Genomic DNA, 110,506 nt, shown 5'->3' with positions numbered 1-110,506 from the left:
GGTTGTAATGCGGAGTGTGAGGGGTGGTCGCGCTGATTCCCAGAGTGATTTGTTCAAGTGGCCGCTGGCCAGGTCAGTTTGATTGCCCATCCGGGGCGCGACAATTCGCAGTAAGGCGCGGTTGGGAAGAAATTCATGGGGGCGGGCGAAAGGCCCCGGGCCGGGGGTGGGAGGCAGGGCCCGGGGCGCGGCTTTGCAAGAAGGTCACCGCTCGGTGTTCGGCCTGCGGTGGCGCAGGTGCAGGACGGTTCCACCGGTCAGGAGCACCGCGCCGGCGCCTGCGAGGGCGCCGACCAGGCCCGACCCTGGAGAACTCGTGGGTGATCCGGAGGCGGCGTTCTCGATGCCGGGGGCGGCGTCGGCCGCGGAGCGGGACCCTCCCGAGGAGCGGCCACCTTCGCCTCCCTGATGGGCGACATGCGTCCCGTGGGCTTGGTGTGCCGCCTCGGCCTTGGTGTTCTCCTTGCCGGCGCCGAGTGCGGTCACCGCGGCTCCGGACCGCTCGCCGCCGGTCAGTCCGGTGACCTCGCCATTGCCGCCGTCGAAGACCACGTCCGAGCAGGAGAAGAAGTTCTCCTGGCTGTCGGAGCGGATCCACTGGACGAACAGGATGTGCCTGCCGGTACGTTCAGGCAGTTGCAGGTCCCAGTAGTAGTGGCCCGCCTCGCTGCCGGGCCCGCCTTCCTGGGGCGGATTCTGTACGGTCTGCACGTTCTCCAGGTCGGACCAGCCCAGGGGTTGTTGTGGGTCGTAGCCGTCCTTGGTGACGTACACCTTGAAGGTGCCCGGGTGGTGCGCCCAGTTGCTGTAGTTCATCTCGATGGTGGAGCCGCCCGTGAGATGGGTGACAGGCCAGTCGGTACGGGTGGCGTTGTACGGGGAGAAGTCGTACGGGCTGCGGTCGCCGGCGCTGCACAGGGTGCCGTCCTCGACGTACCCCTCGCCGCGGCCGCCCGCGTTGGAGTCGAGCACCGCGAACCAGTTGTACAGCGGGGTGGTGCCCGCGTCCTGAACTGCCGCCTTGCAGGCGGGGTTTGACGGCATCTGGGTGGAGGAGTTGGCGAGAAGGTCCTTGTAGCACAGGTAGGTGCGCGACCCGGGCACCATGGCCACGCCGTGGGCGGCGGCCGTGCCCGGAACGGCGAGCACTGCCGCGGCCGCGATGCCGGTGGCGCCCGCGAGTGAGGCGAGGCGCCTGGCGCGCACCGAGCCCCGTACGCGGGAACGGAGTCGTGCTCCGGCAGGCATGGGGGAGCGGGGGATGTTCATGGGAACGTCTCCTTCGGGGGAGTTTCCGATGAGCGACTCACCCCGTGGTCGACGCCGGTCCTGAAAAGGTTGCCGCGGCGGCGGCGCCTATCGCCAGCATCGCCAACATCGGCAGCGCGAGGATCCGCACCGGGCACGGCTCAGCTCACGCGGTACCTGCCCAGCGGAGGTTCTCGGCGGAGATCCGGGTCTTGTCCAGGGCCGGGTACGCTCCGCTCGGCCCCGGGCTATCGCTGCGCGACAAGGCGGACCACGCCGACCCAGGCATCCTCGGTCTTGACGTGAGCCGCCTGGACCTCCCATCGCCCCGCCGGGATGTCGATGGGAGCCTGCTCCGGCAACTCGGGGTCGGAGGTCGTGAGTTCGGAGCCCGCGACCGCGGAATCCATGAGCACCGCCTCGCCACTCGTCTCCCAGACCCCGCAGTCCTCCCACTCCGTTCCCGGGGCCTTCATCACCTGTTCGGCGGCGGTGAGAAGTTCGGCGTCGGAGTCGGCGCTGAGCCAGCGTATGAAGGCATTGTGCTCGGGCAGGTAGCAGGTCACGGCGGGTTCGTCACCCAGCACGAGAGCACGGGCACCGTCGCTGTCCACCGGAATCACCTCGGCGTAACCGTCCACCGCGCAGGCGCGGTCGTAGTCGTCCGCGACGCCCGGGTCGTCGAGGACCTCCCCTGTTTCGGTGCAGCCGTGCCACGAGGGAAGCGCTGACACCGGCACCACGATGAGCGGGCCGCCCATCGACTTGACCCAGGTCAGCTCGGGCGATGGGCGGCGGGGGGACTTCGCGTCCCGGGAAGTGGGAGTGGCGCGTAGTAGCGAGTAGTAGTCGGCCCTCCCGTGCGTCGAGGCGAGGCGATGCCTCCTCAGGAAACCCGTACCAAGTGCACCATCGCACTCGCCCAGTCACCCTGCGGCAGCTCGGGCCGTAGCCCGTAATCGTTCAGGACCGCCGCTGAGTGCACCGCCCCCGTGCGGGTGTCGCGGTAGCGGGCTGCGGGGTCGAGGGAGGCGAGGCGCAGGGCTGGGCTCGTGGCGCCGTGGCGTGCGGAACGGCGCCAGACCAGGAGCAGGGTTTCGTCGGCGTCCGCCGCCGTGTACTGGACCGCGGACGGGGCGTCGTCGACAGGGCCGCGCGGCCGGTGGAGCGTCCCGTGCTGCACCAAGTGCCGAACGCGCTTGTACTGGGCCACCAGGTTTGCCCCCTCGGCCAGTTCGTCTTCGGACCAGCGGGTCAGATCGCCGCCGAGGCCGAGAACCCCCGCCATGGCGACATGGAAGCGGAAGCGGAGCGGCACCGACCGGGCGGTCAGCTGATTGGGGACGTCGGTCACCCACGCGGCCATCGTCCGGGCCGGGTAGATCTGTCCGTAGCCGTGCTGGATGAGGACACGGTCCGCCGCGTCGGTGTTGTCCGACGTCCACGTCTGGTCGGTGCGGGACAGCATCCCCAGGTCGACCCGGCCTCCACCGCCGCTGCACGCCTCCATCCGCAGGCCGGGGTGGTCGGCGCGGAGGCGGTCGATGATCTCGTAGAGGTGGTGGACGTACGTGGTCCAGACGCGCTCCGCGCCGTCCGCCCTGTCCGGCCAACCCGCCTCGGTGAACGGCCGGTTCATGTCCCACTTCAGGAAGTCGATCCCGTGCTCGCCCACCAGGCGGGTCAGCCAGCCGTAGGCCCACTCCGTGACGTCACGGCGGGCGAGGTTGAGAACCAGTTGGCCGCGCAGTTCGGTGCGGGTGCGGTGCGGGAAGTGCAGGACCCAGTCAGGGTGCCGGCGGTAAAGATCGCTGTCGGGGTTGACCATCTCGGGTTCCACCCACAGCCCGAAGCGCATCCCGAGCCGGTGCACCTCGTCCGCCAGGGGCGTGAGGCCGCGCGGGAAGCGGTCCGGTGACGGCGTCCAGTCGCCGAGCCCCGCGGTCTCGTCGCGGCGCGCACCGAACCAGCCGTCGTCCATGACGAAGAGCTCCGCGCCGAGCGCCCCCGCGCGAGTCGCCAGGGCCAGCTGGCTGGCCTCGTCGACATCGAACCCGGTGGCCTCCCAGGAGTTGTAGAGCACCGGTCGTATCTCGTCGGGGTGGGGCAGCACATGGGCGAGTACGTACGCGTGCCAGGCGCGGCTCGTCGCACCGAAGCCGCCGTCCGCGTACAGACCGGCGAGTCGTGGGGTGGTGAACTCCTCGCCTGGACCCAGGGGTTGGGTCATGCCCTCGTGGCCGGAGCCGCCGGTGAAGCCCGCCCGGCCGTCGGGAGTGCGCTGAACGGTGACGCGCCAACTGCCGCTCCAGGCCAGGGCCGCGCTCCATACCTGGCCGTGGTCCTCGGTGGCCTCGCCCGCGTCGAGCATCACCCAGGGGTTCGCGTGATGGCTGGTGATGCCCCTGCGGCTGGTCAGCACCGTCTCGCCGAACGGCAGACGGTCGCGACGCAGTTGGGTCTCGGCGGACCACTGGCCCGTGACGTGGCTGAGCCGGTAGTCGTCCCTGGCCGGCAGGGTCCACGCGGCGGAGTCGGCGCGCAGCAGTGTCACGGTCTCCTCGCCGGAGTTGCGCAGCACGCACCAGCGCTCGATGACGTCGCTGTCGTCGTGGACGCGGTAGTGGAGGGTGACCTCCAGGGGGTGGTGGCGGTCGCGGAACTCCAGGGCCAGTTCCGACGATCCCGGAGCGGGCTCGTGTACGCGGTGGCCCGATGCCTCCCATTCGAAGGCGCGGGTGCCGTCGGCGAAGCGCACCTGCAGCGAGGGGGTCCCGTACCGTGCCCCGCCGTCGACGGGCAGTTCCTCGCCGACCGGTGGCCGCCCCTCGAAACTGCTGGCGGGCGGGGCCGGGGCAGCGGCGAGTTCCTCTGCCTGCGCCAGGGTCAGCCGCGGCCCCCACGCGAGATGGCAGGGAGCTCCTGTTGCGTCGATGCGGAGGGCGTAGGACGTGTGCGGGGTGCGGAGCAGCCAGACGCCGGTCTCAGGGGCGAAGGAGATCACAGGCTTGGATCCTCACGTTCGGGAGCGCGTCGGGAACATGCTGCTGCCGCGGCCGGGCCGCCCGCCACCGTTATCGATCGTCCGCCAGGTTCAGCGGGCATCGCGACCCCGGCGGTACGGCGGCTTTGCCGAAACGGCACTGCCGTCGCGTGACTGAGGGAAGGCGTCACGGAATCGAGTCCGTCCTGGCCACGGAAAAGGCGCCCACGGCGAGATCTGGCACTGATGACAGGCCGTGAGGACGAGCGTCACGACTGATGGCGCTATCCCGTTGAAGCCTGTCATTAATGCCACTGGGAGGCGGTCGCGGACGCGGATAGCTTCGGCGGTGATCCCGCGACCCGGCGACGACCGGACGCGCACCGCCACCCGAAGGAACTCCATGCAGGTCATGCCGTATGTCGCACCGGTCCTGATCGGCGTCGTCTACGCCCTGGTGATGTCCCTGATCCACGAACCGCACCGGCGCCGCTTCAACGCGATCATGGTGGCCGGTGCGGGAGCGGCCTATCTCAGTGGCGGCGGTCTCGGGGGCTGGGAGTTCGTCTTCACCGGCGCCGTCACCTACTGCGCGTACCGAGGCCTGGAGTCCTGGACCTTCATCGGCATCGGCTGGCTGCTCCACACCGGATGGGACCTGGTCCACCACCTCAAGGGCACCCCGATCATCCCCTTCGCCCACGACTCGTCGCTGGGATGCGCCATCTGCGATCCCGTCATCGCGCTCTGGTGCCTGCGCGGCGGCCCCTCGCTCATCGGACTCATCCGCGGCCGGATCGCCAGGGCGCAGTGACGCAGCGACCGGCCATCAGGCCGTCTCCCGCGTGTGTCGATCCCGAGTCCCTTCGTTCGACGCAATGATGAGAGCAGGAAGACCGAGGAGGAGGACGTCATGCCGAAGGTGCGCGTTCACAACATCACTGTTTCGCTGGACGGCTTCGCCGCCGGAACCCACCAGCGCCTGGACGAACCCTTCGGGGACAACATCGAGGGGCTGCACGACTGGATGGTCGTCGCGATGCGCGACCGCGCCGAAGGCAAGACAGGGATCGACGTCGACTGCATCGAGCGCAGCGAGGAGAACATCGGCGCCACGATCATGGGCCGCAACATGTTCGGACCGCAGCGCGGGCCGTGGCAGGACGAGTCCTGGCGGGGTTGGTGGGGAGAGAACCCGCCCTACCACCACGACGTGTTCGTGCACACCCATCACCTGCGTCCCTCGCTCACGATGGAGGGTGGGACGACCTTCCACTTCACCGATGAGCCCGTCGAGACGGTCCTCGCGCGGGCTTTCGAGGCGGCGGCCGGCCGGGACGTACGCATCGGAGGCGGTTCGGCTGTCGTGCAGCAGTACCTGCGCGCACGACTGATCGACGAACTGCACCTGGTCGTCGTGCCGCTGCTGGTCGGCAGGGGGGAACGGCTGCTCGACAACGTCGCCGACGGGATCGACGGCTATCGGGTGACCGACTTGGTGAGTTCGGCTGCGGCGACCCACGCCCACCTGATCCGTCGGTGACCCGGGCCGCGAGGCCGAGGGGCAACGCGGGGGACGGTGCGGGCAGTTGCGGCACTGTGACCGATTTTGCCGGATTCCGTTACGCGCTCTCCGGGTGATCGCAATGTCGGGTGCATACGTTTATGTTCCTCCTTGTGCGGCTCGTCGCACGACGAGGAACGCGTACCGACCGACACCCAAGGGGATCACTGCCGCCATGCGAAACAACCGTCGCAGCCTTCTGCGTACCACCGCCGTCTCCGCTCTCCTCGGGTCGGTCCTGTTGATTCCCGCCACCGCCGCACTGGCCGCGGGGTCCGACCCGGAGCCCCGGCCGGCGCAGGCCGCGGCGGCTGAGCCCGTCCCCGCCGAGGCTGCCGCGGCCAAGCCCGTCGCGGCCACGCTGACGGCGAAGGCGTCCGTCTCCCACGTCCGCGCGTGGCAGGAGCTGCGTCTCACGGGCAAGGCCACCGGGCTGAAGGCCGGCAGCAAGGTGACCCTGCAGCAGAAGCAGCACGGGGCGTGGAAGGCCCTGCCTGCCGACACGGTCACCAGCAAGTCCGGGAGCTATGGCCTGCGCGTCAAGCTTGGCCTCAAGGGCAAGAACGAACTGCGCGTGGCGAGCGGCGCCACCGTCTCGCCGGTCGTCACGGTGACCGTGAGCTGACACGCGGATCCGCCGGCCCCGTGCGGGCCGGCGGATGGGGTGGGCCGGCGGGTCGTGGGGGACCGCGCGCGTCAGGCCTCGGGTGCGCGCACGACGAGCAGGTAGTAGTCCATGTGGTCGCGGCAGAAGGAGCGGTAGGGGGCCATGAGCGGATCGGTGTGGGCCAGTACCTCCTTGCCGAACCGCTCCTCGATCTCGCCGCGCCGGTCCTCGTAGAGCACGCACATGAGCTCGCCGCACAGCGCCGAGTTCGCGGTCATGTCCCGTACGGACTCCAGGTGGAAACCGGCCTGTTGGACCTCGTCGATGAGGTTGGCGAAAGGCGAGAGCGGGGGACAGGACCACATTCGGGTGAAGGCCGCCACCTCCTCCGCGGTGGGGCTGCCGCGCAGGGCGAACTCCGTGAACAGGAACCGTCCGCCCGGACGCAGCACGCGCAGCGCTTCGCGCAGCCCCGCGGGACGGTCCGAGAGGTGGGGGATGCAGTCGATGGACCACGCGGCGTCGAAGGCCCCGTCGGCGAAGTCCAGCCGCATGGCGTTGCCGTGGACGAAGTCCACCCGGTCCGCGAGGCCTTCGGCTGCTCCCCGCGCGGTGAGGCGGTCCTGGCAGCGGGCGAGTTGGCTCTTGCTGACGTTGATCCCGGTGACACGGGCGCCGGTGCGCTCGGCCAGGCGGACGGCCGGGCCTCCCGTGCCGCAGCCGATGTCCAGAAGGTGCTCGTGGGACTCCAGGCCGATGGTGTCGACGAGGAAGTCGGTCTGCCGGTCCTGGGCGAGGTCGGCCAACGCGGCCAGGGTGGTGACGGGCGGGTGCGCCCCGTGCGGCGCGTACATGCCGATGTGCAGCGCGGTCGAACCGAGCGTCATGGCGAGCATGTCGCCGAACTGGTCGTACATCGCCCCGACTTCTTCGGGGGTGGGGGCCGTCGAACCGCTTGCGCCGAGGTCTTCCACGGTCATGGTGCATCCCTTTCAGCGACGGTGGTCGGTCAAGGAAGTGCGCCCGGGATCTCATCAGCGTGAGGACCCGAGTGGACGGTGCTCGTGAAGACGGTGAGGGCGCGTACGGGGGAGGGGGCGCGAGGAGCGTGGTGCGAGGTACGCGCCGGACGCTGGGACGCTAGCACCGGCCGGGCCGCCGGTGGAGCCCCGAAAGCGCCAAGCGCCAAGCGCCGCGGGTGCACCCCCTGGGCGCCGGCCGGCTCTGGCTCAGGCGGCCGGCGCCCGGCGGCGGTCAGTCACTTTCCGGGTGCCCCGTCGGCTCGGCGGATCCCTCGGCCATGGCGTGCGCGTCGACCTGCCGTTCCACCTCGCGCGCCTCGTCGGTCAGCATCCGCAGTCTCGCCTCGGCCTGATCCGCGCGGGCCTGGAGGCGGGCGGTGTCGTCGGCGATGACCTGGCAGGCCAGCTCCATCGCTGCGTCCACGTCCTCGGCGGAACCGCGTGCGGCCAGCTCCTCCAGTGCGCCCTTGACCGCGGGGATGCCGCCGCGGGTGTGGATGTCGTTCCAGAACTCATAGTCCATCCGGGCAGTTTGCCGGATCCCGGACCGCGGGGCGAACCGCGCCCGTGCCCCCGGATCCGCCCGCGGGTCCAGTCTTCGAGACGGGTCAGGTCCGTAGCCTCCGCAGGACCTCGTGGCACGCGGATGCCGCGCTGTCGGTGGCCTCGGAGCAGAGTCGGCAGTGCTCGTGCCGCGGTGCGTGTTGGGCGCACAGCGCATGGCTCTGCTCGCAGGCGATGGCGCACGCCTCCAACTGGGCCGTCAGGAGAGCGGGATGGGTGTCCGTGCCGCGTGTCAGGACACGGCGCGTGGCGGAGGTCACGTCGGCGCAGTTCAGGTCGCGGTTGATGGCGGCCCGCAGTTCGTCGGCCTCCTTCTCGGCGAGCATGCCGACCGCGCAGGCGGTGACGGCCAGTTCGCACGCGGAGAGAGCGTTGACGGCGGTGGCCAGGGTCTGGTTGTCGAGGTGGTCGGCACGGGAGGCAAGGCTGTCGAACAACTCGCGTGTCTGGAGCATGGCGTCTCCAACGGGCGGTGTTGAGGGGTCCCGGCCCCGGGGGTTCCGGTCCTGAGGACGCCCGGTCTCTCGACGCTAGTCCTGCCCCTGCCGTGGGTGAAGGGCGCGGCGTCGACCGATCGTGGTGCACGGCGGTCCACCGGCTCACGGCTTCCCGTGCGGCTCCCCGCTCTCCATCACACCCCCGCACGTGTGGCGCGCATCACACGCCTCGCGCGCATCGCCGGGAACTCTTCCGCCCCGCCGTCCGACTCCTGCACCGGTCCACTACGGCCGAACCGCGCCACCTTCAGCCAGGAGAGCAGCTCATGTCCGCCGAACCCACACTCCTCGCCCCGGACGACGGGCAGGAGACCCAGGGGGCGCCGCCCTCCGCAGGACGGTCCGGATGGGCGTCGCTGCGTCCGCTCGTGCTGCGACTGCACTTCTACGCCGGGGTGCTCATCGCGCCCTTCCTGCTCGTCGCCGCCACCACGGGACTTCTGTACGCCTGCTCGTACCAGGCCGAGAAGATCGTGTACTCCCACGAACTGCGCGTCCCCGTCGGCGAGGACAAGACCGAGCTGCCGATCTCCCGACAGGTGGCCGCCGCCCGCAAGGCGCACCCCGAGGGCACGGTCAGCGCGGTGCGGCCCTCGCATGAGGACGGCGCCACGACCCGCGTCCTGCTGGCGGGAACCCCGGGCGTGGACGCCGATCACACCCTCGCCGTGTTCGTGAACCCCTACAACGGCGAAGTGCGCGGCGCCCTGGAGCAGTACGGCTCCACCGGCGCGCTGCCGCTGCGCACCTGGATCGACGAGCTCCACCGCGATCTGCACCTGGGCGAGACCGGCCGGCTCTACAGCGAACTCGCCGCCAGTTGGCTGTGGGTCATCGCGGGCGGCGGCCTGGTGCTGTGGTTCGCGCGGCGGCGCTCCCAGCGCAAGCTGCGCGGGACCACCGGCCGTCGCCGCACGCTCTCCCTGCACGGCTCGGTGGGCGTGTGGGCCGCCGGCGGGTTGATCTTCCTGTCGGCGACGGGGCTGACCTGGTCGGCGTACGCGGGCCAGAGCGTCAGCGACCTGCGTGAGGCCATCGGGCAGACGACACCGGCGCTGACGGCGACCGCCGGGGGCGGCGGAGAGCACGCCGGGCACGGCGGGTCGGGCTCGGGAGGCGCCGCTGACGGGGTGGGGCTCGACGCCGTCCTGAAGGCGGCCCGCGCCGAGGGGCTCTCCAACCCGGTGGAGGTCGTACCGCCCGCCGACGAGTCGTCCGCGTACGTCGTCCGGCAGATCCAGCGCAGTTGGCCCGAGAAGCAGGACTCCGTCGCGGTCGATCCCGCGAGCGGTGAGGTGACCGAAGTGCTGCGGTTCGCCGACTATCCCGTGCTCGCCAAGCTGACCCGCTGGGGCATCGACGCGCACACCGGCACGCTCTTCGGGCTCGCCAACCAGATCGCCCTTGTCGCGCTCGCCCTCTGCCTGATCCTGATGATCGTGTGGGGGTATCGCATGTGGTGGCAGCGGGGGCGCGGCAGTTCGTTCGGGCGTCCGCTGCCACGCGGGGCGTGGCGACACGTTCCGGCGTACGTCCTGGTCCCCTTGATGGCGGCCATAGCCGTGCTCGGCTACTTCGTGCCGCTGCTCGGCATCCCGCTGGCGGCGTTCCTCGCCGTGGACATCCTGCTGGGGGAGATCGCCTACCGGCGCGGCGAGCGCGACTACGCCTGAGCCGCGCTCAGTCGTGGGTGGCCGATCCGCTGAGGTGATGGTCGGCGAGGTTCAGGACCTCGTCGACCACACGGCGCAGGTGCCCGTCGGGAGGGCCGTAGACCATGCGTCGTCCTTCCTTGCGGACGGACACGAGTCCGGCGGAGCGCAGTCTGGCCAGGTGCTGGCTGACCGCCGGGCGGGCCGCGCCGCAGGCGGCTGTCAGCGTCGTGACGTCCGCCTCTCCCTTGCCCAGGGTGTGCAGCAGGGCCAGGCGGGTGCGGTCCGCCAAGAGGCCGAGGACCTCGGCCGCGTGGGTGTAGTGCTCGGCGCCCGGATCTTGCGGGTGCGCATCGTGCGCAGGTGATAGGTGCATGCGTGCGCTCATACGCACATAATGGGCTCGGGCACCTCGTGGTGTCCACTCTCCGTCCCGCGTCGGAAGGCCGTACACGTGAGTGAGCAGCACGGACACGTAGGACAGCAGCACGGACACCCGCACCCTTCGCACGAGCACCACCATGGCCACGGTCATGGTCACGGTCAGGGCGTTGTGAACCGGCCGGCTCGGTGGCGCCACAAGCTCGGCCACCTGGTGAAGCCGCACTCGCACGAGGCCGCCGACAAGGTCGACACGGCGCTGGAATCGTCCGCGCGCGGCATGCGCGCGCTGTGGATCTCGCTGGCGGTTCTGGGGGTGACGGCCGCGGCCCAGGCGGTGATCGTCGTGCTCACCGGTTCGGTCGCGCTCCTTGGCGACACCGTGCACAACGCGGCGGACGCGCTGACCGCGATCCCGCTGGGCATCGCCTTCGTCCTGGGCCGCCGGGCCGCCACCCGCCGCTTCACCTACGGATACGGACGCGCGGAGGATCTCGCGGGCATCGTCATCCTCCTGACCATCGCGGCGTCGGCGGTCTTCGCGGCCTGGGCGGCGGTGGACCGGCTGCTCAACCCCCGTACCTTGCAGCACCTTTGGGTGGTGGCCGCCGCCGCGGTCATCGGCTTCATCGGCAACGAATGGGTCGCCCGCTACCGCATCCGCGTCGGCCGCGAGATCGGCTCGGCGGCCCTGGTCGCCGACGGTCTGCATGCCCGGACGGACGGATTCACCTCGCTGGCCGTCCTGTTGAGCGCGGGCGGCGCCGCACTGGGCTGGCGGCTCGCCGACCCGGTCGTGGGCCTGCTGATCACCGCGGCGATCCTCCTGGTCCTGCGGGACGCGGCGCGCGAGGTGTTCCGCCGGGTGATGGACGCCGTGGACCCGGCCCTGGTCGACGCGGCGGAAGAGGCGCTCTTGACGGTCCCCGGCGTACGGGGCGTGGGCGAGCTCCGCCTTCGCTGGATCGGCCACAGGCTCCGGGCGGAGGTGGCGGTCGTGGTGGACGGCGAGCTGTCGGTGCGGGAGGCGCACGAGGTGGCGGTCGACGCGGAGCACGCCTTGCTGCACGCGGTCCCGAAACTGACCGCGGCACTGGTCCACGCGGACCCGGCGATGGAACCCGGGGGGTCGGATCCGCATACGGCGCTCGCGCATCACGGGGTATGAGCCGGGCGGACGGCGGACGGCGTCCGCCTGCGGTGGCGCGATCGGGCCGCGGTGCCGGGGGCGGGCCGCTCCGGCAGGTGCCTTGGCAGAGCCGTACGCCTAGTCTCTGAGATGTGCTGAGCATCGTTGATGATCTGGCCGGGTTCGGACCGCTGCGGATGTGTGCCCACGCGCAGTCGGCCGACGACCCGGATGACCTGACCGGTCTGCGCGTGCTGCTCGTCGCGGACGTGCTGGCCCGCGTCGCCGAACTGCGCGGCCGGACCGTCCTGGTCGGGTGGACCTGCCGGCCGGCAGCGGCGGCCGACGCCGCCGGCATCCGTCCGGCCGACGCCCACGGCACCGTCGACGAGCTCGCCGAAGCTCTCGGCGGCCCGCTGACCGTGCACCTCACCAGCCGTACGTACGAAGGAGCCGGTGGCCTGTCGCTGCACGTCGGCGAAGCCGTGACGCCGAAGGGCGGGGCCCCGGGGGCGGATGCGGACCAGGAGGCGGGCGGGGACGCGCTCGCCCTGCGGCTGCTCCTGCTCGGCCGCCCGCACCACGAGCCCGTCGACGTATCGAAACAGGCCGTCGATGCCGCCGGCGAGAAGCTGGCCAACTGGCGCAGTTCCGTGGCCGCTTGGGCCGATGAGCCGTCCAAGGCGATGCCCGCCGACTTCGTGGACAAGGCCCGCGTCTCCTTGGAGAACGGCCTCGACACCCCGGCCGTGCTGCGGCTCCTCGGCGCCCTGGAGACGGCCGAAGACGTGCCGGGCGGCGCCAAGTTCGAGACGTTCGCCCACCTCGACCGCGTACTCGGCCTGGAGATCGTCCGCGATGTGGGCCGTTCGCACTCCGCCGAGGTGTATCGCTGACCGGTGGCCGCGTCGAGGCATGCGCGATCATTGCGGGGTGATCTCCTCGGTCCTGCGCACCATCGAGCGACTCGTGGCCCTCGACGCCACGTCCGGGGCCACCTCCGCGCTGCCCGCCCTGCGTGAGGCCCTGCGGTGCGTCCCGGAGCTGTCCGCCGATCCCGGCAGCCTGCGTACGCAGGACAGCGACGCGCTCGCCGCCCTCGCCGAGCTGTGCGAAGTCATCGGGTGGATCCTTTTCGACGCGGGCTTCTACCGCGCGGCCCACCGGATGAACCTGCGGGCGCTGGCCCTTGCGGAGCTCTGCGGCGACCGCTGGACGGCACGGTTCGTGCTGCTGAACGACAGCATGCTCCTGGCCCACACGGGAGCGCCGCGCACCGCCCTGGAGAGCGCGGACCGTGTGCCGGGCACGCGCACGCTCCGTGCCAGGGTCAGCAGTCTCGTCCTGATCCGCCGGGCGCACGCGATCGCCATGCTCGGCGGCCACCATGCGTCCATGGACCTCATGGACCGCGCCCGCAGCCGGTTCCTGGACGGCCTCTCGCGCCACGATCCGCCCTGGGCCTGGTGGATCGACCGGACCGAGCTGCTCGGCCACCGGGGCTGGGTACTGGCCAGGCTGCACCAGTGGGACCAGGCCATCCCCCTCCTGCACGAGGCGGCCACCGCGCCCGGCCCCTCCTACCGGAGCCTCTTCACCGCGCAACTCCTGGCGGCCCTGGCGCGGGCCGGGGCATGGAGAGAGGCCGAGGACCTCATGGCCGAGCTCGCTCCGCGCGCCGCCGGCATCGGGTCCGTACGGGCGATCCAGACGCTCGGGAGGACGGCGGCTCATCTGGTGGCCCGCGGGCCCGACGCCCCCGCGTGCGTGCGTGCGGGAGGCGGCGGCATTCCTGCTGGCGGGCTTACCCACGCCGAGAACCCTCAGCCCGAACTCACCGACTGCGAAGCCCTGACGTCGACCACGAGCTTGCCGCGGACCCCGCCCGCCTCCAGCGCGCGGTGCGCCCCGGCGATGTCGGCCAGCGGGTACACCGTGTCCACGACGGGCCGGATCGCCCCGCTCTCGGTCAACCGCGTCAGTTCCGCGAGGAGTTGATGGCCGGGGTTGCCGCTGAAGAACCGCACACGTCGCGGACCGAACACCGCGGACCCGACGATGTACGAGAGTGACGCCGCCATACGACTCGGGTCGAAGGCCACCGACACCATGCGGCCGCCCGGCGCCAGCAGTCGGCGATACGTGCCCAACTCCGTGCCCACCGTGTCGAGGACGACGTCGAAGGGGCCGAGGCCGGCCGCGTCGGTGGTCGCGTAGTCGAAGGCATTGTCGGCTCCGAGGTCCCGCACGAAGTCGAGTCTCTTGGCCCCCGCGAGCGCCGTGACGTGCGCGCCGTACGCCCGCCCCAGCTGGACGGCCGCACTTCCGACGCCGCCGCTCGCGCCGCGAACCAGCAGCCGCTCGCCCGCCGCCACTTGGGCCTTGTCCCGCAGTGCCGTGATCACCGTCGTGCCGACGCCGGGCAGGGCCGCGGCCTGGACCAGGTCAAGGCCGGCCGGTGCGAGGGCCAGCTGCCGTGGCCGTACGACCACGAACTCCGCCGCGCTGCCGAAGCCTTGGGACCTCGGTAGGGCTCCCCACACCCGGTCGCCCGGCGCGAGAGCGGGCATGGGGGAGCCCAGGGCCGCCACCTCACCGGCGAAGTCGATCCCGGTGCGCTTGGGAAAGCCCCGCCCGGCGAGCCCCGTCACCAGCCGTATCCTCCCTGCCCGGCCCGTCAGCTCGCCGCCGTTCACGCTGGCGGCATGGACACGGACCAGCACCTCACCGGGGCACGCGACCGGCTTCGGCACCGTCCCTTCGTACAGCACCTCCGGAGAGCCGTACCCGTCGTACAGAGCCGCGCGCATGTCACTCATCGTTCACCTGTCGCCGTCATGGCCCTGTCCGAGGCCGTCGGATGTCACTGTCAGCGACGCTAACCCGCTAAACGGAGCGGGGCGTCCACTTGAGCTAATGTGAGAAACATGCCTGCTGATTCGTCTCGGATGCGGCCGGAGACGAGCCTCGCACCGGCCGCCGGGGAGGGGCTGCGCGCGGACGCGCTCCACAACCGCCGGCGCGTTCTCGAAGCCGCCCGTGAACTGTTCGCCGCGCGTGGCCTCGACGTGCCGATCGCTGCCATCGCCCGCCGGGCCGGGGTCGGCGTCGCCACGCTCTACCGCCGTTTTCCCACGCGGGATTCGCTGGTCACGGAAGTTTTCGCGGATCAGCTCAAGGCGTGTGTGGGCGTCGTCGACGTCGCCCTGGCGGACCCCGACCCCTGGCACGGATTCCGTACGGTCATCGAGAAGGTGTGCGCCATGCACGTGGTCGACCGTGGATTCAGCGCAGCGTTCATGACGGCGTTCCCGGACGCCATGGATTTCGAACGGGAGCGCCGGCGCGCTGAGCGCGGCTTCGAGCAGCTGGTACGCCGCGCGAAGGACGCCGGCCGACTGCGTGCCGACTTCGACCCGGCCGACCTCCCTCTCATCCTGATGGCCAACGGCGGCATCACCGCGGACTCCACCGAGGCGGCCCTCGCCGCGTCGCGGCGGTTCGTCGCCTACCTCATCGACTCCTTCCGCGCCGATCGCGCCGCCCCCGCCGAGCCCCTTCCCGCGCCGATTCCCCTCGACTTCGGCGACATAGGATTCCGCAGGTGAGACGACACATAGACTTCGAGTACCTGCACAACTTCCGCGATCTGGGCGGCTATCGGACCTCTGACGGGCGCACGCTGCGCTGGGGGCGTCTGTACCGCTCCGACTCGCTGGCCAAGCTGCGGGGCGCCGACTGGGATCTCTTCCTCTCGCTGGGCATCCGCACCGTGATCGACCTGCGCTACCCGTGGGAGATCGAGGCCAAGGGGCGGGTCCCCGAGGCGGAGGGGCTCACCTACGTCAACCTCAGCGTGGAGCACCGCCCGTACGACCAGGCGGAGATCGACCCCGGCCTCGACCCCTGGCGATATCTTGCCGACCGGTACGCGGAGGTCGCCCTCGACGGCGCCGAGGAACTGCGCCAAGCGCTGGAGGTCATCGCGTCCGGCGATGCCCCGCAGGTCTTCCACTGCGCATCGGGCAAGGACCGCACCGGGCTCCTCGCGGCGCTCGTCCTCGCGCTGCTCGGCGTCGAAGAGGACGTCATCGCCGAGGACTTCGCCCTCACCGAGCTGGCCACGGACCGGCTGATCGCGGACTGGAAGGCGGGCCACCCGGACCGGCACCTGAACTGGCCCGGGTACGGGCGGGCCCCCGAAGAGATCATGCGTCTCTTCCTCGCGGACCTGACCGACACCCATGGCTCGGTACGCGATTACGCGGTCGAGCAACTCGGCGTCGACGACGCCCTGATCGACCGTCTGCGCACGCGGCTGCTGAACTGAACCACCGCTGCGACGGGGCGGCGGCTCAGCCCCGGAGAGCGGCGTACGTCCGCTCGGCGATGTCGACGACGTCGTACGGCCGGAACTGGCCCGCGAAGTGACGCAGGCTCAGCTCGCGATCGCCGTCCCCCTCGCGGGGCGTGCCCACGAGCAACTGATCGCAGTACTCGGCGACGTCCTGGACGATGCGCTCACACCGGTAGTACGCGAGCGTCCGCGCGTCGATCTCTTCCGTGCCGTAGCCCCGGTAGAAGGCGGCGCACTCGGCGGCATCGTTCCAGACGCCGCCCACGCCGCCGCCGACGAACATCAGGTCACGCTCCCGCGGCGCCAGCACGGGATCGTCCCAGTCGACCACCACGACCGCACCGTCGTCGGTGACCATGACGTTCCCGGCGTGCAGATCGCCATGGCAGAGCACCAGTTCGCCCTGGTTCCCGCGCAGCTCCGCCGCCAGCTGCTCGGCCCTCTCGACGAGGGTGGTCAGCTGCCGCCGACGGGCCCTGAGAATGGCGGCCAACTCTCTCGCCGAGGTGTCGGGCAGACGCTCCGGTGGTGTGTCGGTGGCCAGATGATGGCGCACCCTGTCACGCCATGTCGGGCTGTACGTCTCCACCCGGACCGTCGAGCGCAGGGTGGGCGGCAGGCCGATCCCGTGCAGAGCACGCACGGAGATCCCCAGCGCCGTCCACTGGTCACGTGTCAGGGATGTGTCGAAGCCGCTGCGCCCTGCCACGAAGGGGTAGAGGACAGCGGCGTACCCATCGAGGAGCGTCGAGAGCCGGCCGTGGCGGTCGGGCACCGGCGCGACCACGCGAGCGGCCTCGAAACCGGTTCTGGCCTCGGCGGCAACGGCGTCGACGGCTTCGGCCAGAAAGCTCTGCAGCGGCGCCGTCGTGTCGTCCGCGGCTCCGGGCCGCAGCTTCAGGAAGTACGTGCCGTCGTGCGAGGCGAGGCGGTAGGTGGCGGCTTCGGCGTCCGCACCGGGGGCCGTCGGATCGACGTCGACGACGTGCAGGCCGTAGGCGGCCCGGACGTGCCGGACGAGGTCTCCGCTGCTGACGCCGGGCTTTCCGATCATTGGCTCATCCTGGCATGCGCCGCCATGTGCACGGCCCCCTGACCGGGAGCCGGGTCAGACCCGCGGGGCCTTGCCCGCCGAGGTGCCCCGCCCCGCGACCGGTACGTCCAGCGGCCGGGCGAGGCCCACCACGCCTTCGTCCAGGCGTTGCAGGTGGCGAAGCACGCGGTAGGTGACGGTGCCCGAGCGCGGGGCGCCGGAGCCCTCGGCCTCCAGCATCGAGGCGATGCTGGCGCCCGATTCGACCTCGCCGGTGGCCTTGTCGTCCTCCACGTACGCGGCGATGACCTCGATGTTGTGGGCGATGCGCAGGCCGGCTCGTTCGAGCCGGGGGTCGGCCGCGACGTTCTTGCTGTACGGCACGAGTTCGGCCGTCGCCGCCAGGGAGCGGGCGTGATAGGCGCAGGTCTCCAGGAGCGCCACCAGATAGCGTGCGGTCCTGCGGCGGCCTCGCAGCGGGGTGATGGGGTGGGTCAGCGGCTGGATGGAGGCGCGCAGATCGTCGAGCGCGGTGTCCAGGTCCCGCGCCTTGTCCAGGAGATCGGCCGCCGGGCCGCCGCTGAGCTGCTCGACCGACGCGGAGATGACGTCGGCGAGGCGGGTCAGGACCGTGTTCAGGAGGTCGTCGGTGCGGCGGTCGGTGTGCACCGGCAGCACGAGGACCGCCGCGATGATGCCGCAGGCGGCGCCGAGGGCCGTCTCCTCGATGCGCAGCCAGAGCACGGCGAGGCTGTAGGTGTTCAGGAGGGTGTAGAGCAGGCCCAGCATCGCCGTGACGAAGAAGGACATGAGCGCGTACGACAGGGGAGCGGTGAAGAACATCGCGAAGATGAAGAGCAGGACCAGCGCGAACGCGACCCAGGTGTGGTTGCCCACCAGACCCGCGAGCGCCACACCCGCGACCACCCCGAGGACCGTGCCCAGGAGCCTTCGGTAGCCCTTGACCAGGATCTCGCCCGTGGACGCGGTGTTGAGGAAGACCACCCAGCAGGTGAGCACCGCCCAGTACCAGCGCTGGGTGGAGAGGAACTCGCCGCCGATGATGGCCAGGGTCGAGCCCACCGCGACCTGGAACGCGGCCCGGGTGGTGGGGCGCCGAAGGCCGGTGCGGTCGTCCTCCTCGGGTTCGGCGATCTCCTCGACGCCGATCGCGATGTCCTCGGCGTCGAACTCCTCGCGGGAGCGGGTCGTCGCCGGTGAGTCGTCGGACTCGTCCTGGGGACCGTCGAGGGCGATCCGCAGGCCGAGGACGGCTCGGGCCGCCTCACCGATGCCGCGGAAGACGTCCTGGACCGCCATCGAGGCGCGCGGCAGATTGTCCTCGTCGCGGTAGCCGAGCAGCCGGTTGCGTACGTGGGCCAGGGCCGTGCCCCGGTCGTCGGCGACCGGGCGGCCGACCAGCAGGTGCAGCGCGTTCAGGTCCCGGCGCAGGGTGACCGTGGCGTCGTCCTCGGCGCGGATGCGCGTCCCCGTCGCCGGCACGGGGGCGTGCGGCAGATACAGGGTCAGGGTGTCCGCGCGTTCGGCGCTGCGCGCGTTGAGGAGGAGCGCGCCGAGGCGTTCGGCGGCGATCTCCGCGTCCGCCACGCGGCGTTGGACCAGCGTCGCCGTGGCCGCGTCAGGGGTGCCCTCCTCGAGGCGCCCCTGGATCATCAGGGCCGTCTCGTGCAGCCGGGAGGTGCCGCGCCGCAGCTCGGTGAGGACCTTCTCCAACTGCTCGGGCGTGGCGTCGAGAAGCTCGATCTGCGTGGCCACCAGCTGCGCGAGCCGCGCCCTGAAGGCGACGCGCAGCCGCCCCAGATCACGCCCCGGCGTCTCCGGCACGACGGCGAACCGTACGACGGCGCTGCACACGAAGGCGACGGCAAGGGCCAGGCACAGGCTGGGCAGGGCGGATGCCGTGGCGCCGACGAACAGGGAGACGAAGTAGACCTGAAAGCCGATCAGGCCGAGGGCGGTGCCCCGGTCGCCGAACCGGCGGCTGTAGACGGCACCGAAGATCAGCGCGATGAAGAAGATGTCGCCCGCGACGACCTGGTCGTGCAGCAGCGCACCCAGGGAGATCGCCGTGATCGCGACGGGCAGTCCGAGCGCGAGCGTGATCGCCTGGCCGCGCACCTCCTTCTCCTTGATGGCGAAGGTGGAGACCATCGCGGTCATGGCGCCCGCGACCATGTGGGTGACATCGGTGCCGAGCAGCGCGAGGACGACGAGCGTGAGCCCGATCGCACCGACCGTCCGCAGGCCCGCCATCAAGCGCAGGAGCCCCGGGTCCGAGGCCACAAAGCGGTCCCATGTGCCGGTCCTGGTCCGCCGTCTCACTGCGCTCACACCCTCATCGCCGCTGCTCAGGCGGAGATTCTGTCACGGCGGGCTGCAACCGGGGCTTGAGGGTTCACAGCGTGATACGGCCGGGCGGCCGACAGCAGGAGGGGCAAAGTCTCCGGGGCGACTTCAACGAAACACTTGAAGTCATGAATCCAGCGGATGACGCAATGACCGGGGCCGAGCCGTGTGCGGACGCCCCTGAAACCCGGGAAACAACCCGACGCCCCACCCCCGCCCGACGGCGCCTGTGGACGCTCCTCGCGGTGAGCGCGGCCCAGCTCCTCGTGGTCCTCGACGGAACCATCGTGAACATCGCACTCCCCTCCGCGCAGAGCGCACTCGGCATGTCCGACGCGAGCCGGCAGTGGGCGATCACCGCGTACGCGCTTGCCTTCGGCGGGCTGTTGCTCATCGGCGGCCGGGTCAGCGGCGCGCTGGGCCACCGGCGTGCGTTCCTCATCGGGCTCGTCGGCTTCGCCGCCGCGTCCGCGCTCGGCGGGGCGGCCGTGAATCCCGAGATGCTCTTCGGGGCGCGTGCCCTGCAAGGGGTCTTCGCCGCGCTCCTCGCACCCGCGGGCCTCTCCCTGCTGACGATCACCTTTACCGAGCCGGGCGAACGCGGCCGGGCCTTCGGGGTGTTCGCCGCGGTGGGCGCCGCGGGATCGGCGGTCGGCCTGGTCGCCGGGGGACTGCTTACCGAGTACGCCGGCTGGCGCTGGTGCCTCTACGTCAACGTGCCCGTGGCCCTGCTCGCCGTGCTCGGCGCGACGTTCGTGCCGCGGGACCGGCCGGTCCGGGGCGAGGGGCGGCTCGACGTCGCCGGCGCCCTGCTCAGCGCCGCGGGCTTCGCAGCGATCGTGTACGCCTTCAACGAGGCCGAGCCGCTCGGCTGGAGTGCGCCGAAGGTCCTCGTCCTGCTCGCGGCCGGTGTCCTGCTGCTCGCCGCGTTCGCCGCCGTCGAGGTCCGGGCGCCGCGGCCACTGCTTCCGATGCGGGTGCTGGTGCATCGTGCCCGCGCCGGAGCGTTCGTCTCCATCACCCTGTTGTTCGTCGCGATGTTCGGCTTCTACCTGTTCATGAGCTACTACACGCAGACGGTCCTCGGTTACTCACCCGTGGAGGCGGGCCTGACCCTGATCATCAACGCTCTGGCCGCCCTGGTCGGTGCGACGCTCATCGCCGGGAGGCTGCACGCTCGTGTCAGGCCCGCCGCGCTGATCGTGCCGGGGCTGCTGGCCGCGGCGGCGGGAATGTTGCTGCTGACCCGCCTGACCTCGCAGAGCACGGATGTCTTCGGCCTCTACCTGGTGCCCGCGCTGGTCCTGACCGGACTTGGCCTCGGCTGCGTTCTGCCTCCCACCGCGAGCCTTGCCACCGCGGGCCTGCCCCCGCACGACATCGGAGCCGCGGCGGCGGCCTACAACGCCTCCCAGCAACTGGGCGCCGCGCTCGGCACCGCCCTGCTCAACACGGTCGCGGCCGGCGCGGGCGCGTCCTACCTGGCGTCCACCGCGGATGCCACGCGCACGGCGGCCTCCGTGCACGGCTACACCTCGGCGCTGATGGTCGCCTTCGTGATCCTGCTGGCCGCGGCAGGCGTCAGCGGGGCGCTCCTGCGCGCAGTCCGTCCATGACCAGATCGAGAAGGCGTCCGGAGCGTGACTGCCAGTCGCCGTGCGGGTCGATCTGCCAGAGGCCCGCGATGGCGAGCAGGAAGTCGTCGGGGGTGACGCCGGGCCGGATGGTGCCCGCCTCCTCGTTCGCCTTCAGGAGGAGTGTGACCGCCGAGGTCACGGGTCCGTGGCCCACTCCGGCCAGCGTGCCCAGGGTGCTGGTGGCCTTGCGCATCGCGTCGGCGAGGCCGGCCTTGGCCATGGCGTACTGGGCGAGGCGGTCCATCCACTCCCGCAGGGCCTGGTCCGGCGGGCGGGTCTGAAGGAGCTGACAGGCGGTGTCGGCGACCTGCTGGACCTCGTAGCGGTAGACCTCAAGGACGAGGGCCTCGCGGTTGGGGAAGTTGCGGTAGAACGTGCCCTGCCCGACGCACGCCTTCTTGGCGATGGTGCTGAGCGGGGCATCCGCCGAGCGGGTCAGCTCGGCCAGTGCCACTTCCAGGATGCGCTCGCGATTTCGTTGCGCGTCCGAGCGCAGCTGTGCGTCCTTCTTCTCGTGCACTCGTCACTCCTCCCGAGAATCGCGGCCCGGGCCACTCTTGCTAAGCGGACAGGTGTCCGTTAAGTTTTGAAGCTAACGGACAGCTGTCCGCTTAGGGTCACCATACCGGCAGACCCCCCTTACGCACAGCGCCACCACCTCCCGAAGCCTCCGTCGGGACCGCCTAACGCGACGATCCCGCTTTTACGTGACACAAGCTGACTAAAGCTGACGCAAGCTGACAGAAGCGAAAGAAGGCTGATCGTGGCCCCATCGACGTCCAGCGCCATCACGCTGAACATCAACGGCGAAAAGCACACGCTGCCCGTCGACCACCGCACCACCCTGCTCGACGCCCTGCGCGAGCGCCTCGATCTGACCGGCACCAAGAAGGGCTGTGACCAGGGACAGTGCGGCGCCTGCACGGTGCTGATCGACGGGCGCCGCGCCGTCTCCTGCCTGCAACTCGCCGTCGCCTCCGAGGGGCGCGAGATCACCACCATCGAAGGCGTGGCGGACGGCGACAAGCTGCACCCGGTGCAGCAGGCCTTCCTCGACCTCGACGGCTACCAGTGCGGCTACTGCACGCCGGGACAGGTCTGTTCGGCCATCGCGGTCATCGAGGAACACGCGGCGGGCTGGCCCAGCGCCGCGACCACGGACGTACGGCCCGAAGCGGGCGTTCCCGAACTGAGCGCCGACGAGATCAGGGAACGCATGAGCGGCAACCTGTGCCGCTGCGGCGCGTATGTGTCGATCGTCCAGGCGGTCGCACAGGCGGCAGCCGCCGACACCAAGGGCACGGAGGCCGTGGCATGAGGGAATTCGGCTACCAGCGGGCGCTCGACGTCCCCGGCACGGTCGCGCTGCTCGGCACCGACCCCGACGCGCGCGTCCTGGGCGGCGGCACGAACCTCGTCGACCTGATGAAGACCGGCGTGGAGCGGCCCGGACTGCTCATCGACGTACGCGAGTTGCCCCTCGACCGCATCGAGACCACGGACGACGGCGGGCTGCGGATCGGCGCGACCGTCACCAACAGCGATCTCGCCGCCGACCCCGAAGCGCGGCGCCGCTACCCCGCGTTGGCGGAAGCCGTCCTGGCCGGCGCCTCGGGCCAGCTGCGCAACATGGCCACCGTCGGCGGCAACCTGCTCCAGCGCACCCGCTGCGGCTACTTCGCCGACCTGTCCAAACCCTGCAACAAACGCGCCCCCGGCAGCGGTTGCCCCGCCATCGAGGGCGAACACCACAACCACGCCATCCTCGGCGCCACCGAGCACTGCGTGGCCACGCACCCCTCCGACATGGGCGTGGCGCTCGCCGCCTTCGACGCCGTCATCTCGTACGAGACGGCACAGGGCACCGGCGAACTGCCGCTCGCCGACTTCTATCTGTCCGTCGGCAGCACCCCGCACCTGGAGACCGCGCTGCCGTCCGGCGCGCTCATCACCGGCATCACCCTGCCGCCGGCGCCGGTCGCCGCCCACTCCCGCTACCGCAAGGTGCGCGAGCGCGCGTCGTACGCCTTCGCCATCGGCTCGATCGCCGCGGCCCTCGACGTCCAGGACGGCGTCGTACGCGAAGTGCGCCTGGCCTTCGGCGCGGTGGCGTCCCGGCCGTGGCGCGCCCGCGAGGCCGAGCGGGTCCTGACCGGCGCTCCCGCGACCGCCGAGGCGTTCGCCGCCGCCGCGGACGCCGAACTGGCCGCCGCCAGCACGCTGCCCGACAACGGCTACAAGGTGACGTTGATGCGCAACCTCGTCGTCGCCCTGCTGACCGAGCTCACCGAGGAGACGACCCGATGACGGCGCAGACCACGACGACCACGTCCTCCCCGGCGTCGGGCGCCGTCGGCGCTTCGTACACCCGCGTGGAGGGACTGGACAAGGTCACCGGCGCGGCCCGGTACGCGGGAGAGATCCCCTTCGCCGAACTCGCCCACGGCTGGCTGGTGTTGTCCACCATCGCCCGCGGCCGTGTCCTGTCGGTCGAGTCGGATCCGGTGCGCGAGATGCCCGGTGTGCTGGCCGTCCTGCACCACGGCAACGCGCCGCGCGTCGACGGGGACTACGTCGGCATGCTCGGCGTACCCGACCCGATCGTGGAGGTCTTCCAGCACGACCGGGTGCCCTTCGTCGGCTGGCCGGTGGCGCTGGTCGTCGCCGAGACGTCCGAGCAGGCCAGAGAGGCCGCCGAAGCGCTGGTGGTGCGGTACGAGGAGGAGCCGCACGACGTCGCGTTCTCCGCCGAGCACCCCGGCACGTACACGCCGGACGGCGAGAACCACCTGGTGGAGAAGGGGGACCTGGAGGCCGAACTCGCCGCGTCCGCGCATGTCGTGGACGAGGAGTACACCACCCCCGAAGAGCACCACGGCTCGATGGAACCGCATGCGGCGATGGCGCGCTGGGACAACGGACGCCTCGAAGTCGTCGACTCCAACCAGGGCAGCACCTGGGTCGCGGACGAACTGGCCAAGCTGTTCTCGCTCGACCCCGCCTCGGTACGGGTACGGTCCGAGCACATCGGCGGCGCCTTCGGGTCCAAGGGTGTGCGCGTCCACCAGATCCTCGCCGTGATGGCGGCGACGCTGCTCGACCGCCCCGTCCGGGTGGTCCTCAGCCGTCGCCAGCTGTTCACGCTCACCGGCTACCGCAGCCCCACCGCCCAGCGCGTCAGGCTCGGCGCCGACGCCGACGGGCGGCTGCGCGCCGTCGACCACCAGGCGCACAGCCTCACGTCGACGGTCCACGAGTTCATCGAGGGGAGCGCCGGGTTCGGGCGTCCGATGTACGCCGCCGACGCCCATCGCAGCGTCAACCGCGTGGTGCGCCTCGACGTGCCGACGCCGACCTACATGCGTGCTCCCGGCGAGGCCCCGGGCTCGTTCGCCCTGGAGTCCGCGCTCGACGAACTCGCCGAGCGGTGCGGTGTGGACCCGATCGCGCTGCGCGCCCGCAACGAACCGGACGTGGGCCCCGTCTCCGGGCTGCCCTTCGCCAGCCGCAACCTGCTCTCCGCCTTCCAGGAGGGCGCCCGCAGGTTCGGCTGGGCCGACCGGGACCCGCGTCCCGGCCTGCGCCGCGAGGGGCGCTGGCTGCTCGGCACCGGCACGGCGGCCGCCACCTTCCCGGTGATCGTCGCGCCGTCCACCGCGGCCGCGACGGCGGAGGCCGACGGCACCTTCACGGTGCGGATCAACGCGGCGGACGTCGGTACGGGGGCACGCACCGCGCTGACCCTGATCGCCGCGGAAGCCCTTGAGGTGCCCCAGGACCGCGTCCGCGTGCGCATCGGTGACAGCGACTTCGGGCCGGCGGCGATCTCCGGCGGCTCGATGGGCACCCGCTCCTGGGGCTGGGCCGTCAGGACAGCGGTGGCCGACCTGCGGGAGCAACTGGCCCTGGGCGGCGACATCCCGCCGCAGGGAATCACCGTCCGGTCCGACACCAGCGCGGCCGTCGGAGCGCTCGCCCAGAAGGAACGCCACTCCTTCGGCGCGCAGTTCGCCGAGGTCGCCGTCGACGTGACCACCGGCGAGGTGCGGGTGCGGCGCATGCTCGGCATCTTCGCGGCGGGCCGCATCATCAACCCGCTGACCGCGCGCAGCCAGTTCGTCGGCGGCATGACCTGGGGCCTGTCCATGGCCCTGCACGAGGAGGCCCACCGCGACCAGGCGACGGGCGGCCACGTGGGCGCCGACTTCGCGGGCTACCACTTCGCCGCCAACGCCGACGTGCCGGTCATCGAGGCGGACTGGGTGGAGGACACGGACGCGGACGACCCGGTCGGCATCAAGGGCATCGGCGAGATCGGCATCGTGGGGGCCGCCGCGGCGATCGCCAACGCGGTCTGGCACGCCACCGGCGTACGCCACCGCCAACTGCCCATCCGCCCCGACCGTGTCCTGAACGCGGGAGGAGCCCCGGGTGCTTGACATCGCCGCAGCACTGAACCGCTGGGTCCAGGAGAGCCGGGACTTCGCCGTCGCCACCGTCGTCACGGTGGGCGGCAGCGCGCCGCGCCCGCCCGGCGCCGCCCTCGCCGTCGACAGCGAGGGCACGGTCATCGGTTCGGTCTCCGGCGGCTGTGTGGAGGGCGCGGTGTACGACCTGTGCGTCCAGGCCCTCCAGGACGGCGCGTCCGTGCGCGAGCGGTTCGGCTACAGCGACGAGGACGCCTTCGCGGTCGGCCTGACCTGCGGCGGCGTGATCGAGGTCCTGGTCACGCCGCTCGGCGCGGACGCGCCGGGCAGGCAGGTCTTCGCGGCGGCGCTCTGGGCCGCCGCCCGCGGCGACGCGGCGGCGATCGCCCGTGTCGCCCGGGGCCCGGCCGAACTCCTCGGCAGGGTCGTGCTCGTCCACCCCGACGGCTCGTACGAAGGAGGCCTGGACGAACATCCCGACCTCGACCGTACGGTGGTGGGGGAGACCCGCGCCATGCTGGACGCGGGCCGCACCGGCGAGTTCGACGTCTCGGAGAGCGGATCGCGCTGCGGGGAACCCCTGACTCTGTTCGTCGAGTCGTCCGTGCCCCCGCCCCGCATGATCGTCTTCGGGGCGATCGACTTCGCCGCGGCCCTGGTGCGCACCGGCAAGTTCCTCGGTTACCACGTGACCGTGTGCGACGCCCGTCCGGTCTTCGCCACGAAGGCCCGCTTCCCCGAGGCCGACGACATCGAGGTCGACTGGCCGCACCGCTACCTCCGGGACACCGCGACCGACGGCCGCACGGTCTTGTGCGTCCTCACCCACGACGCCAAGTTCGACATCCCTCTCCTCGAGGTGGCCCTGCGGCTTCCGGTCGCGTTCGTCGGCGCGATGGGCTCCCGCCGCACCCACGAGGACCGCAACGCACGGCTGCGTGAAGTCGGCGTCACCGAGGAGGAGTTGGCCCGTCTGCACTCCCCGATCGGTCTTGACCTCGGGGCCCGCACGCCGGAGGAGACCGCCCTGTCCATCGCGGCCGAGATCATCGCGGCGCGAAGGGGCGGGACGGGTGCTCCGCTGACCGGGTCGGGCGCACCGATCCACCATGACGCGGACGCCGAACGGCGCAAGGGAACCACCGGGTCCCACGCCGCCTAGCAAGTCCGGTGACAGCCGAGCGCCGTGGTCGTGAACCGACCACGGCGCTCGACGGCTGTCTCACGCTGGCGTGGTTCCGAACTGGGCGTGCCTGAAGGTACGTTGACGCTGTCTCTTCCTCGCGTTGGGGGGCGGGGCGCTGGGACCGACCGTTTCGAAGCGGTCGATCTGGTGCCCTGACCGAACCGAGAGGAGGAGATATGACCGAACGTCAGTCGTCCAAGCGGACAGAGGTGGGGCGGGAACTCGCCACACGCGTCACAGCGGCCTTGATCGGCCGAGCCCTGTGGGCAGTGATCGTGGAGTTCTTCCGCCGCGATCTCTGAGGGCCTGAGCAGCCCTGGACAGCCGTTCAGCGGCGCCCCTTGGCGGCCCCCTTTCCATGGGGCGCCGTGCAGAGTTCACGTAGCGGGTCCAGTACTGAGTTCACGTACCAAGGCGAACGACCGCACGCGATCGGCGAGGTCGTAGACCGGCGTGACCAGCATCAGTTCGTCGGCTCCGGTGTCCTCCGCGATCCGCGCGAGCCGCGAGCCCACCGACGTCGGAGTGCCATGGGCCTGCTGCGGTTCCCGGGCCGCGCCGTCGCAGGTGCGCAGTGCGTCCGAGGCCGATGTGCCTGCCTCGACCATGGCGACTTCCAGCGCGGAGAGCGGCAGATCGATCATGCGCCCAGCATAGGACCGGGCGACCTGCTCAGCCGCACCTTTTTCCTCCCCGCGGCCCGGCGTCACGTCACGGGTCCGTGAGTGAACTCGGTCCGCACCGACGGAGGTTGCCGCCGCGCCCGCCCCCACACCGGCCTCACGGAGTCGGAATGCCGCCAGGCCGCGCGGGCCGTCCGAAACGGACCGGGACACCTGGCGAGTACAGCACGCTCACCGGGTCCCCGACCGGCCGCGGCAGCCCCGCGGCCGCGATCAGGTCCTCGTCGCACTCGATCAGATCGGCCCGGTGCAGCGGCCACCGCGGATGCACGTTCGGCAGGAACATCTGCCGTCCGAAGAACGTGTTGTGCATGCCCCACCGGGCCGTCAGGAAGTGCTCGAAATCGGTGGGGTCCTCGACCCGCTCGCCCACCCGCACGGCGATACGGCTGTGCGCGCCCCGCGGCCCCGGCCAGCGCCGCGCACTCGTGTACGAGACGGTGTCACCGCTGTGCCGGATGCTCATCCGCGACCACTGGTACGGCAGCCGGAAGGCGCCGCGCGCGACCGCCACCGGAATCAGGCGAGAGGCGTCCAGGGAACGGAAGACGACACCGCGGCGGCCATGAGCGTCCACCGAGTAGAGGCGGACGTTGGTCTCGGGGAACGTGCCCAGGTACGGGATGCCCGGCAGCCGGAACCAGCCGACCCGGTGCATGCGGAACGCGACCAGACCCACATAGGTCGCCCCGTCGTGGAGATCGGGAACCGTACCGGCCGGCAGGAGCGGCGCGACCTCCGCGGGGTCCACGGCCCAGTGCACGAAGGCAAGGTCCAGCCACGACTGCGTGAGCAGCGGGTTCTCGGCGGAGGCGGGCGGATCGGCAGTTATCGGTTCCGGCACGGCGGGGGTGAGGACCACACTCATCAGCATCGCAGGGGTCCCGGCGACGCCCGCCACGGGGTCGGACATCAGGACGGGGCGCCGCACGGCATGACTGAGCCCCCGGCTGACCGCGTCAGTGTCCGGGGGCTCGGAGCCGGGGTGAGGTCAGGAACGCGACCGGCGCTCCTGCTCCGCGGCGTTCTTCTCCTTGATGCGTACCGTCTCCTTGCGGACCTCGGCCTGGGTGGCGCGCTCCTTGTGCAGCCACTCCGGGTTGTCGGTCTTGATCGCTTCGATCTGCTCCGTGGTGAGGGCCTCCGTGAGCCCGCCACGCGCGAGACCGGCGATGGACACACCGAGCTTCGACGCGACGACCGGCCGGGGGTGCGGTCCGTTGCGCCGCAGCTCCTGGAGCCACTCGGGCGGCTCGGTCTGCAGGGCGTTCAGCTCGGTGCGCGAGACGACACCCTCCTGGAACTCGGCGGGGGTGGCCTCGAGGTACACACCCAGCTTCTTCGCCGCGGTCGCGGGCTTCATGGTCTGGGCGGTCTGGTGCGACGTCATGTCCCCAGGGTATCGAGCGTGTGAGCTACCGCCGACCACGACCGGTAACCTGGCGGAGTGACGGACTCGCAGGTAACCCCTTCTTTCAGGCTCGCGTACGTCCCGGGGGTGACACCCACCAAATGGGTGCGGATCTGGAACGAGCGGCTGCCCGACGTGCCGCTGACCCTTGTGGCCGTGGACCCGGGCGAGGCTTTCGAGCTCCTGCGCGGCGGCGGCGCCGACGCCGGTTTCGTACGGCTCCCCGTCGACCGTACGGACCTCAGTGCGATCCCCCTCTACACCGAGACGACGGTCGTGGTGATCCCCAAGGATCACGTGATCGCGGCGGTCGACGAAGTGACCGCCGAGGATCTGGCGGACGAGATCATCCTGCACCCCCTGGACGACACCCTCCCGTGGGAGAACCTGCCCGGACAGCCGGCGAACGAGCGCCCCGCGACGACGGCGGATGCCATCGAGCTGGTGGCGGCGGGCATCGGCGTCCTCGCCGTCCCCCAGTCGCTCGCCCGTCTGCACCACCGCAAGGACCTCACCTACCGGCCGCTCACCGAAGCCCCCGAGTCGCGGGTCGCGCTGTCCTGGCCGGAGGACGCCACCACCGATCTGGTGGAGGACTTCATCGGGATCGTGCGAGGGCGCACCGTCAACAGCTCCCGCGGCCGCTCCCAGACTCCCGCGGGCGCCTCGGCAGCGGACCAGTCGAAGCGCACGAGCCCCGACAAGGGGACCGCACGTCGCAAGCCGACGACGGGCAAGCCCGCAGCGAAGACGGGCAAGCCCGCCGGAAAGTCGGGCAAGAACGCACGCGGCGGCTCCGGCGGCGCGCCGAAGGGCGCCAAGCGGGGCAAGCCCCGCCGTCGCTCCTAGCCCCACTCGTAACCCCCACCGGAAGGCGGCCGACGCGCGTCACCCGGCGCCGTTGCGCTGAGCCCACCAGGCGAGCACCCCGCCGAGCACGAGCAGCAGGCAGATGGCCGCGTTGGTCCGCTTGTAGGCGACGAGGACAGCGGCGAACTCACGGATCGTCGCGGTGGGCCAGAAGTACGCGGCGGTGGGCGCACCCACCACCTGGCCCTTGATCCCGGTCCGCCGGGCGGTGAGGGCGGCACGGAAGGCGTGGTAGTTGTTCGTGACGATGACGCACCGGTAGTCCGGCTTCGTCTTCTCCATGATCGCCTTGCTGAACCGCAAATTCTCGTCGGTCGTGGTCGAGCGGTCCTCCCGCTCGATCAGGGCGGCGGGGAACCCGTGGGCGATCAGATCGTCGGCCATCGCGTGGGACTCCGGCAGATCCTCGTCCGGCCCCTGGCCCCCCGAGGTGATGAGCACCGGTGCGTCGCCCCGCTCGGCCAGGCGCGCGTGCACCGACTGCGCCCGCCTGAGGCGACTGGCCAGCAGGGGCGGCACGGTGGACCCGCCGACGAGCCCCGAGCCGAGCACCACCACGAAGTCGGCCTTGCGGTGCACCCGCAGCCGCCCGTAGAGGAACGCGTAACAGACGAAGCAGAGGAACAGGAACGCGAGATAGGCGGCAAGGCCACCGGCCGCCGTTCCCACCCCGACCCACACCGGCGTCCGTACGACCACGGCCATGACCACCAGCGCCACGACCGCCAGGATCGCCAACGCCGCCACCAGCGACAGCAGGTTGGTCGGGCTCCTGCCCTCCTTGCGCACCATCTGCAGGCCGTTGGAGAACAGGAAGCACGTCAGCACGAGGATGCTCAGGGCGCCGAGGACCAGCAGCGCCCACGCCACGGCCTGACCCGAGGCCGAGCCGGACCTGACCAGTTGGAACAGCCAGGCCGCGAGCGCGCAGAGCACGGCGAGCCCCAGGATCACGGCATTGCTGAACTTCCTGCGCTCGCGCACCACGCGCACGCAGAAGACGAGGAAGAGGAGTGCCGCGGGGGCGTAGAGCAACATCCGCACAGCGTAGGCTCCGTCAACCCCGGTCCCGGACCGAACCGTAGACGTCCGCTGTAGTGATCTCGGGGGTCAGGCCGTGCCCTTATGGGCGTAGGGGAGTTGACCCCGGTATGAAGAAGCGAAGCGTACTGGCCGTTGCCTCTCTCGCCGCCGGGGCCGTCATCGCCGCGATCAGTCCGCCCCAGGGGGCGGACACCGCGGACGTGAGGGGGCCCGCCCGTGCGGCGGGCGCCCTGGATGTGGTGGATGACGCCGGGCAGTGGGACGAGGCCGCCCCGTCGTCGGCGCCCGGCGCCGGTGTCGGTGTGGTCGCCCCGGACATCTCCAGCACCCAAGGGCTCTGAAGCTCGACCGACGCGGGGCCGGGACGTACGCGTCCCGGCCCCGCTTTTCGTTACTCGGCCGACCCGTAAGTTCGCGCCGGTTGGAGAGCGCTCTCCCGAGAGTAGCCCCCTCAGCACCCCTTGAACAGAGGGAAGTTGTGGCCGTAAGTCCGACATGACGGTGCGCGAGGGTGGCCTCGTAGGGCACACACCCTCCGTCGGGCCGTAGTTGACGGCCTTCAGTCGTTCCTCCTCTCTTGACACGCTCGCGTCACGGTGGGAACACTCCGGGAGAGCGCTCTCCCGGCCTGTTCGCGGTCAGGGGTGCTCTGCTCCGTCCTCCGGGAGTGCACGGCCACGGCTCCCGGCAGGCCGATCCCCCCATCCCTCTCCACGTGGCAGGAGGTCTCCATGGCACGGAGATCGAGAACGATCTCGGGAGCGCTGATCGCCGGCGCCCTGATACTGAGCTCACTCGGCATCGGCGGCATCGCGGTGAGCGCCGACCACGCGTCCGAGTCCCGGACGTCGAAGGCCGCGACATCCCACGCGGGGCACACCATGGCCGCGTCCACCCGCATGTCGGCGGAGGACGCCGACGAAGACGGGTACATACCCGCGAGTCAGCCCGTGACCGGCGCCAAGCCGTCGGCGGCGCAGCCGCCGCACCGTTACTTCCATGAGTTCCAGGCGCACTGTTCGGTGACGCACACCGCTCCCGATGACCCCATCGTCTATCCCGGGCAGCCCGGCAAGTCGCACGACCACACGTTCATGGGGAACACCACGACGAACGCGCACAGCACCACGGCGTCCTTGGACGCCGGCTCCACCAAGTGCCTCGCCCCCGGCGACCGGTCGGCGTACTGGATGCCCACCTTGTTCAACGGCGACAAGGAGGTGCGGCCCGTCGGGGATCAGACGATCTACTACAAGGCCGGGGTCACCGACTACACGAGCGTGCGGCCGTTCCCCAAGGGTCTCAGGTTCGTCGTCGGCAGTCCGATGCAGAGCGCGCAGGAGTTCCGTGACCACCCCGGCTTCGTCGAGGGGTGGGAGTGCGGGGAGAGCTACTTCAACGTCGACTTCCCCAAGAACTGCCCCACGACGCGCGACACGCAGCTCAACATCCGTTTCCAGGCGCCCAGTTGCTGGAACGGCAAGACGCTGGACGCCCCCGACCACCAGAGCCACATGTCCTACCCGGTGGTCAAGGACGGAACCAACGACAACGTTTGCCCGACGAGCCACCCCGTCGCCCTGCCCATGATCGAGTTCAAGATGGCGTTCCCCGTCAACGGGGACATGTCGAAGGTCCGCCTGGCGAGTGGGACGGGCCACTCCTTCCACTACGACTTCTTCAGCGCATGGGACGACGCGACGCTGAAAGCGCTGGTGGACCACTGCATCGTCGGCGGTCTGCAGTGCGACCCGCGCGGCTATGACCAGACCCACCCCGAAGCGGGAGCGGCGCTCGACGAGAACTACGAGCTGCCGTGACCCCGGCCTGCGAAGGGCGGACTCCCTTCCGCCCTTCGCAGGTGCCCCCACCCCACCCCGCGCCCCACCCCGCAACCCCTTCGCACCCCACTCCGCATCCTCCCCGCCCCCCTCGCCCAGGAGACACCCATGCGTAGACCTGGTACCGCTCGCTCCTTGCGCGGCATCGTCGCGCCCGCCACCGCGGGCCTGCTCGTGACTGCCGCGCTCGTGCTCCCCGCCCAGCCGGCGCACGCGGCCGGCAGCGTCGTGAAGGTGACCGGTTCGCAAGGCAACTGGCAGCTCACCGTCGACGGCTCTCCCTATCAGGTCAAGGGCCTGACCTGGGGCCCGTCCGTCGCCGACGTCGACAAGTACATGCCTGATCTGCGGTCCATGGGCGTCAACACCATCCGGACCTGGGGCACCGACGCCTCCAGCAAGCCGCTGTTCGACTCCGCTGCCGCCCATGGCGTCAAGGTCGTCGCGGGCTTCTGGCTGCAACCCGGCGGCGGCCCGGGCAGTGGCGGCTGCGTCAACTACCTGACGGACACCGCGTACAAGAACCAGATGCTCGCGGAATTCCCCAAGTGGGTGGGCACCTACAAGGACCACCCCGGTGTCCTGATGTGGAACGTGGGCAACGAGTCGGTGCTCGGCCTGCAGAACTGTTACGCCGGCGATGAACTGGAGAAGCAGCGCAACGCGTACACCACCTTCGTCAACGACGTCGCCAAGAAGATCCACGCGGTCGATCCCAACCACCCCGTCACGTCCACCGACGCCTGGACCGGGGCCTGGCCGTACTACAAGAAGAACGCCCCCGACCTCGACCTGTACGCCGTCAACGCCTACGACGCCACGTGTGACGTCAAGTCCGACTGGGAGCAGGGTGGTTACGACAAGCCCTACATAGTCACCGAGACGGGGCCCGCCGGTGAGTGGGAGGTCCCCGACGACGCCAACGGCGTTCCAGAGGAGCCCACCGACCGGGCGAAGGCCGCCGGTTACACCAAGGCGTGGGACTGCGTCACCGGCCACCGGGGCGTCGCGCTCGGCGCCACCATGTTCCACTACGGCACGGAGTACGACTTCGGCGGCGTGTGGTTCAACTTGCTTCCCGCGGGCCAGAAGAGGCTCTCGTACTACGCCGTGAAGAAGGCCTACAAGGGCAGCACGGCCGGTGACAACACCCCGCCGGTCATCACCGATCTGGCCGTCGACGGTGATGCGGGCAAGGTGGCGGCGGGCAGTCCGCTCACGCTCACGACGAAGGTCAGCGACCCCGACGGCGACGCGCTCTCCTATGAGGTGCTCGCCAACAGCATGTACGTGGACAAGAGCAAGGACCTCACCCCGCTGGCCGTCACGGACCAGGGGGCGGGCCGCCTGAAGGTCACGGCCCCGGACAAGCCGGGCGTCTGGAAGATCTACGTCAAGGTCAGCGACGGCAAGGGCAACGTCGGCATCGAGACCCGGTCCGTGCGCGTGGTGGTGCCGCCGGTCGACGGCACGAACATCGCCCAGGGCAAGCCCGCGACCGCCTCGTCCTTCCAGCCGGGCAGCGGCGACTGCCCGTGCACGGCGGCCAACGCGGTCGACGGGAAGCAGAGCACTCGGTGGGCCAGTGACTGGAGCGATCCGCAGTGGCTCCAGGTCGACCTGGGCTCCACGACCTCCTTCAAGCACATCCAGCTCAACTGGGAGACGTCGTACGCGAAGACGTACACGATCCAGACCTCGGACGACGGGCAGAACTGGCGGACCGTGCACGAGGTGCGTGGCGGCAACGGCGGCGTCGACGACTTCGACGTGAACGGTTCGGGCCGCTACGTGCGGATCAACGGCACCGAGCGAGGCACCGGATACGGCTACTCGCTCTACGAGTTCGGCGTCTACAAGTGAGGTGACGCCTGATCCGGGACCGATCCGACTTCGGCGCCGCTTCCCCGTCGGGGCAGGAGGAGCACAGAATGACGCGCGACGAACTGCTGCGGCTCGTGGACAGGCTGGGCCTGGAGCGCAAGGTGGGGCTGCTGACCGGGGCCACCGTGTGGCGTTCCCGGTCCGAACCTGCCGTGGGGCTGCGGGAGATGGTCTTCTCGGACGGTCCCGCCGGTGTGCGGGGGGAGGAGTGGGACGAGCGCCGCCCCTCGCTGCTCCTGCCCTCCGCCTCCGCGCTGGGTGCGCTGTGGGACGAGCGACTGGCCGGGGAACTCGGCGAACTGCTCGCCCTGGAGGCGCGGCGCAAGGGGGTGCACGCCGTCCTGGCGCCCACCTTGAACCTGCATCGCACACCGCTGGGCGGGCGCCACTTCGAGTGCCTGGCCGAAGACCCGGAGCTGGCCGCGCGGACCGGGGCCGCCCTGATCCGCGGCATCCAGACCCATGGGGTGGCCGCGACCGCCAAGCACTATGTGGCCAACGACTCGGAGACCGAGCGGCTCACCCTGGACGTGCGGGTGGACGAGCGGACGTTGCGCGAGGTGTACCTGGCCCCCTTCGAAGCGGCTGTCCGAGCGGGCGTATGGCTCGTCATGAGCGCCTACAACGGCGTGAACGGCACGACGATGACCGCCAACGGACTGTTGGCCGAACCGCTGAAAGGAGAGTGGGGATTCGACGGGGTGGTCGTCTCCGACTGGGGCGCCGTGCGTCTGACAGACGAGAGCGCGGCAGCGGGCCAGGACCTCGCGATGCCCGGTCCCGAAGGTCCGTGGGGCGCGGCTCTGGTGGCCGCGGTCCGCAGCGGCACCGTCCCTGAGCAGGCGATCGACGACAAGGTGCTGCGCCTGCTCACCCTGGCCGATCGCGTCGGCGCGCTGGGCGGCGGCCGGAGGCTCCCGCCGCGCGCCTGGCCCAGCGGCACCGCCCGCCGTCTGCTGCGCCGGGCCGTCGCGGGCGGCACCGTACTCCTGCGCAACGAGGACATCCTGCCCCTGGACGCGTCCGCTCTGTGCAGCGTGGCGGTCATCGGCCGGCACGCCTCGGCACCGCGGCTCCAGGGAGAAGGCAGTGCCGGGGTCTTCCCGGCGGATGTCGTCACACCGTTGGACGGGATCCGGGCCCGGCTGCGGGGGCGGGCCCGGATCCTGCACGCGCCCGGGCCGGACCTGGGCGGGCAGCCGAGGCCGCTGGACGCCTCGCGGTGCGAGAACCCCCTCACCGGGGAACCCGGCGTACTGCTGCGGGTGCTGACCGCGGACGGGCGTGAGCTGTCCGCGGAACACCGCCTTTCCGGGCGGCAGTTGGAGCCACCTCTCGCACCGGAGGCCCACACCGTCGAGGTCAGCGCGCTGGTGCGCACGCGAGAGGAGGGCAAATGGACCTTCGGCGTGGGCGGTTACGGCCGGATGAGTCTCTCGGTGGACGGACAAGACTTGGTCGAAGGTGATTTCGCGCGGGACACCGAGGACCCCGCGGTGATTCATCTCGACCCTCCACGCCGGCACGCCTCGGTATGGCTCCCCGCGGGCCATCGCGCGCATGTCGTGGCCCGCAGGGAACTGGCTCCGGACACCGGTCGCGCCGTCGTCGTGAGTGCCGCGGAGCCCGAACCGGACCCCGAGCATGCGCTGTCCGAAGCGGTGGAGGCCGCGCGGGCCGCGGAGGTCGCCGTGGTCGTCGTCGGCACCACCGAGGGCAGCGAGTCGGAGGGGCACGATCGCACCTCGCTCACCCTTCCCGGCCGTCAGGACGAACTGGTCGCGGCGATCACCGCCGCGAATCCGCGCACCGTGGTCGTGGTCAACTCGGGCGGGCCCGTGGAACTGCCGTGGCGGGAACAGGCCGGGGCGCTACTCCTGTCGTGGTTCCCCGGACAGGAAGCGGGGGCCGGGCTCGCCGACGTCCTCTTCGGGCAGACCGAGCCGGGCGGCCGCCTGCCCACCACATGGGGAGCCACGCTGGCGGACGCACCGGTCCGCGAGACCCGGCCACGGGACGGCACGCTCACCTACGCGGAAGGCCTGCACGTCGGCTACCGCGCCTGGCTGCGCTCGGGCCGCGAACCCGCCTACTGGTTCGGCCACGGTTTGGGCTACACGACGTGGAGCTATGACCGCCTTCGCGCCGTGAGAGCGCGAGAGCGGCGGGGCGGCGGAGCCCTGTCCGTCGAGGTGCGGCTGCGGAACACCGGCGCGCGCCCGGGACGTGAGGTGGTGCAGGTCTACCTCGCGCGGCCGGACTCCGCCGTGGAGCGCCCCGTCCGCTGGCTCGCGGGTTTCACGGCGGTCCGGGCGGAGCCGGGGGCGACGGTGACGGCGTCGGTGGAGGTACCGGCCAGGGCGTTGCGGCACTGGGACGTGGACGAGCGGCGGTGGCGGACCGAGGCGGGTGTCTGGCAGATCCTCGCGGGCCCCAGCGCCGGAGATCTGCCCCTGACGGCGATGGTGCGCGGGTAGGGCTGCCGCTGCTCATGCCGCTGCGAGGCGAGCCCGCAGCGGGAGAGCGCTCTATGACGCCTGATCGCGGGGCGTTAGTGTTCCCGGATGGACAGACAGATGCCGACGCTGGAGGACGTGGCGCGCGAAGCGGGGGTCTCCCGCGCCACCGTGTCCCGGGTGGTCAACGGCGTGCGCAATGTCGCCCCCGCCATCCAGGACGTGGTCCGAGCGGCCATCGAGCGTACGGGATACGCGCCCAACCGGGCCGCGCGTTCCCTGGTGACCCAGCGCGCGGGCACCATCGCCCTGGTCGTCTCCGGCGCCGGCGACCACACCGACACGGCGCAGAACGCGTTTGCCGCGCGGGTGTTCGCCGACCCCTTCTTCGGCCGCGCCGTCAGCGGGGTGGTGGGGTTCCTGCGCCCGCGCGCCATGCATCCGGTGCTGATGTTCGCGGAGACGGAGGACTCCCGGCAGCAGGTCCTGACCTATCTGCGCCAGGGCAACGCGGACGGTGCCCTGGTCGTCTCGACGCATGCCCAGGACCCGCTGCCGGAGCTGCTCGCCGAAGCCGGGCTGCCCGCGGTGTTCTTCGCGCGCCCCTCGCTGCGGGCCCGCGTCACGTTCGTCGACTTCGCGCACCGGGACGGGGCGAGGCTGGCCGCCGAGCATCTGCTGGGCCGCGGCTGCCGACGGGTGGCGACGGTCTCGGGTCCGCTGGACATCCCCGCGGGCCGCGAGCGGCTCGCCGGGTTCCAGGACGGCATGGAGCGGGGCGGACAGCCCTACATCCCCGTCGCCGAGGGCGGGTTCACGCTGGAGAGCGGGGCCAAGGCGATGCGTCGGCTGTTGGCCGGGCACCCGGACGTCGACGGGGTGTTCGCGGCGAACGACCTGATGGCCCAGGGCGTGTGCCAGGTCCTGCGGGAGCAGGGCAGACAGGTGCCCCAGGACGTGGCGGTGGTCGGCTTCGACGACTCCAGCGTGGCGGTCACCTGCACACCCCCGCTGACCACGGTGCGCCAGCCCGTCGAGGAGATGGGCGCGGAGATGGCCCGGCTGCTGCAGGAACAGATCGAGGGCGTACGGACCGATCCCACCTCGGTGATCTTCGAGCCGGAACTCGTGGTGCGGGAGTCGGCCTAGCGGGCGGGGGTCTCGGAGCCACCGGATGCGGAACATGCCACGCGGTGTGAGCCTGGTGGTGGGGGCGACACAGAGAGGCGGCTGCCCATGTCAGTCATGGACAAGCTCAAGCAGATGCTCAAGGGGCACGAGGACAAGGCCGGTACGGGAGTCGACAAGGCGGGTGACTTCGTCGACGGGAAGACCCAGGGCAAGTACTCCGGCCAGGTCGACACCGCCCAGGACAAGCTCAAGGACCAGTTCGGCGGGGACCAGGACCAGCCGCCGCGGCCGTAGGCGACCGACGGATTGTCAGTGCCGGCCGATAGCGTGGGTTCTTCCATCCGCGCTGTGGCTGCAGCGCTGCTGCCCCGCCCCCGTGATGCAGGGGCGGGGCACTCGGCTTTCCGCACGCGTCGGCGGCCCCGGGGTTCACGCATCACGCTGCGGATCAGGTGCCCGGGCCCTCTTCGAAGTTCCAGGCGCCGACATCGCGGTAGTGAATGGGCCCGGGGCCGCGGCCGATGTTGCTGGCGACCAGGTGCAGACGTTCGGCCTGCCACAGGCGGCCGGTGAAGTCGGCGAGCCCGGCTGCGGCTTGCACCGCGCACGACGGAGTGTCCCGGCGGGCGCGGGCCAGGGTCAGATGAGGGCGGAACGGCCGGCCCACGTGAGCGACACCGCAGTCGTCCACGACGGCACGCACCTCGTCGGCGAGCAGGTGCAGCTCTTGGAGATCTCCGTCGATCCCGCTCCACAGCACCCGCTCGTCGAAGTGCCCGCCACCGCTCAGCGCCAGGTTCAGGGGCTTGCGGGCGGCGGCCAGGCGCGCGAGCGGCGCACGCAGGAGCGGCACCACGGAGACGGGGACCTCGCCGAGGAACGCCAGCGTGATGTGCCAGTCCTCGACGCGGTTCCACCGCATGCGTGGATGGGCCCGGTAGGCGGGGCCGAGGGCCTGTTCCAGTTCCTGCTTCGCGTCGTCGGGCGGGGCGAGAGCGATGAACACACGAACGGTCGCGGGCGGGTTCTGTTCGGTCACAGAATCCTTCGTACCGCATCCAGGCGGCCCGGCGACCGGCGCCCCCGCCCGCGACCTCGATCCATGGCACCCGCTCCGGTCAGGCGCCGTGCTCCACGCTGATGCTCCGCCGTGTCTCGTCCGCCTGGCGGCGCACGGTGTCCACGACGTGCGGCCTGAACTTCGATTCGGCGTAGCTCACCAGATGGTCGAGCACATCGTTCGCCTGCTCGGGGTTGCCCTCCTTGGCGTGCGCCCGGGCCAGGCGGCGCATCACCATGTTCAGGGTGATGTTGTCGACGCCGTTGCCGTGCAGGGACGCCTCGACGACGGGTGACAGCAGGCCGACGGCCTGCTCCGGGGCGGCGCGGCGCACATTCAGGGCGCTCTTGTCGGGCGCCAGGTACTTGAAGTCCCTCTCCGCGTTGAGCCCTTCGACCATGCGGGCGTAGACGGCGAGCGGGTGCTTGTCGTAGTGCTGCACGACCTCCTGGAGGGCGTCGTTGCCGGCCTGGAGCGAGGGCGAGTCGGAGCCGCGAAGGGTGAGGAGCGTGCCCTGTTCCTCGCCCAGCATCAGCTCGCCGACCTGCTCGTCGGTCTCGTTGTAGGGGCTGCGGACCGTCGTGCGGAGCACCGGCGAGACGATGCGGGAACCGTCCGAGGCGACGTAGGCGGCACGCAGCAGGTAGGTGCCCGGCTGCTCGAAGTAGTGCCCGTCCTGGCCGTACCCCACGTAGGCGCTCGCGTAGAGGGGCGCACCGTCCGCGGTGAGGTGGGCCGTGGCATCCGCCTCGACGCACCGGCGCATCAGCGGCCGGTAGAGCAGCGTGCGGCCGGACGGCTGCCGGATCGCGATGTTGACCAGGTCGTAGTCCGGGTGCAGGAACTCATGCGTGTCGCGCCCGCGCAGGTCGGTCGTGTCCAGCTTGAGCTCCACGACGACCGGCTCACCGAACGCGAAGTGCTTCTTCCCGCGCAGTTCGATCCGTAGCCCGGAGTCGTCCACCACGGGCTGGTCGAACAGGTCCGGGTCGATGTCGGCTGCGCCCCTGCCGAAGGCGTTGGCACCCATGATCACGTCACGGTAGAAGCCGTGCCGCAGGTGCGTGATCTCGTTGGCGGTGAACTGGAAGGGGAACGCCCTCCAGTACGCCTCCGTGCCGGTGGGAGCGCCGTTGCCGGGATTGAAGTTCTGGGGGTAGTTCATCCACGACAGGTCCCCGAAGCCGTTGTTCGGGCCGAGCGGCGCCGGGGGTGTGGCGAGGCCCTTCTGCCACGAATGCAGCAGGTTGAAGGCGTGGCCGAGTTCATGCACGTAGGTACGCAACTGGGCGCGCACGGACTCGGGATCGGTGCCCTTGATGATGTCGTAGAAGACGGCGCAGCCCTGCCGCTGGAAGGTGTCGGCCGCGTCGAACATGATGCCGCGGACACCCGCGTTGCCCTCGTAACGGCTGGCGACCAGCAGCCAGACGCGCCATTGCGGCATGTTGCGCCAGAGGCTGAAGTTGGTCTGCATCGCGGCGTGCAGTTCGGCGTTGTTCCAGCCGGCCGCGCTGTCGCCGAGGACGTTGGCCGCGCTGGAGACCAGCACGTCGATGCCCGCCTCGGCGTAGGCGCGCGGCACGGTCAGTTTCCTGGCCGGGCTTCCGGGCGGACCGGGCAGGGCGCCGGTGTCGTAGGACACGAAGGGCACCTTGCCGGCGACGGAGTCCTGCTCCCACTGGATGGTGCGGAAGTACGGCGACCTGAACGCGCAGGTGAAGGCCGCGCCCACCTGTCCCGTCGTCCTGAGGAACTGCACCGCGGCGGCGGCCTGCTGCTGGCCGACCCGTCGGCGCGCGATGGTCACCCGCACGACCGGGAAGCTGGTCGTCCCGGTGAAACGGCCCTGACCGGTGATGACCACATGGGTGGCCGTCCAGGTGACGGCCGGGGCGTGCACGACGAAGGACCCCGCGTAACTGGTCGTGCCGCCACCGGAGTTGAAGAAGTCCCCGCTGACCTTCCGCAGCGTCCGGGGGCCGTCGACGTCGACCCGCAACTCCAGGACGCGGGTGCCGACGCTGCGGTAGCTGCCCCGGACGAGGAGGTACGCGGGTGTGGCGGCCTCAGGGGCGGAGTCACCGGCGATGTCCTCCGGCGGTTCGTCGACCGCGATGTCGGAGAGGTCGACGTCGTACAGTTCGGGCGTCACGGATTCCGTGGTTTCGGCTGTGGGGTCGCCAAAGGGTGTGGACATGGCGCTGACTCCTCCGACCTCTCGGGTGAGCTTTCGACAGACGGTTGAGGACGGTCCGGCCCATTCGGCCGGACCGTTCACGGGGGAGGACTTCAGCCCTCCGCAGATGCCCCGGTGAAGTCCCCGCCAGCAGGGTCAGCGAATGACGAGCGCATTGTGCGTCTGGAACAGACCGCACCATTCGTTGTAGGGGCGTCGGTCGCACGTATACGGATTGGTGATGAGGCGGCCGGAGTTGTCGGTGTTGCGGGCCGCGGTACCGCCCGGCTTGTGGGCCCAGAGGCCGCCCGGGTGCAGGCGATACCAGTGGTAGTCCCGGATGTTGCCGGGGAAGGTGCCGGTGACGAGCGCCACCACGTAGCGCAGCGATCCCGGAGGCTGGCAGTTGCCCCAGATGCGCAGACCGTCACGCTGGGCCCCGGTGGAGACCTCGCCGCAGCGCACCGTGCGCGGAATGGTGTAGCCGTGCGCGCGGCCGGGCTGGGCGAAGGTGTTGGTGCGCCGGTTGACCGCGAAGTTGTAGCAGTTGTTGTAGGGCTGGGTGTCGGGGCGGTTCCAGAAGGCCGGGTTGAAGGGTGTCACGTCGTACGCGCAGGCCAGCGCGGCCCGGTGCACGAGGGTCTGTAACTGCTTCTCGACCTCCGCGGCGTCCGCCTCGGAGATGCCGCCCGACTCGGTGGGCTCGATGGTGGTCGCGCCGCCCGCACCCTCCCGCGCCGTGCGCCGGATCTCCTCGCGGACCGACTCGCGGAAGTCCTCGGGGTAGCTCTCCTCGACTACCTCCGTGTCGCCTTCGCCCTCGGCCGGACGCCGTTCGGTGCTCTCGCCGACCGGCATGGTCTCCAGGAGGCGCTCGGCGACATCGGCTCCGGTGTACGGGTCGCGGTCCCCGCCCCCCGCGATCTTGAACACCGCGGGCAGGCCCCCGGTGTCCAGATCGTCGGTGATCTCCACCCGGATTCCACGGAAACCCAGTCCGGAGAATCCGTCGGAAACGTCGGCCACCGCCTCCTGATGGTGTGCCATGAGCTGGATCAGCTCAAGCACCTGTTCCTGGTCCTGGATTTCCCACGAGGGATTGGCGCGCCCCGAGAAAATGTCCACAGTGATGCGCAGACCCATGATGTCCCCCCTTCGTTCCGTGCTCGACCGCACGGAACGCCCGGCTGCCCCCGTGAGAGATGTGCCGGGACGGCCGGCGAATTGCCGTGGCCGCCACGGGAAATGGGTGCCGGGACATGGATGTCGTAGGGGACTTGTACTGCCGCCCTTGGGACCAGTCAATGGCGGGTGTGGGCTCCTCGCGTCCGGCAGGGGCGGGGGTGCCGGGTTCCGCGTATTTCTCGTCGGGGACGGTGCCGCCCGGGCCTGGCTCTGCTACGCAGGAAGAGGCCTCGCGCGGGGGCGCAGCCGGTGCGCCGCGGTGTGCCAGGGGGGAATCATGGCCGAATCCGTACGCCGCCAAGAACCGCGGGTGCCCGTGTTCGACCCCAAGCTGAAGGTCGAGGTCAATGAGCAATGGACGGGCACACCCCGGCATCGCCTGGTCGCCATAGGGGATTCGCTGACACAGGGCTTCCAGAGCGCGGCGGTCTTCAACACGTCCCTGTCGTATCCGGCGATCGTCGCGTACGAGCTGGGCTGCCTCCCGGACTTCCGCTTCCCCCTGTACGGGGGCTTCGGCGGGCTGCCGTTCAACCTCGAGCTCTTCCTGCGTGACCTGGAAGCCCGCTACGGACGGAACGTGGACTGGTGGGAGGCGCCGCTCGCGCTGTTCCGGGCGCGCAACGTGATGGACCGGGTCGAGGACTACTGGGAGCGGGGCCCTGGCCGGACCGTGCCTTCCACCTCGGCGATCATGCACAACCTCGCCGTGTTCGGGTGGGACCTGCGTGACGCCCTGTCCAAGTCGGCGGACGAGTGCCGCAAGCGGATCGACACCCCGAAGGACGATCTGGTGAGTCAGATCGTGCAGAACGCCGGTGAGCGCGCGGCCCTGCGCGTGCTGCCCACCCAGCCTCGGACGGCCGGGGCCCTGACCCAGCTGAGTGCGGCGGCCGCACTGGGCAAGGACACCGACGGCTCAGGGGCGAGGCACGGCATCGAGACTCTGATCGTCTTCCTGGGCGCGAACAACGCCCTGCGTGCGGTGACCGATCTCCGGGTGACGTGGAGTGAGGACTCCGGGTTCGACGACCTGGACCACAAGCGGCGCTTCACGGTCTGGCGGCCAAAACACTTCAGGTCGGAGCTGCGCAAGGTGGCGGCGGAAGTCTTCGACATCAAGGCGCGTCACGTCATCTGGTGCACGGTTCCGCACGTCACGATCGCGCCGATCGCGCGCGGCGTGGCGGGCAAGACCCGGCCCGGCTCGCGCTACTTCCCCTACTACACCCGCCCGTGGATCAAGGACCGTGACTTCGACGCGGGCAGGGACCCCAGCATCACCGGGGACGAGGCACATCAGGTCGACGACGCGATAGACGACTACAACGACGCGATCACCGAGACGGTCCGGGCCGCCCGCAAGAAGGGAAAGGACTGGTATCTCCTGGAGACCTGCGGCCTGATGGACCGCCTCGCGTCGCGCCGGTACGCCGAGGACCCGCAGGCCCGCCCGCCGTGGTGGCAGCCGTATCGGCTGCCGTCGGCCCTGCAGGCGTTGTCGCCGCCGCCGAACTCCCACTTCCTTGCCGTCGAGGGCGAACGGCGCACGGACGGCGGCCTGTTCTCGCTCGACGGCGTGCACCCGACGACGGTCGGGTACGGGATTCTCGCCCAGGAAGTGATCAATGTGATGCGGCTGGCAGGGGTCCAGTTCCATCGGCCCGTCGGGGGCGCGAGCCGCCCGGATCCGGTGCTCGTCGACTTCGACCGGCTGATCCGGCACGACACCCTGGTCAACCGCCCGCCGGCCAACCTGGGTTCGGCGCTGGGCGTCATGGGCTGGGCCGATGAGGCCTTGGACCTGTTCCGGCGGGTGTTCTCCGTGCTCTGACGACCGGTCGGTGCTGTGTCGTTACCTGGGTGACACGACGGCTGCCTTGGGGGCGGCGGGAAGTGCGGCGGGCTGGGGCGGGTCCGCGCTGAGGTAGGCGCGACGCCAGCGGAGGAAGGGCCGTTCGATGCCGTTGAACGTGACCACGGCCGCAGCCAACGTGAGGGGCAGGACCGCCGCCGTCGCGGTGATGAACGCGTCAAGCACCGGGCGCCCCGTCAGCTCGAACCACCAGCGCCGGGAAATGATCGCGGTGATGACCATGTAGTGGAGCAGGTAGACGGAGAAGCTCATCTCACCGACCTTGGCGATGCCTCGCGACACGATCCCCGTCGAGGAGATGGTGGCCACATAGGTCAGCACCACCAGAGCCCACAGAACCCCTTCGACGTCGACCCAGAGCAGCCGCGTGGCGTGCCGTTCATGGAACGCGTGGGCTTGGTTGAAGGCCCAGATGGCGCCCGTGACCAGCGCTGTCGCGATCCCGACCTTCAGCAGCCCCTGGAACCGTTTCCGGTGGTGCACGAAGAACCAGGCGGCGACCATGCCCAGCAGGAACTGGTCGATCCTGCCGGCGAGGCTGTAGTAGAGCATCGAGTTCACGCTGATGCTGCCGGTGGCCGAGGCCCACACCAGGCCGCGGATCACGGCGACGGCGGCCAGGAGCTTGAACAGAGCGGCGGGTCCGCGTTTGGTGAGGAGTCTGCTGAACAGCGGGAACAGCAGATAGAACTGCAACTCGACCGCGATGGCCCACCACATGCTCGACACGGCCCCCAGGCTGAGGGACCCGGGCAGGTTGCCCAGGCCGACCAGGGACTGGACCACCGCGAGCAGACTCGCACCTTGTTTGTGTGCGCCGATGCCCAGAACGATCAACGCGATGTAGAGGGGGAAGATCCGTAGCACCCGATTGCCGAGGAACCGGCCATAGTGGACGTCCTTGCCCAGGGTGCCGATGGTGAAGATGAATCCGGAGAGCACCATGAAAAGGGCCACCCCGGAATGGCCTTCAAGCACCAGGGTGGCCAGCGGGTTCTCCGAGTAGAGCCAGCCGTGCGCGTCGCTGTTCGGGGTGTCCCTGAGAAGCGGAGAGATCATGTGCGTGCCGTGGCAGAGGAGCACCAGCACGGCAGCATAGGCACGCAAGTGGTCCACGGACACGAGGTACTGCCGGTTGCTGCTGCGCATGCAGGGACGACATCAGCACCCGAGCGGCCGACTCGGCACATGCGCACGAGTCCCTCCATATTGCCGGATAATTTCACTCATCCGAGGGGGTGCCGACGCCCTGCGCGCCTGCTGTGTCTCGCAACCTTCGGTCGGCCCTGTCGTTGGCATGACGAGTGGCCCCGCCTGCGCGTTCTCCGTTGTGCCGGGGCCTTGGCGACTCCTTATGGAGTGCGGCTACGGGAGCCACGGCACCTTGCACATCTCATTCCTCATCCACAATTCCTTCGGTTTCGGCGGCACGATCCGTACCACCATCAACCTCGCCAACGCGCTGGTCGAACAGCATGACGTGGAGATCGTGTCGGTCTACCGGCACAGGGACTCACCGGTGTTCCCCGTTGACCCCCGCATCCTGCTCCGGCACCTGGTGGACCTGAGGAAGGGAACACCGGGGTACGAGGGCGACCTGCCCGAGGCGCGGAAGTCCGCTGCCGTTTTTCCCCGCAGCGAGACGCAGTATCCGTACTACAGCGCACTGACCGATCAGCGGATCGCCCAGCACCTGGGAACACTGACGAGCGATGTCGTCGTGGGCACGCGGCCGGGCCTGAACGCCCACATCTGTCTGCAGGCCAGGCGGGGTCCCCTGCGCGTGGGCCAGGAACACCTGACCTTCAGCAACCACCCGCGGGCGCTGCGCATGACGTTGCGCCGGCTGTATCCGCGGCTGGACATGCTGACGACCACAACCCTGGCGGACGCGCACATGTACCGGCGGAAGATGACGCTGCCGGGCGTGCGCGTCGAAGCATTCCCCAATCCCGTCCCGGGACCGGCGGGGACCCCGCCAAGCAGCAGGGACAAGGCAGTTGTCGCTGCCGGGAGGCTCGTTCCGCCCAAACGGTACGACCTCCTCATCCGGGCATTCGACAGGGTCCGTGACGAGCGTCCCGACTGGGTTCTGCGCATCTTCGGACCAGGCGTCGCGGGAGGTCACGGCACACAACTCCAGGGCCTCATCGAGGAATTGGACCTGGGTAAACATGTTTCCCTCATGGGTGCGGTCTCGCCCCTGGACCCTGAGTGGCTCAAGGCGGGGCTTGCCGCTAGTGCCTCGGACCACGAGTCGTTCGGCATGACCATCGTCGAGGCGATGAGGTGCGGCGTGCCCGTCGTCTCCACCGACTGCCCCCTGGGGCCGAGAGAGATCATCACCGACGGGGTCGACGGGCGTCTCGTGCCCATGGGGGATGAGAAGGCGCTCGCCCGCGCCCTCCTGGAGCTCATCGACGACGATGAGCTCCGGCAGCGTATGGCCGAGGCGGCACGAGCCTCCTCGGCGCGATACGAGCCTGCGCTCATCGCGGACCGCTTCGCCGATACCTGCGCACAACTGACGGGGCGTGGCCCCGCGAGCGGTTCCTTCAGGGCCGTCGTCCACCAGAGCCGAGGCTCGGTGATCGGCGCGGCCTACGGCCTCAAGGACGCGGTGAAGCAGAGTCTCCAGAGGTTCCGCTGAGTCACACCGGTCAACCGTTCCCGGGCTCGCGTCGCGTCAACGCCCACAGCGCGAGAGCGAGGCAGCTGAACGCGGCCCCCAGCGCGCAGACGGCACCCCAGCCGGCCACCGTGTAGAGGGAGGTCGCGGCGATGGCACCGGTGGCGCTGCCGATCGAGTAGAAGACCATGTATCCGCCGATCAACCGGCTGCCCGCGTCCGGACGCAGTGCGTAGATCAGGGTCTGGTTGGTGACATGCACCGCCTGAACGGCGAGGTCGAGAAGGATCACGCCGACGACCAGGGCCCAGAGCGAGGCGCGGGTGAAGGCCAGGGGCAGCCACGAGGCGGCGAGCAGCGTCAGGGCGATGCCGGTCGTCCGCCGGGAGAGTCCGCGGTCGTTCAGGCGCCCCGCCGCGGTCGCGGCCAGGGCGCCGACGACGCCGATGAGGCCCAGCGCCCCGATCGCGCTGTGGGACAGGGAGTACGGGGCCTCGCTGAGCGGGAGCGCGACGCTGCTCCACAGCGTGCTGAAGGCGGCGAAGATCAGCAGGCCGAACAGGGCCCGGAGCCGCAGCAGTCGTTCCCGCGCGAACAGGGTGATGGTCGAGCGCAGGAGCTCTCCGTAGCGCAGGGTCGTGGTCGACGGAGCGTCGCCGGGGTGGGGCAGTGCGCGGGACAGGAGCAAGGCGAGCAGAGCGGTGAGCGACGCCGAGAGGAGGTAGACGGAGCGCCAGCCCGCGAGATCGGCCATGAGGCCGGAGACGGTGCGGGCGAGCAGGATTCCGATGACGACGCCGCTGGTGACCAGACCGACCACTCGTCCGCGCTCGGCGGGCGGGGCCAGTGCCGCCGCGAAGGCGACCGACGTCTGTGTGACGACCGCGAGAAGGCCCGTCGCGGCCATGCCCGCGAGCAGGATCGCCGCGGTGTGGGCGGTGGCCACCACGATCAACGACACCACCAGGAAGAGCAGTTGGGCCACGATGAGCCGTCTGCGGTCGGCCATGTCACCCAGCGGTACGAGGAAGAAGAGCCCCAGCCCGTATCCGACGTGCGTGAGGGTGACGACGCTGCCGACGAGGGCCGGGCTCATGGCGAGTTCGTGGCCCATGGTCACCAGGAGCGGCTGGGAGAAGTAGACATTGGCCACCGCGGCGCCGCAGGTGACGGCGAAGAGCAGGATGACGCCACGGGTCAGGATGAACGCGGAACGTTCCCTGCTTCGGGGCTCGGTCCCGGACCCGGACCCGGTCCGTGGTGTCGAGGTCTCATTGCTGCCGGGCATCGGCGCCCCTTCCCATGCTGGTTTCATCTTGCTACCACTTTTGGTGATGGCGAAGGTAACGCTTTTTGGTAGCATGTTGCAACCGGTTCAGGCAGAGCGAGGGACGAGGACGCCATGGTGACCAGGACGCGTTTCGACGACAGTGACTGCCCGGTCGCCCGGTCGGTGGACGCGATCGGTGATTGGTGGTCCCTGCTGATCGTGCGGGACGCCTTCGACGGAAGCCGGCGCTTCGGGGAGTTCCAGCGCAGCCTCGGGGTGGCGAAGAACATCCTCACCGCGCGTCTGCGGAGCCTGGTCGCGGGCGGCGTCCTGGAATCCGTTCCCGCATCGGACGGCAGTGCCTATCGCGAGTACGTACTGACGCCTAAGGGCGAGGCGCTCTTCCCTGTCATCGTCGCGCTGCGGCAGTGGGGCGAGCAGAACTTCTTCGAGCCCGGCGAACCCCACTCACAGTTGGTCGACCGTCGGCAGGGGCGTGGGCTGCGTCCGCTGGAGGTTCTGTCCGCGGACGGACGGCGGCTGCACCCCGATGACACCGCCGTCCACAAGGTCTCCGACCAGTGAGCGACAGTCGGCGCGTGTCAGGCCACGTGAACGTCCGCGCCGTCGACGACCAAGGCCTGGCCGTCGCGCAGCGTCCGGTGAGCGACCCCGTCCGCCCGGTAGTTGGCCGCCACGACGCCACAGGCCTCCGTCTCGGGATGGCCCGGTGAGTCGACGTGGGGCACGACCGCGTGTTCAAGGACGCCGAGGCCGTCCCAGACCGCTGGGTCGCCGTACGTCTCGGGCACCTCGTTCGGGTCGTCGCAGGCATCAAGCCCGCGCAGGCTGGGGGCGAGGACGCACGCGCCGGCGCTGTACCCGGCGTAGACCATGGCGTCGCGTTCCAGGAGGGCGGTCACCACGGTGTCCGCACCGCTCCGGGCCAGCGCGTAACGCAGCATGAACGCGTTGCCGCCACGTACCCAGAGCGCCGGGAAACGGCTCAGCGCAGCCTCGACTGCGGCTGCGGGACGGTCGAAGAGGTCGCGCAGGTCCAGTTCGCTCGGCCGCAGACCCAACGAAGCCAGCGCGGCGATCTCCCGCTCCACACCGGTCTTGCGCATGTCCTCGGGCTGACCGTCCACGGCGTTCGCGATCACGGCGATCTCGGGTCGGACCCCGGCTCCACCAAGCAGTCCAAGGAGCTGCTCGGGGTGGTCGCCCAGGCGGAACGAGGAGAGGTACATGCGCATGCCCGGACCCTAATCGGCGCCGCCCCGGGCCGCACCAAGATTTTGTGCGCACATAATCTCGGCGGCCGAGGGATAGCGGGGGGCGGGCCATCGCGTCGTGATGGTTGCGAAGAAGGGGAGGGTCGATGGAGGCCTCAAGTCACGACGAGTTCCGGGAGTTCGTAGCGATGCGCTCCACCGCGCTGCTGCGGGTCGCGGTGCTGCTCACCGGTGGAGACCGGCATGCGGCGGAGGATCTGCTGCAGATCGCGCTGATGAAGGCCTACGGACGCTGGGCGCACATCGAGCAGCCCGAGGCGTATGTCCGCCAAGTCCTGTACCGCCAGCAGGTCAGCCGCTGGCGCCTGCGCAGACATCGCGCCGAGACGACGGTGCCCGTACTGCCCGAGTCAGGCGGTGCGGCCGGCCCCGAGTCGGACACCGAACTGCGGATCGCGCTGTGGGCGGCGCTGCGCCGGCTGACCAAGCGGCAGCGTGCCGTGGTCGTGTTGCGCTACTTCGAGGATCTGCCGGAGGGCGAGGTCGCGGCGCTGCTGAGGTGCCCGGTCGGCACGGTGCGCAGTACGGCGCACCGCTCGCTGGCCAAACTCCGCGCGCTCGTCCCGGAGCTCGGGCCCGAAAGGCCCCTGGAACAGGCGAAGTCGCTCAGCTACACGCCGAAGGAGATGCAGGGATGACGACGGAGCGGGTGGAGGAGAAGGTCCGGGAGACGCTGCACGCGGTCGCCCTGGATCAAGTGCGCGCGCCGGGGGACCTGGTCGAGAAGGTGGAGCGGCGGCGCAGCAGGCGCCGCTTCTCGCAGGTCGCGGGGGCGGCGGTGGCCGTCGCCGCGATCACCGTGGGGGCGTTGTTCGGCTTCGGCGGCGCGGGCGCGACCGACGACGACCGTCCCGCACGGCCGGCGGCGTCACCGGAGGGCTGGAAGCCGTGGCAGAAGGACGTGGCGAAGGCCGCCGAGCGGGGCTGCCTGGTGGACGGGTCCGCACTGTACTGCGCCGGGTCCAAGTACGACGCCGCCAAGTTCGACGCGAACACCGGAGAACGGCAGTGGACGGTCAAGGTCAAGCGCGAAGGCGACGGGATCGACCATCCGTTCGCCGTGCGCGACGGCGTGGTCTATGCCTACCGCAACCACACCACGAAGAACGAGCCGGGCGGCGACTACCACGGCGGCACCGACCTGATGGCGGTGGACGCCGACAACGGCGACGTGCTGTGGACGGTCGAGATGCCGCAGGACGACCGCACCGACCAGGCCGCGATGCTCATCGACGGCGCGGTCCTCGCCAACACGCCGAACCTCCGTACGATGTCGGCCCTCGATCCGCGCACCGGCAAGGAGAAGTGGCGCCACACCTGGGACAAGGGTGTCGCATGCCAACGTGCGGTGCTGGGCGGCGTACCCCACCTGGCGTGCATGCCGGACGTCGAGAAGCCGGACGCAACCGACATCCTGCGGCTCGATCCCGCCACCGGAGAGGCCAAGAAGGTCACGACGCTCCCCGGTGGGCAGCAGCTCATCGGCACCACGGGCGACCGCATGGTCCTGACCAAGGCGATCGACCAGTCGAACGGCTTGGACTTCCCCGCCCACCGGGACCTGCGGCTGACCACCATCAGCGGCTCCGGCAAGCAGTTCTCGCACTCCTACCGGGTCGAGGGGGAGCTGGCCGGCCTGGATGTCGTCGGTGGCCGCCTGATCACCATGAACTGGAAGGGCGAGGCCTCGGCCCGTTCGCTGACCACGGGCAAGACTCTGTGGACGGCTCCGGGTGGCATCAAGTTGCCCGGCAAGGACACCATGCGTGAGGTCGCGTCTCCTGTGGTGTCGATGGCACAGGGGGTCGTGTATTTCCTCGGCGAGGACGGGGGTCTGTCCGGCCTCGATCTGAGCACGGGTGAGCAGGTCTGGCGTGGGGACGTGGACTTCGGTGAGCCGAAGCAGGGGCCCGGCTACTGGAGGTCGTCGCAACTCCTGCTCTACAAGGACGCGTTGGTGGCACGGAAGGGCGGCGAGATCGTCTCGCTGCTGCCGGGGGCCGGCCGCTGAATCGGCCGGGCCGGGCCGGGGCGAGAAGTGCCACCCCGGCCCGGCCCTTTTGGTTTCGCGTTCCAGGTATTAGAGCATGATGAGCAGACGCGTCTTCGGCTTGAGTTTCCTGTTCACCGAACGGCTCTGTACGTAGACCTCAAGCTTGGGATTGTTCCCCGCCTTCACGGACACCGTCCCCTGAATGCCGGACCCGAAGAGCAGACTGCGCGCCGCGTCTCCCGTATAGGCGCGATCGGTGTCCTTCTCGACCACTATGACTTCCTTGTTGGGCTGGACCTGAGCGCGGGCACCCAACTGGTAGTAACAAGAACCGCGTTCATAGGACACACCCGGATGCGAGTCGACGAAGGGGCGGATCTCCACTTCCTTGTCGACCTTCAGAAGTCGGTACCTGTCGGCCGGAATGGGTTCGAGATTCGCCCGTACTTCGTCGATCGATATGTCCTGGCCGACGGCGAACAGGTTCTTCGTCCCGCGTACGCCCTTCTCGCGCGCCCGGAGGAAGCTGGTGGCGGCGGCGCGCACGGTGCCGATGGCCTCCTCGACGCCCTCTTGGGAGTCCGCGTCCCAGATGGCTATGTTCCCGGCCGGGAAGCCATAGTTCTGCGCCGTCCGCTTGGCCAGCGAGTTCGGCACCAGGATGGCGGACGTCCAGTGACCCGGCAGGCCGCCCATCTTCGCCGCGATCCTGTCGAGCCAGGGGCCGAGGATCTTCATGTCCCCGTCGTGCCGCCTGTCGCCGCCGGAGGCGTTCTCCTCGCCGTCCGTCACCACGATCTGGAGGAAACTGTGCTCGCCGTATTCCTCCCAGATGTGTCCCAGGTCGTCCAGGGACTTCAGTGAAGCCTCGATGAGTGCCGTAGCTCCATTGTTGACTTGGTAGAGCCCCCGCATGGACGGGAGGTGCTTCACATCCATGTCCCAGACGAGATTCTCGACCCTGTGGTCGAAGGAGTAGAGACTGATCCGGGTCTCGTGTCCGAGGCTGTCCGATTCGGCCTTCAAACCTGAAACGAACTCGTCGACCACGCGGATGAGTTGACTCTGATGAGGACGCATGGAACCCGAACAGTCCACTACCAGCGCGACGTGATTCACCTTGTGCTGAATCCTGTTGGCGGACATGTTTCTGCTCCTTCTCCGAGGGCTGCTTCCCGAGTGATTCCACTCTATGGGGAGGCACTGACAACGCCCTTTGATGCGCCGTCACCGGCCCTCGTCGCTACGGCGTGGCGAGCCACAGGTCGGGGCCGAACACCTCGTAGTGGATGTCGGCGGCGGCCACGCCCTTGTCGAGGAGCTGTCCCCGCACCGCGCGCATGAACGGCAGCGGGCCGCACAGGTAGGCGCGGGTGCCGGGTGCCAGGGGTACATCGGTGAGGTCGACGCGGCCGGTGTGGTGGGCGGAGCCGGGCTCCTCGTACCAGAAGTGGCGTGTGGCGGCCGGGGGTTTGGCCGCCAGTGCCTCGTGGTCGGCGCGCAGTGCGTGGCTGTCGGGGGAGCGGTCGGCGTGCACGACCGTCACGGGGCCCGGGTGCCGTGCGGCGGTGAGTTCTTCCAGCATGGCCAGCATGGGCGTGCAGCCGATGCCCGCGGAGGCGAGCAGCAGGGGTGCGTCGCCCGGTTCCAATACGAGATCGCCGTAGGGCGGCGAGATGTGCAGCAGGTCGCCCGGGCGGACGTGCGTGTGCAGGTGGTGGGAGACCTCGCCGTCGGGGGCGCCGCCCTCACCGGTGACCCGCTTGACCGCGATTGCGCGCGTCGTGGCGGAGGGGGCGCCGATGAGGCTGTACTGGCGTATCTGCCGTGCGCCATCGGTCAGTTGGGCCTCCACCGAGACGTATTGAACGCAAATTGGAGGGAGTCGCTGTCAGCACAGGAGATGGGCGGCGCGGGTGAGGCCTTCCAGGGCGCGGTGCTGTTCGTCCGACCACCGCCTCGCCCGCTCGTGGTGGGTGGACACCACCCCGATCAGCGTGCCGTCCGCGGAAGTGATCGGAACCGAGACGCACGCGCCGACGGATGCCTCCTGGAGCACCTCCAGTGCCGGGGTACCGATGAAGAGCGGGCAGGCGGCCACCTCGTCGACGATGACCGGCCTGCGGTCCTGCGCGGCCAGTCCGCACGCGGTCTCCCGGTCCGCCACCGTCTCGAAGTAGCTCAAGAAGGGGTGGTCGAAGCCCCGTTGGGCCACGATCCGCAGCAGGCCGCTCTCCGCCTCGTACAGTTGGGCGTTTCCCATCGGCGCCCCGTTGATCTCGAACGCCGCCGACAGCGCCGCGGACACCACGGACACACGTAGGTTCCGCTCGCCTTCCGACAGAGGAGCCGTCGCCAGTTCCCGGACGATCCGCAGCCCTTCCGCGTCCCCGCTCAGCCGCAGCGGGCGCAGCACCGCACTGTGGGCGCGCTCCACCACCAGGCTGCCGCCCGCCGCGGTGGCCCGCAGCCCGGCGTCCAGCAGCAGGGCCACCCCCTCCGTCCCGCAGAATGTCACTCGGCTCAGGTCCAGCAGGATGCGGTGGTCGGGATGCTCCATGAGGTGGCGCAGCTCGCGGTCCAGGACCGGCACGGATGCCATGTCCAGCTCGCCGGCCACGCGCAGGGTGACCCGGCCGTCCGCTCTGGCGACGCCGATCCGCAGCGACCCCGAGGGCTGGGGCCATTCCGTCCGCCCCGCGCCCCTGCATCCGCCCTGTGTGCCCATGTCCGCGAAGCTGTTCCCCGTGCCCATGTCCGCCCACGTTAGGGCCGGGGTCGCCTGTGCCGGGGGTTCTTGCCCAGGCCGGTCTTCCATGGTGCCGAACCGGCCAGAAACGGGCGGCCTTGTCACTCCTTCACAGCAAGGTCATCACGTCACGGTGAAGCCGAACGCCTTGTCGGTCCCCTAGCCTCCGGCGTGCGCGTGAGTCGACGCCAGATGCGGCGCGCTGCCCCTCTCGAACGGAGCCGACATGGAGTATCCGGATCTCTCCGCACTGCCCGTCGAACTACAGGAGGTCGTGACCTCCTACGGATCGCTCAACGTCTTTCGGATGCTGATGCACTCACCGTCGCTCGCACCGGGTGTGCTGACCCTCGGTGACGCGGTCCTGCAGGGCAACTCGCTGCCCGACACCTTGCGCGAACTGGCCATCGTGCGGGTCGGACGGGTCTACGGAGCGGCCTATGAGGTGCACCACCACGAGAACATCTCGCGTCTCGTCGGCCTGGGGGAGGAGGCGATCACCGCCGCCGAGACCGGATCACCCGGCAAGCTCTCCGGCTCCGAAGCCGCTGTCCTGACCGCCACGGACCGGTTGCTCGCCCGGCACACCCTCGACGAGGCTACGCGGGAGGAACTGCTGGCGTTCTTGACGGTGAACCAGCTGGCGGACCTCGTCATCACCGTGGGCTTCTACCAACTCATCTGCGGCTTCCTCAACACCTTTGAGGTGACGACCGAGGGCGAGGGCTCCGCGCCCTACGGCGAGGAGTCCCCACGGTAGGCAGGGCGGAGATCCACGGCGTCACGCGTCAGTCGCCGCGCTTGCGGCCCTTCGTGGAGGCGTTCCGGCCCCCGCGGGGGTGCCACAGCCGCAGCCATACGTCCCGGGCGTGGCGCCCTGCCTCCGTGCGGCTGCGCGCGACCATCTCGCGAGCCTCGTCGTGCGTCTCGACCATGGGTCCTGAGCCACGCAGCGGCCGGCCCGCCGTCTCGTGCAGGAAGAACGTCGCGACCAGGCCGATCGCCCCGGCCACCATCAAGTAGAAGGCAGGTACCAGGGTGTTGCCCGTCTTCTCGACCAGGAAGGAGGCGAGCAGGGGGGTGGTGCCGCCGAAGAGGGAGACGGAGATGTTGTAGGCGATCGACAGGGCTCCGTACCGCAGGCGCGTGGGGAACAAGGCGGGCAGGGTCGCGGCGGCCGTGCCCGCGAAGCAGACCAGGAGCAGGCCGAGGATGACGCAGCCGAACGCGGGCAGGAGGATGCCGCCCTCCCGGATCAGCAGGAAGGCCGGAACGGCGAGCGCGATCAGGGCGATGCTGCCGCCCATGAACATCGGGCGTCTGCCCCACCGGTCGGAGCTGCGTCCCACGGTGGTGATGGCGAGAGCCACCAGCAGCATGGTGCCGAGCACCAGCAACTGGGCCGTGGTGTCGCTCTCGCCCAAAGTCACCGTCATGAACGTGGGCAGATAGGACGTCACCATGTAGTTCGTGACGTTGTAGAGCAGCACGAGGCCCATGCAGATCAGCACCGCCTGCCAGTGGCGCGTGAAGATCTCCTTGAGGCGCCCCTTGCCGGACTGGCGGGCCTGCTCCACGGGATCGTCCTCGCCCCGGCCTTCTCCCCGCTCGGCCGCGGCCCCGGCCGCTTCCTGCTGGAAGGCGGGCGTCTCCTCCAGCTTCAGCCGCATGTAGAGGCCGATGAGCCCGAGCGGCCCCGCGATGAAGAAGGGGATGCGCCAGCCCCAGCTCTCCAGGCCGTCCGTGCCAAGGGTCAGCGTCAGGACGGTGACCAGACCCGAGCCCAGGGAGTAGCCCACGAAGGTGCCGAAGTCGAGCCAGCTGCCGAGGAAGCCGCGGCGCTGGTCGGGCGCGTACTCGGCGATGTAGGTGGTGGCACCGGCGTATTCACCGCCCGTGGAGAAGCCCTGGACCAGACGGCACAGGAGCAGCAGCAGCGGGGCGGCGAACCCGATGGATGCGTACGAGGGCAGCAGACCGACCGCGAAGGTGCTCGCAGCCATCATGATCATGGTTGCCGCGAGCACCTTCTGCCGGCCGATGCGGTCGCCGAGCGGCCCGAAGACGAGACCGCCCAGCGGGCGAACGAGAAAGGCCGCGGCGAATGTGGCGAACGTGGCGACGACCTGGGCCCCGGGCGAACTGGAAGGAAAGAAGACTTTCCCGATCGTGCCCGCCAGATAGGCGTAGACGCCGAAGTCGAACCACTCCATGGTGTTGCCGAGCGCGGCCGCCGTCACCGCGCGCCGCACCTTCGGACGGTCCGAGACCATCACGTCCTCGGCGCTGAGCGTCTTCTTCCTGCGACGCAGCAGCGTGCGCGCCATCCGGTCGGTCTCCGACCGGGATCCGCGCGTCGATTCCGTCTCCGGTCCCCGGGGCCGCCGGGGATTTCGGTGCGGCAGGCCTTTCGCCATGAAGCTTTTCTCCTCTTGCCTGAGAAAAAGCCGTGTCGCCGCAAAATTAGGCTGATCAAGAGGGACCGGCAAATTGTCGGACCGAGGTGGTCGCCCTGGCCCGCAGGGCCTCGCCCATGTTCTCCTCGCGCCAGCGGGCCAGCAGTTCATGGAAAGCGACGGCGCCGTGCGGGTAGGCCGTGGGGCCGTTCGGGCGCCCTCGGCCCTCGCCGTTGTAGTAGCCGGGGGTGCACTCGGCGTGGAACCACGCGTGATCGGGGGCGCCCTGCGCGCAGACGTCGACCCAGGCGTCCTCGACCTCGGGGGCGGGCTCGATGACCGCGCCCTTCTCCTGCGCGGCGGCCACCAGGGCGGCGGCGTGCAGGGCCTGCTCGTCCAGGATGTGCGTGTAGTTCACGCTGCTGGCGTTCTGCAGTGAGCCCATCCGGATCAGGTTCGGGAAGCCGTTGCTGGTGAAACCGTGCAACGTGCGCGGACCCCGCTGCCTCCACGTGTCCATGAGCCGCACGCCGTCGCGGCCGGTCACCGGCAGCTTTCCCGAGGTGATGCCGGAGACGCCCACGGAGAACCCGGTGGCGAACACCAGGCAGTCGACCTCGTACTCCACGCCACCCACGACGACCCCGCGCTCGGTCATGCGCTCGATGCCGTGGGTGTCGGCCGTGTCCACCAGGGTGACGTTGGCGCGGTTGAACGCGGGCAGGTACGTGTCGGAGAAGGTGGGGCGCTTGCACGCGTACCGGTACCAGGGCGTGAGGGCGGCGGCGGTGGCGGCGTCGGTGACCTCGGCGGCCACGCGTGCCCGGATCTGCTGCATGGTGGCGTGGTCGGCGACCTCGTAGGCGGCCTCGAAGTCCGGCTCACCGTGGCGGCGGAAGCTGGGCAGGAGCTTCTCGAGGAGGCCGGCCGACGCCGTCCAGCCGTCGGCGACCAGGTCCTGCCCGGCCTCCTCGCCGGAGCAGATCCGCAGGAAGTTCTCGCGGCGCTCGCCGGCCCAGCCGGGCCGGTCCGCGCCGACCTCCTGTGGCGTCATGCGCTGCTGGCCACGCGCGTCGACGGCGGAGGGGGTGCGCTGGAAGACGTAGAGGTGTCCGGCGTCCGCGGCCAGTTTCGGGATGACCTGCACGCCGGTGGCGCCGGTGCCGACGACGCCGACCCTCTTGCCCGCCAGGCCCCGCATGCCGCCTTCGGGGGTGCCGCCGGTGTACCCGTAATCCCAGCGCGAGGTGTGGAAGGTGTGGCCCCGGTAGTCCTCGATGCCGGGGATGCCCGGCAGTTTGGGCTCCGAGAGCGTGCCGGTGGAGGTGATGACGTAGGTGGCCCGGAACGCGTCGCCCCGGTCGGTGGTGACCACCCACTGCTCGGCTGCCTGATCCCACGTCAGGTCGGTGACGGCGGTGGAGAACAGGGCGTGCTCGTACAGATCGAACTGCTCGGCGACACGCACCGCGTGACGGCGGATCTCTTCACCGGGGGCGTACTTCCACTCGGGCACGTAGCCGGTCTCGTCCAGCAGCGGCAGGTACACGTGGGACTCGATGTCGCAGTGGATGCCGGGGTAGCGGTTCCAGTACCAGGTGCCGCCGAAGTCGCCGCCCTGCTCGACGACGCGCACCTTCGCCACGCCTTGCCGGTGCAGTCGCGCGCCCGCCAGGATTCCGCCGAATCCGCCGCCCACGATCGCGACGTCCACCGTGTCGTGCAGGGGCTCGCGTTCCTTGGTCGCGTCGGTGTACGGGTCGGCGGCGAAGTAGCCGAACTCCGCGTCCGTGGAGCGGTATTGGGCTGTTCCTTCGGGGCGTACGCGACGTTCCCGCTCGACGCGGTAGCGCTCGCGCAGGATGGCGATCTCCTGCGGGGTGGGCTGGTGGGGGGCGCGCTGCGGCAGGGGCATGGTGCGAGTTCCTCTCGTGGGGGGAGGTGCGTCGGGCGCCGCGCGGGCGTGATCAGGGCCCTCGCCGGGGCGCCCCGAGCGGTCACAGGTACCGTAACGCAGGAACCGGACAGTGTTGTCCGGTTGGGGTCGATCCCGCCACGGCCGGCCCGTGCGCCACGACATGAAAGGCCTGCGATGCACAAGCCCACCCCCGCCTCCCCGCTCCGCGACTGGCTGGCGGAACCCACCGCCGGACAGGTCCTGCGCGGCCTGCTGGCCTCCCAAGGGCGGAGCGAGGAAGCCCTGGCGCCCGCCCTCGGCCTGCCGCTGGAGCAGCTCGTGCACATGTCCGCGGGCAAGTTCCCCGCGGAACTCGTGGACACGCTGGTCACCGCCGCCGAGACCGGGCAGCTTCCCGCCGGCCTGCCGGCCGTGCCGCCGGCCGACGCCCCCGAGGTCGCAGACCCTGCCCCGGGCATCGAGATCGGCGCCCCCGAGCCGTGGACCGAGCAGGTCACGCCCCAACGCTTCGCCGGCCAGCACGTCGTCGTCACCGGAGCCGCTTCGGGCATCGGCCGTGCCGTCGCCTCCCGCATCGTGCGCGAGGGCGGCCGCGTGGTCGCCGTCGACCTCTCCGCCGACGGCCTCGCGGACCTGGCCGCGGACCTGGGCGAGGCGCTCGTGCCCGTCGCCGCGGACATCACCGAACCCGCGTCCGCCGCAACGGTCGTGGCCGCCGCGGCGGGCCGCGTGGACGCCCTGGCTAACGTCGCGGGCGTGATGGACAACGACGCCGCCGTGCACGAAGTCGACGACACCACCTGGGAACGCGTCCTGCGCGTCAACGTCGAGGGCCCGATGCGCCTGATGCGCGCCGTCGTGCCCGGCATGCTCGCCGCGGGAGGCGGCCGGATCGTCAATGTCGTCTCCGAGGCCGCTCTGCGCGGCTCGGCGGCCGGCGCCGCGTACACGACCTCGAAGCACGCGCTGGTCGGCCTGACGATGTCGTCGGCCTACCAGTACGCGGGAACGGGCGTGCAGATCAACGCCGTCGCGCCCGGCGCGGTGGCCACCGGCATCGCGATGCCGGCCGCCGCGCCGTTCGGCTCGGCCCGTACCGCGAAGATGCGCGTCGCCATCCCGCGTCTTGCCATGGCCGACGAGCTGGCTGCCTCGATCACGTTCCTGCTCAGCAAGGACGCGGTGAACATCAACGGCGCCGTCCTGCCCTCCGACGGTGGCTGGTCGGCCGCCTGACCACCGGCCCCGAAGCGCCCACCGCTCCTGCCGACGCCCGGCCCCGCACACCCGCGCCACGGCAGGTCCCCGGCCCCAGGCCGCCAGCACGTCTCCTGCACATCATCACGTCCGGCCCACCCGGACGACGAGAAGGAGCACCCCCACCGCATGACCCACCCCACACTCCACCCCGCACCCCACCGCCGCCGGCGCGCCGCCTTGGCCGCTCTGGCCGCCGGCAGCCTGCTGGCCCTGGCCGGATGCGGCACCCAGACCTCCGGCGCCCCGGCCTCGCGCCCCGCGTCGTCCGGCGAGGGCAGGACCATCCGCGCCACGCAGGTCGCGCACGTGACCGACCCTCACGAGACCACCGGCAGGACCCTCCTGGAGGGCCCGCTCCTGCGTGAGAACGGCGCCCTGTACGTCGTGGACGTCACCGCACCCGCCGGCGAACCCAAGGTCATCTCCGTCGACCTGGCCACCGGAAAACACAAGGGCGTCTACACCGACAAGACCGGCGCCTACACCTCCGCGCAGATCAGCCCCCACGACGGCCGTCTCTATCTCACCGACTACACCGGGTCCGTGGTCAGCACCGAGCCGGACGGCTCAAACCCGCGCACGTTCTTCTCCGGTGAGGTCGACGGATCAGCCATGAACCTCGACGACATCGCCTTCGACGACGAGGGCAACCTGTACGTCAGCGACCTGCACGGCATGAAGCCGGGCAAGGCCGAGGGGCGCATCGTGCGCATCGACCGCGACGGTGAGAAGGCCACCGTCCTGGCCGACGGGCTCGCCCATCCCAACGGGGTGATGTTCGACCCCGAACTGCACGGCCTGTGGATCAGCGAACTCGCCGAGAACACCATCTCCTACCTGCTGCTCGACGCCGGCAAGACCACCGTGACCTCGCAGCACGAGGCCGTGCACGTCGACGCGGGCGTGGCCCAGACCGACTCCATAGCCGTGGACGCCGACGGCAACCTGTACCAGGCGCTGCACGGGCGACCGGCCATGGCCGTCTTCAGCCCGGACGGCGAGCGGCTGGCCACCGTCGAAGTCCCGGCCAAGGCCGCCGAAGGGCTGGAGTCGGCGACCAATGTCGCCATCACGCCGGGCGGCAGGAAGGCCTACATGACCGTGAGCGGCCCCGACGGCGGGTACGTCTACCGGTTCACCGCGCTCGCCGACGGCATCCGCCAGTCCAACGGCGGCTGACGCTCATACTTGTGGGTCGGTCTCGACGGGCCGCAACGGCCCCACCTCGACGCCGAGCAGGCGCCAGGCCGCGAGAGCGCGGCGCTCCCGCTCGGCGGGGGTGGGGCCGGTCACGGCCCCGGAGACCATCGCGACGGCAAGCATGGCGTCATCGGCGGACAGCCGGTGCCCGGCGGGCAGGCAGCGGGAGAGGACGCTGTGGACGCGCCCGGCCAGTGCTCGGGCCTGCTCACCGTCACCCCGGGCGCCGCGTATGCGCAGCAGATCCACGAACGCCGTCGAACGGGTCAGGTGCCAGGTGACCACCCCCAGGACGCTCGCCGGGCTCGCGTCGGGTTCGTCCGCGGCCTGTTCGATCTGCTGGACGTTCTCGTCCAGGACGGCCGAGGCCAGCGCGACCCGGTCGGCGAAATGCCGGTAGAGGCTGCCCTGGCCCACCCCGGCGCGGCGCGCGACGGCGGACAGCGGTGCGTCAAGACCTTGCTCGGCGAACACCTCGCGGGCGGCAGCGATCAGAGCGGCGCGATTGCGTGCCGCCACCCGTCGCCCCTGGTTGGCCGGACGGGTCGCGCCGGCCGCGCTGTCACGGGCGGCTGACCGCGCGCCATGGGGTGCGGAGGGGTTCGTCACGCTGGAAGGGTAGTACGCCCACTCTGTCCGGCTTCGCCGCCCCGCCCCCTGCGTTTGAGCCTCGGGCCCGGAGTGGTCGTGCTCAGGTGGTCGTGCTCATTGAGTGGTGTGTTTGCGGGCTCGGTAGGCGGCGGCCTTGACGCGATTGCCGCAGGCCTGCATGCCGCACCAGGTACGGCGCGTACCGCGGGAGCGGTCGAGGTACAGGCGGGTGCAGGTCGGGCGGCCGCACTCCTTGAGGCAGGTGTGGGGATCGGCGAGCAGGGTGATGGCGCGACGGGCGATGTGGGCGAGCGCGGAGGCGAGATCTCCCGTACGGCGGATGCCCGCGTCGCCGAGGTGAAGAGCGGGCGGCGGCCCGGCGGCAACGGTGTTGAGGGTGTCCAGACCGGCCGGCTCGTAGCGACGGCCGTGCATGCGGTCGAGGGCGAGCCGGTGGATGGCCTCGCGGAGTCGCAGGGCGTCGGCCAGGGCCGCGGCGTCGGCGCTGACCTGATCCGGGAGTTCGTCGCAGGCCACCACCCACTGTTCGAGGTCCCCGGGCGTGGCCAGGAGGTCGCAGGGCTGGTCACGGCGGGATTCCACGGTGGCGACCAGGTCCAGGGCGGGGTTGCCGCTCACGAAGGCGAAGTGCACGTCACCATCTTGACCGGTGACGCGAGATGGAGCAAGACTCGTCACCTGTTCAGCCGGTGACGTACGCACAGGGTTCGGGTACGCGGTGCGCCCCCACTGCCGTGAAGAGGAGAGCGGATGCCAGGAACAGACGATGTCGAGGTGATCGTCTTCGACGTACTGGGGACGATGGTGGACGAGACCGGGGGGCTGCGGGCGGCCCTGTACGAGGCGCTGCCCGCCTCCGCCGACGGGGCGTCCGGTGGGGCGTCCGTGGAAGGTCTGCTCACGGTCTGGCGGGAGCACGTCGAGCGTGAGCAACGGCGCATCGGGGAGGGAGTGCGGGCGTATGCCAACAGTGAGGTCATCGACCGCGAGGCGGCCGAGCGCGTGGCCGAGTACGCCGGGCTGAGCGATCCGGTGGCCGTGGGGCGGCTGGCGAAGGCATCACAGCGGCTGAAGCCGTGGGGGGATTCCGTCGCCGGGCTGGCGCGGCTCGCGGGTCGGTTTCCGGTGCTGGGTCTGTCGCACGCCAGCCGGGGGGTGCTGCTGCGGTTGAACGCGTACGCGGGGTTGCGCTGGCATCAGGCGTTGTCCGGCGAGGAGGTGCGGGCGTACAAGCCCGCGCCGGAGGTCTACCGGCTCGCGATCGAGGCGGCGGGGTGTCCGGCTGAGCGGGTGTTGATGGTTGCCGCGCACGCGTGGGACCTGCGAGGGGCCCAGGCCGCGGGGATGCGGACGGCCTACGTGCGGCGGCCGGTGGGGGATCCGCCGCGCGGCACCGACACCTTCGACCGGCAGGTGGAGAGCCTGGAGGAGTTGGCGGCCGCGCTGAGGGTGGCGTAGTGGGGGCAGCAAGAAGCCCCGGACGCCGTACTGGAGTCCGGGGCTTCGCCTGGAGCGCTGGGCAGGCCTTGCACCTGCATTTCCCCGCAGGAAGCGGGGCGTCTTTCCTTGGACGACCAACGCCGGGCCCGTCACCGGGAGTTCTCCGGCCGCAGGCTCAAGATCAACTATAACCTACGAGGGGCGGTGGCGGAAATCGGTTGCCCTTGGACGGCGGAGCGGATGCAATGTCCGGCATGATCGCCGAGCCTCGGTCGAGTCGCCACACGGGAGGCGCCCGCGCATGAGTACGTCACCATCGCCGGTCGGAGTGGATCGGGCTGACGGGCCGTCCGTTCGGGTCGGTGCTCTCGTCCCTCTGACGCGGCCCGGTTGGGTCGAGGCGGGCCGCCAACTGCTCGCCGGACTCGAACTGGCGGTCCGCGAGGTCAATGACGCCGGCGGGATCGTCGGTAAGCCGCTCGAACTCGTGGTCAGGGACACCTCCGCCGACCCGCGGAAAGCCGTGGCGGCCGTGGACGAACTGGCCGCCCTGGGCGTGGCCGCTGTGGTGGGGGAGTACCACAGCGTCGTGGCTCGCGCCGCTGCCGGCCGGGCCGACGCACTCGGTCTGCCGTACCTCTGCTCGTCGGCGGTTCTCGACGCGCTCACCGACCAGCCGACGCGATGGGTCGCGCGCCTCTCCCCGCCGCAGTCCCGAGGCTGGCGGGTTTATGCGGACTTCCTGCTCGGCGCGGGCCACCGCCGCATCGCCGTGGCGACCCAGCCGAGTGTCTACTGGGCATCCGGGACACACATTCTGCGGGATCACCTCGCTCCACGCGGCGGCACCGTCATCGAACTCGACATGAGCGCGCTCGCTCCCGCGGCCGTGTGCGACGCACTCGTCGACCAGGCAGCGACCGCACTCCTGCTGTTGGTCGGGCACCCGGAGCCGGCGGTACCGATCGTCAGGGCCGTGCGCCACGACTCCCGTCTCGCGGAGATTCAGCTCGGTGCTCCGGCCGGGCAGCCGGAGTTAGCCGAATGGGCGGCGCTGCTGGGCGACGACGGCGCCGCGGTCCCCTTCCTTCGCTACCTGCCCGAGCGCCTGAGCCCGCTCGGAGTACGCGTGGAGACGGTCCTTCGTGAGCGGATGGACGAAGCACCCTCCTTCGTGGCCTTCGAGGGGTATGACAGCGTCGCCGTCCTGGCCGAAGTCCTGCGCTCCCAGGGCGCGGACCGGGCACGCATCGCCGCGTCCTGGCCGCGGGTCGCGGTCGAAGGGACCCGCGGGCAGATCCAGTTCTCCCGCGCGCCGGGCATCAGTGTCTGGCAGTGGGCCCGGACGCCGATCCAGGTGGTCGACCGCGACCCGGCGGAACCCGGCCGCTTTCGGGTCCTCCGCACCGGCTGAGCGGGAGGAGACGGTCGCGCGCCGGTCGCACAACTGGCCCGTATGACAGGCAGGTTGACTCCGCGCGATCACGGCTCCCGTCGGTCGAAAACCAGGTGCGGCAGTTGGTCCGGTGATGTGTGATCGCGGGCATGGCGATTTTGTTGAGCGTGCCGGGAGCCGACGGGCTGAGCGAGGCTGTGGGCGTGCTGCGGGAGTGGCAGTGCGAAGGGGCGCCGATGCAACTGCATCCGGGGGACCTGGGCTGGTTCTGGCGGTCGGGTGCGAAAGCGACGGCAGCGGCGGTCCGCACGTGGAGCCGGAACGGCCGGATCCTCGCGGTCGGGCTGCTGGACGGCCCAGGACTGTTGCGGCTGACGATCGCGCCGGACGCCCGGCAGGACGAGGAGCTCGCGCGGCAGCTGGTGCGGGACGTGTCCGCGTCGGAGCGTGGCGTACTCCCGGACGGGGAGGCGAACATCGAGGCGCCGATGGACGCGCTGGTCCAGGAGCTGCTGGCCGAGGACGGCTGGCGCACCGACGAGCCGTGGACGCCGCTGCGCCGCGACCTCACGGAGCCGGTGAAGGTTCCTGGAGTTCGGATCGAGGCGGTCGGTCCGGAGCGGGCCGACGTGTTCGCCGCCGTACTCCGGGCGGCGTTCGACGGGGGGAGCTTCTCGGGCGAGCAATGGCAGTCGGTGGCGACCGGATTGCCGTACGCCACCGCTCGCTCCCTGGTCGCCTACGACGATCGGGGCGACGCTGTGGCGGCGGTGGCCGTGTGGTCGGCCGGTCCGGGCAGGCCGGGAATCCTCGAGCCGATGGGCGTTCACATGGCGCACCGCGGTCATGGCTACGGCACGGCGATCAGCGTCGCCGCGGCAGCGGCCCTCCAGGAGATGGGCTCCTCCAGTGCGATGGTCTGCACGCCGAGTTCGAACGCCGGAGCCGTCGCCACCTACCGGGCGGCCGGGTTCCGTCAACTGCCCGAGGTGCGGGACCGGTTGCGCGAGGTTCAGCCGGCTCAGTGATTCCGCGGTCCGCTCACCGGCGCGGTTCCCAGCGGAAGAGACGGGAGGCCAGGGCGGCGGAGACGATGACCCAGCTGAGGGTGGGCAGCAGCAGCGGCAGGGACTCGGCCACGGGGACGCCGCCGTTCCAGGCGTTGAGGACGAGTTCGGTGGCCGAGCCGCCGGGAAGCAGCCGCTTGAGCAGGGTCAGCTCCTCGGTCCCGGTGATGGCCACCCAGTTGGCGACGGCGATGGCGCCCAGGCTGATCGGCAGCGTCGTCACCTGGGCATGCTCGGGGGAGTTGGTCAGGCCCGCGGTGGCCAGCCCCAGGGCGAGCATCATGACCACGGTCGAGAACACCGCGGCCGCCAGGAGGAGCGCGTTGTCCGGCTTGCCGGCGACGGCGGCCAGCACGGCGAGGATCGCGGCCACCTGGACCAGCGCGAGGGCCGTGACCGGAAGCACCAGTCCGGTGAGAATGCCGGCGTCGCCCGCGGGTGTGGATCGCAGCCGCTTGAGGAAGAGGGTCTGGCGGCGCGAGGCGAGCGTGGTCACCGTGGAGGCGTAGAGCCCGAAGGCGGACACGGTGAACAGCACCACGGCCGCGATGTATCCGAGGCTGCGCAGGTCGGCGAAGGTCTCGTGCTTGTAGACGAAGAACACGCAGACGGCCACGGGGATGAGGAAGCTGTTGAGCAGCACCAACCGGTTCCGAAAGATCTGGATGAGCTCGCTCAGGGCGATGGAAAGCATCGTGAGTGTCCTCTTCTGGGGAGGTTCCGAGGGGAGGTTCTATGGCAACCGCGGGCCGGGCTACGGGCTCTGTGTCGTGCCGATGGCGCGGAAGACGTCGTCGAGCCGTGTCGGTCCGGCCTGAAGTTCGCGCAGCTCCACCGCGTTGGCGTGCGCCCAGCCGAGCAGGAGGTGCAGATCCTTCTGCAGGTCGAAGGTCTTGACGAGCACCCTTCCGTCGCTCTCGCTCTCGCTCGTGGCGTGCAGCGGCAGCGCGGGTGCGGCGGGTGGAAGGAAGAAGCTGATGGCGGCGGGCAGGGTCTGCGTCAGTTCGGCGACGGTTCCTTCCTGGTGGAAGGTGCCCTGGTGCATGAGCCCGACGCGATCGGCGCGCTGCTGGGCCTCCTCCAGGTAATGCGTGGTGAGCACGATGGTGGAGCCGTCCTCGCGCAGCTTGTCCACGGCGTCCCACAGGGCGTCACGGGACTGGATGTCCAAGCCGGTGGTCGGCTCGTCCAGGAAGACCAGCTCGGGGCTTCCGTACACGGCGGTCGCGAAGTCCAGACGCCGCTTCTCGCCGCCGGAGAGCTGGGAGACCTTGGTGGTGGCCTTGTGCGTCAGGTCGACGATGCCCAGTACGCGCTCGACCCGGTCCGTGCGCTGCGAGAGGCTGCCGATCAGCCGGATCGATTCCCGCGCCGTCAGATCCGGGGTGAAGCCGCTTTCCTGCAGCATGATGCCCATCCGGGGCCGCACGGAGCGCCGGTCGAGCGGGCTCTGCCCGAACACCCGTACGGTGCCCGAGGTTGCCGTGCGGTGGCCTTCGATGGTCTCCAAAGCCGAGGTCTTGCCGGCTCCATTCGTGCCGAGCAGTGCGTAGAGCTCCCCCTTGTGCACCTGGAATGACAGGTCCTTCACGGCGTGGAAGTCGCCGTAGCTGAGGTTGAGACGGTCAACGTCGATGACTGGTGTCGAGGTCATGCGTCCATCTCAGCCCGCCGCACGCGGACCCGGCAGGGGCGTGGTGTCACCACCGAGCCGTGACATTTCTCGGGGCACACGCATGACACGGTGTCACTGGTGCCGCCCCCGGAGCGGGACGAATACTGCGGGCAGACGCTGTTGTCCGACCTCGGAGACCCGCCCATGCAATCCAGGCTCCCGCGCCCTGCGCTGACGGCCTTCACGACCGTCTTCCCCCTGGTCAGCGCGGCGCTCGCCCTCTCCTGCCCCGGCGTGAGCCCCTATCCTGACGGCATGCAGCTGTGGTCCCGGAACAGCCAGTGGTCTGCTCCGCTCGCGGACGACGACCGGTGAGGCCGGCCCTCCGGGCGGCACAAACGGTGCCCGAGCACGCCCGGACCACACAGGGACGGCTGCGCAACGTCAACCTCACGATGTTCATCCCGCCGCTCGCCGTCGTGGGCGCGGTCCTGGTGGCGGTCGATGCCCGGACCTGGGGGGAGGCCGCCGTCCTGACCCTGGGGGTGGTGGCGGGCCTGGTGGTCGTCGAGCGGTGGACCGCGGGCGACACCTCCCGCGTCGTGCTGCCCTGCCTGATCGTCGCCGCTGCCGTGTGGGTGCTCGGAGTGCTGGTGACCGACAGCCGCACGGCTTGCTACGGCCTCACGATCGTGGGCCCCTACTTCATCTCCCAGCTGCCCCGCCACCGAGGCGCGGCGACCCTGGGGCTGGGTGCGTTCATCGCGGGGGTGGGCGCGGCGAAACTGCTCGAAGCGCCGGACGACGTCCTGCGCGTACTGATCCTCTACGTCCTTCTGCCCACGGGCATCACGGTGGCGGCCACCGGCCTGATGTTCGTCAACCAGCGCTTCTACCGGGTCATCGAGCAGTCCCGGGAACGCGACGCCGAGTTGGCCGTGATCAGGGAACGCGTCCGTTTCGCCAGCGATCTGCACGACATCCAGGGCCACACCCTGCACGTGGTGAAACTGAAGATCACGCTGGCCGAGAAGCTGGTGCACAGCGACATCGCGCGCGTACAGGAGGAACTACGCGAGGTGCACGCCCTGGTCACCGACACCATCACCCAGACCAAGGAGCTCGCCTACGCACAACGGCGACTCAACTTGTCCGTGGAACTGGAGAACGCGAAGAACCTCTTCGAGGCCGCGGGCATCCGCGTACGCGTCAACCGCGAGGCCGACGTGGACGAGAGGGTCAACGGGCTGCTCGGCCAGGTGCTCCGTGAGACGACGACCAACATCCTGCGCCACGCGGAAGCCACACGGGTGCGGATCACTCTCTCCGCATCGGGCATCACCATCGTCAACGACGGTGCCCCCACGGGGCCCCTGCCGAAGCTCGGCGGCCTGGCCACCCTCAAGGAACGCGTGGGCGACAACGGAGGCGAACTGACGGTGGAACAGGCGGACGGGCGCTTCGTCACGGCTGCCGCCTTCCCCCGCCCCGGATCAGCGACACCGCCCTTCGTGGCGCGGGAGGACGACCGATGACCACCGTGGTGCTCGCCGACGACGAGGCCCTGCTCCGCAAGGCGCTCGCGGCACTGCTGCCGCTCGAAGGGGACATCACCGTGCTCGCCGAAGCGCATGACGGCGCAACCGCGATCGAGGCCACCCTGCTCCACCGGCCCGACGTACTCGTCATCGACCTGGAGATGCCCGGCGTGGACGGCCTCGGCGCCGTCGCGGAGATCCGCCGCGCACAGCCGGACCAGGTGATCCTCATGCTGACCCGCCACGCCAGGCCCGGGGTGCTCCGCAAGGCGCTGAGACTGGGCGTCCAGGGCTTCGTCAGCAAGTCGGCGGAGCCCGCGCACATCACGTCGGTCATCGCCACACTTTACGAGGGGAAACGCTGGATCGACCCGGACGTCTCCGCGCTCGCCGTCGTCGACGACTGCCCCCTCACCGACCGGGAGATCGACGTGCTGCGTGTGACCGGTGAGGGGTACTCCGTCGCTGACATCGCCGTCCGCCTCAGCCTGGCGCAAGGCACCGTACGCAACTACCTCTCGAACGCCATGCAGAAGACCCAGACACGCACCCGGCACGAAGCGGCGCGTTACGCGCGGGAACACGACTGGCTGTAGCGGCGCCCGGAGGGTCCGGGCCGGGCGGCGTCAGACGCCGGCGCCCGGAGGCCTGCCCACCTCCAGACGCGGCCAGTGCGCGAGGTCCCGCAGAAGCTGCCGGTCGTGCGTCGCGACGACCACGGTGGCACTCGTGGCGCGCAGCGCGTCGGTCAGCTCGTCGACCAGCGTCGCCGACAGGTGGTTGGTGGGCTCGTCGAGCAGGATCAACCCGGGCCGCCCGGTCAGCGCGAGCGCCAGGTCGAGACGCCGCTGCTGGCCCTGCGACATGCGCCCGACCGGCGTGCGCAGCGCGTCGGCGTCCAGCAGCCCGAGTGCCCCGAGCGGCACGGCGTCGGCGTCGCGGATCGCTCCGCCGGCCACCAGCCGTCCCACATGACGGGCGTGCACCTCGTGAGCGGTGAGGCCGGGGTCCTGCTGGGCCGTCTCCTGGGTGACCCGGACGATCCGGGCGCCCTTCGCCGTCCGCACGTGACCGTGGGTGGGTGCGAGGGACCCGGAGAGCACCGCGAGCAGCGTGGACTTCCCGGCGCCGTTGGGCCCGGTGACGAGAAGCCGGTCACCGCCGTCGAGAGTCAGGTCGACCGGCTCGCCCAGCCGCCCCTCGACCGCGACGCCGTGCGCCCGTAGCTGCGGCGTGCCCCGCCGGACACCCAGGTCCGGCCACCGCAGCATCGGCGGGGGCTGCGGCACGTCGATCCGGTGCGCCTCCAAAGCGTCCTGCTGCCGCTTCAGCGCCTGTACGACGCCGGGGGCGCGGGACTGGCGCTGGTGTTTGCCGGTCCCCTTGTCGGGCCGCCAGCCCGTGGAGAGCCGGTCGCGGGCCGCCGAGACGGCGTCATGCAGCCGCCGGTGTTCGGCCTGCTGCTCCTCATGATCCTGCTCCCAGCGCTCCCGGTCGCGGCGCCGGGCGTGCTGCCAGGCCTCATAACCGCCGGCGTACAGGCGGGGCTTGCCGTCACGGGACGGGTCGAGGTCCAGGAAGCGGTTCGCGACATCGCGCAGCAGCGCCCGGTCGTGGCTGACGACAGCGAGGCCGCCGTCGTGCTCGCGCAGCCTGCGGGTCAGGAAGTCCAGGCCGCCCGCGTCGAGGTGGTTGGTGGGTTCGTCGAGCAGAAGGATGTCGTGCCGCGCGCCGAGCAGACACGCGAGACGGACCCGGTAGCGCTGCCCGACCGACAGCGTCGACAGGAGACGGTCACGGTCGGTGCACGCATTCAGCGCCTCCAGGGCCACATCGACACGGCGTTCGGCGTCCCACGCGTCGAGCCGCGTGGCGGCGTCGAGCGCGGCGGCATAGCGCTCGTCGGCCAAGGCGTCGCCCGCGGTCATGGCGAGGGTCGCCTCGTCCAGTGCGGCGAGGGCCGCGAGCGAGGCCGCCAGCGCCTGCGAGGTCAGGGTGCCGACGGTCTCCCCGTCGCGCACGGACAGCTCCTGGCTGGCCAGGCCGATCGTCCCGGCCCGGTGCACGGTGCCCTCGTCGGGCGCGATCAGTCCGGCAAGGACGTGCAGCAGCGTCGTCTTGCCCCGGCCGTTCTCGCCGACGACGGCGATACGTGACCGCGCGGACAGCGTGACCGAGACGTCGTCCAGGACACGCCGGGACCCACGGGTGACGGCGAGGCCCTGGGCGCGGACGTGCGCACTGGCGCCCGCTTCGACGGGCTGGGACACGGCTTCGGGGAGAACGGGGAAACGGGGGAGAGGAGAGGGGTTCAACAGATGCTCCGCAGCTCGCAGTGGAGCCGGGCAGCAAGAGGCAGCCGCCCGGCGGGAACCGGAACGGCGGCGAATTCAACAGGGAGAAGGCGCCGCCGTCAGCGGGCGGAGCGGACCTTCTGCGACCAGATACCTCGTGCCATAACGATCAGATTAGCAGGGCCGTCGTACCGGCCGCCGGGCGTGCACCCTGCCGCAGTACGCTGTGCGGCCACCGCCCGCGGCCGGGATTGACGGTGTCGGGGGAGGGGCATGGACGTCAACGCGCGCATGGTCAAGGTCAACGTGACGCTGATCGCGCTGTTGCTCCTGTTCATAGGCGTGGTCGCGATACGTGCGGGGACCGACTCCGGCATGGAGTGGACGTACGACGAGGTCTTCGACGACGCGGGCACAGGGCATCTGTCCGATGTGACGGCGACAGCCGGCGACGACATCTGGGTGGCGGGCAACGCCACCCGCACCGTCAGCGTCTCCGGTGACGACGCGGCAAACGACGGATTCCTCCTGCACTACGACGGCGAGCACTGGCAGCGCCGCCCGATGCCTTCGGCGTTCGGCGACAGCGTCTACGAGGGGCGCTTCGACCCGGTGGACTCCGGCGGATTTCTCCTGACGGCAAGCCTGAAGAACTTGAACGCGCCGCGGACGGCCCACTGGGACGGCTCCCGCTGGACCGCCCTGCCCGAGGTTCCCGACGGCCACCGAGCCACCGACGTAAGGGCGTTCGCCGCGGACGACATCTGGGTCCTGGGAGACGAAGGCACCGGTCATCACTGGAACGGCACGCGCTGGACGGTCATGCAGCTCCCGGTCATCGCCGTCGCGCTCGACGGCGTCGCGCCCGACGACCTCTGGGCAGTCGGCCACCAGAATGTCGACGAGGACAGTACGCGAGGGCCGGAGCTCACGCAGCCCGCCGCCGCACACTGGGACGGCCGCGCCTGGAAGTCCGTACGCATGCCGGATTACCACTTCCAGGCTCCTTCGCCACCCGAGGCGCAGGCCCTGCTCACCGATGTCGTCTCACGGGCGAGGGACGACGTCCGCGTCTACGGCGAGCACACCTTCAACCACGGCGAGCAGCATCCCGAGCCCGCTGACGCGGACATCCGCCTCCGCTGGGACGGAACCCGCTGGCTCAAGCTGCCCGAAGCCAAAGGGCCGTGCGCCGACCGAGGCCGTGCGATCCGCGACGGCGAGCGCGGAAAGGTGCTCGGCACCGGCCGCTACCTCACGGCGGACGGCGACTGCAGGGGGATCACTCGGCCGGAGCTGCCGAGCACGAAGGGCATCAAGTCCAACTCCGAGCAGTCACTACGACTTGACGCCATCACGGCAGTCCCCGGTACCGACGACAAGATCCTCGGCATCGGCTCCGTCAGTGTCTCCCAAGGGCCCAACTCCTTGTACAGATCGGTGATCGTCAGCCTGAAGCGCTGAAGCGTTGCGGTCATCCCTGAGGAGTCCCTGAGTCGCGCCCCTGAGCGATCTCCGGGGCATCCCCGATAGTGCGCCGCCGGCGTGACTGGTCAGCTTTTGCCATGAGTAATTTCACGTCATCGCGTCCCTGGCTCGTCGCCCTCGCGGTTGCGGCATCGCTTCTCGCCGCCCTTCCTGCCGTGGCCGACTCCCGCCACGGCAGCTCACGATTACCCACCAGGACACAGACCGCACTGAACGCGATCGTGGAGAAGGGCACTCCCGGTGTCATCGCCCAAGTCCGCGACGGCCGCGAGGTATGGAGCGGCCGGGCCGGAGTGGCCGACACATCACTCGGACACCCGCGCAGCACCCGCGAGAAGTTCCGCATCGCGAGCGTGACCAAGACCTTCACGGCCACCGTGCTGCTCAAGCTCGAGGCCAAGGGAAGGCTGTCGCTGGACGACCCCATCGAGAAGTGGCTGCCCGGGGTGGTGAGCGGCAAGGCTTACAGGCCCGAGGCCATCACCGTGCGGCACCTGCTCAACCACACGAGCGGGATCTTCGACTACAACGCGGACGAACGATTCCGCGCCAAGTATGCCGGCGGGGAGTTCGACAAGAACCGCTACGCCAGGTGGACGCCCACGAACCTTGTGGACATCGCGCTCGCCCACCCGCCGAACTTTCAGCCCGAGCAGGGCAGCAGGCCCGGAAGGCCGGGAAAGTGGGACTACTCCGACACCAACTACGTCCTCGCCGGAATGATCATCGAGAGGGTCACCGGCTGCTCCTACAAGGAGGCGGTCGAGCGACTCGTCATCAAGCCGCTCGACCTGCGTGGCACCCATGTGCCCGGTGCCTCGCCAGAGGTGCCCACACCGCACGCGACGCACTACTCCACGCTCTTCCGGGACCCACCGAACGCGCAGGTCTACGACGTCACGGAGTTCAGTCCCACGGTGGCCTTCTCGGCCGGACAGATCATCTCGACGGTCGGCGACGTGAACACCTTCCTGTCGAAGCTGCTCGGCGGCGAACTCCTGCCCCCGGACCAGCAGCGGGCGTTGCTCGACGCGGTGCCGGTCGACGGCGACAAGGGGCATGGCGGCCCCCACGACGTCTACGGCCTCGGTATCCGGCACTTCAAGCTCGCGAAGGGCTGCTGGGCCTGGGGCCACGGTGGTCTGCTCCCGGGGTCCGCGACCCGTACGGTGGCCTCGGAGAACGGCAGGCATGTCCTCACCATGAACCGCAACGCCGATTGGGGCGAGCAGGAGTTGGAGGATGCGGTCGTCTTGGCAGAGTTCTGCCCGTCCCACTCCTGAGGTCTCACCGCCCGAGCGACGGCCCGGCGCCCGAGCCGGTCAGGAAGGGGCAGGCAGCAGCGCTGAGGCGTCCGGCTCCGAGCGGGTGGCGAAGCCGTGCACGAGGGCGATCCGGTTGGTGTCCAGGAGAGACAGGTACGCGAGCGGCTTGCTCGGGTGGAGTGTCACCGCCGAGGGGGTTCCGTCGAGGGCGAGGCTGCACTCGGCGCAGATTCCAGGTAGCCCGTCATCTGCCCAGTAGGCGGATACCCGTGGTTGCACGAGTGGTCAGTGATCACGGTGCTGAGCGACGGTGCGCCGTACGTGCACCGCCATCCGCGGCGTCAGTAGCAGGCCGGCGGTCCGGACTGTGATGCGTTCTCTCGGGCAACACGGCAGAGCCCGCGCGGGATTGCCGCGCGGGCCTGTGGTCCTCCGGCGGTTACCGCCGTGTGGTGTCCGTCGATTCGCGGCTCCCGCTCTTTGCCAACCCACGGCTGACCAGGTAGCCGATGGTCAGCAGGGTGACGTACAGCCATGCCTGATCGGCAGGGAATCGGTCCACCCCGTCCGAGCCGTCACCGACCGCCAGGGAAGCGATCAGAACCGCTATCACCGACGCGACGTACGCGAACATCTCCGAGGTCTTGAACGACGGTTTCGTCTCGGACTGGGTCTGACGTGCCGTATATGTGTCCCGGGCCTGGCCGGCTTCCGCTTCCGGATACCGGGGGGACGAAGCTGCGGTCATCTTGCCTCTGCCTCCTGATTGGGGGGTGCCTCAAGACGTGCGGGCAGGCGACCGCGTACCCGAGGCACCGGCACCAGAACGCCCTGCCGCGTACGCCCGCTCGCCGCCCCCCACTCCTCGGCCAGGCACACAAGAGACCGCAGAGCAGCAGGGGCCAGGGAGCACCGTCTTACGTGACCGGTGTCGTCGCGAGGGATCCGTGGGGTCGGTCGGCACCGCGGACTCCGGCCGGAACCACGTCGTCCGCCACAGCCGGCCGGTGGCCCCGAGGCCGCCAAGATACGGAATCGGCTACTCCTGTGCGGCGGGGGCAACCGGGGTCCATGACTATGGCGCGCTCTCTTCCCGACAGCCCGACCGAGTGGTGGATCCTCCTCGGCGGATTGGCCCTCTATCTCCTGGGACGGTGGTTCTTCGCGTGGCGTCAGGCCCAGTTGGAGGGGCGAAGACGCCCCGCGAGGGCCGCACTTGACGAGTTGGGCGAGGACGATGACGACGAGATGAACACCGTGAAGGTCGCGGCCGGGGGCTTCGACTCCTGGCGCCAGTTCATCGGGTTCGTGGTGGGCGGAGTGGCGATCTTCACGATCGCCGCCTTCACGGACGGTGCGCTACGCGTCGCGCTGCTCTGGTTCGTCTCCCCGCTGCTGGTCATCGCGCTTGCCTACGTGGACTTCCGCGAAGCCAGAAAGGCACGCGCGAAGAAGACCCGCTCACGTGTCTGACAGCGCCTCCACCGCCACAGCCCGCGAAGGGCGGCACCTCGGCGGTTGCTCCGGGAACCACTGGACCTCCGATAAGGGACGCCGGTGGATTCTCCGGGTCACTCGGGGGATACGCTCATCGCATGATCTTCCCGTTCATCGTCGGCGTCACCGTCCTCGCCACCGTCGGCGCCGTGGGCATCTGGGTGTGCCTGGAGTTCTGCAAGGCGTGCCGCGAGCGCAGGCGTGTGCCCGTCGGGGCTACCGCCGAGGGGCAGTAGCCCCGGCTGAGGACCGGCGCCGTGCGGGATCGGGGCGCGAGGCCGCTACGAGACGCCCCCGAGCCGTAGCGCGCGGCGTGTCCTCGGAGCCGGCCCACCGGCTGTAGGTGGGGGACTGGGGCCAGCCATCGGGCGAGTGCTGAGCCTTGCCGTCGAAGACGTCGGCCGGCCGGACCGCCCCCGGAGGCCCCCTGTCGTAATCCGCCCGCATGGTTGATCGTTGGGCCTTCGGAATCAGCCGCACGCCGGACAGGGGGATTTTTCATGACCATCAGCCGCAGGGGACTGCTCGGGGCGGGCGGGGCCGTCGGGCTGCTCAGCGCATGTGGCTCCAACACCGGCCGTGATGACGGCGGTTCGGGTGACGGGCCGAAGCTGTCGCAGTGGTATCACCAGTACGGCGAACAGGGCACCGAGCAGGCCGTCAAGAAGTACGCCACCGCCTACAAGAAGGCTAACGTCACCGTCCAGTGGCGGCCCGGCAACTACGACGAACAGACGGCGGCCGCCCTCCTCACGGACTCCGGACCCGACGTCTTCGAGGTCAACGGCCCCAGCCTCGACCAGATCCAGGGCAAGCAGGTCGCCGATCTCACCGAGCTGTTCGACGGCGTCAAGGATGACTTCAATCCGGCCGTCCTCGCCCCGAAGACGTACGACGGCAAGATCTGGGGTATTCCGCAGGTCATCGACATGCAGATGCTCTACTACCGAAAGAGCCTGCTCGCCGACGCCGGTGTCCGCCCGCCGAAGACCCTCGACGAACTCGTGGACGCCGCGAAGAAACTCACCTCGAAGAAGACGAAGGGCCTCTTCCTGGGCAATGACGGAGGCGCCGGTGTCCTGGGCGGCACGCCCCTGTACGCGGCCGGCCTCGAACTCGTCACCGCCGACGGTGAGGTCGGCTTCGACGACCCGGCCGCCGCCCGCGCCCTCGGCAAGATCCACCGGTTGTACGCGGACAAGTCGCTGCTCCTGGGCGCGCCCGCCGACTGGTCCGACCCCTCGGCGTTCGTCCAGGGACTGACCGCCATGCAGTGGTCGGGCCTGTGGGCGCTGCCCGGAGTGCAGAAGGAACTCGGCGACGACTTCGGCGTCCTGCCGTTCCCGAAGGACGGGGCCGGTGGCAGGCCCGCGGTGCCGGTCGGCGCGTACGCCGCCGCGGTCAGCACCCGCAGCAAGCACCAGAAGGCCGGCAAGGACTTCCTCAAGTGGCTGTGGATCGACAGCACCGACCGCCAGGAGGACTTCGCCCTCTCCTACGGATTCCACATCCCGGCCCGCATGTCCCTGGCGAAGAAGGCAGAGAAGCTCAGGAAGGGCGCGGCGGCCGACGCCGTCCGCTACACCACGGACCACGGTCACGCCGAACCCCTGCTCTGGACCCCGGCCGCCAGGAGCGCCTACCAGGACGCCCTCAGCCGCATCATCAAGGACGGTTCGAGCCCGGAGAGCGAACTCAGGAAGGTCGTACGGAAGGTCTCCGCCGAGCTCGACCGGGTGAAGAAGAAGTCGTGACCACCACAGCCCCGCGCGAACAACAGGCGACAGGGCGACGGAAGTTGTGGGGCCACCAGAACCGCACCCTCTGGTTCTGGGTGTTCGTCGGTCCCTTCCTGCTGGGCCTTGGCGTCTTCACGTACATCCCGCTCGGCTGGAGCGTCTACCTCAGCTTCTTCGACGCACACAACACCGTCACCCCGAGCGATTTCGTCGGCTTCGGCAACTACGCGGAGATGCTGCGGAACGAGGCGTTCACCGACAGCCTGTGGACCTTCCTCGTCTTCTCGCTCTTCATCGTGCCCGCCACGTACGCGCTCTCCCTCGCCCTGGCCCTCATGGTCCATCGCCAGCGCCGCGCCCAGGCGTTCTTCCGCTCGCTCTTCTTCCTGCCCGCGGCCTGCTCCTACGTCGTGGCCGCGCTGATCTGGAAGATGTCGATCTTCAACGGGGTCCGGTTCGGGCTCGCCAACACCGTCCTCGGCTGGTTCGGCGTCGACCAGATCGCCTGGCTCTCGACCACCGACCCGCCCTGGTACTGGGCCGTCATCGTCACCGTGCGGCTCTGGCTCCAGGCGGGCTTCTACATGGTGCTCTTCCTCGCGGGGCTGCAGCGGATCAGCCCCACCCTCTACGAGGCGGCCGCCGTGGACGGGGCGCGGCCCGGCTGGCAGGTCTTCCGGCACATCACGTTCCCGCAGCTGCGCGCCACGTCCGTGGCGGTCGTGCTGCTGCTCGTCATCAATGCCTTCCAGGCGTTCGACGAGTTCTACAACCTGCTCTCGGACTCCCGCGGTTATCCGCCCTACGCCAGGCCCCCGCTCGTCTACCTCTACTACACGGCCCTTGGGCAGGGGCAGAACCTCGGCCTCGGCAGCGCGGGCGCCGTCCTGCTCGCCCTGATCATCGCCGTGGTGACGGTCGGGCAGGCGAAGTGGTTCGGGCTCGGCAGGAAGGAGGCGGAATGAGAGACCACCTGAGGGACGACGCGCGGGTCAGGGCGGGCCGCGCGCTGCGGCTCTCGCTTCTGATCGCCCTCGCGCTCCTCTTCCTGATCCCCTTCTACCTCCTCGTCCGCAACGGGCTCTCCTCCGAGAGCGACATCACCTCGCCCGAGTGGACCTTCTTCCCCTCCACGCTGCGCTGGGGGAACGTCAAGGAGCTCTTCGACGACACATCGGTGCCGTTCGCGCGCTCCTTGCTCAACTCCTCGCTGATCGCCGTCGCGACGACCGTCGGCACGCTGCTGCTGGCCTCGCTGGCCGGTTACGGCCTGGCCCGTATCCCGTACCGTCACGCGAACAAGGTGTTCTACGCGATCCTCGGCACGCTGATGGTCCCGGCGTCCGTGACCTTCGTGCCGAGCTTCGTCCTGGTCTCCTCGCTCGGCTGGGTCTCGACGCTGCGTGGCCTGATCATCCCGACGTTGTTCTCGGCGTTCGCCTGCTTCATCTTCCGGCAGTACTTCCTGGGCTTTCCCAGGGAGTTGGAGGATGCGGCGCGCGTCGACGGGCTCGGCTACTGGCGAACGTACTGGAGGGTGGTCGTGCCCAATTCGCGGCCGGTCTTCGCCGCCGTGGGCACGATCGTCTTCATCGGTGCCTGGAACTCCTTCCTGTGGCCGCTGGTCATCGGCCAGGACCGGAACGCGTGGACGGTGCAGGTGGCCCTGTCCTCGTTCACCACGTCTCAGGTGATCCGGCTGCACGAGCTCTTCGTCGCGGCTGCCGTGTCCATCGTGCCGCTGCTCGTGGTCTTCCTCTTCTTCCAGCGGTGGATCGTGGCGGGAGTGGAGCGGTCGGGCATCGACGACTGACCGGGCCCTGCCGGCGGCCCGGAAGCCGCCGGCAGAGCCCGGTCAAAACAGTCGGTCGGACCAGTCGCTCAGGACAACCGGTCAGGCCAGGGGCTCCACCCATACGTCGCGGAAACGGACCTTGTTGCCGTGGTCCTGGAGACGGATCGCACCCGCCGCGGCCGACTCCGGGTCACCGGCACCCGTCGGGCCGTCGATCGCCACGTCGTCGTGGACCTTCTTGCCGTTCCACACCACCGTGACCCGGGCATCCGACGTCTTCTTGCCGTCCGCGTCGAAACGGGCGGCGCGGAAGGTGATGTCGTACGTCTGCCAGGTTTCCGGTGCCTTCGACGCGTTGAGATCGGCTGCCTTCTTCTGGTAGATCGCCGCCGCCTCGTTGTTCGCGAGCTTCTCCACGCCGTAGGAGTCCAGGATCTGCACCTCGTACCGCTCCTGGAGGTAGACCCCGCTGTTGCCGCGGTCCTGCCCGGTGACGTCGTCCGGCAGCTTCGGCACACGGAACTCGACGTGCAGCTTGAAGTCGCCGAAGTGCTGTTTCGTGCGCAGGTCCCCGCAGCACACCTCCATGGACCTCTCGGCGGTGTGCGGCCACTCGGCGCTGCGGCCGTCGGTGTGCTGCCAGGCCGAGGAGATGCTGCCGCCCGAGAAGAGGTCGATCCGGGCCCCGGGACGGCGCACCTCCAACGCGTCGAGATTGACGTGCCCGGTGTCCCCGGCCCCGACCGCGTAGGTGATGGTGTTGCGGCCCTTGCGGAGTTCGAGCTTCTCCGTCTTGGTGGACCAGCGGTTCCACTGGCCCGTCGACGGCAGGCTCGTCTGCTTGGCCGCGCCGTCGTTGACGCCGACGCTGATCGTCTTGGTGCCGGTGAAGGGGTTCGGGCCGTTGGCGTACCGCAGCCCGACGTCGTAGCTGCCCTTCTTGTCCACGTTTACGTCGAAGCTGGCCTTGGCGCCCTGCTCGCCGAAACCGTCGACGAAGCCCGCGCCGGTGAAACCGGTGTGCTCGGTGTCGGTGCCCGCGCCGCCGGACAGGCGGGCCGATTCGGCGTCGTACGTGGTGACCGGCTCGGTCGGGCCCGGCTTGGCGTTGAGGGTGTACCACGCCTCGGTGGACCAGAGCTGCTCGCCCGAGGACGAGGAGAACGGGCGCGGGGAGCGCACGTGGACGACACGGTCGGCCTTGAGCCCCGGGATGGTGAGCTTCACCTTGCGCCGGTCGTCGGAGAGCTTTGCCGAGGTGACCGGCAGCGACTCCTCGTCGACCTTCGGACCTCCGTAGGCCGGGGTCGGGGCATAGCGCCACTGCTCGACGGAGTACGCGCCCTTGGTCAGCTTGGCCGCGGTCTCCTCCGACAGGGGCTTGGTGTAGGTGAGTTCGAAGCCGTCGGCGGTGGCGCGCATGGTCTTCATGTCGAAGGCCGTCTTGCCGTTCGGCGTCAGCTTCTGCAGGCCGAAGCGGAGCTTGCCCGCCTGGCCCCAGTTCCCGTCGGCGCCCAGGCCGCCGGTGTAGAGGGCACCGTCGGGCCCTTCGCTGATCCGGGTGATGCCGGACTCGAGGCCCTGGGTGTGGCGGAACACGGCGCCCTGGTACTCGCCCTTGACCTTCTCCAGGTCGGCGCGCTGCAGTCCGCCGTAGGTCACGTCACCGAAGACCATCTGTCCGGCGAACGGGCCCTTCTTCAACTGCATCGGTGTGCTGGGGGAGTTGGCGATCTCGTTCTGCGGCAGCCACAGGGCCGGCTTGGTGACCGGCTGGTCGTCGAAGGGGCCTTCGGGGTTCATGTAGTGGTTGAAGAAGCGGTCCTGTTTGACGTGCACCAGTTTCGACGCCGGGAGCCAGCCGCCCTGGTTGTCGGCGACGAAGAGGTCTCCGGAGGGGCCGCGCCCGATGCCGTTCGGGGTGCGCAGGCCGCCGGCGATGTAACTGACCTTGCCCGTCTTCTTGTTGACCTTGATGGTCGTGCCGCGGTTCTTGGCGGGCTGCGGGTCGGTGGTCGCGCCGCCGTAGTTGATGGCGACGGAGAGGTTCAGATAGAAGTCGCCCTTGTCGTAGAGCAGTCCGAAGGCGAACTCGTGGAAGTTGCCGCCGTAGGGCCACTCGGCGATCTTCTTCTTGTCGTCGGTGACGTCGTCGCCGTTGGTGTCGTTCAGCTCGGTCAGCTGGTGTTTCTCCGACACGTACAGCTTGCCGTCGACGTACTTGATGCCCATCGGCTCCTTGAGCCCGTCGGCGATCTTCTTGTACGTGACCTTGTCGGGCCCGGTGTCACCGGTGACGTTGTCGAGCAGGTACACCTCGCCCTTGGTCTCGGTGCTGCCGCCCCACGTGGAGATCGCCAGCCGCCCGTCGGGCAGCCAGTCCATCGCCGACACCTGCGGCTCGAAGCCCTTGGGGCGCAGGTCCGTCAGCTTGTACCCGGGGTTGACCTCGGTGAGCGGAAGACCGTCGCCGGGGGTGTCGAGCGCTCCCTCGCACTCCTTGCGGCCGGGCGCGGTCACGCGCACGACGTCGGCGTCCGTGCTGAGCACCGAGTTCGGCACGACCTTGAACTCGTCGGCGCCCGGCGGCTTCCACTGCAGGGTGACCTGCTGTTCGCCGTCCGCGTCGAAGTGGTCGATGCGCAGCGGCTGGTAGCCGGCGTTCAGCGTGATCTCGCCGTCCTTGGGCTCGGCGCCGTGCTTTCCGTCGTGGTCGATGACCTGCTGGTCGCCGACGAAGAGGCGTGAGCCGTCGTCACTGATCAACCGGAAGCTGTACGCGCCCGCCTCGGGCACGTTCAGATTGCCGATGATCTGCGAGACGAAGTTGTTGCTGAACCCGAAGCCCTCGGTGGACGTCCAGTCGGCGGTCGGGATCAGCTTGTCGACGTTGGGGGTCTGGGCGGGCTTGAGGTCGCACAGCTTGTTGAGCGGGGACTGGATGTCGAACACCCGCAGGGTGACGCCGGGTTCCTGCGGCGGCAGGTCGGCGAACGGCCGCGGATCGTCCGCGGCGCCTGCGGCGGGCGCCACCAGCCCGCCGCAGAGCATCGCCGTGAGCAGCAGACCGGTGGATCTTCGAGCCCTGCGGCGGGTGGTGCCGGATATCGGCTCGGGGCGTGGCTTCACTCTTCCTCCTGCGTGGTTCCTACGGGGGTTACGCAGATCTATGCGGCAAAGCGACGCTCAGCGTAGGGACGGTGCCGAAGCGCGTCCATACTTTGTCCACAGAAAGGAAAAACCGAGGGCGGGGAGACGGTGCCGTGCGGCGGGGACGGGGCTGCCGTCAGCGGTCCTTGGCCAGCGCGACGAGATCCGCGAACAGGCCCCCGGCGCCCACCAGGTCCTCGTACGTGCCCTGTTCGATCACCCGGCCCTTGTCCATCACGAGGACGCGGTCGGCGAGCCGGGTGTTCTCCAGCTGGTGGGTGACGACGATCGTCATGCGCTCGGCCGCGATCTGCTTGATCTCCGTGAAGACCGCGTGCTCCCCTCGCGCGTCCATCTGCGAGGTCGGCTCGTCCAGGATCAAGAGCGGTGTCCGCCGGTAGAGCGCACGGCCGCACACGAGCCGTTGCCACTGGCCGCCGGAGAGTTCGGCGCCGCCCCACAACTCCTTGGCCAGCAGGGTGTCGAGCTGCCGCGGCAGTGTCTCGATCGCTTCGCGCATCCCGACGGCGTCGACGACGTCCCACACCGGCCCGTCGTCGTACGTCCTTGGCTGGCCGAGGGTGATGTTCTCGCGGGCACGCAGGGGCCAGCAGGCGAAGTTCTGCGGGACGAGCGCGGTGCGCCGCCACACGGAGTCGGGATCGGCCTGGGCGAGGTCGACGCCGTCCCACAGGACTCGGCCCTTGTCGGCGAGGAGAATGCCGGTGAAGAGCTTGGCCAGGGTCGACTTGCCCGAGCCGTTCTCCCCGACGACCGCCAGGATCTCGCCGCGCCGCAGCGTGAGCGACACGCCCGCGACGGCGGGTTCCTCCTTGCCCGGGTAGCGGTACACGACCTCGTCGAGGCGGATCTCGTCCACGCGCTCGGGAAGGGTCAGCTCACCGCGCTTGGGGGCCCGTTCCCCCGCCATGTCGAGGAATGACCGCATGTCCGCCAGGTAGAGCGACGTATGGAACATCGCGGCGCCATGGATGACGGACTGGGAGAGCGCGGCCAGCGTGGTCTGGACGGCCACCACCGCCGTCGCCGCGACGGGCAGCGCGACCCGGCCGGTGGTGGCCAGCCAGGCGAGGGTGGCCCACGTGCCCAGGAGGAAGAGCCCGCCGAGGGTGCTGGTGACCAGGACGATGCGCAGCATCCGCGGGGCCGCGGTCAGGGTGCGCCGGTCGATGCGGTCGGACAGGGCGCGGTACCAGTAGATGAGGTAGCCGGTCATGCCGTTGGCGCGGACCTCGTCGCCGTGCCGGGAGTACGTCGCCCACCAGCGCATCATCGACCTGACGTTCCGGTCGCCGACATTGAGGTAGTGGGTCTCGTAGTCGACGCGCGCCGACAGGACGGCCCCGGCGCCGGCCGGGAGCACGGCCAACAGGAGCAGGGGCAGCATCAGCGGATGCAGCGCCGTGATCACACCGCTCGCGGCGATCATCCGGATCAGCGCCGACATGAACCGCTGGGCGTCCTGCACCATCATCCGGGTGCGTGTGACGCCGACTTCGGCGGCTTCCTGCCGGTCGGCGAATCCGTCCTCGCCGTAGGCGGACGACTCCACGCGGCACACCGCGGCGACGAGCGCGATGTCCGCCTCCGTCATCAGCAGCGGCGTGATCCGCCCGTCGGCGTAGGAGGAAACGGCGCTGCTGACGCGACCGAGGGCGGCGGCCGCCGTGACGACGATCAGGGCGGGCAGCGCCGCGTGCAGGCGTTCGGACACGCTGCCCGTGCCGAGGATGTGGGTCATGGCCTGCGCGGTGAAGGCGAGGACGACGGCGGCCGCCGCGCCGGTCAGGAGCTGGCAGACGAGGAGCAGTACGACGCCGGGCCTGTCCACGCCCCATGCCATCCGCGCGGTGTGCCCGAGCACGGAGGGCAGACGCCTGCACATGGTGCCGAACGTGGCCTCGGCCAGCGGATTCCTGCCATGTTTCCCCCCGAAGGTGAGGGTGGCCGGTGGGGGAGGGGGAGGCGTCGTCGCGTATTCGGTCGAGGTGTCGTTCACAGTCACCTGCGTCCCTCCACGGGGTGCGTGCCGCACCTGGATGGCTCGGCGGTGCTGGGACTAACGACAGGGCGAGGGAATCGAACGCGCTCGATTCAGGACGGGTTGGAGCCCGTCTGGCGCAAGGGGTGGAGCTCGTGGACGGCGTGCTGAGGCGGTCGCGGGGCGACGCCGATTGGCCGAATCGCCGAGGGTGGGTCACCGGTGTGTGAGGGTCCGGGTGTGCGATCGGGGATGTCCGCGTCAGGGCGTCAAGTGCGAGCGCAGATAGGCCAGTTGCGGTGGATCAGTCGCAGCCGCATCCCGACGCCTCGGCTGCCTCGGCGGGGCGGCCGGGAGCGTCGTCGGCGGCCCGCTCGGTGGCGGGTTTGGTGGCGCGGACGACGGCGGAGTGCATGCGGTCGGCGACCGCGTGGGTGGGGGTGATGTCGATGGCGGTGAATCCGGCGGCTTCGAGCCCTCGGCGGTACTCGGTGAAGGAGAGCGCGCCGGCGATGCAGCCGACGTGGTCCCCGCGTTCGGCGCGCTGGGCGGGCGTGAGGGTGTCGTCGGCGACGACGTCGGTGATGCCGATGCGGCCGCCGGGGGTCAGGACGCGGAAGGTCTCGGCGAACACGGCGGGCTTGTCGGTGGACAGATTGACCACGCAGTTGGAGATCACGACATCGATGGTGTTCGCGGGCAGCGGGATGGCCTCGATGGTGCCCATGAGGAACTCGACGTTGGTGGCCCCTGCCTTCTTCTGGTTCTCGAGCGCGAGCGCGAGCATCTCCTCGGTCATGTCCAGGCCGTAGGCCTTTCCGGCGGGGCCGACGCGCCGGGCGGAGAGCAGGACGTCGATGCCGCCGCCCGATCCGAGGTCAAGGACGCGCTCGCCTGCGCGGAGATCGGCGACGGCGGTGGGGTTGCCGCAGCCGAGCGAGGCGGCGACGGCCTCGGCGGGCAGTCCGTCGCGCTCCCCCTGGGCGTAGAGGGTGGACCCGAAGTTGGCGTCGACCTCGATCGCGGAGGGGCCGCAACAGGCCGTGCCGCCCTCGGTGACCTGCACGGCGGCCGCGGCATAGCGGCGGCGGACGGTTTCGCGCAGGTCGGTGGTGTTCTCGCCCGTGGTGGCTCCTCGATCAAGGGGCCCGGCGGGACCCGGAGCGGCTGCATTGATGTTTCTCAATGCAACATTGCGCCCTGGATCGAAGACTGTCAACATAGAAGGATGTCGAAGCAGGGGCCTGTGTGAACGGTCTGGGGCGGGCGCTTGTCCGTTGCCTCAGCGGTCGTGCTCCCCGCGGCCGTCACCGCGCTGGGCGTCATCCTGCGCGGAGGGGCTGGGGGCGAGCGCGTCCGCGGCCTCGCCGTCCTTCTCGCGGTCCCGCTTTCCGCCGGGGACACGGGTCTCCGCGTCCTCGGCCTCCTCGAAGACTTCCTCGGCGGCCGTTTCCGCGTGCTTCGGCTTGTGGTCCTTCTCCTGCTCGTTGCCGTGCTTGTGGCTCATGCCGTGCCTCCATCCAACTGGTTCGGAGCGATGCGCATGTCAGCGCGCCGCGGTGATGACCGTGCGTGACCCTGCCCCAGCCTCTGCCGGTCGGGGCGCCAGCACCACCGGAGCGGCGCCGAACGCTTCGCGATCACCGAGGCGGGTGCCCTGGCGGGCCTCGCTCATGCGTTTCACACGTCACTCCCGCGCGGGCCTTTGGTCCTGATAGACGGGCGGATTTCGGGGCACAGGAGTAGAGCTCGGCCAGGGAGGCCGTACCGACCGGAGGGGGTCAACTCATGCGAACGATCAGGCGGATGAGGCGCGCGCTGTACGGAGCCGTGTGCCTGCCCAGGGGAAGGGGGCGTTCGGCATAAGCGTGAGCTCTCCTTTACCCGCCGGCGTCCTTGCCGGATGCCCTGGGAGTGCCGGGTGCCCCGAGAGCGGCGCCAAAACGTAAAGAGAAGATCCGTTCCGAAGTTCCTCAGCCCGGTGAATACCGGCCGTCCGCGCGGGCACCAGATGTCGGCCGGCGGCAATTCATCGCAACCACCGAAAGGAGCACCCCGTGCTCAGGCCTCACCCCACGTTCCTGCAGTCACTGCTCGAAACGCATGCCTCGTTGCTGCATCTGCAGGCCCGGGAGGACTCGGCCGAGGTCCGGCGGCAGCTGGACGACGTCTCGTACACCTTGTGCGTCTCCACCGGAACGCGGACCCCCGAGATGGCCGTCGCCGCGGCACGCGCCCAACTCGCGGGAGTGCGTTCGCAGGACGACGCCCGCCTGTCCGCGTGAATTGCCACATGATTGACCGGGCGCAGCGTGGATACCGGTGTGAGACTGGGAAATGCCCGAAAGGCGGCCACCGCGAGCACGCGCAGTGACCGGGGCCATCAAGAAAGGCGAGGTCAGCATGCCGGCTGGATCCAGCAACAAGCGTGAGCGCCAGTACGAGCACATCAAGGAGAGCGCCGAGGACCGCGGCGCCTCCAAGGGCAGGGCCAAGGAGATCGCGGCGCGCACGGTCAACAAGGAGCGCGCCCGTTCCGGTGAATCGAAGACCGCCAGCAAGACGTCGACGAAGGACCCGAAGTCGGCGTCACAGCGCGGCGGGGAGCGTTCGCACAGCGGGTCGCAGGGCCCCACCAAAGACCAGCTTTACGAAGAGGCCAAGAAGAAGAACGTCGACGGCCGTTCGTCGATGAACAAGCAGCAGCTGAAGAAGGCGCTCGGACGCTGAGCGCGCATGCGCCCACGGCAGTGTCCACCGCCGTGGGCGCCGCCCGTATGCCGTCAGCTTTTCGACGAATGTGTCACCCGGACAGCTGTCGCTGTGCATGCATGAGCGAGTGCCGGGAACCCCGTGTTCCATGGAATCCAGCCTCACCTGCCCCATCCGGTCCCACCTGTGCGTCGATGCCCTCGATTTCGTGCTCGAAGCCGAGTTGGTCCTCACGTACACCACCAAGGACCCGCTGGCCGTCACCCTCACGTTCCCGCCGCCCGCGGCCGAGCAGGCCCCGACGACCTGGGTGTTCTCCAGGCACTTGCTGGCGTCGGGGCTGCACGCCCCGGCGGGCGAGGGCGACGTCGTGATCCGGCCGACGGGGCGTCACAGGATCCTCGTGACCCTGACGTCCCCGAGCGGACGTGTCCGTGGCGAACTGGAGAGGGCGCCGGTCGAGGCGTTCATCGCTGAGTCCTACGCCCTGCTGCCCGCCCCCGAGGAGAGCGCCGCGCTGGACCTGGACGAGCTGGTCACAGCTCTTCTCGCGACACCCTGAACCAACGCACTGCCCCGCCGGCCCTCACACGGGCTGCGGGGCATCCGGTTCGCCCTCGGCCATGGCCATCTGCGAACGGGCGGCCGCGAGCGCCGACACCACCTCACGGGTGCCGGTGGACACGCAGAGGGTGTACGCGATGTCCTCGAGCCTCGTGCGGGCCTCGCGGGCCCCGTCGCGCGCATGCAGCGCGCTCAGTGCGTCGTACTGCTCCACCAGGTCGCGCAGTACTCTCGGGTCGGCCATCAGCACGGCAGGTCTCCTTCGCTCTCAACGGGCTGGATGCCCTCGACAGGCGGTGATGCGGGGGGTACTTGGCCGCCTTTTCGCACGCGTGCGCGCACCACGGCAGGCGGAGAGTGGGCGAGGTGGCCACCGGCGCGTACCTGTCCACAACCGCGGTGCGCGAGCCGGGACAGGCCGACGGACGCCGGATTTCCTGGCCGGGCTCGATTCATCGCCGAGGTCGACGAAATCCCCGCCGAGGCGGGGTTCGTGTGGATGGCGGCTGAGGAAGAACAACACTTGCTCCGGGGAAGCAGGGCTTTTGGGCGCGGCTGCTTCCTGACCTCAGAGTCAGTGTGCCCACGAGAAAGCGCCGGACGCCACCCGGAGCTGTGACGTGGGCCGCACGCTCCCGGTGTTTGGGTCGGCCGACGCCTGGTATGCGGCTCTCGGCGTCGCCTGCCACCATGACCGTGTGCGTCCTGGCGGGTGGAGCACCCGTCGCTGCCGTCCCACCCGGAGGAGTTCTCGTGACCGACCGGAAGCATGTCCTGCGCGGTCGCACAGCTGTCGTGACCGGCGCCGCACGCGGTGTGGGAGAAGCCGTGGCCAGAGAGCTCGCCGCCAGAGGAGCCACCCTGGCCCTCCTCGGCCTGGAGGAGGAGTCACTCGCCCGAGTGGCCCAGGAGCTCCCCACGCCGTCAATGCACTGGTACGTCGATGTCACCGACGACGCGGCGATGGCGCGCGTGGCCGACGAGGTACGCGATCGTCAGGGCCCCGCATCGGTCGTCGTCGCCAACGCGGGAATCGCCGAGGGCGGGCCGTTCGTCGACTCCGACCCCGCCAGTTGGCGACGCGTCATCGACGTCAATCTCGTCGGCAGTGCGAACACCGCCCGTGCCTTCCTGCCCCAACTGCTCGACACCCGCGGCTACTTCCTGCAGATCGCCTCACTCGCCTCCATCGGCGCTTCGCCGCTGATGAGCGCCTACTGCGCCTCCAAGGCGGGCGTGGAGTCCCTCAGCCACTCGCTGCGCGCGGAACTCGCCCCGCGGGGCGTCGGCGTGGGGACCGCCTATCTGAACTGGACCGACACGGACATGATCCGGGACGCCGACCAGCACGCCGTGCTGCGTGAACTACGCGCGCACATGCCGCCGCCGGCCCGCAAGATCTACCCCCGGGATCATGTGGCCCGTTGTCTGGCGGATGGCGTCGAACGCCGGTCGGCCGCCGTGTACGTGCCGGGCTGGCTCCGGGCGCTGCAGGCGGTCCGGGCGGGCCTGCCGCCCGTGGTCGCCCGGTACTCGCGCCAGGAGTTGATGCGCTCGGAGTTCTCGTCCACGGGCCTGCTCGGACCCGGCGGGCGTGCGGCGGAGGCCGCCGACTGAGCCCGCCGGCAGCCGTCAGGTGAACCCGGGTCAGCTCCGTCGGAGGCGGCGGCCGAGCCCGCCCCGCAGCGCGGCGCGGGCGGCGTTGGCGCCGGGGGCTCCGTGTACGCCGCCGCCGGGGTGGGCGGCTGCCGACGCGAGGTAGAGGCCCTTGACCGGGGTCTCCGGGCGGCCGGTGCCCGGCGTGGGGCGGAACACCAGCTGCTGGTGGGCGGATGCCGTGCCGCCGTTGATCGCGCCCCCGTGCAGGTTGGCGTCCATGGCCTGAAGGGTGGTCGGGGCGAGCAGACGCCGAGCCCTGATGCGGGAACGGAAGCCCGGCGCCCAGCGTTCCACCTCGTTCTCCATGCGCTCCGCCATCGCCTCCTGTTCCCGCCGGTCCCAGGATCCGGTCAGTCCGTCCTCGCCCGCGTCGCCCTTGATCCGTTGCGGGACGTGTGTGTAGGCCCAGGCCGATTCGGTGCCGGCCGGTGAGCGCGAGGCGTCGGCGGTGGTCATCTGCCCGAAGAGCATGAAGGGGCGGTCGGGCACCTGCCCCATGGCGATCTGCGCCGCGAACCGCGTGAGCCCGTCGACGCCGTCGGCCAGATGTACCGTTCCCGCCGTGGCCGCTTCCGGCGCCGTCCAGGGCACCGGCCCGTCGAGCGCCCAGTCGATTTTGTAGGTCGCGAAGTCCCACTGGAAGCGGCGCAGATCTCCCATCAGCCGCCCGGGCAGGTGGCGTTCGTCGACCAGTTCGCCGAAGAGCGCCGGAGCGGACACGTCGGCGAGAACCGCGCGGGACGCCGGCACGTTCTCGCCTGCGGCAGTGCGCACACCCACGGCGCGACCGCCCCGCACGACGACCTCCCGCACGCGTTCGCCGCACCGGACCACGCCTCCGAACCGCTCCAGGCGCCTCACCAGGGCCCCGGTGAGCGCGCCCGCCCCGCCGACCGGAACGGGGAAGCCGTAGGTCTGGCCGAGCATGGACATCAGCCAGCCGAAGCCTCCGCTGCCGGCGGCTTCGGGGCCGAGGTCCGCGTGCAGCGCGTTGCCCGCGAGCAGCAGCCGGCCGCCCTCACCGCGGAACTCCTCCTCGCCCAGGCGCCGTACCGGCAGCACCATCGTCCGGGCCATCCGCAGCCCTCCGGCGCTCCGGAGCTTCGCGGCGAGCCGGACCCCGTGCTTCACGGGCGGAAACGGGGTGAACAGAGCCCCGAGGATGTCGGGGCCCACGCGGTTCCAGGTGGCGCAGAGGTTGAGCCAGGAGGCCCCGTCGCCCGGCGCGAACGCGTCAAGGCCGGCTGCCGTGTCCGCCGCCCCGCGGGCAAGGACCGCGCACCGGCCGTCGGCCAGGGGGTGCGCAAGGACGCGGGGAGCGTGGCTCCAGCTGAGGCCCTCCTGCTGCAACTGCAGGTCGGCGAGGATCGGGGAGGCCGCGGCCAGCGGATAGAAGGCGCTGAAGAGGTCGTTCACGTAGTCGGGATGGACCCCGCGGTCGCTGCGGACCGCGCCGCCCGGCTCATCCTGTTCCTCGAGGACTTCCACGCTCCACCCGGCGTCGGCGAGCAGATTCGCCGCGACGAGACCGTTGGGCCCCGCGCCGATGATCACCGCGTCCGGCATGCCTGACTCCTGACGTCCCCCCGGCCCGTCGGGGCCGGCAAGTCGATCGATCGTGTGTGGGGGCCGCGGGCCCCTCGGCCAACCTGCTCGTCCGGCTCTCAGGCCGATTCGTACGCGCGCTTGGGGGATTTCTCCACGACGTCCGCCAGTCGGGCGAGCATGGTGCGGTGCCGCAGTTGGATCAGCGCGTCCACGGCCGCGTTGTGCAGCTTCCCGCCGGGCCCGGTCAGCGGGTGCTCGTCGACGATGACCAGGGCGTACTCACCCCAGGGGCGTACGTCGACGGCGATGCGCGCGGCGCCGAGCCATCCGCTGTCGGCCTCGAGCTCCAGGATGCGGGGCTCTTCGCATCGCCGGACGGTCGTGGTGCCCGACAGCGTCCGCCAGCCCACCTTCACGGTGTACGTGATGCTCGAGCCCACCTTGGGCCAGTGGCCTTCCTTGGGCTCCGACCGGTCCGTGCCCACCACCCACTCGCCGTAGAGCGACCCGTCCGCGAGCACCGCCCAGACGTCTGCCACGGACCGTTTGATCAACCGGTGTCGTACGGCCATTCGGCTCTCCAGCCCTCGTCGGATGCGGCAGCCTGCGTCGGATGCGGCGGCTTCCCGGTACCCGGCCCGTCCATTGTCATTCCTTCTCACCCTCGCAGGCGTTCGAGGGGTTCGCCGCCTGCCGGACGCCGAACCGGGTACATGTGTGCGCGTGAAATCTCCCCGCACCATTCCGGCGGCGTCGGATACGACGACTCCGCTCAAGAAGGCACTGACCACCCCCCTGCTCTACTTCTTCATCCTCGGCGACGTCCTCGGCGCGGGCGTGTACGTCCTGGTGGGTCAGGTCGCCGCCGACACGGGCGGCGCCGTGTGGGTGCCCCTCGTCGTGGCGCTGTGCCTGGCCCTCCTGACGGCCGCCTCGTACGCCGAACTCGCCACGAAGTACCCCCGGGCGGGCGGCGCCTCGCACTACGCGACCCTTGCCTATGGGCCCTTCGCCGGGTTTCTCGCCGGTTTCTGCATGCTGGCCGCCGGGATCGTGTCGGTCGGTGCGCTGGCCCGCGGTTTCGCCGGTGACTATCTGGCGGAGTTCGTCACCCTTCCGGTGGCGCTCGTCGCGGTCGTGTTCCTCGCCGCGCTTGCCCTGCTGAACGCGCGGGGCATCAGCGAGTCGACACGGGCCAACGTCGTGGCCACCGTCATCGAGGTGAGCGGGCTCCTGCTCGTGATCGGGCTCGGCGTGTGGATCGTGCTGCGCGGTGACGGTGACGTCGGACGGCTGACCGACCTGGGGACACCGGAACACGGGCCCGTGGCAGCGGTCCTGAGCGGGGCGGTGCTCGCCTACTACTCGTTCGTCGGCTTCGAGACCTCCGTCAACGTGGCGGAGGAGACCCGTGATCCGCGCCGCTCCTATCCGCGGGCCCTGTTCGGCGCGCTGATCACCGCGGGCGCGGTCTACGCCCTGGTCGGAGCCGCGGCGGCGGCCGCCGTGCCGACCAGGACGCTCGTCGAGTCCAGCGGGCCGCTCCTCGAAGTCGTCCGGGCGGCCGGCGGCGTCCCCACGGAGCTGTTCAGCGCCATCGCCTTGGTCGCCGTCGCCAACGGCGCCCTGCTCACCGGCATCATGTGCTCGCGCCTCGCCTACGGCATGGCACGTGACCGGCTGCTGCCGGGCTTCCTCACCAAGGTGCTGCCCGGCAGGCGTACGCCGTGGGCGGCCATCGCCGTGACCACCGCCCTCTCGCTGCTGCTCGCGCTGACCGGCGACGTGTCGACGCTCGCCTCGACCCTGGTCCTCCTCCTGCTGGTGGTCTTCTTCCTGGTCAACACGGCGGCTCTGGTGCTGCGCCGCGATGCCACCCCGCGGGACCACTTCCGGGCCCCGACGGTGCTGCCGGTGCTCGGCGCGGTGTCCTGCATCGTGCTCGCGACGCAGATCGAGCGCGAGGTGTGGCTGCGGGGTGGAGCCATCTTGCTGGTGGGCGCGGTGCTGGGCGCCATCACCGCCGTACGCCGACGCCGAAAGACCTGAGCCCGCGCCGGTGCCTACGCGGCCTGGATGAGCTCGGCTCGGCCGAACAGGAGCGCGTGGCCGGAGGGAAGCTGCGCCAGGATGCGGGTCAGCAGATCAGGGCCCGCCAGAACGGCGACGGCGGCCAGGACGGCGCCGGTGTCCCAGCGCGTGGTGGCGGGGCTCGCCCCGGCCCGGGCGGCGAGGTCCTTGACCAGGCCCCAGCCGGTCAGCGGCTCGGGGTCGGGGATCTGGGCGGTGAGGACGAGTGCGGCCTCGACGGGGAGGCGGGCGGCGAGCTCGACGCGTTCGTCCCCGGTCAGCTGCCTGCCGAGTCCGCCGAGGACCAGCCGGACGGCTTCCTCGGCCCGCTCCCGGGTGGGGTACGCGCCTTCGTAGCGGACCTTCTCCAGCATCTGCTGGTAGGTCATCGCGGGGAAGGGCCGGGTGGGTTCAGGTCGTTCGAACATCGCTGGGTGCGCGCCTTTCTCGTCGCGGAGGTCGTGTCGCGGGTGCCGGGCAGCTGGACGGCACCCGCGGAAGGGTCTGGGGGCGGGCCGGGGAGCGGCCCCTGCGTCGGAAGACTTGCTGCTTCGCCCCGTCGGGCGCGGAGGACACAGTCAGGGGGAGATGTCCGTCCTCCGCGCCCCTCGTGCGTGGCTGCGGCTCAGCCGCTGATCTCCCTGTGGGACGTCTCGGTCCCGATGGAGATCTTGCGGGGCTTGGCGCGCTCGGCGATCGGGATGCGCAGGGTCAGCACACCCGCGTCGTAGTCCGCCTTGATGCGCTCGGTGTCCAGCGTGTCGGCCAGCACGATCTGGCGGGAGAAGACGCCCAGAGGCCGCTCGGACAGTTCCATCTGGACGCTCTCGGACTTGGCGACCGGGCGGCGCTCGGCCTTGACGGTCAGCATGTTCCGTTCCACGTCGATGTCGATCGCCTCGGCGGTCACGCCGGGCAGATCGAAGGCCACCACGTACTCGTCGCCCTCGCGATAGGCGTCCATGGCCATCGCGGAAGGCCGTGACCATGTGCCGGGGCCGACCAGCTGCTGAGCGATGCGGTCGAGCTCGCGGAAGGGGTCGGTGCGCATCAACATCGCGAAACACCTCCTGAAGGTCCGGGCAGTACCTGCCAATGCGCTTCACCTGCCATCGGTTGTAGCATGTCGTCCAGTGGATGACAAGTTGCATGTCGTCCACCCGATGACAGCAATGAAGGAGGTCCCATGGCAGCGACCGGCCCGCCAGAACCACCCCACGCCCACGCCCACAACCCGGCTTCCTTCCTGGCCGCGGCTGCCGCCCTGGAAGCCATCAGCGACGCCGTGCAGGTCGCCCAGGAGTCCGACACCAACGCGTCAACCGCCGACGGCGCCAACCCCGAACAGGCCCTGGCCTCACTGCTGTTGCTGCGCGAGGTCCGTGAACAGCTCGCCACGTGGGAAGCCGGCCTGATCGAGACCGCCCGTCATGCCGGAGCCAGCTGGGCCGACCTCGCCCACCCCCTGGGAGTCGCCAGCCGTCAGGCCGCCGAACGCCGCTACCTGCGCCAGCGCCCCGGCCCGACCGGGAGCACCGGTGAGCAACGCGTGCAGGCCACACGCCGGCGCCGCGCCGCCGACCGCTCCCGCACCGCCTGGGCCCGGACCAATGCCGGTGCCCTGCGCCGCCTGGCGGGCCAGGTCATGTCGCTCACCGGGCTGCCGCCGCAAGCCCAGGTCCCGATCGGGCAGTTGGACGCGGCGCTCGCGCACGACGACCCCGCGGCCCTGATCGACCCCCTGACGACGGCCCGCCCGTACCTGACACGCACCCACCCCGATGTCGTCGCCCAGCTCGACGCCCTGACCGGCCACCTCGACGAAAACGGCCCCGACTGACCGGCGGCGCCGCGCGCCGCGGGAGCTGGAATGTGGAGTACGCAGCAACCCGAGGTGCGAGCGCCGCAGAAAGGCGTCGCATCTTCTCATGAGAACGGGGGGAATGCGCGTGCAGCGCATTCCCCCCGGCCGATGTCTTTCCTTGTAACTGCTCGCGGATTCCGGTCAACCGCCGACGTACCAGGTGAATCCGCCTGATGCGGCGACGGCGATCAGCACGATGAACAGAATCACGTCGATGATGCCCAGAATGACGGCCGCCTTCGCCATGCCTCCGCCGCCCCTGAACGTCTTCTGGCGCAGCGCGATCGCACCGAAGATGATCGCGAGCGGACCGAGGATGAAGCTGAGGAAGAACACACCGACGATGCCGCAGACAAGTCCGGCTATCGCGAGGCCGTTCGTCCGGGAGCCGGAAGAAGCTGCTGACGGATTGCCGTAAGCCGACATGGCCACACTCCTTGGTGATCGCATTCCAGCATTGCGTGACGTGAAGCCGAGTGCCCCGGAACTCGGTTCGTAGTCAGCGATGCGGTCACCTGGTTGAGGATTCATCCGCCGTGACGTATCAGCGGCGCGCGACGCGCGCGCCGTGCCAGTCGCGTCCAACTCGCCCCCAGCGGGCGCTCTTTCCTTGCGCGGGCCTGCGGAGCGTAGTTCGACCAGCGCGGTTGTTCGCGGGTGAAGTCCACGATGCGGAAGACGCGCTCGCCCTCCTTTCGGCGGGCGGCGTCGAAGCACGGTCCTTCGCCCAGGCGTTGCTGCAACGCGTCGCTGTCGACGACCAGCTGATCTGTCGCCGCGATCGTCTCCACGCCGCTGCCGTGCAGGACCAGGATGCCCGCGGCGTCACAGCCCTCCACCAGCTCGGTGGCCGATGTGGTGATCCGCCGCAAGGTGGCGTCCACCGACTCCTGCGCCAGCAGATCGCGCGCCAATGACGCCATCTGTTGCGCGAACCGCCCCCAGTCCACTCTGCCCCTCCGCCCCTCGACCTGCCACGACTGCTGCCGTGCCTCATCCGTCAGGGACGATCCTGCCGCATGAGCGAGACCGCGACTGCCAAACGGTCACGGCGTCTCGGCGCGCGGGACGGCGGGCGGCTGATCCTCGGCCCGGGTTGGGGGTGCGGGTGCGGGTGTGGGTACGGGGGTGGTGCGTGGACCCGGGTCCACGCACCAGGCGTATGAGGCCTATGGCGTCACCAGTTGTAGACGATGTCACCGTTGCTGTTGACCATCTTGAACGTTCCGTCCCCTTGGTCGATCACGCACCCGAAGCCGCCGTCCCCGGTCTCTCCGCAGAAGGTGTCGGCGCTGGCGGGGCCCGCCATGGCGATGCCGCCGCCGACGAGGAGCCCTGCGGCCGCGACGGCCACGGCGAGCCTCCTGGCCCGCCTGCGGCCCGGCGGCGGGGTGGTGCTGTGCTGCTCCATGACTAACTCCCTGCTTTCGTTGGGCTGTCGATCGCTGGGAGTTCGTAGCCTCGACCCGGTCGGATTGCCCCAGTCCCGGGATCTGGGGAGAGGACCGCGAAGATCCGCTCGAAACGGGACGTCATCTCTGCGGCCGTCTGCTCCGGGTGGTGTCGCCACCATGCGACGGCGGCGCTCACGGTCCCGTACCAGAGGTGTGTGGCGAGGTCGGTGTCGAGCGGGTCGTCGGCCACGGGGGAGTCGAGGAACTCGGCCACACCGACCGACCCCAGGCGGTTGAGCTCACGCCGGTGGACGGTGGCCGCCGCGTGCAGTTCGCCGTCGGGCGGCAGCGTCGTGTCGTAGACCAGCTCCCAGTCGTCCAGCCGTCCTGCGAGGGCGTGGAAGATGGCGGCGAGGGTGCGAGCGGCGCGCGTGATGTCGGGAGGGCCTTCCTGCGCGCTCGCCACCGCCGCGACCAGGCGGGTTCCGGCTCGCTCCAAGCAGGTCAGGTACAGGCCGTCCTTGGACCCGAAGTACTCGTAGATCATGGGCTTGGTGATGCCGGCCCGGGACGCCACCTCCGCGGTCGACCCGCGGGCGTAGCCCTTCCTGCCGAATTCCTCCGCAGCCGCGTCCAGGATCAACCGCTCCCGGTCCCTGCGGGGCATCCCCTTGGTGCCCACGTTTCGCGTGGCCTTCTCCTGCTGGCCCATGGCGACACCCTATGCCAAGGTGACCGCCAGGTAACTTACCCGGCGTTCAGATAGGTGGCGGTCATGACCGGCAAGACGCGTTCGTGGTGGGGCTGGGGCAACGTCGAGGACGCGGTGACGGGCCGGGAGCGTGCGGAACTCACCCGGCGCACGGCCCAGTTGCTGCCGGGCGCCGACCTGACCGTGCACGAAGCGCCTGCGATCGCATCCTTCGGCATGGGTGCGAGCAGGGTCCGTGCCCCGGCGTCTTTGGCGCCGATCGTCTCGGCGGACGTGCGCGACCGGCTCGCGCACAGCCATGGGCAAGCCTTCCGCGACGTCGTGCGGGCACTGTTGGGCAAGCTGCCCCACGTGCCCGACCTGGTCGTACGCCCGGCCTCCGAGGCCCAGGTCGTCCACGTGCTCGACTGGTGTCATGACGCGGACATCGCGGTCGTCCCGTTCGGCGGCGGCTCATCGGTGGTGGGCGGTGTCGAGCCGCGGGTGGGGGAGCGGTATGCCGGGGTGGTCAGCCTGGACATGACGTCGATGGACCGAGTCCTTGACGTCGACACGACCAGCCGGGCCGCACTCGTCCAAGCAGGCACCCTGGGCCCTCACCTGGAGGAGCAGTTGCGCCCCCGGGGATACACCCTGCGGTTCTTCCCGCAGTCCTTCGAGTTCTCCACGCTCGGCGGCTGGCTGGCGACCCGGGCGGGTGGCCACTTCGCGACGCAGCTGACGCATGTCGACGACCTCACCGAGTCGTTGCGGGTCGTCACCCCCAGCGGAGTCGTCGAGTCCCGCCGTCTGCCCGGCTCGGGCGCCGGGCCTTCGCCCGACCGCATGTTCCTCGGCTCCGAAGGCTCGCTGGGCGTGATCACCCAGGCCTGGGTGCGGCTCCAGGACCGCCCTCGGTGGCGGGCCGGTGTGTCGGTGGGCTTCAGCGACCACGGCGCGGGCGTGCGGGCGGTGCGCGCCTTGTCCCAGTCCGGGCTGAACCCCGCCAACTGCCGACTGCTCGACCCCATGGAGGCGCTGATCAACGCGGGTTTTCCGACCGCGGTCCTGGTGCTCGGCTTCGAATCCGCGGACCACCCCGTCCACGCCTGGATGGAACGGGCGCTCGAGCTCTGCCGTGACCACGGCGGCACCCTGGCCGAGCCGCCCCGCTACACCGACAGCACAGGCAGCACGAGCAGCACGAGCAGCACGGACAGCGCGGACAGCACCGACCGCGACGCCCGCAGCCGAGCCGCCGACACCTGGCGCTCCTCCTTCGTACGGATGCCGTACCAGCGTGACGCGTTGGCCGCGCAGGGCATGATCGTGGAGACGTTCGAGACGGCCTGCACCTGGGACCGGTTCGACGCGCTGCGCGCGGCCGTCGACGAAGCCGCGCGGAACGCGATGCGCCAGGTCGGTGCGGAAGGCGTCGTGACCTGCCGGTTCACCCATGTCTACCCGGACGGGCCCGCCCCGTACTTCGGGATTTACGCCGCGGGCCGATGGGGCAGGACGGTGGAGCAGTGGGACGAGATCAAACAAGCCGTCTCCCAGGCCCTGATGGCACACGGCGCCACCATCACCCACCACCACGCGGTGGGCCGCGATCACCGTCCCTGGTACGACCAGCAGCGCCCCGACCTCTTCGCCGCCGCCCTGCAGGCGGGCAAGAAGGTCCTCGACCCGGCGGGCATCCTCAACCCCGGGGTCGTCATCGATCCGCTGCCTGCTCCCTGAGGCGGAGGCGGAGGCGGGGGCGGCATGACGGAGGCCACGGCGTAGGCGTGCGGCTCACAAGTCGAGGTCGTGCAGGGCGTTCTCGACGACCTCGGTCAGCGCGGGATGGATCCACAGCGGTTGTTCCGCGACGTCCCGAGCCGTCAGGCCGAAGCGCATGGCGAGGACGAGCGGCTGCACCAGGGTGGATGCCTGGTCCCCGAGAATGTGGGCGCCGAGCAGGCGGCCGGTGCCGCGTTCGGCCAGCACCTTGCAGAAGCCGGTGGTGTCCTCAAGAGCCCAGCCGTACGCCACGTCCTCGTAGCGGTGCGTGGCGCTCGCGTAGTCAAGACCCTGCTCACGGGCCTCTTGTTCGGTGAGTCCCACCTGGGCGATCTGCGGGGAGGTGAACACGGCCGACGGCACGACGTCGTAGGACATCGAGCGCGGTCGGCCGGGATGCAGGAGGTTGTGGGCCACCACGGTGGCCTGGCGGTTGGCGACATGTTTCAACGGGGGGCCGCCGCCCGCGATGTCGCCCAGCGCCCAGACGCCGGAGGCACTGGTCCGCAGCTGCTCGTCGACGGTGATCAGGCCCTTGTCGTCGCATGCGATGCCGGCCCGTTCGACGTCGAGGTGGTCGCTGTTGGGGCGACGCCCGACGGCGACGAGCAGGGTGTCCGCCTCGATCACCGTCTTGTCGTCGAGCGTCAGCCGCAGCGCGCCGGGCTCGCCGGCCACCTCGCTCAGCTCGCGCCCGAGCCGCAGATCCCACTGCGCGTCCACGAGATCGGTGAAGACCCGGGAGATCTCTTCGTCCTGCGGCATCAAGAGCCGTTCCTGCTGCTCGACCACGGTGACGGCGGCCCCGGCCGAGTGGAAGACGTGGGCCAGCTCCGCCGCGATGTAGCCGCCGCCGAGGATGACCATCCGCTCGGGCACCTGATCAAGCCGCATCACGGTGTCGGAGGTCTCGAAGGGCAGCCCCGAGTCGGCGACCACCGGTGGCACCACGGGGCGCCCGCCCCCGGCGATCACCATCCGGTCCGCCGTGACCCGCTCGCTCCCGCCCTCGCCCTCCACCAGCAGCTCACGCTCCCCGGTGAACTGCGCGCGCCCCCGGTAGACCGTCACGAAGTCCTCGTCCCGACGGCCCTGCTCCCCGTCGCGTGACGTGGCGTCGAGCCGCCCGAAGACACGCTCCTGGACCGCCGGCCATACGACGCCTTGCAGCGTGGCCCGGACGTTGTGACGCTCGCTCTCCCGCACATGACGGGCCACGTCCGCGGTCAACGCGAGCATCTTGCTGGGAATGCACCCCGCATTGAGGCAGGTACCCCCGAAGGGACCCTCCGCCACGACGGCGACATCCAGATGGGCGAAGCGGTCGTCGATGAGCGAGTTGCCCGTACCCGCTCCGACAACGACAAGATCATGATGCGGCATGAAGGATATGTAGCCGCCCCTCGCGTATTCACACCTGCGTGGCCTGAAGGCAGTCACGGCGCAGGAGGGCGCCGGGAGCGTTCGTTTCGAAAATATTGGGCGAAAAGAGAAAAAGTTACCTATCTGGGCAATCCAAACGTGCCGGTCGTGACGAATGCCTGATGTGAGGGCGTGCAGGAGACGCGCCGACCCGGTGGCCCCGCGCCTTCACCGGCCTGTAGGCCGTCAGGGGGGCCGGTGGATGTCTGTGTCCGCCGAAGGAGGGTTGATCATGACTGCTCACCGCGCAACCACCCGTCACCGCGCAACCACCCGGATCGTGCTGGGAGCCGCGGCACTGGCGCTGCCCCTCTCGCTCGCGGCGTTCGCACCGTCGGCGTCGGCAGGTGACATGGAGGGCCCGTTCGGTCCTGCCTGTTCCTCTGTCCCCAAGGACGGTGCGGGCTCGCTCGACGGCATGGCCAAGGACCCCGTGGCGACCGCCGCATCGAACAACCCGGAGCTGTCCACCCTGGTGACGGCGGTCAAGAAGGCCGGTCTCGTGGACACGCTGAACAACGCGGAGAACATCACGGTGTTCGCGCCCACCAACGCGGCCTTCGAGAAGATCCCGAAGGCCGACCTGGACAAGGTCCTCAACGACAAGGCCCAGCTCACCAAGATCCTCACCTACCACGTGGCAGGGGAGAAGATCACGCCGGACAAGCTGGCGGACGGCACCTTCAAGACGCTGGAGGGAGGCAGCCTGACCACCTCCGGGTCGGGCGAGTCGTACAAGGTCAATGACAGCGCCAAGGTGGTCTGCGGCAACATCAAGACCGCCAACGCCAACGTCTACCTCATCGACACCGTCCTCATGCCCAAGAGCTGACCCACGCTTCGCCGACCGGGCCCCGCATCCGGACGTTCAGGATGCGGAGCCCGCCTTCTCGGGGTCGTGGCCCCAGTTCATGAGGGAGTAGCGCCAGGGTGTCTCGGTGATGTCGCCCTTCGGGCGTTGCTTGATGTGCCGATGGACGTAGCCGACGACCTTGCGCATATGAGTGACGTCGCTGTCGGTCAGGTCGGCCTTCTTGGTGCGCAGCAGTGTGACGATGCGGCGGCCCGAGGCGTGGCCCACGCTCTCCGATGAACCGTCGGACTGGCCCACGCTGCGGGAGTCCTCAGTCTTGAGCCACGTCTCGAGCTCGCCCGCGGTCATGTTCACGGCTTCGTCGAACTGCTCCAAGGTGTCCTTGCGGTCCGTTTCGGCTGCCTTGGTCATGACGACTTGCGCTTCTTGTGCAGTGACTCCGGCTTGTGGACCGCCCGGCGGCCGGACTTCTCGCTCTCCACCTCGTACTGCGGCTCGTCCTTGGAGGCGTCGACCGTGCGGCCGGCGGTCTCGGTCCGTCCGGTGATCTTCTTCTTCACGGTGCCGGGGGTGGTCTGCCCGTGGCTGCTCCAGGTGACCTCGTCACCTTTGCGGAGTTTCTTGTCCTTGGCCATGTGGCGTGTTCCTTCCGATCGTCGGGACGACGAGTCTCATGATGGAGCTGAACACCACAGGGGGCATTTCGGGAGCGGACAGACCTCCGAAGGTGGCAACAGAGCGGTAGTGGCATATGGAGGCGAGCCGGATGGCAAAGGTCCATGACCGCGGTGCGGCGGACGTCGTGGTCGTCGGTGCCGGTCTCGCCGGCCTCGCCTGCGCCCTGGACCTGTGCCGCGCCGGGCGGCGTGTGACCTTGCTGGAGGCGTCCGACGGGCCGGGCGGGCGGATGCGGACGGACCGGCAGGACGGGTTCTTGCTGGATCGCGGGTTCCAGGTGTTCAACACCGCCTACCCGCAGGTGAAACGGCGCGTCTATCTGCGCAGTCTTCGGCTGCGCCCTTTCACCCCGGGCCTCCTCGCACACACCCCGGACGGTCCGGTCCGTCTCGTCGATCCGACCAGGGAGCCCGGTGCGGCAGGGGCCCTGCTGCCCGGGCGGGTCCTGGCGCCCCGCGACCTGGCCGCGATGGCGGCGCTCACCGCCCGCGATGCCGTGCTGCCCGTCACCCTTCTCAAACGACGTCCGGACCGCTCCACATCGGCCGCGCTGTCCCGGGCGGGCGTCTCGGACGCGGCGGTGGATCACATCCTGCGTCCGTTCCTGTCGGGAGTCTTTCTGGAGGATCGCCTGGAGACCTCCGCCCGGTTCTTCCACCTGGTGTGGCGGAGCATGGTCCGCGGGTCACTGTGTCTGCCCGCCGAGGGCATCGGCGCGGTGCCCGCGCAGCTGGCCGGGAACTTGCCTACCCGTGTCCTGCGCCTGGAGACGCCCGTCGCCGAAGTCACCGACGCGGGCGTGCTGCTGACGGACGGAAGTGAGGTGCCGGCCGCGAGCATCGTGGTCGCCACGGACGCCGCGACGGCAGCCCGCCTGCTGCCGGGCCTGCCCGTGCCGGACGGACGCACGGTCACCACCTACTACCACGCATCCGGCAGCCCGCCGCTGCGCGAACCGACCCTGGTGGTCGACAGCACCGGAACCGTGCTCAACACCTGTGTGCTCAGCGAGGTCTCGCGTACCTACGCACCACCCGGCACAGCACTGATCTCCACCTCGGTGCTCGGCACGGACGGGCCCGGCGCGGCCGAAGCCGTGCTCCGACGCCTGGCCGAGCTGTACGGCACCGACACCAGCGGCTGGCAGCAGGTGGCCGTGCGCACCGTGGCGGGGGCGCTCCCCGCCATGCTGCCGCCCTGGCCGCTCAGCCGCACTGCCCGCCACCGCCCGGGACGGTATGTGTGCGGGGACCACCGGGCCACCGGTTCGGTGCAGGGCGCGCTCGCGTCGGGCTCGCGCGCCGCACGGGAGGTGCTGGCCGACTCCGCGCGCGGCTGATGCCGCCGCCGTCGGCCGTCCCGCCTCAGGGGGCGTCGTCCCCCACGTGCGCCTGCTGCGCCAACAGCTCGTCCAGGTCCGTGAGTCGGTCCAGGCCGCGCACGGCCCTGACCATGCGGGCGTTCCTCTCCAGCACCGCGCGATGCCTGTGCAGGAAGGCCCAGTAGCCGCCGCTGAAGGGGCACGCGTCGTCGCCGGTGCGGCGTTTGGGGTCGTACGCGCACGGGCCGCACAGGTCGCTCATCCGGTTCAGATAGGCGCCGCCGGAGGTGTAGGGCTTGGTCGTCATGCGCCCGCCGTCGGCGAACTGCGACATGCCCACCACGTTCGGCACCATCACCCAGTCGTAGGCGTCGACAAAGCACCGGTGGAACCAGTCGGTGACGGCGGCCGGATCCCAGCCGCGCTGGAGCGCGTGGCTGCCGAGCACCATCAGCCGGGGAATGTGGTGGGTCCAACCGGTGGCGCGCACCTGCTGGAGGACGGTCGACAGACACCGGGCCTCCACCGCGTCGGCGTCGAGTTCGGCGAACCAGTCGGGTACGGGAGCGTGGTGCCGCAGGGCGTTGCGGTCACGGTAGTCCCGCTCGAAGTACCAGTAGAGGTGCCATACGTACTCCCGCCACCCCGCGATCTGCCGCACGAAGCCCTCGACGCTGTTGATCGGCGCGTGGCCCGAGCGCCAGGCGGCTTCCGCGCGCTGCACGCATTCGTCCGGGTCGAGCAGTCCGAGGTTGAGCGGAGCGGAGAGCAGGCTGTGACTCATCACCGGATCTGCGGTGAGGATCGCGTCCTCGTACGCACCGAATGTGGGCAGCCGGTGTTCGATGAACCGGTCGAGTGCGGCGAGCGCCTCGCGGCGGGTGGCGGGGAAATGGCGCGGCGCGTCCTCACCCACGAAGGAGACGTCGCCCGAGCGCTCCCAGCGGTCCAGGTCCTCGCGTACCTCGGCGTCGATGTCGTCCTCTTGCGGGCGGTAGGGGGACGGCACGTCCAGCGTCGCCGCGCCCTTGGGCGGTGCCTCCCTGTTGTCGGTGTCGAAGTTCCACTGGCCGCCCGCGGGTTCGTCGCCGTTCATCAGGATTCCGCCGCCGCGCCGGACCCAGCGGTAGAAGTCCTCCTGGCGCAGCCGGGTGGATCCGTGTCCCTTGGCCCAGGCCGCGAAGTCGTCGTTCGGCACGAGGAACCCCCGTGCGGGCAGCACTCGTACGCCGGGAAGCGAGGACACGAAGTCGAACGCGGCGTGGGAGGTGGGGTGATGGACGGTGATGTCTCCGACGACGGCGGCTTCGCGCAGGCCCTGGCGGTAGGTCTCGGCCTTCACATACCGCACGCGATCACCCAGCTCGGCGGCCCGGTGGCGCATGGCCGACAGCACCAGGTGTGCCTTGGCCCGGTGAAACCTCCGCCTGCGCAGCACGGAACGGGCCTCGATCATCAGCAGCGGAGCGTCGTGCCGGGGCCCCGTCGTGCCCGGTTGGGTGAAATGGGGCCCGAGCTGATCCCCGAAGAGCCAGTGCGTCGTGGGGATGGACGACCCATCGGCGTCGTCGGTGCCATCGGCCTTCTGGGACATCTGACCTCGCACTGTTCGGGCTGTCGCACGGCGACGCTCTCGCGGCCGGGCGTCCTCGCGGCTGCCGGGTTTCGCACACTATGTGCAGCATCGGCCGTCGGCGTGGTGCCGCGCCCCGGTTCACGCCGTGCGCCGGTAGTTCAGCAGATCCAATGCATCATCCGAGGATCTCGTAACTCTGTCGAATATTTGCAATCCATGCCACGCATCTTGCGTTCTCGCTGTGGTGGCGGTTGAGTGCTGGCGACGCCCCCACGCCCCATGCCCTGAAAGAGCACGCCACAGATGTGGGCCGGTATGTCGCAAGGGTCGCTATGTCATGAACGCGTCAGTACCCGTACGTCGAAAGGAACATCGTGAGATGGAGACAGCGGAGCCGGCGCACCATCGGCGCCTGGCTCACCGCCGCGTTACTGGCCGCCGGGGTTCTGCCCGTCGCCGCCCACGCGGCGCCGACGGCGCCGTCAGCGCCCGAGGCGGCCACGAATCTGGCGCTGAAGAAGCCCATCGAGGCGTCCTCGTCCACCCAGACCTACTACGCCCCCAACGCCAACGACGGCAGCACGAGCAGCTATTGGGAAGCCAGCGGCCATCCGTCGACGCTGACCGTGAAGCTCGGCGCCGACGCGGAGCTCGACTCGGTCGTCCTCAAGCTCAACCCGGACGCGGCCTGGTCGACCCGTAAGCAGAACATCGAGGTGCTCGGCCGCACCCAGTCCGCCACCGACTTCAGCACGGTCAAGGCCAGGGCCGACTACACCTTCGACCCCGCCGGCAACCGCAACAGCGTGACGATCCCGGTCTCCGGGCGCTATGCCGAGGTCCGGCTGAAGATCTACTCCAACAGTTCCGGATACGCGGGCCAGGTCGCGGAGTTCGAGGTCAACGGCACCCCGGCGCCCAACCCGGACCTGACCGTCGCCGACCTGAGCTGGCGGCCCGCGCAGCCCAGCGAGAGCGATGCCATCAAGGTCGACGCCACCGTGCGCAACACCGGTTCGGCCGCATCGGCGGCCACCACCGTCGACGTCAGTCTGGGCGGTAAGGTCGCGGGCAACGCCAAGGTCGGCGCGCTCGGCGCCGGTGAGTCGGCCACGGTCCCGGTCGACATCGGCAAGCGGGCGCAGGGCAGTTACACCGTGTCCGCGGTGGTGGACCCCGGTGACACGGTCGCCGAGCAGGACAACGACAACAACAGCCGCACCGCCGAAACGAAGTTGACCGTCGGCCAGAGCCCCGGCCCCGACCTGGAGGTCACCGGCATCACGTCGACCCCGGCCAACCCCGCCGTCGGCGCCGCCGTCACCTTCACGGCGAAGGTGCACAACCGCGGGACCAGCGCCGTGAGCGCCGGCTCGGTGACGCGCCTGACCGTGGGCGACAAGACACTCGACGGCACCACGCCCGCCCTGGCCGCGGGTGAGAGCGCCACCGTCGGCCTGGCCGGCACATGGACCGCCACCAGCGGCGGCGCCACACTCACCGCGACCGCCGACGCCACCGACGTCGTGGACGAGACGAACGAGGACAACAACGTCTTCGCACGCTCCATCGTGGTCGGGCGCGGCGCGGCAGCGCCCTACGTCGAGTACGAGGCGGAGGACGGCAAACACAACGGCACGCTCCTGGAGGCGGACGCCGAGCGCACCTTCGGCCACACCAACTTCGCCACGGAGTCCTCGGGCCGCAAGTCGGTGCGTCTCAACTCGACGGGCCAGTACGTGGAGTTCACCTCGACCAGCGCCACCAACTCCATCGTCGTACGCAACTCCATCCCCGACGCACCGGGCGGCGGCGGCCAGGAGAAGACGCTGAGCCTCTACGCCAACGGCAAGTTCGTCCAGAAGCTGGCCCTGTCGTCCAAGCACAGCTGGCTGTACGGAAACACCGACCAGCCCGAGGGCCTGACCAACACCCCTGGTGGCGACGCGCGCCGGCTCTTCGACGAGTCGCACGCCCTGCTCGCGCAGACCTACCCCGAGGGCACCACATTCCGCCTGCAGCGCGACGCGGGGGACGACGCCGCGTACTACACGATCGACCTGATCGACCTGGAGCAGGTGGCGCCCGCGGCGAGCAAGCCCGCCTCGTGCACGTCGATCGCCGAGTACGGGGCCGTCCCCAACGACGGGATCGATGACGCGAACGCCATCCAGAAGGCGGTGACCGCCGACCAGAACGGCGAGATCGACTGCGTGTGGATCCCGGCCGGGCAGTGGCGCCAGGAGAAGAAGATCCTCACCGACGACCCGCTGAACCGGGGCCAGTTCAACCAGGTGGGCATCAAGAACGTGACGATCCGAGGCGCCGGCATGTGGCACTCGCAGCTGTACTCGCTGATCCCGCCGCAGGACGCGGGCGGCATCAACCACCCGCACGAGGGCAACTTCGGCTTCGACATCGACGACAACACGAAGATCTCCGACATCGCCATCTTCGGCTCCGGCACCATCCGCGGCGGCGACGGCAACGCCGAAGGCGGTGTCGGTCTCAACGGCCGCTTCGGCAAGAACACCAAGATCGCGAACGTGTGGATCGAGCACGCCAACGTCGGCGCCTGGGTCGGCCGCGACTACAGCAACATCCCCGAGCTGTGGGGACCCGGCGACGGCCTCGAATTCAGCGGGATGCGCATCCGCAACACCTACGCCGACGGCATCAACTTCACCAACGGCACCCGCAATTCGTCCGCCTTCAACTCCTCGTTCCGCAACACCGGTGACGACGCGCTCGCCGTGTGGGCCAGCAAGTACGTCAAGGACCCGTCGGTCGACATCGGCCACGACAACGTCTTCCGCAACAACACGGTGCAGCTGCCCTGGCGCGCCAACGGCATCGCCGTGTACGGCGGTTACGGCAACAAGATCGAGAACAACCTCGTGTACGACACCATGAACTACCCCGGCATCATGCTCGCGACCGATCACGACCCGATCCCCTTCACCGGGCAGACGCTGATCGCGAACAACGGGCTCTACCGCACCGGCGGGGCGTTCTGGAACGAGGACCAGGAGTTCGGCGCCATCACGCTGTTCGCGCAGGGCCCGAGCATCCCGGGTGTCACGATCCGCGACACCGACATCCATGACTCGACGTACGACGGGATCCAGTTCAAGACGGGTGGAGGTGCCATGCCGGACGTGAAGATCAGCAACGTGACGATCTCCAGGTCCAACAACGGCTCCGGCATCCTCGCCATGGGCGGCGCGCGGGGCAGCGCGACGCTGAGCAACGTGAAGATCAGCGACTCACGGGACGGAGACATCCTGATCGAGCCCGGCTCGCAGTTCGTGATCAACGGAGCGAACGCGCGCCTCGACCCCGCCATACCGGGGACCAGGCAGGGGCTGTAACGCCCTTCCGGCCTCTCACACCGGCCGGAGTGTCTGACGGGGCCGCCCGGATCTGTGTCCCAGGTCCGGGCGGCTTGTCGTGGTTGTTTCTCGCGCCGTCACGGGGTGAGTCGTTTCTCGAACCAGTGGTGGGCGTAGGGCTCGTCGTTGAAGGCGGGGACCTCGGTGTAGCCGCTGGTGCGGTAGAGGCGGGTGGCGGCTTCCAGGGCTTTGTTGGTGTCGAGCCGTACGCGATCGCTGCCGTGCCGGGCGGCGCGCTCCTCGAGTTCGGACAGGAGACGCCGGGCCAGACCAAGACCGCGCGTGCGGGGGCCGACCCACAGTCGTTTGATCTCGGCGGGTGCTCCGGGCGGCAGTTTGAGCCCCGCGCAGCCCACCGGCTCACCGTGCAGCCGGGCGACGAGGAACAGGCCGCGTGGGGCGCGCAGTTCGCCCGGGTCGGGCAGCAGGCTGGTGCCGGGGTCGAAGCCTCCGTCGAAGAGTTCCTGCAGTTCCGCGGCGTATGAGCGCAGGCAGTGGGCGGCGTCCGGGTGGCCGGGATCGAGTACCTCCAGGGAGACCACCGAGGCTGTCAGGAGCCGCTCGACCTCAGCCATGGCCGAGGTCAGTCGCTCCCGCTGCCGGGTGGCGAGCGGGGCGAGGAGCGATGCGGCGAGGGCGTCGCTGCGCTCGCCGAGCACAGTGCGCTCAGCCCGTCCGGCCTCGGTCAGGCGCACGGTGCGTACCCGCCGGTCGCGGGGATGGGGCTCGACGACGATCAATCCGTCGCGCTCGAGGGCCCGCAGCAACCGGCTCGCGTAGCCGGAGTCGAGACCGAGCCGGTCCCGCATGCTGCGCACGTCCTGCGCCGTCTCGTCGTCGCCGAGCTCCCACAGCAGCCGGGCCTGCCCGTAGGGGCGTGTGCCGCCGAGGTAGTGATCGTGCAGTACTCCCACGCGCTCGGCCACTGTCCGGTTGAAGCGGCGTACCTGCTGCACCTGCTCGTTCCGCATTCTCTGACTTTAGTCAGAGAATGCGGAGCCGGCCATGTCCAGTGCCCGGCTGCCCGGCGCACAGCTCTCCCTGAGGTCGTCGAGTTCGGCGGCCGTCAGCTGCTTCTCGGCCGAGCCGCGCCGGCTGGTGTCGAGTTGGGCGCACGCCCCGTCCAGCCATTGTCGGGAGGGGTCGACCCCGATGAACGCGGCGAGGCGGGTGAGTTCCTCCCGCGGGGCATCGAGGAGATCCTCGTAGGCGAGGGTCATGCGGTGAGCGGCGGGCAGCCCGCCGAGGAAGCGCGTGCCCTGGATGACCAGCTCGGACCACAGGGCGCCGAACCGACGCAGGGGAAAATCACGGTCCTGCACGAGGGCGGGGTCGAACCGCTCGTCGAGCAGGGGCGCCAGGTCGGGCGGCAGCGAGCGCACGTGCTCGTCGGTCAGGTCGCCGAAGTTCTCGACGCCCGTCCGTTCTCTGATCTCGCGGATCAAGGTGATCACGCGGTACCCGGGGTGGCGGCTCATGGGCAGGGCGCAGTCGGGCCCGTCCCGGAAGAGGTGCACGAACTTGGCGTGGGGGAAGGCGGCGCGCAGCCCTGGAGCCCAGCCGGTCGAGTAACCGGAGCGTTCCACGACGGCACTGCGCCCCCCTCGCGTGCCGAGCAACTCGAAGAGCGCTTCGTGGTGTTGCGCGGCGGGGCGCTCGGGCCAGTCGACGACCGCCTCGCGGATCTCGTCGAGCAGGCCGTCGGGGTCGTCGGTGAGGTGCGGCAACACCATGAGGGAGAGCGCGGGGATGCCCGTGCCCTGCGCCGTGTACCGCCCCGGGCGGCGCGTGTAGAGGAACTCGGGCATGAGGACGCCACTGCGGATCATGTTCGCGAAGTACGGGGTGGGCCGGAAGAGGGCCTCCCAGAACTCCGCGCCCGAGACCTGGCCTTCGGGGAAGGCCGCGTTACCGACGGAGGCCATGTACTCGTTGAGGCTGAGTACGTCGGGGTGGGTGTTGAGGATGCGGGACAGCGCGGTGGAGCCGCTGCGGCCGGTGCCGATGACGAAGGTCAGACTGCGCAAAGTCGCTCTCCGAGGCCGGGTGGGGATTCCGGGACTGGGTGCACCTCAGCACACCCTCGGCGAGGACACCAGGTGGCGATGGGGGAAGCAGGGCACTGCCCTCAGTGCTCGGGAAACCAACTCACGTTGACTGGAGGGCCGTTGACGTAGCAGATTGCGTTCCGCTGTCCTTGCTTCCCACCCTGACCAGTTGAGAGAGGCGCCATCATGACCAGTGAACCGGCCGACATCCACAAGATAGACACCTCCCTTCCGCACAGCGCGCGCGTATGGAACTACTGGCTCGGCGGCAAGGACCACTACGAATCCGACCAGCGGGCCGGTGACGCCTACAAGGAGAAGTTCCCGCTGATCGTCCCGATGGCCCAGGAGTCACGCGATGTACTGCGTCGCTCGGTGAGCTGGATGGCGCGGGAGGGCATCAAGCAGTTTCTCGACGTGGGTGCCGGACTGCCCACGGCCAACAACACCCACGAGATCGCCCAGCGCATAGCGAGGGACAGCCGGGTGGTGTACGTGGACCACGACCCGATCGTTCTGATGCACGTCGACACGCTATTGCGGAGCACGCCCGAAGGGGCCACGGACTACGTGCTGGCGGACATGCGCGACACCGAGACGATTCTCGAGGGCGCGGCGAAAACGCTCGACATGTCTCAGCCGATCGGCCTTGTGATCAATGATGTGCTGGGTCATATAGACCCCTGGGAAGACGTGCTGACTCTGGTGCGCGGTCTGATGGCCGGACTCCCGTCCGGCAGCTATGCCTCGCTGAGTCATTCCGACGCCGACGACGAACTGCACCGCAGCGTGCAGGAGGAGTACAACAACTCCGGCGCCATTCCCTATATTCTGCGCAGCCCGGAGCAGACGGTCTCACTCTTCGACGGTCTTGAATTGGTCGATCCGGGCTTCGTTCCCTGGCCGAAATGGAAGCCGGACGCGACCATGCCCGGCTCGTTGACCATCCGGGCCGGATGGGTCGGCGTGGCTCGAAAGCCGTAAGGCCTTCGCTCAGTAGGCGGAGTCGACGTTGTCGATCGAGCCGTACTTGTCGGCGGCGTAGTTCGCGGCCGCGGTGATGTTGGCGACGGGGTCGGTCAGGTT

The 110,506-nt window shown here is 70.1% G+C and carries 103 protein-coding genes, 1 tRNA gene and 3 pseudogenes; 53 read left to right on the top strand and 54 right to left on the bottom strand.

The features are described 5' to 3' along the window. Window positions 1-204 precede the first annotated feature (204 nt). From ACWD02_RS32770 to ACWD02_RS32760, 3 genes are all read right to left on the bottom strand, one after another. Complete coding sequence (locus tag ACWD02_RS32770; RefSeq protein WP_451217126.1) at window positions 205-1,269, bottom strand: lytic polysaccharide monooxygenase auxiliary activity family 9 protein; 1,065 nt, start codon at window positions 1,267-1,269, stop codon at window positions 205-207. Window positions 1,270-1,496: 227 nt separating this feature from the next. Beyond that, complete coding sequence (locus ACWD02_RS32765; protein WP_451217653.1) at window positions 1,497-2,027, bottom strand: Imm21 family immunity protein; 531 nt, start codon at window positions 2,025-2,027, stop codon at window positions 1,497-1,499. A 107-nt stretch (window positions 2,028-2,134) separates the two neighbouring features. After that, a complete protein-coding gene (locus ACWD02_RS32760; RefSeq protein WP_451217123.1) occupies window positions 2,135-4,252 on the bottom strand; it encodes an alpha-galactosidase in 2,118 nt (705 codons plus the stop codon). A 391-nt stretch (window positions 4,253-4,643) separates the two neighbouring features. On the opposite strand from ACWD02_RS32760, the gene ACWD02_RS32755 reads away from it, so the two are divergent. From ACWD02_RS32755 to ACWD02_RS32745, 3 genes are all read left to right on the top strand, one after another. Next, window positions 4,644-5,045 carry a DUF6010 family protein gene (locus ACWD02_RS32755; protein WP_451217120.1) on the top strand — a complete coding sequence of 134 codons (402 nt, stop codon included), beginning with the start codon at window positions 4,644-4,646 and terminating at the stop codon, window positions 5,043-5,045. Window positions 5,046-5,144: 99 nt separating this feature from the next. Continuing rightward, window positions 5,145-5,774 (top strand): dihydrofolate reductase family protein, encoded by a 630-nt coding sequence (locus ACWD02_RS32750; protein WP_451217117.1) that lies wholly within the window; start codon window positions 5,145-5,147, stop codon window positions 5,772-5,774. A 196-nt stretch (window positions 5,775-5,970) separates the two neighbouring features. Further along, the gene (locus ACWD02_RS32745; protein WP_451217114.1) at window positions 5,971-6,420 is read left to right on the top strand and encodes a hypothetical protein; all 450 of its coding nucleotides are present in this window, start codon (window positions 5,971-5,973) and stop codon (window positions 6,418-6,420) included. 71 nt (window positions 6,421-6,491) lie between these two features. Here the strand turns inward: ACWD02_RS32745 and ACWD02_RS32740 are convergent, their stop codons facing one another. From ACWD02_RS32740 to ACWD02_RS32730, 3 genes are all read right to left on the bottom strand, one after another. Further along, the gene (locus tag ACWD02_RS32740; RefSeq protein WP_451217111.1) at window positions 6,492-7,382 is read right to left on the bottom strand and encodes an SAM-dependent methyltransferase; all 891 of its coding nucleotides are present in this window, start codon (window positions 7,380-7,382) and stop codon (window positions 6,492-6,494) included. A 274-nt stretch (window positions 7,383-7,656) separates the two neighbouring features. Continuing rightward, window positions 7,657-7,947: a hypothetical protein gene (locus ACWD02_RS32735; protein WP_451217108.1), complete on the bottom strand. Its 291-nt coding sequence runs from the start codon at window positions 7,945-7,947 to the stop codon at window positions 7,657-7,659. Between the two features lie 85 nt (window positions 7,948-8,032). Continuing rightward, entirely contained in the window at window positions 8,033-8,443 is a 411-nt protein-coding gene (locus ACWD02_RS32730; protein WP_451217105.1) for a hypothetical protein, read from the bottom strand. 308 nt (window positions 8,444-8,751) lie between these two features. Between ACWD02_RS32730 and ACWD02_RS32725 the strand changes: the two genes are divergently transcribed. Then, the gene (locus ACWD02_RS32725; protein WP_451217102.1) at window positions 8,752-10,158 is read left to right on the top strand and encodes a PepSY-associated TM helix domain-containing protein; all 1,407 of its coding nucleotides are present in this window, start codon (window positions 8,752-8,754) and stop codon (window positions 10,156-10,158) included. Between the two features lie 7 nt (window positions 10,159-10,165). Here the strand turns inward: ACWD02_RS32725 and ACWD02_RS32720 are convergent, their stop codons facing one another. Beyond that, window positions 10,166-10,513 carry an ArsR/SmtB family transcription factor gene (locus ACWD02_RS32720; RefSeq protein ID WP_451217099.1) on the bottom strand — a complete coding sequence of 116 codons (348 nt, stop codon included), beginning with the start codon at window positions 10,511-10,513 and terminating at the stop codon, window positions 10,166-10,168. A 78-nt stretch (window positions 10,514-10,591) separates the two neighbouring features. On the opposite strand from ACWD02_RS32720, the gene ACWD02_RS32715 reads away from it, so the two are divergent. Further along, window positions 10,592-11,686, top strand: a complete 1,095-nt coding sequence (locus ACWD02_RS32715; protein WP_451217096.1) for a cation diffusion facilitator family transporter — start codon at window positions 10,592-10,594, stop codon at window positions 11,684-11,686. 113 nt (window positions 11,687-11,799) lie between these two features. Continuing rightward, complete coding sequence (locus ACWD02_RS32710; protein ID WP_451217093.1) at window positions 11,800-12,543, top strand: hypothetical protein; 744 nt, start codon at window positions 11,800-11,802, stop codon at window positions 12,541-12,543. Window positions 12,544-13,470: 927 nt separating this feature from the next. Here the strand turns inward: ACWD02_RS32710 and ACWD02_RS32705 are convergent. Further along, on the bottom strand, window positions 13,471-14,457 hold the full coding sequence (locus ACWD02_RS32705; protein WP_451217090.1) for an NAD(P)-dependent alcohol dehydrogenase: 987 nt from the start codon (window positions 14,455-14,457) through the stop codon (window positions 13,471-13,473). Window positions 14,458-14,574: 117 nt separating this feature from the next. On the opposite strand from ACWD02_RS32705, the gene ACWD02_RS32700 reads away from it, so the two are divergent. Together ACWD02_RS32700 and ACWD02_RS32695 are read left to right on the top strand one after the other, a co-directional pair. Continuing rightward, window positions 14,575-15,255 carry a TetR/AcrR family transcriptional regulator gene (locus tag ACWD02_RS32700; protein WP_451217087.1) on the top strand — a complete coding sequence of 227 codons (681 nt, stop codon included), beginning with the start codon at window positions 14,575-14,577 and terminating at the stop codon, window positions 15,253-15,255. Then, window positions 15,252-15,977, top strand: a complete 726-nt coding sequence (locus ACWD02_RS32695; protein ID WP_451217084.1) for a tyrosine-protein phosphatase — start codon at window positions 15,252-15,254, stop codon at window positions 15,975-15,977. Before ACWD02_RS32700 ends, ACWD02_RS32695 begins: the two co-directional genes overlap by 4 nt. Before the next feature lie 25 nt (window positions 15,978-16,002). On the opposite strand, the gene ACWD02_RS32690 is transcribed toward ACWD02_RS32695, so the two are convergent. Together ACWD02_RS32690 and ACWD02_RS32685 are read right to left on the bottom strand one after the other, a co-directional pair. Next, window positions 16,003-17,058, bottom strand: coding sequence for a phosphotransferase (locus ACWD02_RS32690; RefSeq protein ID WP_451217081.1), 1,056 nt, complete (start codon window positions 17,056-17,058; stop codon window positions 16,003-16,005). Window positions 17,059-17,112: 54 nt separating this feature from the next. Beyond that, window positions 17,113-19,389 carry an FUSC family protein gene (locus tag ACWD02_RS32685; protein ID WP_451217078.1) on the bottom strand — a complete coding sequence of 759 codons (2,277 nt, stop codon included), beginning with the start codon at window positions 19,387-19,389 and terminating at the stop codon, window positions 17,113-17,115. Between the two features lie 164 nt (window positions 19,390-19,553). Here ACWD02_RS32685 and ACWD02_RS32680 point away from each other — a divergent pair, with 164 nt between their 5' ends. Then, window positions 19,554-21,020, top strand: a complete 1,467-nt coding sequence (locus ACWD02_RS32680; RefSeq protein ID WP_451217650.1) for an MFS transporter — start codon at window positions 19,554-19,556, stop codon at window positions 21,018-21,020. Here the strand turns inward: ACWD02_RS32680 and ACWD02_RS32675 are convergent. Then, the gene (locus tag ACWD02_RS32675) at window positions 20,986-21,561 is read right to left on the bottom strand and encodes a TetR/AcrR family transcriptional regulator (RefSeq protein ID WP_451217075.1); all 576 of its coding nucleotides are present in this window, start codon (window positions 21,559-21,561) and stop codon (window positions 20,986-20,988) included. The genes ACWD02_RS32680 and ACWD02_RS32675 overlap by 35 nt on opposite strands. 243 nt (window positions 21,562-21,804) lie before the next feature. Between ACWD02_RS32675 and ACWD02_RS32670 the strand changes: the two genes are divergently transcribed. The 5 genes from ACWD02_RS32670 (at window position 21,805) to ACWD02_RS32650 (ending at window position 26,956) form a co-directional block, all read left to right on the top strand. Beyond that, window positions 21,805-22,359, top strand: a complete 555-nt coding sequence (locus ACWD02_RS32670) for a 2Fe-2S iron-sulfur cluster-binding protein (RefSeq protein WP_451217072.1) — start codon at window positions 21,805-21,807, stop codon at window positions 22,357-22,359. Beyond that, window positions 22,356-23,348, top strand: coding sequence for an FAD binding domain-containing protein (locus tag ACWD02_RS32665; protein WP_451217069.1), 993 nt, complete (start codon window positions 22,356-22,358; stop codon window positions 23,346-23,348). Before ACWD02_RS32670 ends, ACWD02_RS32665 begins: the two co-directional genes overlap by 4 nt. Then, window positions 23,345-25,480, top strand: a complete 2,136-nt coding sequence (locus ACWD02_RS32660; protein ID WP_451217066.1) for a xanthine dehydrogenase family protein molybdopterin-binding subunit — start codon at window positions 23,345-23,347, stop codon at window positions 25,478-25,480. The genes ACWD02_RS32665 and ACWD02_RS32660 overlap by 4 nt, the downstream gene beginning before the upstream one ends. Further along, window positions 25,473-26,630, top strand: a complete 1,158-nt coding sequence (locus ACWD02_RS32655; protein ID WP_451217063.1) for an XdhC family protein — start codon at window positions 25,473-25,475, stop codon at window positions 26,628-26,630. The genes ACWD02_RS32660 and ACWD02_RS32655 overlap by 8 nt, the downstream gene beginning before the upstream one ends. 200 nt (window positions 26,631-26,830) lie before the next feature. Next, entirely contained in the window at window positions 26,831-26,956 is a 126-nt protein-coding gene (locus tag ACWD02_RS32650; RefSeq protein ID WP_451217060.1) for a hypothetical protein, read from the top strand. A gap of 75 nt (window positions 26,957-27,031) precedes the next feature. On the opposite strand, the gene ACWD02_RS32645 is transcribed toward ACWD02_RS32650, so the two are convergent. The 3 genes from ACWD02_RS32645 to ACWD02_RS32635 all read right to left on the bottom strand — a co-directional run bounded on the left by ACWD02_RS32645 (window position 27,032) and on the right by ACWD02_RS32635 (window position 28,727). Continuing rightward, window positions 27,032-27,298, bottom strand: coding sequence for a hypothetical protein (locus ACWD02_RS32645; RefSeq protein WP_451217057.1), 267 nt, complete (start codon window positions 27,296-27,298; stop codon window positions 27,032-27,034). A gap of 136 nt (window positions 27,299-27,434) precedes the next feature. Beyond that, the gene (locus ACWD02_RS32640) at window positions 27,435-28,205 is read right to left on the bottom strand and encodes a YqjF family protein (RefSeq protein ID WP_451217647.1); all 771 of its coding nucleotides are present in this window, start codon (window positions 28,203-28,205) and stop codon (window positions 27,435-27,437) included. Between the two features lie 123 nt (window positions 28,206-28,328). Next, window positions 28,329-28,727 carry a DUF5997 family protein gene (locus ACWD02_RS32635; RefSeq protein WP_451217054.1) on the bottom strand — a complete coding sequence of 133 codons (399 nt, stop codon included), beginning with the start codon at window positions 28,725-28,727 and terminating at the stop codon, window positions 28,329-28,331. Window positions 28,728-28,784: 57 nt separating this feature from the next. Between ACWD02_RS32635 and ACWD02_RS32630 the strand changes: the two genes are divergently transcribed. Next, the gene (locus ACWD02_RS32630) at window positions 28,785-29,597 is read left to right on the top strand and encodes a LysR substrate-binding domain-containing protein (RefSeq protein ID WP_451217051.1); all 813 of its coding nucleotides are present in this window, start codon (window positions 28,785-28,787) and stop codon (window positions 29,595-29,597) included. A 39-nt stretch (window positions 29,598-29,636) separates the two neighbouring features. Here the strand turns inward: ACWD02_RS32630 and ACWD02_RS32625 are convergent, their stop codons facing one another. Beyond that, a complete protein-coding gene (locus ACWD02_RS32625) occupies window positions 29,637-30,656 on the bottom strand; it encodes a YdcF family protein (protein WP_451217048.1) in 1,020 nt (339 codons plus the stop codon). Window positions 30,657-30,769: 113 nt separating this feature from the next. Between ACWD02_RS32625 and ACWD02_RS32620 the strand changes: the two genes are divergently transcribed. From ACWD02_RS32620 to ACWD02_RS32595, 6 genes are all read left to right on the top strand, one after another. After that, window positions 30,770-31,003: a hypothetical protein gene (locus ACWD02_RS32620; RefSeq protein ID WP_451217045.1), complete on the top strand. Its 234-nt coding sequence runs from the start codon at window positions 30,770-30,772 to the stop codon at window positions 31,001-31,003. A 390-nt stretch (window positions 31,004-31,393) separates the two neighbouring features. After that, window positions 31,394-32,482, top strand: coding sequence for a DUF1996 domain-containing protein (locus tag ACWD02_RS32615; protein WP_451217042.1), 1,089 nt, complete (start codon window positions 31,394-31,396; stop codon window positions 32,480-32,482). A 129-nt stretch (window positions 32,483-32,611) separates the two neighbouring features. After that, entirely contained in the window at window positions 32,612-34,366 is a 1,755-nt protein-coding gene (locus tag ACWD02_RS32610; RefSeq protein WP_451217039.1) for a discoidin domain-containing protein, read from the top strand. 68 nt (window positions 34,367-34,434) lie between these two features. Further along, window positions 34,435-36,864 (top strand): glycoside hydrolase family 3 C-terminal domain-containing protein, encoded by a 2,430-nt coding sequence (locus ACWD02_RS32605; RefSeq protein WP_451217036.1) that lies wholly within the window; start codon window positions 34,435-34,437, stop codon window positions 36,862-36,864. Window positions 36,865-36,951: 87 nt separating this feature from the next. Beyond that, the gene (locus ACWD02_RS32600) at window positions 36,952-37,992 is read left to right on the top strand and encodes a LacI family DNA-binding transcriptional regulator (protein WP_451217033.1); all 1,041 of its coding nucleotides are present in this window, start codon (window positions 36,952-36,954) and stop codon (window positions 37,990-37,992) included. Window positions 37,993-38,079: 87 nt separating this feature from the next. Next, window positions 38,080-38,268 carry an antitoxin gene (locus ACWD02_RS32595; RefSeq protein ID WP_451217030.1) on the top strand — a complete coding sequence of 63 codons (189 nt, stop codon included), beginning with the start codon at window positions 38,080-38,082 and terminating at the stop codon, window positions 38,266-38,268. Window positions 38,269-38,422: 154 nt separating this feature from the next. Here ACWD02_RS32595 and thpR read toward each other — a convergent pair whose 3' ends face one another. The 3 genes from thpR to ACWD02_RS32580 form a co-directional block, all read right to left on the bottom strand. Then, window positions 38,423-39,013: an RNA 2',3'-cyclic phosphodiesterase gene (gene thpR / locus ACWD02_RS32590; protein ID WP_451217027.1), complete on the bottom strand. Its 591-nt coding sequence runs from the start codon at window positions 39,011-39,013 to the stop codon at window positions 38,423-38,425. Window positions 39,014-39,092: 79 nt separating this feature from the next. Then, the gene (locus ACWD02_RS32585; RefSeq protein ID WP_451217024.1) at window positions 39,093-41,234 is read right to left on the bottom strand and encodes a hypothetical protein; all 2,142 of its coding nucleotides are present in this window, start codon (window positions 41,232-41,234) and stop codon (window positions 39,093-39,095) included. A gap of 135 nt (window positions 41,235-41,369) precedes the next feature. Next, the gene (locus ACWD02_RS32580) at window positions 41,370-42,356 is read right to left on the bottom strand and encodes a hypothetical protein (protein WP_451217021.1); all 987 of its coding nucleotides are present in this window, start codon (window positions 42,354-42,356) and stop codon (window positions 41,370-41,372) included. A gap of 319 nt (window positions 42,357-42,675) precedes the next feature. Here ACWD02_RS32580 and ACWD02_RS32575 point away from each other — a divergent pair, with 319 nt between their 5' ends. Then, the gene (locus tag ACWD02_RS32575) at window positions 42,676-44,232 is read left to right on the top strand and encodes a hypothetical protein (protein ID WP_451217018.1); all 1,557 of its coding nucleotides are present in this window, start codon (window positions 42,676-42,678) and stop codon (window positions 44,230-44,232) included. A 21-nt stretch (window positions 44,233-44,253) separates the two neighbouring features. Here the strand turns inward: ACWD02_RS32575 and ACWD02_RS32570 are convergent, their stop codons facing one another. Continuing rightward, entirely contained in the window at window positions 44,254-45,423 is a 1,170-nt protein-coding gene (locus ACWD02_RS32570) for an acyltransferase family protein (RefSeq protein WP_451217015.1), read from the bottom strand. A gap of 235 nt (window positions 45,424-45,658) precedes the next feature. On the opposite strand from ACWD02_RS32570, the gene ACWD02_RS32565 reads away from it, so the two are divergent. Then, window positions 45,659-46,924, top strand: a complete 1,266-nt coding sequence (locus ACWD02_RS32565; protein WP_451217012.1) for a glycosyltransferase — start codon at window positions 45,659-45,661, stop codon at window positions 46,922-46,924. A 10-nt stretch (window positions 46,925-46,934) separates the two neighbouring features. Here ACWD02_RS32565 and ACWD02_RS32560 read toward each other — a convergent pair whose 3' ends face one another. Beyond that, the gene (locus ACWD02_RS32560; RefSeq protein WP_451217009.1) at window positions 46,935-48,191 is read right to left on the bottom strand and encodes an MFS transporter; all 1,257 of its coding nucleotides are present in this window, start codon (window positions 48,189-48,191) and stop codon (window positions 46,935-46,937) included. A gap of 114 nt (window positions 48,192-48,305) precedes the next feature. Between ACWD02_RS32560 and ACWD02_RS32555 the strand changes: the two genes are divergently transcribed. Further along, window positions 48,306-48,758 carry a winged helix-turn-helix transcriptional regulator gene (locus ACWD02_RS32555; RefSeq protein ID WP_451217006.1) on the top strand — a complete coding sequence of 151 codons (453 nt, stop codon included), beginning with the start codon at window positions 48,306-48,308 and terminating at the stop codon, window positions 48,756-48,758. A 17-nt stretch (window positions 48,759-48,775) separates the two neighbouring features. Here the strand turns inward: ACWD02_RS32555 and ACWD02_RS32550 are convergent, their stop codons facing one another. Then, window positions 48,776-49,429: a Type 1 glutamine amidotransferase-like domain-containing protein gene (locus tag ACWD02_RS32550; RefSeq protein WP_451217003.1), complete on the bottom strand. Its 654-nt coding sequence runs from the start codon at window positions 49,427-49,429 to the stop codon at window positions 48,776-48,778. A 125-nt stretch (window positions 49,430-49,554) separates the two neighbouring features. Between ACWD02_RS32550 and ACWD02_RS32545 the strand changes: the two genes are divergently transcribed. Beyond that, complete coding sequence (locus ACWD02_RS32545; protein ID WP_451217000.1) at window positions 49,555-50,106, top strand: SigE family RNA polymerase sigma factor; 552 nt, start codon at window positions 49,555-49,557, stop codon at window positions 50,104-50,106. Further along, window positions 50,103-51,479, top strand: a complete 1,377-nt coding sequence (locus tag ACWD02_RS32540) for an outer membrane protein assembly factor BamB family protein (protein ID WP_451216993.1) — start codon at window positions 50,103-50,105, stop codon at window positions 51,477-51,479. Before ACWD02_RS32545 ends, ACWD02_RS32540 begins: the two co-directional genes overlap by 4 nt. Window positions 51,480-51,548: 69 nt before the next feature. Here the strand turns inward: ACWD02_RS32540 and ACWD02_RS32535 are convergent, their stop codons facing one another. The 3 genes and pseudogenes from ACWD02_RS32535 to ACWD02_RS32525 all read right to left on the bottom strand — a co-directional run bounded on the left by ACWD02_RS32535 (window position 51,549) and on the right by ACWD02_RS32525 (window position 54,216). Continuing rightward, entirely contained in the window at window positions 51,549-52,607 is a 1,059-nt protein-coding gene (locus ACWD02_RS32535; RefSeq protein WP_451216990.1) for a VWA domain-containing protein, read from the bottom strand. Window positions 52,608-52,704: 97 nt separating this feature from the next. Further along, a pseudogene (locus ACWD02_RS32530) lies at window positions 52,705-53,328 on the bottom strand (hemin transporter); the annotation flags it as partial. 24 nt (window positions 53,329-53,352) lie between these two features. Next, on the bottom strand, window positions 53,353-54,216 hold the full coding sequence (locus ACWD02_RS32525; RefSeq protein WP_451216987.1) for an STAS domain-containing protein: 864 nt from the start codon (window positions 54,214-54,216) through the stop codon (window positions 53,353-53,355). Between the two features lie 220 nt (window positions 54,217-54,436). Between ACWD02_RS32525 and ACWD02_RS32520 the strand changes: the two genes are divergently transcribed. Then, window positions 54,437-54,970, top strand: a complete 534-nt coding sequence (locus ACWD02_RS32520; protein WP_451216984.1) for a carboxymuconolactone decarboxylase family protein — start codon at window positions 54,437-54,439, stop codon at window positions 54,968-54,970. A 28-nt stretch (window positions 54,971-54,998) separates the two neighbouring features. Here ACWD02_RS32520 and proP read toward each other — a convergent pair whose 3' ends face one another. Together proP and ACWD02_RS32510 are read right to left on the bottom strand one after the other, a co-directional pair. Continuing rightward, window positions 54,999-56,537 (bottom strand): glycine betaine/L-proline transporter ProP, encoded by a 1,539-nt coding sequence (gene proP, locus ACWD02_RS32515; protein ID WP_451216982.1) that lies wholly within the window; start codon window positions 56,535-56,537, stop codon window positions 54,999-55,001. A 145-nt stretch (window positions 56,538-56,682) separates the two neighbouring features. Continuing rightward, a complete protein-coding gene (locus ACWD02_RS32510; protein WP_451216979.1) occupies window positions 56,683-58,521 on the bottom strand; it encodes a flavin-containing monooxygenase in 1,839 nt (612 codons plus the stop codon). Between the two features lie 177 nt (window positions 58,522-58,698). On the opposite strand from ACWD02_RS32510, the gene ACWD02_RS32505 reads away from it, so the two are divergent. Together ACWD02_RS32505 and ACWD02_RS32500 are read left to right on the top strand one after the other, a co-directional pair. Beyond that, window positions 58,699-59,760 carry an SDR family NAD(P)-dependent oxidoreductase gene (locus ACWD02_RS32505; protein ID WP_451216976.1) on the top strand — a complete coding sequence of 354 codons (1,062 nt, stop codon included), beginning with the start codon at window positions 58,699-58,701 and terminating at the stop codon, window positions 59,758-59,760. Window positions 59,761-59,910: 150 nt separating this feature from the next. Continuing rightward, complete coding sequence (locus ACWD02_RS32500) at window positions 59,911-60,963, top strand: SMP-30/gluconolactonase/LRE family protein (RefSeq protein WP_451216974.1); 1,053 nt, start codon at window positions 59,911-59,913, stop codon at window positions 60,961-60,963. Window positions 60,964-60,966: 3 nt separating this feature from the next. Here ACWD02_RS32500 and ACWD02_RS32495 read toward each other — a convergent pair whose 3' ends face one another. Together ACWD02_RS32495 and ACWD02_RS32490 are read right to left on the bottom strand one after the other, a co-directional pair. After that, window positions 60,967-61,503 (bottom strand): TetR/AcrR family transcriptional regulator, encoded by a 537-nt coding sequence (locus tag ACWD02_RS32495; protein ID WP_451217644.1) that lies wholly within the window; start codon window positions 61,501-61,503, stop codon window positions 60,967-60,969. A 186-nt stretch (window positions 61,504-61,689) separates the two neighbouring features. Beyond that, window positions 61,690-62,229 (bottom strand): CGNR zinc finger domain-containing protein, encoded by a 540-nt coding sequence (locus ACWD02_RS32490; RefSeq protein WP_451216971.1) that lies wholly within the window; start codon window positions 62,227-62,229, stop codon window positions 61,690-61,692. A gap of 117 nt (window positions 62,230-62,346) precedes the next feature. On the opposite strand from ACWD02_RS32490, the gene ACWD02_RS32485 reads away from it, so the two are divergent. Next, window positions 62,347-63,054: a haloacid dehalogenase type II gene (locus tag ACWD02_RS32485; RefSeq protein WP_451216968.1), complete on the top strand. Its 708-nt coding sequence runs from the start codon at window positions 62,347-62,349 to the stop codon at window positions 63,052-63,054. Between the two features lie 50 nt (window positions 63,055-63,104). Here the strand turns inward: ACWD02_RS32485 and ACWD02_RS32480 are convergent. Then, window positions 63,105-63,177, bottom strand: a tRNA-Gly gene (locus ACWD02_RS32480). Between the two features lie 160 nt (window positions 63,178-63,337). On the opposite strand from ACWD02_RS32480, the gene ACWD02_RS32475 reads away from it, so the two are divergent. Then, a complete protein-coding gene (locus ACWD02_RS32475; RefSeq protein ID WP_451216965.1) occupies window positions 63,338-64,450 on the top strand; it encodes an ABC transporter substrate-binding protein in 1,113 nt (370 codons plus the stop codon). Between the two features lie 131 nt (window positions 64,451-64,581). Then, entirely contained in the window at window positions 64,582-65,460 is an 879-nt protein-coding gene (locus ACWD02_RS32470) for a GNAT family N-acetyltransferase (RefSeq protein WP_451216962.1), read from the top strand. 13 nt (window positions 65,461-65,473) lie between these two features. Here ACWD02_RS32470 and ACWD02_RS32465 read toward each other — a convergent pair whose 3' ends face one another. Both ACWD02_RS32465 and ACWD02_RS32460 read right to left on the bottom strand, forming a co-directional pair. Then, window positions 65,474-66,193, bottom strand: coding sequence for an ABC transporter permease (locus tag ACWD02_RS32465; RefSeq protein ID WP_451216959.1), 720 nt, complete (start codon window positions 66,191-66,193; stop codon window positions 65,474-65,476). A 60-nt stretch (window positions 66,194-66,253) separates the two neighbouring features. Continuing rightward, on the bottom strand, window positions 66,254-67,153 hold the full coding sequence (locus tag ACWD02_RS32460) for an ABC transporter ATP-binding protein (RefSeq protein WP_451216956.1): 900 nt from the start codon (window positions 67,151-67,153) through the stop codon (window positions 66,254-66,256). 165 nt (window positions 67,154-67,318) lie between these two features. On the opposite strand from ACWD02_RS32460, the gene ACWD02_RS32455 reads away from it, so the two are divergent. From ACWD02_RS32455 to ACWD02_RS32445, 3 genes are read left to right on the top strand one after another with little or no spacing between them, the layout of a single operon-like run. Next, the gene (locus tag ACWD02_RS32455; protein ID WP_451216953.1) at window positions 67,319-67,489 is read left to right on the top strand and encodes a hypothetical protein; all 171 of its coding nucleotides are present in this window, start codon (window positions 67,319-67,321) and stop codon (window positions 67,487-67,489) included. A 26-nt stretch (window positions 67,490-67,515) separates the two neighbouring features. Beyond that, window positions 67,516-68,649: a sensor histidine kinase gene (locus tag ACWD02_RS32450; protein WP_451216950.1), complete on the top strand. Its 1,134-nt coding sequence runs from the start codon at window positions 67,516-67,518 to the stop codon at window positions 68,647-68,649. Then, window positions 68,646-69,248: a response regulator gene (locus tag ACWD02_RS32445; protein WP_451216947.1), complete on the top strand. Its 603-nt coding sequence runs from the start codon at window positions 68,646-68,648 to the stop codon at window positions 69,246-69,248. The genes ACWD02_RS32450 and ACWD02_RS32445 overlap by 4 nt, the downstream gene beginning before the upstream one ends. A 30-nt stretch (window positions 69,249-69,278) precedes the next feature. Here the strand turns inward: ACWD02_RS32445 and ACWD02_RS32440 are convergent, their stop codons facing one another. Next, entirely contained in the window at window positions 69,279-70,922 is a 1,644-nt protein-coding gene (locus tag ACWD02_RS32440) for an ABC-F family ATP-binding cassette domain-containing protein (protein ID WP_451216944.1), read from the bottom strand. 297 nt (window positions 70,923-71,219) lie between these two features. On the opposite strand from ACWD02_RS32440, the gene ACWD02_RS32435 reads away from it, so the two are divergent. Beyond that, window positions 71,220-72,410 carry a hypothetical protein gene (locus ACWD02_RS32435; RefSeq protein ID WP_451216941.1) on the top strand — a complete coding sequence of 397 codons (1,191 nt, stop codon included), beginning with the start codon at window positions 71,220-71,222 and terminating at the stop codon, window positions 72,408-72,410. 101 nt (window positions 72,411-72,511) lie between these two features. Then, entirely contained in the window at window positions 72,512-73,717 is a 1,206-nt protein-coding gene (locus ACWD02_RS32430; protein WP_451216938.1) for a serine hydrolase domain-containing protein, read from the top strand. 39 nt (window positions 73,718-73,756) lie between these two features. Here the strand turns inward: ACWD02_RS32430 and ACWD02_RS32425 are convergent, their stop codons facing one another. Continuing rightward, entirely contained in the window at window positions 73,757-73,885 is a 129-nt protein-coding gene (locus tag ACWD02_RS32425; protein ID WP_451216935.1) for a hypothetical protein, read from the bottom strand. A 253-nt stretch (window positions 73,886-74,138) separates the two neighbouring features. Then, window positions 74,139-74,447 carry a hypothetical protein gene (locus tag ACWD02_RS32420; RefSeq protein ID WP_451216933.1) on the bottom strand — a complete coding sequence of 103 codons (309 nt, stop codon included), beginning with the start codon at window positions 74,445-74,447 and terminating at the stop codon, window positions 74,139-74,141. Window positions 74,448-74,776: 329 nt separating this feature from the next. Between ACWD02_RS32420 and ACWD02_RS32415 the strand changes: the two genes are divergently transcribed. The 5 genes from ACWD02_RS32415 to ACWD02_RS32395 all read left to right on the top strand — a co-directional run bounded on the left by ACWD02_RS32415 (window position 74,777) and on the right by ACWD02_RS32395 (window position 78,748). Next, window positions 74,777-75,172 (top strand): hypothetical protein, encoded by a 396-nt coding sequence (locus ACWD02_RS32415; protein WP_451216930.1) that lies wholly within the window; start codon window positions 74,777-74,779, stop codon window positions 75,170-75,172. A 122-nt stretch (window positions 75,173-75,294) separates the two neighbouring features. Next, complete coding sequence (locus ACWD02_RS32410; RefSeq protein ID WP_451216927.1) at window positions 75,295-75,432, top strand: hypothetical protein; 138 nt, start codon at window positions 75,295-75,297, stop codon at window positions 75,430-75,432. A 264-nt stretch (window positions 75,433-75,696) separates the two neighbouring features. Further along, a complete protein-coding gene (locus ACWD02_RS32405; RefSeq protein ID WP_451216924.1) occupies window positions 75,697-76,950 on the top strand; it encodes an ABC transporter substrate-binding protein in 1,254 nt (417 codons plus the stop codon). Further along, complete coding sequence (locus ACWD02_RS32400; protein ID WP_451216921.1) at window positions 76,947-77,900, top strand: carbohydrate ABC transporter permease; 954 nt, start codon at window positions 76,947-76,949, stop codon at window positions 77,898-77,900. The genes ACWD02_RS32405 and ACWD02_RS32400 overlap by 4 nt, the downstream gene beginning before the upstream one ends. Then, a complete protein-coding gene (locus ACWD02_RS32395; RefSeq protein WP_451216918.1) occupies window positions 77,897-78,748 on the top strand; it encodes a carbohydrate ABC transporter permease in 852 nt (283 codons plus the stop codon). Before ACWD02_RS32400 ends, ACWD02_RS32395 begins: the two co-directional genes overlap by 4 nt. Before the next feature lie 81 nt (window positions 78,749-78,829). Here the strand turns inward: ACWD02_RS32395 and ACWD02_RS32390 are convergent, their stop codons facing one another. The 4 genes from ACWD02_RS32390 to ACWD02_RS32375 all read right to left on the bottom strand — a co-directional run bounded on the left by ACWD02_RS32390 (window position 78,830) and on the right by ACWD02_RS32375 (window position 85,389). After that, window positions 78,830-81,781: a family 16 glycoside hydrolase gene (locus ACWD02_RS32390; protein WP_451217641.1), complete on the bottom strand. Its 2,952-nt coding sequence runs from the start codon at window positions 81,779-81,781 to the stop codon at window positions 78,830-78,832. Between the two features lie 235 nt (window positions 81,782-82,016). Continuing rightward, on the bottom strand, window positions 82,017-83,906 hold the full coding sequence (locus ACWD02_RS32385; RefSeq protein ID WP_451216916.1) for an ATP-binding cassette domain-containing protein: 1,890 nt from the start codon (window positions 83,904-83,906) through the stop codon (window positions 82,017-82,019). A gap of 280 nt (window positions 83,907-84,186) precedes the next feature. Then, window positions 84,187-85,059: an arsenite methyltransferase gene (gene arsM, locus ACWD02_RS32380; protein WP_451217638.1), complete on the bottom strand. Its 873-nt coding sequence runs from the start codon at window positions 85,057-85,059 to the stop codon at window positions 84,187-84,189. 105 nt (window positions 85,060-85,164) lie between these two features. Beyond that, window positions 85,165-85,389 carry a hypothetical protein gene (locus ACWD02_RS32375; protein WP_451216913.1) on the bottom strand — a complete coding sequence of 75 codons (225 nt, stop codon included), beginning with the start codon at window positions 85,387-85,389 and terminating at the stop codon, window positions 85,165-85,167. Window positions 85,390-85,939: 550 nt separating this feature from the next. Between ACWD02_RS32375 and ACWD02_RS32370 the strand changes: the two genes are divergently transcribed. The 3 genes from ACWD02_RS32370 to ACWD02_RS32360 all read left to right on the top strand — a co-directional run bounded on the left by ACWD02_RS32370 (window position 85,940) and on the right by ACWD02_RS32360 (window position 87,156). Beyond that, window positions 85,940-86,167, top strand: a complete 228-nt coding sequence (locus tag ACWD02_RS32370) for a DUF5133 domain-containing protein (RefSeq protein ID WP_451216910.1) — start codon at window positions 85,940-85,942, stop codon at window positions 86,165-86,167. 118 nt (window positions 86,168-86,285) lie between these two features. Further along, window positions 86,286-86,612, top strand: a complete 327-nt coding sequence (locus tag ACWD02_RS32365) for a plasmid stabilization protein (protein ID WP_451216907.1) — start codon at window positions 86,286-86,288, stop codon at window positions 86,610-86,612. A gap of 130 nt (window positions 86,613-86,742) precedes the next feature. Further along, complete coding sequence (locus ACWD02_RS32360) at window positions 86,743-87,156, top strand: SsgA family sporulation/cell division regulator (protein WP_451216904.1); 414 nt, start codon at window positions 86,743-86,745, stop codon at window positions 87,154-87,156. A 24-nt stretch (window positions 87,157-87,180) separates the two neighbouring features. Here ACWD02_RS32360 and ACWD02_RS32355 read toward each other — a convergent pair whose 3' ends face one another. Continuing rightward, complete coding sequence (locus tag ACWD02_RS32355) at window positions 87,181-87,408, bottom strand: DUF5133 domain-containing protein (protein WP_451216901.1); 228 nt, start codon at window positions 87,406-87,408, stop codon at window positions 87,181-87,183. Window positions 87,409-87,911: 503 nt separating this feature from the next. Between ACWD02_RS32355 and ACWD02_RS32350 the strand changes: the two genes are divergently transcribed. Further along, complete coding sequence (locus tag ACWD02_RS32350; RefSeq protein WP_451216898.1) at window positions 87,912-88,775, top strand: SDR family oxidoreductase; 864 nt, start codon at window positions 87,912-87,914, stop codon at window positions 88,773-88,775. 30 nt (window positions 88,776-88,805) lie between these two features. Here ACWD02_RS32350 and ACWD02_RS32345 read toward each other — a convergent pair whose 3' ends face one another. Next, window positions 88,806-90,383: a phytoene desaturase family protein gene (locus ACWD02_RS32345; RefSeq protein WP_451216896.1), complete on the bottom strand. Its 1,578-nt coding sequence runs from the start codon at window positions 90,381-90,383 to the stop codon at window positions 88,806-88,808. A gap of 98 nt (window positions 90,384-90,481) precedes the next feature. Continuing rightward, on the bottom strand, window positions 90,482-90,937 hold the full coding sequence (locus tag ACWD02_RS32340; RefSeq protein WP_451216894.1) for an SRPBCC family protein: 456 nt from the start codon (window positions 90,935-90,937) through the stop codon (window positions 90,482-90,484). Window positions 90,938-91,088: 151 nt separating this feature from the next. Between ACWD02_RS32340 and ACWD02_RS32335 the strand changes: the two genes are divergently transcribed. Continuing rightward, window positions 91,089-92,414 (top strand): APC family permease, encoded by a 1,326-nt coding sequence (locus tag ACWD02_RS32335; protein ID WP_451216891.1) that lies wholly within the window; start codon window positions 91,089-91,091, stop codon window positions 92,412-92,414. A 14-nt stretch (window positions 92,415-92,428) separates the two neighbouring features. Here ACWD02_RS32335 and ACWD02_RS32330 read toward each other — a convergent pair whose 3' ends face one another. Further along, a complete protein-coding gene (locus tag ACWD02_RS32330) occupies window positions 92,429-92,863 on the bottom strand; it encodes a DUF2267 domain-containing protein (RefSeq protein ID WP_451216888.1) in 435 nt (144 codons plus the stop codon). A gap of 197 nt (window positions 92,864-93,060) precedes the next feature. Continuing rightward, complete coding sequence (locus ACWD02_RS32325) at window positions 93,061-93,492, bottom strand: Hsp20/alpha crystallin family protein (RefSeq protein WP_451216885.1); 432 nt, start codon at window positions 93,490-93,492, stop codon at window positions 93,061-93,063. 129 nt (window positions 93,493-93,621) lie between these two features. Between ACWD02_RS32325 and ACWD02_RS32320 the strand changes: the two genes are divergently transcribed. Continuing rightward, window positions 93,622-94,275, top strand: coding sequence for a type III effector protein (locus ACWD02_RS32320; protein ID WP_451216882.1), 654 nt, complete (start codon window positions 93,622-93,624; stop codon window positions 94,273-94,275). Window positions 94,276-94,440: 165 nt separating this feature from the next. Here the strand turns inward: ACWD02_RS32320 and ACWD02_RS32315 are convergent, their stop codons facing one another. The 4 genes and pseudogenes from ACWD02_RS32315 to ACWD02_RS32300 form a co-directional block, all read right to left on the bottom strand. Continuing rightward, window positions 94,441-94,725 (bottom strand): DUF4190 domain-containing protein, encoded by a 285-nt coding sequence (locus ACWD02_RS32315; protein ID WP_451216879.1) that lies wholly within the window; start codon window positions 94,723-94,725, stop codon window positions 94,441-94,443. Between the two features lie 188 nt (window positions 94,726-94,913). Then, window positions 94,914-95,222 (bottom strand): annotated as a pseudogene (locus ACWD02_RS32310) (GAF domain-containing protein); the annotation flags it as partial. Window positions 95,223-95,476: 254 nt separating this feature from the next. Then, window positions 95,477-95,710, bottom strand: coding sequence for a hypothetical protein (locus ACWD02_RS32305; protein ID WP_451216876.1), 234 nt, complete (start codon window positions 95,708-95,710; stop codon window positions 95,477-95,479). Window positions 95,711-95,712: 2 nt separating this feature from the next. Next, window positions 95,713-96,405: a TetR/AcrR family transcriptional regulator gene (locus ACWD02_RS32300; protein WP_451216873.1), complete on the bottom strand. Its 693-nt coding sequence runs from the start codon at window positions 96,403-96,405 to the stop codon at window positions 95,713-95,715. 63 nt (window positions 96,406-96,468) lie between these two features. Here ACWD02_RS32300 and ACWD02_RS32295 point away from each other — a divergent pair, with 63 nt between their 5' ends. Beyond that, window positions 96,469-98,127, top strand: a complete 1,659-nt coding sequence (locus ACWD02_RS32295) for an FAD-binding oxidoreductase (protein ID WP_451216870.1) — start codon at window positions 96,469-96,471, stop codon at window positions 98,125-98,127. A gap of 54 nt (window positions 98,128-98,181) precedes the next feature. Here the strand turns inward: ACWD02_RS32295 and ACWD02_RS32290 are convergent, their stop codons facing one another. Next, on the bottom strand, window positions 98,182-99,552 hold the full coding sequence (locus ACWD02_RS32290; RefSeq protein ID WP_451216867.1) for a mycothione reductase: 1,371 nt from the start codon (window positions 99,550-99,552) through the stop codon (window positions 98,182-98,184). Between the two features lie 271 nt (window positions 99,553-99,823). Between ACWD02_RS32290 and ACWD02_RS32285 the strand changes: the two genes are divergently transcribed. After that, window positions 99,824-100,423 (top strand): fasciclin domain-containing protein, encoded by a 600-nt coding sequence (locus tag ACWD02_RS32285; protein ID WP_451216864.1) that lies wholly within the window; start codon window positions 99,824-99,826, stop codon window positions 100,421-100,423. A gap of 36 nt (window positions 100,424-100,459) precedes the next feature. Here ACWD02_RS32285 and ACWD02_RS32280 read toward each other — a convergent pair whose 3' ends face one another. Further along, window positions 100,460-100,816, bottom strand: coding sequence for a DUF3140 domain-containing protein (locus ACWD02_RS32280; RefSeq protein ID WP_451216861.1), 357 nt, complete (start codon window positions 100,814-100,816; stop codon window positions 100,460-100,462). Further along, window positions 100,813-101,040, bottom strand: a complete 228-nt coding sequence (locus ACWD02_RS32275; RefSeq protein ID WP_451216858.1) for a DUF2945 domain-containing protein — start codon at window positions 101,038-101,040, stop codon at window positions 100,813-100,815. Before ACWD02_RS32275 ends, ACWD02_RS32280 begins: the two co-directional genes overlap by 4 nt. Before the next feature lie 131 nt (window positions 101,041-101,171). On the opposite strand from ACWD02_RS32275, the gene ACWD02_RS32270 reads away from it, so the two are divergent. Then, window positions 101,172-102,422, top strand: coding sequence for an NAD(P)/FAD-dependent oxidoreductase (locus ACWD02_RS32270; protein WP_451216855.1), 1,251 nt, complete (start codon window positions 101,172-101,174; stop codon window positions 102,420-102,422). A 25-nt stretch (window positions 102,423-102,447) separates the two neighbouring features. On the opposite strand, the gene ACWD02_RS32265 is transcribed toward ACWD02_RS32270, so the two are convergent. Further along, window positions 102,448-103,998, bottom strand: a complete 1,551-nt coding sequence (locus ACWD02_RS32265; RefSeq protein ID WP_451216852.1) for a cryptochrome/photolyase family protein — start codon at window positions 103,996-103,998, stop codon at window positions 102,448-102,450. 356 nt (window positions 103,999-104,354) lie between these two features. Here ACWD02_RS32265 and ACWD02_RS32260 point away from each other — a divergent pair, with 356 nt between their 5' ends. Continuing rightward, complete coding sequence (locus ACWD02_RS32260; RefSeq protein ID WP_451216849.1) at window positions 104,355-107,351, top strand: CARDB domain-containing protein; 2,997 nt, start codon at window positions 104,355-104,357, stop codon at window positions 107,349-107,351. 98 nt (window positions 107,352-107,449) lie between these two features. On the opposite strand, the gene ACWD02_RS32255 is transcribed toward ACWD02_RS32260, so the two are convergent. After that, window positions 107,450-108,343 (bottom strand): bifunctional helix-turn-helix transcriptional regulator/GNAT family N-acetyltransferase, encoded by an 894-nt coding sequence (locus ACWD02_RS32255; protein WP_451216846.1) that lies wholly within the window; start codon window positions 108,341-108,343, stop codon window positions 107,450-107,452. A gap of 9 nt (window positions 108,344-108,352) precedes the next feature. Then, on the bottom strand, window positions 108,353-109,399 hold the full coding sequence (locus ACWD02_RS32250; protein ID WP_451216843.1) for a sulfotransferase: 1,047 nt from the start codon (window positions 109,397-109,399) through the stop codon (window positions 108,353-108,355). 207 nt (window positions 109,400-109,606) lie between these two features. Here ACWD02_RS32250 and ACWD02_RS32245 point away from each other — a divergent pair, with 207 nt between their 5' ends. Next, window positions 109,607-110,404, top strand: coding sequence for an SAM-dependent methyltransferase (locus tag ACWD02_RS32245; protein ID WP_451216840.1), 798 nt, complete (start codon window positions 109,607-109,609; stop codon window positions 110,402-110,404). A 9-nt stretch (window positions 110,405-110,413) separates the two neighbouring features. Here ACWD02_RS32245 and ACWD02_RS32240 read toward each other — a convergent pair. Beyond that, window positions 110,414-110,506, bottom strand: a pseudogene (locus tag ACWD02_RS32240) (transglycosylase SLT domain-containing protein); the annotation flags it as partial.

It is taken from the genome of Streptomyces sp. NPDC002853, from assembly GCF_053591915.1.
The sequence above is the reverse complement of the archived record's forward strand: the minus strand, read 5'-3'. Positions and strand labels throughout refer to the sequence as shown.

What these genes read in the sequence shown, in the direction of transcription:
- ACWD02_RS32595 (WP_451217030.1), top strand. Translation starts at nt 38,080, where the DNA reads ATGTCAGTCATGGACAAGCTCAAGCAGATGCTCAAGGGGCACGAGGAC.
- proP (WP_451216982.1), bottom strand. Translation starts at nt 56,537, where the DNA reads ATGGCGCGCACGCTGCTGCGTCGCAGGAAGAAGACGCTCAGCGCCGAG.
- ACWD02_RS32390 (WP_451217641.1), bottom strand. Translation starts at nt 81,781, where the DNA reads ATGCTCTGCGGCGGGCTGGTGGCGCCCGCCGCAGGCGCCGCGGACGAT.
- ACWD02_RS32405 (WP_451216924.1), top strand. Translation starts at nt 75,697, where the DNA reads ATGACCATCAGCCGCAGGGGACTGCTCGGGGCGGGCGGGGCCGTCGGG.
- ACWD02_RS32475 (WP_451216965.1), top strand. Translation starts at nt 63,338, where the DNA reads ATGAGTACGTCACCATCGCCGGTCGGAGTGGATCGGGCTGACGGGCCG.
- ACWD02_RS32460 (WP_451216956.1), bottom strand. Translation starts at nt 67,153, where the DNA reads ATGACCTCGACACCAGTCATCGACGTTGACCGTCTCAACCTCAGCTAC.
- ACWD02_RS32395 (WP_451216918.1), top strand. Translation starts at nt 77,897, where the DNA reads ATGAGAGACCACCTGAGGGACGACGCGCGGGTCAGGGCGGGCCGCGCG.
- ACWD02_RS32680 (WP_451217650.1), top strand. Translation starts at nt 19,554, where the DNA reads ATGACCGGGGCCGAGCCGTGTGCGGACGCCCCTGAAACCCGGGAAACA.
- ACWD02_RS32755 (WP_451217120.1), top strand. Translation starts at nt 4,644, where the DNA reads ATGCCGTATGTCGCACCGGTCCTGATCGGCGTCGTCTACGCCCTGGTG.
- ACWD02_RS32245 (WP_451216840.1), top strand. Translation starts at nt 109,607, where the DNA reads ATGACCAGTGAACCGGCCGACATCCACAAGATAGACACCTCCCTTCCG.
- ACWD02_RS32535 (WP_451216990.1), bottom strand. Translation starts at nt 52,607, where the DNA reads ATGTCCGCCAACAGGATTCAGCACAAGGTGAATCACGTCGCGCTGGTA.
- ACWD02_RS32345 (WP_451216896.1), bottom strand. Translation starts at nt 90,383, where the DNA reads ATGCCGGACGCGGTGATCATCGGCGCGGGGCCCAACGGTCTCGTCGCG.
- ACWD02_RS32645 (WP_451217057.1), bottom strand. Translation starts at nt 27,298, where the DNA reads ATGATCGATCTGCCGCTCTCCGCGCTGGAAGTCGCCATGGTCGAGGCA.
- ACWD02_RS32295 (WP_451216870.1), top strand. Translation starts at nt 96,469, where the DNA reads ATGACCGGCAAGACGCGTTCGTGGTGGGGCTGGGGCAACGTCGAGGAC.
- ACWD02_RS32570 (WP_451217015.1), bottom strand. Translation starts at nt 45,423, where the DNA reads ATGCGCAGCAGCAACCGGCAGTACCTCGTGTCCGTGGACCACTTGCGT.
- ACWD02_RS32550 (WP_451217003.1), bottom strand. Translation starts at nt 49,429, where the DNA reads ATGCGCATGTACCTCTCCTCGTTCCGCCTGGGCGACCACCCCGAGCAG.
- ACWD02_RS32280 (WP_451216861.1), bottom strand. Translation starts at nt 100,816, where the DNA reads ATGACCAAGGCAGCCGAAACGGACCGCAAGGACACCTTGGAGCAGTTC.
- ACWD02_RS32505 (WP_451216976.1), top strand. Translation starts at nt 58,699, where the DNA reads ATGCACAAGCCCACCCCCGCCTCCCCGCTCCGCGACTGGCTGGCGGAA.
- ACWD02_RS32585 (WP_451217024.1), bottom strand. Translation starts at nt 41,234, where the DNA reads ATGTCCACACCCTTTGGCGACCCCACAGCCGAAACCACGGAATCCGTG.
- ACWD02_RS32660 (WP_451217066.1), top strand. Translation starts at nt 23,345, where the DNA reads ATGACGGCGCAGACCACGACGACCACGTCCTCCCCGGCGTCGGGCGCC.
- ACWD02_RS32735 (WP_451217108.1), bottom strand. Translation starts at nt 7,947, where the DNA reads ATGGACTATGAGTTCTGGAACGACATCCACACCCGCGGCGGCATCCCC.
- ACWD02_RS32525 (WP_451216987.1), bottom strand. Translation starts at nt 54,216, where the DNA reads ATGGGCACGGGGAACAGCTTCGCGGACATGGGCACACAGGGCGGATGC.
- ACWD02_RS32375 (WP_451216913.1), bottom strand. Translation starts at nt 85,389, where the DNA reads ATGAGCCACAAGCACGGCAACGAGCAGGAGAAGGACCACAAGCCGAAG.
- ACWD02_RS32510 (WP_451216979.1), bottom strand. Translation starts at nt 58,521, where the DNA reads ATGCCCCTGCCGCAGCGCGCCCCCCACCAGCCCACCCCGCAGGAGATC.
- ACWD02_RS32705 (WP_451217090.1), bottom strand. Translation starts at nt 14,457, where the DNA reads ATGCGCGCGGCTCTGTACGACGGGTACGGCTCTCCGGAGGTGCTGTAC.
- ACWD02_RS32275 (WP_451216858.1), bottom strand. Translation starts at nt 101,040, where the DNA reads ATGGCCAAGGACAAGAAACTCCGCAAAGGTGACGAGGTCACCTGGAGC.
- ACWD02_RS32620 (WP_451217045.1), top strand. Translation starts at nt 30,770, where the DNA reads ATGAAGAAGCGAAGCGTACTGGCCGTTGCCTCTCTCGCCGCCGGGGCC.
- ACWD02_RS32665 (WP_451217069.1), top strand. Translation starts at nt 22,356, where the DNA reads ATGAGGGAATTCGGCTACCAGCGGGCGCTCGACGTCCCCGGCACGGTC.
- ACWD02_RS32700 (WP_451217087.1), top strand. Translation starts at nt 14,575, where the DNA reads ATGCCTGCTGATTCGTCTCGGATGCGGCCGGAGACGAGCCTCGCACCG.
- ACWD02_RS32300 (WP_451216873.1), bottom strand. Translation starts at nt 96,405, where the DNA reads ATGGGCCAGCAGGAGAAGGCCACGCGAAACGTGGGCACCAAGGGGATG.
- ACWD02_RS32265 (WP_451216852.1), bottom strand. Translation starts at nt 103,998, where the DNA reads ATGTCCCAGAAGGCCGATGGCACCGACGACGCCGATGGGTCGTCCATC.
- ACWD02_RS32270 (WP_451216855.1), top strand. Translation starts at nt 101,172, where the DNA reads ATGGCAAAGGTCCATGACCGCGGTGCGGCGGACGTCGTGGTCGTCGGT.
- ACWD02_RS32485 (WP_451216968.1), top strand. Translation starts at nt 62,347, where the DNA reads ATGCCAGGAACAGACGATGTCGAGGTGATCGTCTTCGACGTACTGGGG.
- ACWD02_RS32555 (WP_451217006.1), top strand. Translation starts at nt 48,306, where the DNA reads ATGGTGACCAGGACGCGTTTCGACGACAGTGACTGCCCGGTCGCCCGG.
- ACWD02_RS32470 (WP_451216962.1), top strand. Translation starts at nt 64,582, where the DNA reads ATGGCGATTTTGTTGAGCGTGCCGGGAGCCGACGGGCTGAGCGAGGCT.
- ACWD02_RS32520 (WP_451216984.1), top strand. Translation starts at nt 54,437, where the DNA reads ATGGAGTATCCGGATCTCTCCGCACTGCCCGTCGAACTACAGGAGGTC.
- ACWD02_RS32415 (WP_451216930.1), top strand. Translation starts at nt 74,777, where the DNA reads ATGGCGCGCTCTCTTCCCGACAGCCCGACCGAGTGGTGGATCCTCCTC.
- ACWD02_RS32340 (WP_451216894.1), bottom strand. Translation starts at nt 90,937, where the DNA reads ATGGCCGTACGACACCGGTTGATCAAACGGTCCGTGGCAGACGTCTGG.
- ACWD02_RS32420 (WP_451216933.1), bottom strand. Translation starts at nt 74,447, where the DNA reads ATGACCGCAGCTTCGTCCCCCCGGTATCCGGAAGCGGAAGCCGGCCAG.
- ACWD02_RS32500 (WP_451216974.1), top strand. Translation starts at nt 59,911, where the DNA reads ATGACCCACCCCACACTCCACCCCGCACCCCACCGCCGCCGGCGCGCC.
- ACWD02_RS32635 (WP_451217054.1), bottom strand. Translation starts at nt 28,727, where the DNA reads ATGACGTCGCACCAGACCGCCCAGACCATGAAGCCCGCGACCGCGGCG.
- ACWD02_RS32540 (WP_451216993.1), top strand. Translation starts at nt 50,103, where the DNA reads ATGACGACGGAGCGGGTGGAGGAGAAGGTCCGGGAGACGCTGCACGCG.
- ACWD02_RS32465 (WP_451216959.1), bottom strand. Translation starts at nt 66,193, where the DNA reads ATGCTTTCCATCGCCCTGAGCGAGCTCATCCAGATCTTTCGGAACCGG.
- ACWD02_RS32580 (WP_451217021.1), bottom strand. Translation starts at nt 42,356, where the DNA reads ATGGGTCTGCGCATCACTGTGGACATTTTCTCGGGGCGCGCCAATCCC.
- ACWD02_RS32305 (WP_451216876.1), bottom strand. Translation starts at nt 95,710, where the DNA reads ATGGAGCAGCACAGCACCACCCCGCCGCCGGGCCGCAGGCGGGCCAGG.
- ACWD02_RS32560 (WP_451217009.1), bottom strand. Translation starts at nt 48,191, where the DNA reads ATGCCCGGCAGCAATGAGACCTCGACACCACGGACCGGGTCCGGGTCC.
- ACWD02_RS32725 (WP_451217102.1), top strand. Translation starts at nt 8,752, where the DNA reads ATGTCCGCCGAACCCACACTCCTCGCCCCGGACGACGGGCAGGAGACC.
- ACWD02_RS32690 (WP_451217081.1), bottom strand. Translation starts at nt 17,058, where the DNA reads ATGATCGGAAAGCCCGGCGTCAGCAGCGGAGACCTCGTCCGGCACGTC.
- ACWD02_RS32315 (WP_451216879.1), bottom strand. Translation starts at nt 94,725, where the DNA reads ATGTCGGCTTACGGCAATCCGTCAGCAGCTTCTTCCGGCTCCCGGACG.
- ACWD02_RS32365 (WP_451216907.1), top strand. Translation starts at nt 86,286, where the DNA reads ATGCCGGCTGGATCCAGCAACAAGCGTGAGCGCCAGTACGAGCACATC.
- ACWD02_RS32730 (WP_451217105.1), bottom strand. Translation starts at nt 8,443, where the DNA reads ATGCTCCAGACACGCGAGTTGTTCGACAGCCTTGCCTCCCGTGCCGAC.
- ACWD02_RS32320 (WP_451216882.1), top strand. Translation starts at nt 93,622, where the DNA reads ATGGCAGCGACCGGCCCGCCAGAACCACCCCACGCCCACGCCCACAAC.
- ACWD02_RS32770 (WP_451217126.1), bottom strand. Translation starts at nt 1,269, where the DNA reads ATGAACATCCCCCGCTCCCCCATGCCTGCCGGAGCACGACTCCGTTCC.
- ACWD02_RS32545 (WP_451217000.1), top strand. Translation starts at nt 49,555, where the DNA reads ATGGAGGCCTCAAGTCACGACGAGTTCCGGGAGTTCGTAGCGATGCGC.
- ACWD02_RS32445 (WP_451216947.1), top strand. Translation starts at nt 68,646, where the DNA reads ATGACCACCGTGGTGCTCGCCGACGACGAGGCCCTGCTCCGCAAGGCG.
- ACWD02_RS32575 (WP_451217018.1), top strand. Translation starts at nt 42,676, where the DNA reads ATGGCCGAATCCGTACGCCGCCAAGAACCGCGGGTGCCCGTGTTCGAC.
- ACWD02_RS32290 (WP_451216867.1), bottom strand. Translation starts at nt 99,552, where the DNA reads ATGCCGCATCATGATCTTGTCGTTGTCGGAGCGGGTACGGGCAACTCG.
- ACWD02_RS32285 (WP_451216864.1), top strand. Translation starts at nt 99,824, where the DNA reads ATGACTGCTCACCGCGCAACCACCCGTCACCGCGCAACCACCCGGATC.
- ACWD02_RS32610 (WP_451217039.1), top strand. Translation starts at nt 32,612, where the DNA reads ATGCGTAGACCTGGTACCGCTCGCTCCTTGCGCGGCATCGTCGCGCCC.
- ACWD02_RS32255 (WP_451216846.1), bottom strand. Translation starts at nt 108,343, where the DNA reads ATGCGGAACGAGCAGGTGCAGCAGGTACGCCGCTTCAACCGGACAGTG.
- ACWD02_RS32720 (WP_451217099.1), bottom strand. Translation starts at nt 10,513, where the DNA reads ATGCACCTATCACCTGCGCACGATGCGCACCCGCAAGATCCGGGCGCC.
- ACWD02_RS32640 (WP_451217647.1), bottom strand. Translation starts at nt 28,205, where the DNA reads ATGAGTGTGGTCCTCACCCCCGCCGTGCCGGAACCGATAACTGCCGAT.
- ACWD02_RS32650 (WP_451217060.1), top strand. Translation starts at nt 26,831, where the DNA reads ATGACCGAACGTCAGTCGTCCAAGCGGACAGAGGTGGGGCGGGAACTC.
- ACWD02_RS32410 (WP_451216927.1), top strand. Translation starts at nt 75,295, where the DNA reads ATGATCTTCCCGTTCATCGTCGGCGTCACCGTCCTCGCCACCGTCGGC.
- ACWD02_RS32325 (WP_451216885.1), bottom strand. Translation starts at nt 93,492, where the DNA reads ATGTTGATGCGCACCGACCCCTTCCGCGAGCTCGACCGCATCGCTCAG.
- ACWD02_RS32605 (WP_451217036.1), top strand. Translation starts at nt 34,435, where the DNA reads ATGACGCGCGACGAACTGCTGCGGCTCGTGGACAGGCTGGGCCTGGAG.
- ACWD02_RS32330 (WP_451216888.1), bottom strand. Translation starts at nt 92,863, where the DNA reads ATGTTCGAACGACCTGAACCCACCCGGCCCTTCCCCGCGATGACCTAC.
- ACWD02_RS32615 (WP_451217042.1), top strand. Translation starts at nt 31,394, where the DNA reads ATGGCACGGAGATCGAGAACGATCTCGGGAGCGCTGATCGCCGGCGCC.
- ACWD02_RS32740 (WP_451217111.1), bottom strand. Translation starts at nt 7,382, where the DNA reads ATGACCGTGGAAGACCTCGGCGCAAGCGGTTCGACGGCCCCCACCCCC.
- ACWD02_RS32455 (WP_451216953.1), top strand. Translation starts at nt 67,319, where the DNA reads ATGCAATCCAGGCTCCCGCGCCCTGCGCTGACGGCCTTCACGACCGTC.
- ACWD02_RS32600 (WP_451217033.1), top strand. Translation starts at nt 36,952, where the DNA reads ATGGACAGACAGATGCCGACGCTGGAGGACGTGGCGCGCGAAGCGGGG.
- ACWD02_RS32745 (WP_451217114.1), top strand. Translation starts at nt 5,971, where the DNA reads ATGCGAAACAACCGTCGCAGCCTTCTGCGTACCACCGCCGTCTCCGCT.
- ACWD02_RS32430 (WP_451216938.1), top strand. Translation starts at nt 72,512, where the DNA reads ATGAGTAATTTCACGTCATCGCGTCCCTGGCTCGTCGCCCTCGCGGTT.
- ACWD02_RS32360 (WP_451216904.1), top strand. Translation starts at nt 86,743, where the DNA reads ATGGAATCCAGCCTCACCTGCCCCATCCGGTCCCACCTGTGCGTCGAT.
- ACWD02_RS32625 (WP_451217048.1), bottom strand. Translation starts at nt 30,656, where the DNA reads ATGTTGCTCTACGCCCCCGCGGCACTCCTCTTCCTCGTCTTCTGCGTG.
- ACWD02_RS32435 (WP_451216941.1), top strand. Translation starts at nt 71,220, where the DNA reads ATGGACGTCAACGCGCGCATGGTCAAGGTCAACGTGACGCTGATCGCG.
- ACWD02_RS32750 (WP_451217117.1), top strand. Translation starts at nt 5,145, where the DNA reads ATGCCGAAGGTGCGCGTTCACAACATCACTGTTTCGCTGGACGGCTTC.